The 113,261-nt window shown below is 60.9% G+C and carries 103 protein-coding genes, 1 pseudogene and 1 riboswitch (1 of these 105 running past the window's edge); of the genes and pseudogenes, 54 read left to right on the top strand and 50 right to left on the bottom strand.

Features of this window, described 5'->3' with window-relative positions:
• Positions 1 to 621: the 5' portion of a cystine ABC transporter substrate-binding protein gene (gene tcyJ / locus FX982_RS06605; RefSeq protein ID WP_122624380.1), read on the bottom strand. It extends 177 nt beyond the left edge of the window; only the first 621 of its 798 coding nucleotides appear in the window; it begins with the start codon at positions 619 to 621; its stop codon lies beyond the left edge, outside the window.
• A gap of 230 nt (positions 622 to 851) precedes the next feature.
• A complete protein-coding gene (locus FX982_RS06600) occupies positions 852 to 1,853 on the bottom strand; it encodes a D-cysteine desulfhydrase (RefSeq protein ID WP_172610061.1) in 1,002 nt (333 codons plus the stop codon).
• A gap of 215 nt (positions 1,854 to 2,068) precedes the next feature.
• Between FX982_RS06600 and epsC the strand changes: the two genes are divergently transcribed.
• On the top strand, positions 2,069 to 3,013 hold the full coding sequence (gene epsC / locus FX982_RS06595; RefSeq protein ID WP_197986109.1) for a serine O-acetyltransferase EpsC: 945 nt from the start codon (positions 2,069 to 2,071) through the stop codon (positions 3,011 to 3,013).
• Positions 3,014 to 3,451: 438 nt separating this feature from the next.
• The gene (gene betT / locus FX982_RS06590; protein ID WP_163022128.1) at positions 3,452 to 5,407 is read left to right on the top strand and encodes a choline transporter BetT; all 1,956 of its coding nucleotides are present in this window, start codon (positions 3,452 to 3,454) and stop codon (positions 5,405 to 5,407) included.
• A 109-nt stretch (positions 5,408 to 5,516) separates the two neighbouring features.
• Here betT and FX982_RS06585 read toward each other — a convergent pair whose 3' ends face one another.
• Positions 5,517 to 6,269, bottom strand: a complete 753-nt coding sequence (locus tag FX982_RS06585) for an SDR family oxidoreductase (protein ID WP_172610060.1) — start codon at positions 6,267 to 6,269, stop codon at positions 5,517 to 5,519.
• A gap of 238 nt (positions 6,270 to 6,507) precedes the next feature.
• Between FX982_RS06585 and mgrA the strand changes: the two genes are divergently transcribed.
• Positions 6,508 to 7,545: an L-glyceraldehyde 3-phosphate reductase gene (gene mgrA / locus FX982_RS06580; RefSeq protein ID WP_122536767.1), complete on the top strand. Its 1,038-nt coding sequence runs from the start codon at positions 6,508 to 6,510 to the stop codon at positions 7,543 to 7,545.
• A 162-nt stretch (positions 7,546 to 7,707) separates the two neighbouring features.
• Here the strand turns inward: mgrA and FX982_RS06575 are convergent, their stop codons facing one another.
• From FX982_RS06575 to glnA, 7 genes are all read right to left on the bottom strand, one after another.
• Entirely contained in the window at positions 7,708 to 9,447 is a 1,740-nt protein-coding gene (locus FX982_RS06575; protein ID WP_172610059.1) for an amidase, read from the bottom strand.
• 88 nt (positions 9,448 to 9,535) lie between these two features.
• Entirely contained in the window at positions 9,536 to 10,972 is a 1,437-nt protein-coding gene (ntrC, locus tag FX982_RS06570) for a nitrogen regulation protein NR(I) (protein WP_122536769.1), read from the bottom strand.
• The gene (glnL, locus tag FX982_RS06565) at positions 10,969 to 12,054 is read right to left on the bottom strand and encodes a nitrogen regulation protein NR(II) (protein WP_074890143.1); all 1,086 of its coding nucleotides are present in this window, start codon (positions 12,052 to 12,054) and stop codon (positions 10,969 to 10,971) included. The genes ntrC and glnL overlap by 4 nt, the downstream gene beginning before the upstream one ends.
• Before the next feature lie 302 nt (positions 12,055 to 12,356).
• Positions 12,357 to 13,001, bottom strand: a complete 645-nt coding sequence (locus FX982_RS06560; RefSeq protein ID WP_172610058.1) for a DUF4124 domain-containing protein — start codon at positions 12,999 to 13,001, stop codon at positions 12,357 to 12,359.
• The gene (locus tag FX982_RS06555; RefSeq protein ID WP_172610057.1) at positions 12,985 to 13,515 is read right to left on the bottom strand and encodes a DUF4124 domain-containing protein; all 531 of its coding nucleotides are present in this window, start codon (positions 13,513 to 13,515) and stop codon (positions 12,985 to 12,987) included. Before FX982_RS06555 ends, FX982_RS06560 begins: the two co-directional genes overlap by 17 nt.
• A 127-nt stretch (positions 13,516 to 13,642) precedes the next feature.
• Complete coding sequence (locus FX982_RS06550) at positions 13,643 to 14,209, bottom strand: chorismate mutase (protein ID WP_172610056.1); 567 nt, start codon at positions 14,207 to 14,209, stop codon at positions 13,643 to 13,645.
• 210 nt (positions 14,210 to 14,419) lie between these two features.
• Positions 14,420 to 15,826, bottom strand: coding sequence for a glutamate--ammonia ligase (gene glnA, locus FX982_RS06545; protein ID WP_037018763.1), 1,407 nt, complete (start codon positions 15,824 to 15,826; stop codon positions 14,420 to 14,422).
• A gap of 332 nt (positions 15,827 to 16,158) precedes the next feature.
• On the opposite strand from glnA, the gene thiI reads away from it, so the two are divergent.
• Both thiI and typA read left to right on the top strand, forming a co-directional pair.
• Complete coding sequence (thiI, locus tag FX982_RS06540) at positions 16,159 to 17,613, top strand: tRNA uracil 4-sulfurtransferase ThiI (protein WP_172610055.1); 1,455 nt, start codon at positions 16,159 to 16,161, stop codon at positions 17,611 to 17,613.
• A 140-nt stretch (positions 17,614 to 17,753) separates the two neighbouring features.
• On the top strand, positions 17,754 to 19,574 hold the full coding sequence (typA, locus tag FX982_RS06535) for a translational GTPase TypA (protein ID WP_122536774.1): 1,821 nt from the start codon (positions 17,754 to 17,756) through the stop codon (positions 19,572 to 19,574).
• A 207-nt stretch (positions 19,575 to 19,781) separates the two neighbouring features.
• Here the strand turns inward: typA and FX982_RS06530 are convergent, their stop codons facing one another.
• The 3 genes from FX982_RS06530 to FX982_RS06520 form a co-directional block, all read right to left on the bottom strand.
• The gene (locus tag FX982_RS06530; protein WP_074890161.1) at positions 19,782 to 20,237 is read right to left on the bottom strand and encodes a YkgJ family cysteine cluster protein; all 456 of its coding nucleotides are present in this window, start codon (positions 20,235 to 20,237) and stop codon (positions 19,782 to 19,784) included.
• A gap of 121 nt (positions 20,238 to 20,358) precedes the next feature.
• Entirely contained in the window at positions 20,359 to 21,726 is a 1,368-nt protein-coding gene (locus FX982_RS06525) for a GTPase/DUF3482 domain-containing protein (RefSeq protein WP_172612994.1), read from the bottom strand.
• Positions 21,727 to 21,736: 10 nt separating this feature from the next.
• Positions 21,737 to 23,116 carry a DUF2868 domain-containing protein gene (locus FX982_RS06520; RefSeq protein ID WP_172610054.1) on the bottom strand — a complete coding sequence of 460 codons (1,380 nt, stop codon included), beginning with the start codon at positions 23,114 to 23,116 and terminating at the stop codon, positions 21,737 to 21,739.
• Positions 23,117 to 23,370: 254 nt separating this feature from the next.
• On the opposite strand from FX982_RS06520, the gene FX982_RS06515 reads away from it, so the two are divergent.
• Together FX982_RS06515 and FX982_RS06510 are read left to right on the top strand one after the other, a co-directional pair.
• Complete coding sequence (locus tag FX982_RS06515) at positions 23,371 to 23,883, top strand: dihydrofolate reductase (protein ID WP_172610053.1); 513 nt, start codon at positions 23,371 to 23,373, stop codon at positions 23,881 to 23,883.
• Between the two features lie 304 nt (positions 23,884 to 24,187).
• Complete coding sequence (locus FX982_RS06510) at positions 24,188 to 25,243, top strand: haloacid dehalogenase-like hydrolase (protein WP_172610052.1); 1,056 nt, start codon at positions 24,188 to 24,190, stop codon at positions 25,241 to 25,243.
• Between the two features lie 44 nt (positions 25,244 to 25,287).
• On the opposite strand, the gene FX982_RS06505 is transcribed toward FX982_RS06510, so the two are convergent.
• A complete protein-coding gene (locus FX982_RS06505) occupies positions 25,288 to 26,556 on the bottom strand; it encodes a DASH family cryptochrome (RefSeq protein WP_172610051.1) in 1,269 nt (422 codons plus the stop codon).
• A gap of 143 nt (positions 26,557 to 26,699) precedes the next feature.
• On the opposite strand from FX982_RS06505, the gene FX982_RS06500 reads away from it, so the two are divergent.
• Complete coding sequence (locus FX982_RS06500) at positions 26,700 to 27,164, top strand: DUF3429 domain-containing protein (protein WP_172610050.1); 465 nt, start codon at positions 26,700 to 26,702, stop codon at positions 27,162 to 27,164.
• 133 nt (positions 27,165 to 27,297) lie between these two features.
• On the opposite strand, the gene ilvD is transcribed toward FX982_RS06500, so the two are convergent.
• Positions 27,298 to 29,145 (bottom strand): dihydroxy-acid dehydratase, encoded by a 1,848-nt coding sequence (gene ilvD / locus FX982_RS06495; protein ID WP_172610049.1) that lies wholly within the window; start codon positions 29,143 to 29,145, stop codon positions 27,298 to 27,300.
• A 471-nt stretch (positions 29,146 to 29,616) separates the two neighbouring features.
• Here ilvD and FX982_RS06490 point away from each other — a divergent pair, with 471 nt between their 5' ends.
• A complete protein-coding gene (locus tag FX982_RS06490; RefSeq protein ID WP_172610048.1) occupies positions 29,617 to 30,075 on the top strand; it encodes an REP-associated tyrosine transposase in 459 nt (152 codons plus the stop codon).
• Positions 30,076 to 30,302: 227 nt separating this feature from the next.
• Here the strand turns inward: FX982_RS06490 and FX982_RS06485 are convergent, their stop codons facing one another.
• Entirely contained in the window at positions 30,303 to 31,499 is a 1,197-nt protein-coding gene (locus FX982_RS06485) for a class I SAM-dependent rRNA methyltransferase (protein ID WP_172610047.1), read from the bottom strand.
• Between the two features lie 167 nt (positions 31,500 to 31,666).
• Here FX982_RS06485 and FX982_RS06480 point away from each other — a divergent pair, with 167 nt between their 5' ends.
• The 3 genes from FX982_RS06480 (at position 31,667) to FX982_RS06470 (ending at position 33,891) form a co-directional block, all read left to right on the top strand.
• A complete protein-coding gene (locus FX982_RS06480; protein ID WP_172610046.1) occupies positions 31,667 to 32,533 on the top strand; it encodes an HDOD domain-containing protein in 867 nt (288 codons plus the stop codon).
• Between the two features lie 38 nt (positions 32,534 to 32,571).
• Positions 32,572 to 33,384 carry a bifunctional DNA-formamidopyrimidine glycosylase/DNA-(apurinic or apyrimidinic site) lyase gene (mutM, locus tag FX982_RS06475; RefSeq protein WP_172610045.1) on the top strand — a complete coding sequence of 271 codons (813 nt, stop codon included), beginning with the start codon at positions 32,572 to 32,574 and terminating at the stop codon, positions 33,382 to 33,384.
• A gap of 171 nt (positions 33,385 to 33,555) precedes the next feature.
• Positions 33,556 to 33,891 (top strand): multidrug transporter, encoded by a 336-nt coding sequence (locus FX982_RS06470; RefSeq protein WP_172610044.1) that lies wholly within the window; start codon positions 33,556 to 33,558, stop codon positions 33,889 to 33,891.
• On the opposite strand, the gene ggt is transcribed toward FX982_RS06470, so the two are convergent.
• The 4 genes from ggt to FX982_RS06450 form a co-directional block, all read right to left on the bottom strand.
• Entirely contained in the window at positions 33,873 to 35,600 is a 1,728-nt protein-coding gene (gene ggt / locus FX982_RS06465; RefSeq protein WP_254074912.1) for a gamma-glutamyltransferase, read from the bottom strand. The two genes, FX982_RS06470 and ggt, sit on opposite strands and share 19 nt — an antisense overlap.
• Before the next feature lie 89 nt (positions 35,601 to 35,689).
• Complete coding sequence (locus tag FX982_RS06460; RefSeq protein WP_065991092.1) at positions 35,690 to 35,941, bottom strand: YfhL family 4Fe-4S dicluster ferredoxin; 252 nt, start codon at positions 35,939 to 35,941, stop codon at positions 35,690 to 35,692.
• A 99-nt stretch (positions 35,942 to 36,040) separates the two neighbouring features.
• Entirely contained in the window at positions 36,041 to 36,520 is a 480-nt protein-coding gene (gene coaD, locus FX982_RS06455) for a pantetheine-phosphate adenylyltransferase (protein ID WP_065991094.1), read from the bottom strand.
• A gap of 306 nt (positions 36,521 to 36,826) precedes the next feature.
• Entirely contained in the window at positions 36,827 to 38,266 is a 1,440-nt protein-coding gene (locus tag FX982_RS06450) for a coniferyl aldehyde dehydrogenase (RefSeq protein WP_172610042.1), read from the bottom strand.
• A gap of 147 nt (positions 38,267 to 38,413) precedes the next feature.
• Between FX982_RS06450 and FX982_RS06445 the strand changes: the two genes are divergently transcribed.
• The 3 genes from FX982_RS06445 (at position 38,414) to FX982_RS06435 (ending at position 41,287) form a co-directional block, all read left to right on the top strand.
• Positions 38,414 to 39,610 (top strand): MFS transporter, encoded by a 1,197-nt coding sequence (locus FX982_RS06445; RefSeq protein WP_172610041.1) that lies wholly within the window; start codon positions 38,414 to 38,416, stop codon positions 39,608 to 39,610.
• Between the two features lie 72 nt (positions 39,611 to 39,682).
• Entirely contained in the window at positions 39,683 to 40,369 is a 687-nt protein-coding gene (locus FX982_RS06440; RefSeq protein ID WP_172610040.1) for a TetR/AcrR family transcriptional regulator, read from the top strand.
• Between the two features lie 63 nt (positions 40,370 to 40,432).
• Positions 40,433 to 41,287 carry a sulfurtransferase gene (locus FX982_RS06435; protein WP_172610039.1) on the top strand — a complete coding sequence of 285 codons (855 nt, stop codon included), beginning with the start codon at positions 40,433 to 40,435 and terminating at the stop codon, positions 41,285 to 41,287.
• An 18-nt stretch (positions 41,288 to 41,305) separates the two neighbouring features.
• Here the strand turns inward: FX982_RS06435 and FX982_RS06430 are convergent, their stop codons facing one another.
• The 6 genes from FX982_RS06430 to FX982_RS06405 form a co-directional block, all read right to left on the bottom strand.
• On the bottom strand, positions 41,306 to 41,629 hold the full coding sequence (locus FX982_RS06430) for an AzlD domain-containing protein (protein ID WP_172610038.1): 324 nt from the start codon (positions 41,627 to 41,629) through the stop codon (positions 41,306 to 41,308).
• On the bottom strand, positions 41,626 to 42,354 hold the full coding sequence (locus tag FX982_RS06425) for an AzlC family ABC transporter permease (protein WP_172610037.1): 729 nt from the start codon (positions 42,352 to 42,354) through the stop codon (positions 41,626 to 41,628). Before FX982_RS06425 ends, FX982_RS06430 begins: the two co-directional genes overlap by 4 nt.
• Before the next feature lie 67 nt (positions 42,355 to 42,421).
• Positions 42,422 to 43,438, bottom strand: coding sequence for a hydrolase (locus tag FX982_RS06420; protein ID WP_172610036.1), 1,017 nt, complete (start codon positions 43,436 to 43,438; stop codon positions 42,422 to 42,424).
• On the bottom strand, positions 43,422 to 44,042 hold the full coding sequence (gene rsmD / locus FX982_RS06415) for a 16S rRNA (guanine(966)-N(2))-methyltransferase RsmD (RefSeq protein WP_122624404.1): 621 nt from the start codon (positions 44,040 to 44,042) through the stop codon (positions 43,422 to 43,424). Before rsmD ends, FX982_RS06420 begins: the two co-directional genes overlap by 17 nt.
• Complete coding sequence (locus FX982_RS06410) at positions 44,042 to 45,538, bottom strand: M16 family metallopeptidase (protein WP_172610035.1); 1,497 nt, start codon at positions 45,536 to 45,538, stop codon at positions 44,042 to 44,044. Before FX982_RS06410 ends, rsmD begins: the two co-directional genes overlap by 1 nt.
• Positions 45,535 to 46,887, bottom strand: a complete 1,353-nt coding sequence (locus FX982_RS06405) for a M16 family metallopeptidase (RefSeq protein WP_172610034.1) — start codon at positions 46,885 to 46,887, stop codon at positions 45,535 to 45,537. Before FX982_RS06405 ends, FX982_RS06410 begins: the two co-directional genes overlap by 4 nt.
• 278 nt (positions 46,888 to 47,165) lie before the next feature.
• Between FX982_RS06405 and ftsY the strand changes: the two genes are divergently transcribed.
• The 4 genes from ftsY to rpoH all read left to right on the top strand — a co-directional run bounded on the left by ftsY (position 47,166) and on the right by rpoH (position 51,394).
• Positions 47,166 to 48,719: a signal recognition particle-docking protein FtsY gene (ftsY, locus tag FX982_RS06400; RefSeq protein WP_172610033.1), complete on the top strand. Its 1,554-nt coding sequence runs from the start codon at positions 47,166 to 47,168 to the stop codon at positions 48,717 to 48,719.
• Positions 48,716 to 49,387: a cell division ATP-binding protein FtsE gene (gene ftsE / locus FX982_RS06395; protein WP_037018829.1), complete on the top strand. Its 672-nt coding sequence runs from the start codon at positions 48,716 to 48,718 to the stop codon at positions 49,385 to 49,387. The genes ftsY and ftsE overlap by 4 nt, the downstream gene beginning before the upstream one ends.
• Positions 49,384 to 50,409 (top strand): permease-like cell division protein FtsX, encoded by a 1,026-nt coding sequence (ftsX, locus tag FX982_RS06390; protein ID WP_172610032.1) that lies wholly within the window; start codon positions 49,384 to 49,386, stop codon positions 50,407 to 50,409. Before ftsE ends, ftsX begins: the two co-directional genes overlap by 4 nt.
• 130 nt (positions 50,410 to 50,539) lie before the next feature.
• Positions 50,540 to 51,394, top strand: coding sequence for an RNA polymerase sigma factor RpoH (gene rpoH / locus FX982_RS06385; protein ID WP_065991120.1), 855 nt, complete (start codon positions 50,540 to 50,542; stop codon positions 51,392 to 51,394).
• Positions 51,395 to 51,653: 259 nt separating this feature from the next.
• Here rpoH and mtgA read toward each other — a convergent pair whose 3' ends face one another.
• Entirely contained in the window at positions 51,654 to 52,364 is a 711-nt protein-coding gene (gene mtgA / locus FX982_RS06380) for a monofunctional biosynthetic peptidoglycan transglycosylase (RefSeq protein WP_172610031.1), read from the bottom strand.
• 75 nt (positions 52,365 to 52,439) lie between these two features.
• Here mtgA and FX982_RS06375 point away from each other — a divergent pair, with 75 nt between their 5' ends.
• The 5 genes from FX982_RS06375 to FX982_RS06355 all read left to right on the top strand — a co-directional run bounded on the left by FX982_RS06375 (position 52,440) and on the right by FX982_RS06355 (position 55,442).
• Positions 52,440 to 52,823 carry a DUF423 domain-containing protein gene (locus tag FX982_RS06375; protein ID WP_065991125.1) on the top strand — a complete coding sequence of 128 codons (384 nt, stop codon included), beginning with the start codon at positions 52,440 to 52,442 and terminating at the stop codon, positions 52,821 to 52,823.
• A gap of 139 nt (positions 52,824 to 52,962) precedes the next feature.
• Positions 52,963 to 53,163, top strand: a complete 201-nt coding sequence (gene thiS, locus FX982_RS06370; protein WP_172610030.1) for a sulfur carrier protein ThiS — start codon at positions 52,963 to 52,965, stop codon at positions 53,161 to 53,163.
• A gap of 67 nt (positions 53,164 to 53,230) precedes the next feature.
• Positions 53,231 to 54,025, top strand: coding sequence for a thiazole synthase (locus FX982_RS06365; RefSeq protein ID WP_065991132.1), 795 nt, complete (start codon positions 53,231 to 53,233; stop codon positions 54,023 to 54,025).
• 55 nt (positions 54,026 to 54,080) lie between these two features.
• Positions 54,081 to 54,794 carry a tRNA (guanosine(46)-N7)-methyltransferase TrmB gene (gene trmB, locus FX982_RS06360; protein ID WP_172612993.1) on the top strand — a complete coding sequence of 238 codons (714 nt, stop codon included), beginning with the start codon at positions 54,081 to 54,083 and terminating at the stop codon, positions 54,792 to 54,794.
• Positions 54,795 to 55,001: 207 nt separating this feature from the next.
• Positions 55,002 to 55,442: a hypothetical protein gene (locus FX982_RS06355; protein ID WP_065991133.1), complete on the top strand. Its 441-nt coding sequence runs from the start codon at positions 55,002 to 55,004 to the stop codon at positions 55,440 to 55,442.
• A gap of 93 nt (positions 55,443 to 55,535) precedes the next feature.
• On the opposite strand, the gene FX982_RS06350 is transcribed toward FX982_RS06355, so the two are convergent.
• The 5 genes from FX982_RS06350 to metX form a co-directional block, all read right to left on the bottom strand.
• Entirely contained in the window at positions 55,536 to 55,859 is a 324-nt protein-coding gene (locus tag FX982_RS06350) for a DUF3392 domain-containing protein (protein WP_172610029.1), read from the bottom strand.
• Positions 55,860 to 55,881: 22 nt separating this feature from the next.
• Positions 55,882 to 57,096, bottom strand: a complete 1,215-nt coding sequence (gene hemW / locus FX982_RS06345; protein ID WP_172610028.1) for a radical SAM family heme chaperone HemW — start codon at positions 57,094 to 57,096, stop codon at positions 55,882 to 55,884.
• Complete coding sequence (gene rdgB / locus FX982_RS06340) at positions 57,093 to 57,701, bottom strand: RdgB/HAM1 family non-canonical purine NTP pyrophosphatase (protein ID WP_172612992.1); 609 nt, start codon at positions 57,699 to 57,701, stop codon at positions 57,093 to 57,095. The genes hemW and rdgB overlap by 4 nt, the downstream gene beginning before the upstream one ends.
• Positions 57,702 to 57,841: 140 nt before the next feature.
• Positions 57,842 to 58,462: a methionine biosynthesis protein MetW gene (gene metW, locus FX982_RS06335; RefSeq protein ID WP_122536395.1), complete on the bottom strand. Its 621-nt coding sequence runs from the start codon at positions 58,460 to 58,462 to the stop codon at positions 57,842 to 57,844.
• A 7-nt stretch (positions 58,463 to 58,469) separates the two neighbouring features.
• On the bottom strand, positions 58,470 to 59,609 hold the full coding sequence (gene metX, locus FX982_RS06330) for a homoserine O-succinyltransferase MetX (RefSeq protein ID WP_122624410.1): 1,140 nt from the start codon (positions 59,607 to 59,609) through the stop codon (positions 58,470 to 58,472).
• 744 nt (positions 59,610 to 60,353) lie between these two features.
• On the opposite strand from metX, the gene FX982_RS06325 reads away from it, so the two are divergent.
• A complete protein-coding gene (locus FX982_RS06325; protein ID WP_172610027.1) occupies positions 60,354 to 61,349 on the top strand; it encodes an IS110 family transposase in 996 nt (331 codons plus the stop codon).
• Positions 61,350 to 61,410: 61 nt separating this feature from the next.
• On the opposite strand, the gene FX982_RS06320 is transcribed toward FX982_RS06325, so the two are convergent.
• From FX982_RS06320 to FX982_RS06310, 3 genes are read right to left on the bottom strand one after another with little or no spacing between them, the layout of a single operon-like run.
• Positions 61,411 to 62,001 carry a YggT family protein gene (locus FX982_RS06320; RefSeq protein ID WP_065991147.1) on the bottom strand — a complete coding sequence of 197 codons (591 nt, stop codon included), beginning with the start codon at positions 61,999 to 62,001 and terminating at the stop codon, positions 61,411 to 61,413.
• 10 nt (positions 62,002 to 62,011) lie between these two features.
• Complete coding sequence (gene proC / locus FX982_RS06315; RefSeq protein ID WP_172610026.1) at positions 62,012 to 62,830, bottom strand: pyrroline-5-carboxylate reductase; 819 nt, start codon at positions 62,828 to 62,830, stop codon at positions 62,012 to 62,014.
• A 24-nt stretch (positions 62,831 to 62,854) separates the two neighbouring features.
• Positions 62,855 to 63,541 (bottom strand): YggS family pyridoxal phosphate-dependent enzyme, encoded by a 687-nt coding sequence (locus FX982_RS06310; protein WP_172610025.1) that lies wholly within the window; start codon positions 63,539 to 63,541, stop codon positions 62,855 to 62,857.
• Between the two features lie 54 nt (positions 63,542 to 63,595).
• On the opposite strand from FX982_RS06310, the gene FX982_RS06305 reads away from it, so the two are divergent.
• A complete protein-coding gene (locus FX982_RS06305; RefSeq protein ID WP_065991152.1) occupies positions 63,596 to 64,630 on the top strand; it encodes a type IV pilus twitching motility protein PilT in 1,035 nt (344 codons plus the stop codon).
• Positions 64,631 to 64,700: 70 nt separating this feature from the next.
• On the opposite strand, the gene FX982_RS06300 is transcribed toward FX982_RS06305, so the two are convergent.
• Complete coding sequence (locus FX982_RS06300) at positions 64,701 to 65,432, bottom strand: C40 family peptidase (RefSeq protein WP_172610024.1); 732 nt, start codon at positions 65,430 to 65,432, stop codon at positions 64,701 to 64,703.
• 250 nt (positions 65,433 to 65,682) lie between these two features.
• Here FX982_RS06300 and FX982_RS06295 point away from each other — a divergent pair, with 250 nt between their 5' ends.
• Positions 65,683 to 66,099 (top strand): NINE protein, encoded by a 417-nt coding sequence (locus FX982_RS06295; protein WP_172610023.1) that lies wholly within the window; start codon positions 65,683 to 65,685, stop codon positions 66,097 to 66,099.
• Positions 66,100 to 66,312: 213 nt separating this feature from the next.
• Here FX982_RS06295 and FX982_RS06290 read toward each other — a convergent pair whose 3' ends face one another.
• From FX982_RS06290 to gshB, 7 genes are all read right to left on the bottom strand, one after another.
• The gene (locus FX982_RS06290) at positions 66,313 to 67,584 is read right to left on the bottom strand and encodes a dihydroorotase (protein ID WP_172610022.1); all 1,272 of its coding nucleotides are present in this window, start codon (positions 67,582 to 67,584) and stop codon (positions 66,313 to 66,315) included.
• Positions 67,581 to 68,585 (bottom strand): aspartate carbamoyltransferase catalytic subunit, encoded by a 1,005-nt coding sequence (locus tag FX982_RS06285; RefSeq protein ID WP_172610021.1) that lies wholly within the window; start codon positions 68,583 to 68,585, stop codon positions 67,581 to 67,583. The genes FX982_RS06290 and FX982_RS06285 overlap by 4 nt, the downstream gene beginning before the upstream one ends.
• Before the next feature lie 12 nt (positions 68,586 to 68,597).
• Positions 68,598 to 69,119, bottom strand: a complete 522-nt coding sequence (pyrR, locus tag FX982_RS06280; RefSeq protein WP_172610020.1) for a bifunctional pyr operon transcriptional regulator/uracil phosphoribosyltransferase PyrR — start codon at positions 69,117 to 69,119, stop codon at positions 68,598 to 68,600.
• Positions 69,120 to 69,195: 76 nt separating this feature from the next.
• Positions 69,196 to 69,633 carry a Holliday junction resolvase RuvX gene (ruvX, locus tag FX982_RS06275; protein WP_172610019.1) on the bottom strand — a complete coding sequence of 146 codons (438 nt, stop codon included), beginning with the start codon at positions 69,631 to 69,633 and terminating at the stop codon, positions 69,196 to 69,198.
• Positions 69,633 to 70,202 (bottom strand): YqgE/AlgH family protein, encoded by a 570-nt coding sequence (locus FX982_RS06270; RefSeq protein ID WP_172610018.1) that lies wholly within the window; start codon positions 70,200 to 70,202, stop codon positions 69,633 to 69,635. The genes ruvX and FX982_RS06270 overlap by 1 nt, the downstream gene beginning before the upstream one ends.
• Before the next feature lie 107 nt (positions 70,203 to 70,309).
• Positions 70,310 to 71,212: an energy transducer TonB gene (locus FX982_RS06265; RefSeq protein WP_172610017.1), complete on the bottom strand. Its 903-nt coding sequence runs from the start codon at positions 71,210 to 71,212 to the stop codon at positions 70,310 to 70,312.
• 172 nt (positions 71,213 to 71,384) lie between these two features.
• Positions 71,385 to 72,341: a glutathione synthase gene (gene gshB / locus FX982_RS06260; protein WP_122536406.1), complete on the bottom strand. Its 957-nt coding sequence runs from the start codon at positions 72,339 to 72,341 to the stop codon at positions 71,385 to 71,387.
• Between the two features lie 241 nt (positions 72,342 to 72,582).
• On the opposite strand from gshB, the gene pilG reads away from it, so the two are divergent.
• The 16 genes and pseudogenes from pilG to madM all read left to right on the top strand — a co-directional run bounded on the left by pilG (position 72,583) and on the right by madM (position 92,348).
• Positions 72,583 to 72,993, top strand: a complete 411-nt coding sequence (gene pilG / locus FX982_RS06255; RefSeq protein ID WP_065991170.1) for a twitching motility response regulator PilG — start codon at positions 72,583 to 72,585, stop codon at positions 72,991 to 72,993.
• A 45-nt stretch (positions 72,994 to 73,038) separates the two neighbouring features.
• Positions 73,039 to 73,404 (top strand): twitching motility response regulator PilH, encoded by a 366-nt coding sequence (gene pilH, locus FX982_RS06250; protein ID WP_065991171.1) that lies wholly within the window; start codon positions 73,039 to 73,041, stop codon positions 73,402 to 73,404.
• Positions 73,405 to 73,420: 16 nt separating this feature from the next.
• Positions 73,421 to 73,960 (top strand): chemotaxis protein CheW, encoded by a 540-nt coding sequence (locus FX982_RS06245; RefSeq protein ID WP_172610016.1) that lies wholly within the window; start codon positions 73,421 to 73,423, stop codon positions 73,958 to 73,960.
• Positions 73,961 to 74,034: 74 nt separating this feature from the next.
• The gene (locus FX982_RS06240; RefSeq protein WP_122536408.1) at positions 74,035 to 76,071 is read left to right on the top strand and encodes a methyl-accepting chemotaxis protein; all 2,037 of its coding nucleotides are present in this window, start codon (positions 74,035 to 74,037) and stop codon (positions 76,069 to 76,071) included.
• A 90-nt stretch (positions 76,072 to 76,161) separates the two neighbouring features.
• Positions 76,162 to 82,143 carry an Hpt domain-containing protein gene (locus FX982_RS06235; RefSeq protein WP_172610015.1) on the top strand — a complete coding sequence of 1,994 codons (5,982 nt, stop codon included), beginning with the start codon at positions 76,162 to 76,164 and terminating at the stop codon, positions 82,141 to 82,143.
• On the top strand, positions 82,136 to 82,624 hold the full coding sequence (locus tag FX982_RS06230; RefSeq protein WP_122536410.1) for a chemotaxis protein CheW: 489 nt from the start codon (positions 82,136 to 82,138) through the stop codon (positions 82,622 to 82,624). The genes FX982_RS06235 and FX982_RS06230 overlap by 8 nt, the downstream gene beginning before the upstream one ends.
• A 1,121-nt stretch (positions 82,625 to 83,745) precedes the next feature.
• A pseudogene (locus tag FX982_RS06220) lies at positions 83,746 to 84,893 on the top strand (Fic family protein).
• 98 nt (positions 84,894 to 84,991) lie between these two features.
• Positions 84,992 to 86,668: a malonate decarboxylase subunit alpha gene (gene mdcA, locus FX982_RS06215; RefSeq protein WP_172610014.1), complete on the top strand. Its 1,677-nt coding sequence runs from the start codon at positions 84,992 to 84,994 to the stop codon at positions 86,666 to 86,668.
• On the top strand, positions 86,668 to 87,576 hold the full coding sequence (locus FX982_RS06210; RefSeq protein ID WP_216843209.1) for a triphosphoribosyl-dephospho-CoA synthase: 909 nt from the start codon (positions 86,668 to 86,670) through the stop codon (positions 87,574 to 87,576). Before mdcA ends, FX982_RS06210 begins: the two co-directional genes overlap by 1 nt.
• 2 nt (positions 87,577 to 87,578) lie before the next feature.
• Positions 87,579 to 87,878, top strand: a complete 300-nt coding sequence (locus FX982_RS06205) for a malonate decarboxylase subunit delta (protein WP_172610012.1) — start codon at positions 87,579 to 87,581, stop codon at positions 87,876 to 87,878.
• Positions 87,871 to 88,722, top strand: coding sequence for a biotin-independent malonate decarboxylase subunit beta (locus FX982_RS06200; RefSeq protein ID WP_172610011.1), 852 nt, complete (start codon positions 87,871 to 87,873; stop codon positions 88,720 to 88,722). Before FX982_RS06205 ends, FX982_RS06200 begins: the two co-directional genes overlap by 8 nt.
• Complete coding sequence (gene mdcE / locus FX982_RS06195; RefSeq protein ID WP_172610010.1) at positions 88,719 to 89,522, top strand: biotin-independent malonate decarboxylase subunit gamma; 804 nt, start codon at positions 88,719 to 88,721, stop codon at positions 89,520 to 89,522. Before FX982_RS06200 ends, mdcE begins: the two co-directional genes overlap by 4 nt.
• The gene (locus tag FX982_RS06190; protein WP_172610009.1) at positions 89,516 to 90,148 is read left to right on the top strand and encodes a malonate decarboxylase holo-ACP synthase; all 633 of its coding nucleotides are present in this window, start codon (positions 89,516 to 89,518) and stop codon (positions 90,146 to 90,148) included. Before mdcE ends, FX982_RS06190 begins: the two co-directional genes overlap by 7 nt.
• Positions 90,145 to 91,080: a malonate decarboxylase subunit epsilon gene (gene mdcH / locus FX982_RS06185; RefSeq protein ID WP_172610008.1), complete on the top strand. Its 936-nt coding sequence runs from the start codon at positions 90,145 to 90,147 to the stop codon at positions 91,078 to 91,080. Before FX982_RS06190 ends, mdcH begins: the two co-directional genes overlap by 4 nt.
• A 67-nt stretch (positions 91,081 to 91,147) precedes the next feature.
• Positions 91,148 to 91,582, top strand: coding sequence for a malonate transporter subunit MadL (madL, locus tag FX982_RS06180; RefSeq protein ID WP_065991198.1), 435 nt, complete (start codon positions 91,148 to 91,150; stop codon positions 91,580 to 91,582).
• 1 nt (position 91,583) lies between these two features.
• Entirely contained in the window at positions 91,584 to 92,348 is a 765-nt protein-coding gene (madM, locus tag FX982_RS06175; protein ID WP_172610007.1) for a malonate transporter subunit MadM, read from the top strand.
• Between the two features lie 26 nt (positions 92,349 to 92,374).
• On the opposite strand, the gene FX982_RS06170 is transcribed toward madM, so the two are convergent.
• Positions 92,375 to 93,295 (bottom strand): LysR family transcriptional regulator, encoded by a 921-nt coding sequence (locus tag FX982_RS06170; protein ID WP_172612991.1) that lies wholly within the window; start codon positions 93,293 to 93,295, stop codon positions 92,375 to 92,377.
• Between the two features lie 164 nt (positions 93,296 to 93,459).
• Here FX982_RS06170 and trhA point away from each other — a divergent pair, with 164 nt between their 5' ends.
• The 8 genes from trhA to hydA all read left to right on the top strand — a co-directional run bounded on the left by trhA (position 93,460) and on the right by hydA (position 101,337).
• Entirely contained in the window at positions 93,460 to 94,077 is a 618-nt protein-coding gene (trhA, locus tag FX982_RS06165) for a PAQR family membrane homeostasis protein TrhA (RefSeq protein WP_172610006.1), read from the top strand.
• A 463-nt stretch (positions 94,078 to 94,540) separates the two neighbouring features.
• Entirely contained in the window at positions 94,541 to 95,317 is a 777-nt protein-coding gene (locus FX982_RS06160) for a transporter substrate-binding domain-containing protein (protein WP_065991205.1), read from the top strand.
• Positions 95,318 to 95,369: 52 nt separating this feature from the next.
• Entirely contained in the window at positions 95,370 to 96,047 is a 678-nt protein-coding gene (locus FX982_RS06155; protein ID WP_122536424.1) for an amino acid ABC transporter permease, read from the top strand.
• Positions 96,044 to 96,778, top strand: coding sequence for an amino acid ABC transporter ATP-binding protein (locus tag FX982_RS06150; protein WP_037018914.1), 735 nt, complete (start codon positions 96,044 to 96,046; stop codon positions 96,776 to 96,778). Before FX982_RS06155 ends, FX982_RS06150 begins: the two co-directional genes overlap by 4 nt.
• 21 nt (positions 96,779 to 96,799) lie before the next feature.
• On the top strand, positions 96,800 to 98,047 hold the full coding sequence (locus FX982_RS06145; protein WP_172610005.1) for a cysteine desulfurase-like protein: 1,248 nt from the start codon (positions 96,800 to 96,802) through the stop codon (positions 98,045 to 98,047).
• Between the two features lie 18 nt (positions 98,048 to 98,065).
• Positions 98,066 to 98,938: a MurR/RpiR family transcriptional regulator gene (locus FX982_RS06140; RefSeq protein ID WP_172610004.1), complete on the top strand. Its 873-nt coding sequence runs from the start codon at positions 98,066 to 98,068 to the stop codon at positions 98,936 to 98,938.
• 52 nt (positions 98,939 to 98,990) lie between these two features.
• Positions 98,991 to 99,887 (top strand): allantoinase PuuE, encoded by an 897-nt coding sequence (locus tag FX982_RS06135; RefSeq protein WP_065991211.1) that lies wholly within the window; start codon positions 98,991 to 98,993, stop codon positions 99,885 to 99,887.
• A gap of 13 nt (positions 99,888 to 99,900) precedes the next feature.
• Positions 99,901 to 101,337 carry a dihydropyrimidinase gene (hydA, locus tag FX982_RS06130; RefSeq protein WP_172610003.1) on the top strand — a complete coding sequence of 479 codons (1,437 nt, stop codon included), beginning with the start codon at positions 99,901 to 99,903 and terminating at the stop codon, positions 101,335 to 101,337.
• Positions 101,338 to 101,541: 204 nt separating this feature from the next.
• Here hydA and FX982_RS06125 read toward each other — a convergent pair whose 3' ends face one another.
• The gene (locus tag FX982_RS06125; protein WP_172610002.1) at positions 101,542 to 102,261 is read right to left on the bottom strand and encodes a 16S rRNA (uracil(1498)-N(3))-methyltransferase; all 720 of its coding nucleotides are present in this window, start codon (positions 102,259 to 102,261) and stop codon (positions 101,542 to 101,544) included.
• Positions 102,262 to 102,320: 59 nt separating this feature from the next.
• Positions 102,321 to 103,727 carry an adenosylmethionine--8-amino-7-oxononanoate transaminase gene (locus FX982_RS06120; protein ID WP_172610001.1) on the bottom strand — a complete coding sequence of 469 codons (1,407 nt, stop codon included), beginning with the start codon at positions 103,725 to 103,727 and terminating at the stop codon, positions 102,321 to 102,323.
• A 236-nt stretch (positions 103,728 to 103,963) separates the two neighbouring features.
• On the opposite strand from FX982_RS06120, the gene FX982_RS06115 reads away from it, so the two are divergent.
• The 3 genes from FX982_RS06115 (at position 103,964) to FX982_RS06105 (ending at position 107,151) form a co-directional block, all read left to right on the top strand.
• On the top strand, positions 103,964 to 105,766 hold the full coding sequence (locus FX982_RS06115; protein WP_172610000.1) for a flavin monoamine oxidase family protein: 1,803 nt from the start codon (positions 103,964 to 103,966) through the stop codon (positions 105,764 to 105,766).
• A 205-nt stretch (positions 105,767 to 105,971) separates the two neighbouring features.
• Positions 105,972 to 106,523, top strand: a complete 552-nt coding sequence (locus FX982_RS06110) for a cytochrome b (RefSeq protein WP_172609999.1) — start codon at positions 105,972 to 105,974, stop codon at positions 106,521 to 106,523.
• Positions 106,524 to 106,554: 31 nt separating this feature from the next.
• The gene (locus FX982_RS06105) at positions 106,555 to 107,151 is read left to right on the top strand and encodes a YceI family protein (RefSeq protein WP_122536433.1); all 597 of its coding nucleotides are present in this window, start codon (positions 106,555 to 106,557) and stop codon (positions 107,149 to 107,151) included.
• 294 nt (positions 107,152 to 107,445) lie between these two features.
• Here FX982_RS06105 and FX982_RS06100 read toward each other — a convergent pair whose 3' ends face one another.
• The 4 genes from FX982_RS06100 to ahcY form a co-directional block, all read right to left on the bottom strand.
• Positions 107,446 to 109,365: a DEAD/DEAH box helicase gene (locus tag FX982_RS06100; RefSeq protein WP_172609998.1), complete on the bottom strand. Its 1,920-nt coding sequence runs from the start codon at positions 109,363 to 109,365 to the stop codon at positions 107,446 to 107,448.
• Positions 109,366 to 109,642: 277 nt separating this feature from the next.
• Positions 109,643 to 110,452 carry a substrate-binding periplasmic protein gene (locus tag FX982_RS06095; protein ID WP_172609997.1) on the bottom strand — a complete coding sequence of 270 codons (810 nt, stop codon included), beginning with the start codon at positions 110,450 to 110,452 and terminating at the stop codon, positions 109,643 to 109,645.
• A 152-nt stretch (positions 110,453 to 110,604) separates the two neighbouring features.
• On the bottom strand, positions 110,605 to 111,453 hold the full coding sequence (gene metF, locus FX982_RS06090; protein WP_172609996.1) for a methylenetetrahydrofolate reductase [NAD(P)H]: 849 nt from the start codon (positions 111,451 to 111,453) through the stop codon (positions 110,605 to 110,607).
• A 181-nt stretch (positions 111,454 to 111,634) separates the two neighbouring features.
• Entirely contained in the window at positions 111,635 to 113,044 is a 1,410-nt protein-coding gene (gene ahcY, locus FX982_RS06085; protein ID WP_172609995.1) for an adenosylhomocysteinase, read from the bottom strand.
• A 21-nt stretch (positions 113,045 to 113,065) separates the two neighbouring features.
• A riboswitch (S-adenosyl-L-homocysteine riboswitch) is annotated at positions 113,066 to 113,174 on the bottom strand.
• Positions 113,175 to 113,261: the final 87 nt, after the last annotated feature.

Here is a 113,261-nt window from a genome sequence, read left to right as displayed (position 1 = left end):
GGTCTTGGCAACCAGTTCCAGTGCAGCGAGGCGGTCGACGAGGATGGCGTCGATGCGGCCGACACGCAGGTCCTGGTATTTGGTCGGATCATCGTCGTAGGTTTTGACGATGGCATCAGGCACGTTGGCTTTCAGCCATTCTTCATAGTTGGTGCCAAGGCCGACGCCGACTTTTTTGCCTTTCAGGTCAGCAGCGGTTTTGATCACGCCGACGTCTTTGGTCTGCACCAACGCCTGAATACCCGACACGGTGTAGGGTTCGGAGAAGTCGTACTTCTTCTTGCGCTCGTCGGAGATGGTCACCTGATTGACCACGACATCCAGACGCTTGGATTCCAGCGCAGCCAGAATGCCAGCCCACGGCGTGGCTTGCAGCTTGACCTTGACGCCCAGTTCCTTGGCCAGTGCTTCAGAGAACTCCACTTCAAAGCCGGTCAGTTTGCCATCCTCACCCACGAAGCTGAACGGTGGGTACGTGCCTTCCAGGCCGACGTTGAGGGTTCCGTTCTTTTTGATGGTTGCCAGTTGATCGCCAGCCATAGCCTGGCTGACCAGACCCGTGCCCAGCACCAGGCTGAAGGCCGACAACAGAAAGGTGCGGCGGATTGCAGACATGTTCATGAAAGTCCCCTGTTTTAATTGGAATGTCAGGCAAGTATCAGACCCGACGAAGCTACGTTGGCATCACGCGTTTATCCAGCTTTTTCAGTCGCCTGCGGGGCTCTGCGCGCCGGCTGGCGGCGATCATAAGACTCGAATCCAGCGTTGAAAAATAATAAAAAGCGGGCTGCTTATCAGTTTTTCGAATAACTGGCCCGGACCGCCCTGTGAACAGGATCGCGACCAAGGCCCTATCTCGCCGCGAAGACGTCTTGATACGCAAACAAGGCAGGCGCGCCTCCGGTGTGGAGAAAGACGACAGGCCCGTCTTCGAAACGCTGCCGGCCAACGCCGTCGAGCAGCCCGGCCATGGCTTTGCCGGTGTACACCGGGTCCAGCAGCAGCCCTTCATGACTGGCCACCAGCCGAATCGCCGCAAGCGTGCCGGCATTCGGCTCGCCATACCGTGGGCCAAAGTACTCGTCCCACAGCTGCACCTTGAATGCGGCGGGCAGTGATTCGCCCAGCAGCTCCACGGTTTGCTCGGCCAGGCGCTGAACTTTGGGCGCCTGGGTTTCTTCCGGGCGCGACACGGTCACGCCAATCACCGGTAACTCGGGCAGCTCCTCGGCAAGGGCCAATGCCAGGCCGCTGTGGGTGCCGGCACTGCCAGACGCGAGCACGACGGCTGCAAATGAGAGGCCGCTTTGCTTGATCTGCTCGGCCAGTTCAAAACCTGCGCGCACATAACCCAATGCGCCGAGGGCATTCGAACCGCCGATCGGCACCAGGTAGGGCTTCTTGCCGCTGAGACGCAACCGGCTGGCCAGGGCTTGTAGTTGCTCATCGGCGTTGTCGAGGTTCTCGACCAGCTCGACCTTGGTATCAAACAAATCCAGCAACAGGCGATTGCCGTTGCCCAGGTAATTGCTGTCGTCGGTTGCAATCGGGTTTTCCAGCAGCGCCACACAGCCCAGGCCGAGGCGGGCGGCGAGGGCGGCCGTCTGGCGCACATGATTGGACTGAATGGCGCCCGCGGTGATTAGCGTGTCGCACCCTTGCGCCAGGGCATCGGCCGCGAGGTATTCGAGCTTGCGCAGCTTGTTGCCGCCCATGGCCAGCGGCGTAATGTCGTCGCGTTTCACGTAGACGTCGCGGCCGGCCCAGGTCGAAAGGCGTTCCAGCTTTTCGAAGGGCGTGGGACCGCCGAGCAATTCCAGACGATTAAAACGGGCGAGCTGTTGTTTGATCATGGTGGCGTCGACAGGTCTGCAATTGGGTCGCAGGACTATAGGCAGACGGTTCCTGCAGGGCAACCGCCCAGCGTCCTTCATCCTCTGCGCAGAAGCCCCACGAAAATTGTTATTTTTTTGCCGCGAAGGGATGTCGTAGAGTGATTCCACTTCGGCCGTTACAGCCTGACTCGCCGTTGAATTGAGGAGAAATCTGCGTGAGCACTATTCCCGACCTGTCCCCGGAGTCCTGCGCCGAGGGCGTGACCGGCCACTGGCAATTGCAGCGGATTGTGGGCGAATTGCGCGCCGCGCGTGATGACTGGCGTACCAGCAACGGCCGAATCAGCGGCGAGAAGGGCGGCCGCGAGCTGCCTTCCCGTGAGGCCATGCGCGACATTCTCGATGCGTTGTGCGGCGCGCTGTTTCCGATGCGGCTGGGGCCGGTGGACCTGCGCGAAGAGAGCGAGGATTTCTACGTCGGCTACACCCTCGACGTGGCGTTGAACTCGCTGCTCGACCAGGCGCGGCTCGAATTGCGCTACGCCGCCCGGCAGAAAGGCCAGGATGCCAGCTGCGCGGATGTGCATGCGGAGCGGCTCATTCAGGATTTCGCCAGCGCGCTGCCGACCATTCGCCGCATCCTCGACACCGACGTGCTGGCGGCGTACCACGGTGACCCCGCCGCGCGCAGTGTCGATGAAGTGTTGCTGTGCTACCCGGGCATTCTGGCGGTGATTCACCATCGTCTGGCCCATCACCTGTATCACAATGGTTTGCCCCTGCTGGCGCGCATCAGCGCCGAACTTGCCCATTCCGCCACCGGCATCGATATCCATCCCGGTGCGCAGATCGGCCCGAGCTTCTTTATTGACCACGGGACCGGCGTGGTCATCGGCGAGACCGCCATCATCGGCGAGCGCGTGCGCATCTACCAAGCCGTTACGCTGGGTGCAAAACGTTTCCCGTCTGATGAAGACGGGCAATTGCTCAAAGGGCATGCGCGTCATCCGATCGTCGAAGACGACGTAGTGATCTATGCCGGCGCCACGATTCTGGGGCGCATCACCATCGGCAAGGGCTCGACCATCGGCGGCAATGTGTGGCTGACGCGCGGCGTCCCGGCGGGCAGCAACGTCAATCAGGCGAGCCTGCAGCACGAGGATGGTTGTCCGAAGTAGCGTAGATCGCAGCCAGCACCAACGCCGGCGGATTTCACTGTGTAGGGCATCTTCCGTTGCAGACGATGCGGTCAGGCAGCAAACGCAGACCTTGTGGGAGTGAGCAAGCTCAGTCCCACAATTCCTTGTCTTCAAATACACCACGTACAGCCTCCATAATTTTTCAGCGCGTTAAAAACCCTCCCGAACCCACGGAACGAAAGGCTTTCGGCGTCCGTCCTACCCTCGCCTGAGTGAGCGTCACGCCACTGTGCATTAGTCTCTGGCTGTCTTTTCGTGCTTTAATTGAACGTTCAATCAAGTTAAACCGGTGGTTCGCTGCCCGCTGATCTCAGGAGGCCTACCTTTGCCGCATTCACGTTCCATGATCGATCCCCTCGCCCGCGCGGCGGTATTCATATGAATAATTCAAGCGCTCCAAACGGCTCGGCTGTTCGCATGAACGGCCCCGTTTTCTACTTCGCCGCCAGCTTTATCCTGATCTTCGGACTGGTCGTGATCGGCTTCCCGGAAGCCTCGGGCGCCTGGTTGCTCGCCGCACAGAACTGGGCCGCCAACACCGTTGGCTGGTACTACATGCTGGCCATGACCTTGTACCTGCTGTTCGTTGTGGTCACTGCGCTGTCCGGCTACGGCAAGATCAAGCTTGGCGCTGACCACGATGAACCCGAGTTCAGCTACCTGTCCTGGGCAGGCATGCTGTTCGCCGCCGGGATCAGTATCACGCTGTTCTTCTTCTGCGTGTCCGAGCCGCTGACCCATATGCTGCAGCCGCCCCAGGGTGAGGGCGGGACCACCCAATCGGCACGTCAGGCCATGCAGCTGCTGTTTCTGCATTGGGGCCTGCACGGTTGGGGCGTGTTCGCCTTCGTCGGCATGGCGCTGGCCTACTTCGCCTATCGCCACAACTTGCCGCTGGCATTGCGTTCAGCGCTGTACCCGCTGATCGGCAAGCGCATCAACGGCCCGATCGGCTACGCCGTCGACGGCTTCGGCATCATCGCCACCATCTTCGGCCTCGGCGCCGACATGGGCTTTGGCGTACTGCACCTCAATTCCGGGCTGGACTACCTGTTCAACGTGCCGCACACCCAGTGGATTCAGGTCGGTTTGATCACCCTGATGATGGGCGCAGCCATCCTGGTGGCTATTGCGGGCGTCGACAAGGGCGTGCGGGTCATGTCCGACATCAACATGCTGCTGGCCTGTGCGCTGCTGCTGTTCGTGTTGTTTGCCGGACCCACGCAGCACCTGCTCAATACCCTGGTGCAGAACATCGGCGATTATCTCGGCGCGTTGCCGGTCAAGAGCTTCGACGTGTATGCGTACGATGGCCCAAGTGACTGGCTGGGCGGCTGGACCGTGTTCTATTGGGCGTGGTGGATTGCATGGTCGCCGTTCGTGGGTCTGTTCATCGCGCGCATCTCCCGTGGCCGCACCATTCGTGAATTCGTTTGCGGCGTGCTGCTGATCCCGCTGGGCTTCACCCTGGCGTGGATGTCGATTTTCGGTAACAGCGCAATCGACCTGGTGCTGAACCACGGCATGGCTGCGTTGGGCCAGTCGGCCATCGAAGATCCTTCGATGACGCTGTATCTCATGCTGCAGACGTACCCATGGAGCCGGACGGTCATTGCCGTGACGGTGTTCATCAGCTTCGTGTTCTTCGTGACGTCGGCCGACTCCGGCACCGTGGTGCTGTCGACGCTGTCTGCCAAAGGCGGCAGCCCGGACGAAGACGGCCCGAAATGGCTGCGTGTGTTCTGGGGCGTGATGACTGCTTTGATCACCAGCGGCTTGCTGTTCTCGGGCAGCATCGATGCGCTGAAGTCTGCGGTGGTGCTGACCTCACTGCCGTTCTCGCTGATTCTGCTGCTGATGATGTGGGGGCTGCACAAAGCGTTCTACATGGAGTCCCAGCGCCAGATCGCTCAGCTGTACTCACTGGCACCGGTCTCCGGATCCCGGCGTGGCGGCTGGCGTCAGCGTCTGACCCAGGCCGTGGCGTTCCCGTCCCGTGATGAGGTTTACCGCTTCCTCGACCAGACCGTGCGCCCGGCGATTGAAGAAGTGACGGCAGTGTTTGTCGAGAAAGGACTGACCGTCGTGACTCAGCCGGATCCGGCCAATGACACAGTGGGCCTGGAAATCGGCCACGGTGAAGAGCGTCCGTTCGTGTACCAAGTGACCATGCGTGGCTATTTCACGCCGTCCTTCGCACGCGGCGGCATGGGCTCCAAACAGCTCAACAACCGCCGGTATTACCGCGCTGAAGTTCACTTGAGCGAGGGCAGTCAGGACTACGACCTGGTGGGCTATACCAAGGAACAGGTCATCAACGACATCCTCGACCAGTACGAGCGCCATATGCAGTTCCTGCACCTGGTGCGTTGAGGCTGCTTCTTTGCAGGCAAACACGTGCCCGCGATGGCGTCGTGTCGGTCCCCTAACCGGGACTGACACGAAATCTTCGCGGGCACGCGCGTTTCTGCAGTTTGGTTATTTACGCCAAGCCACCATTGGCCCGCAGCACCTGCCCATTCACCCAGCCTGAATCCGGGCCGGCAAGAAACGACACGACGCTGGCGATATCTTCCGGCTGCCCCAGGCGTTGCAACGGCGGCATGCTGGCGAAGTGCTGAATTTGCTCCTCGCTCTTGCCGTGCAGGAACAGTTCGGTGGCTACCGGACCCGGCGCGACTGCGTTCACGGTGATATTCCGCCCGCGCAGCTCTTTGGCAAACACATGGGTGAAGGCCTCGACGGCTGCTTTGGTCGCGTTATAGATCGCGTAACCCGGCAGGTTCAGCGCCAGTGCAGTGGTGGAGAAGTTAATGATGCGGCCGCCGCCGTTCATCCGCGCGCCGGCTTCGCGCAAGGTGTTGAAGGTGCCTCGGGTGTTGATGTTGAACGCCTGATCGAACTGCTCATCGCTGGTCTCTGCCAGCGGCAACGCCTTCATAACGCCTGCGTTATTAACCAACACATCCACCTTGCCCAAGTGTGTCTCCGTTTGCTCGAACAACGCGCGGACCTCGTCAGCCTTGGCAACGTCGGCTTTGATCGCGATGGCCTGGCCGCCATCGGCATTGAGCTGCCCAACCAGGGCGTTGGCCTCTGCCGCGCTGCTGGCGTAGTTCACGACCACCGCGAAACCGTCGTGGCTCAAGCGCCGGGCGATTTCAGCGCCGATACCACGGGAGGCGCCGGTGACGATGGCGACAGGGCGGGTGATGTGTGGGGTGGACTGCGTCATGGTGAGTCTCCGCTTCATTGAGAGTGAGTGCAGCTTCACATGGCAGACCGCGCTGATAAACGCCGCAGAAGCGCATTCATTGTTCTGCTGCGGCGAACAATGCAATGGCCCTGGCTATCTGTCAGCGCTGAAGCGAAGCGTTCGTCCACTCCCTTGAACCCCCTCGCCGCAGAGAAATCCGAGTAATCTCGCAGGTTCGTTTTGTGACCTGACTTCCATACAAGAAAGAGAGGACTGGATGACTTACATCGCCGCCGAGAACCGTTATGAACGCATTCCCTATCGTCGCGTAGGCCGCAGTGGCCTGGTGCTGCCAGCGCTCTCCATGGGTCTGTGGCACAACTTCGGTGACAGCACCCCGATCGACACCCAGCGTGCGATGCTGCGCACGGCCTTCGATCTGGGTATCAATCACTTCGACCTCGCCAACAACTATGGCCCGCCCTACGGCAGTGCCGAAATCAACTTTGGTCGCCTGCTCAAGGAAGACTTCAAGCAGTACCGCGACGAGCTGATCATTTCCAGCAAAGCAGGCTGGGACATGTGGCCGGGGCCTTACGGTCAGGGCGGCGGGTCACGCAAGTACGTGCTCGCCAGCCTCGACCAAAGCCTGCAGCGCATGGGACTGGACTACGTCGATATTTTCTATTCCCACCGCTTCGACCCGGACACCCCGCTGGAGGAAACCGCGAGCGCACTGGCCACGGCTGTGCAGCAGGGCAAAGCACTGTATATCGGGATTTCGTCGTATTCGGGTGCCAAAACCCGAGAAATCGCAGGCCTGCTGAAAGAGTGGAAAGTGCCGCTGCTGATTCATCAGCCGGCCTATAACCTGCTCAATCGCTGGGTGGAAAAAGACCTGTTGGACACCACTGAAGAACTAGGCTCGGGGGTTATCGCGTTCACCGCACTGGCCCAGGGACTGCTCTCGGACAAATACCTGAACGGCATTCCAAAAGACGCACGGGTCAACCGTCCCGGCGGCGGCTCGTTACAGGCGGGGCACTTATCGGAGCAGAACATCGAGCACGTGCGCGCGCTGAACGAGATCGCCAAGCGTCGTGGTCAGAGCCTAGCGCAGATGGCACTGGCCTGGACGCTGCGCGATCCGCGCGTCACCTCCGCGCTGATCGGTGCGAGCCGCCCGGAGCAGATCGTCGAGAACGTCGGCGCCCTCGACAATCTGGAATTCAGTCAGGAAGAACTGGCCGAGATCGACCGGTTCGCGGTGGAAGGCGGGATCAATCTGTGGGAGAAGCCGTCTTCAGCGGAGTGAACGGCTCACTTCGCTGGGGGCGGGTATAGCTCACCGCCCCCAGCGGTGCACGCCAGTTCACTGTCAGATAAGGCTCGCCTCGATCCGTTACCAATTGTGCTGGAGCGCTGGCTGGGCGCCAGGCGATGACGAAGAAGGGCAGTTGAGCCGTCGGATCGCTCTTCATGGTCGCAGACTGCCTTCTCTGACCAGTGGATCTGTCGAGTTTTCGCGGGTGATTGGCCAGTAAGGCTGTGCAAGCAGTGCAGGCGTTCGCAGCTGAGGATCATCGGGTGCCTGTTGGTGGTACTCGGGATAATGGTGCTGATAGTCCAAGGCCGCCTGAACCAGACATGCATCGCTGAAGCGTGGTCCCCAGAACGCGGCGTTTACCGGCAACGGTCTGGTGATGCCGGTAGTCCCATGGCCGATGGGAAAAGTCACCATCGGCCATCCCAGTGCATTGGGCAGATCGTAAAAGCGTCGTTGATTTTGCAATCCTGAGGGCTCGCCCAGTCCGATTCGATACCCTACATGCGCGCCCAATGGCATGACTACCATGAAATCCACGCCCGCTTCATCCAGAGCGTCTTGCCATAAAGCCATCTGTGCGCGACGTCGCTGCTCCGCTTCTATTCGCACTGAGCACGGCATCTGCTCTATGACAGGGTGGGTGAACGCCGTGCCGTAGTAGCGCAAAAGTGTTTCCCGGTCCTCGTCGGGTCGGCCGGCAGCAAAGTCTTCGACGGCTTGCCAGTAATTTGCTTCGTATTGCTGGCAGTAGGTAGTCGCCATTGCTGGCGTGACACGTATATCGAGGTGTTCAATCGTCCACAGCACGGGCCCTGCGTAATAAAGGCAGTTGGCCTCATCGGCCATGTTCACTCCCTCAAAGTCGAGCACTCTTGCGCCGAGCTGCCGCAACTGCTGTTTAAAGCGCTCAAACGCCAGTCCATAGTCGGGGTCGTAAGTGTGTCCCGGAGGAGCGTCTGAGGCAGACATCCAGTCAGTCTGTGGCACGCCTATCGTAAGTCCCGCCAGTGGGGTTTCTCCCGGACGTGGTGTAGTCGGCATCTGTGGAAACGGCAGCGGCGTATACAGCGTCTGCGGATCGCCAATCGGATCGGGGCCTTGTATCGCGGCCAGGAGATGAGCCGCGTCCTGTACTGAACGTGCCATCGGACCGACCACATCCCAACCTATCCGCAACGGCATCACGCCGCCGGTCGATACGTAGCCCAGCGACGGCTTGATGGCGCTGGCACCGTTGGCAGCGGCCGGAATGATCATGGAGCCGCCGGTCTCCTCCCCCAGCGTTGCGACACACAGCCGAGCGATCGGAGCGATGGCGGATCCGGAGCTGGAGCCACCGGGCACTTTGTCCACATCCCAAGCGTTACACCCGAAATCACCGACGGTGCTGCCTGAGAAGCGTGAGCAAATGGTATGCCCCAGCACGACAGCCCCCGCAGCGCGCAACCGGGCGACGGCGGTGGCATTGCGAAGTGCGAAATTGGTACTGAATTCCGGTGCACCATTCTTGCTCTCAAGGCCGACGATGCCTATGGAGTCCTTGACGCCAACGGGTATTCCGCAAAGCATCGGCGCGATGCCACGCGGATCGTCCGGATTGTTGATCCATGCATCCGCGTCTTGTGATTGGGCGAGCGCCTGCTCGCGATCAATACGCACAAAGGCGTTATAGCCGCCGTTGTCGTTGTAGGTTTCCAACGGACCATTGAGCTGATCAATCCGCTCAAGATAGGCGAGGGTGATTTGTTGGGACGTCAGTTCGCCGGTACGCAGCAATGCGGCCATTTCGACGAGCGAATAGTCGACCAGGCGCGCTGGAGTTTTGATTTGCCGACGTTTAAATCGTTGGCCGATGCCCCATTGAAGGGCGTATTGCCAGAATCGGTTCACGTGATTGAGCTCCCTGTCTCAGTGGTCGAGACGTCAGGAGCTAATCACTGTTGCCGTACCGCGTAAACTGTCACAAATGACAGTGAGATCAGCTTTCATCCCCCTCGTCGTCATCCCCGCCATCGATCTTCATGCCCAGCTCCTTGATCTTGCGGGTCAAGGTGTTCCGGCCCCAGCCCAGCAGCACGGCGGCGTCGCGACGCCGGCCGGCGGTGTGCTTGAGCGCGGTCTCGATCATGATGCGTTCGAACGTCGGTACAGCACTGTCCAGCAGGCTGGATTGGCCACGGGCCAGTGCTTGATCGGCCCATTGGCGCAGCGCTTGTTCCCAGTTGGTCACTGGCGCGGCGTCCTGGGGCAGGCTCAGCAGTTCGGGCGGCAAATCGCTGACATGCACTTCGCGGCCCGACGCCATCACCGTAATCCAGCGGCAGGTGTTTTCCAGCTGACGGACGTTGCCCGGCCACGGCAAATGCTTGAGGTATTCCTCGGTTTCCGCCTTCAGCAGCTTCGGCTCAACTGCCAGTTCCTGCGCAGCGCGGCTGAGGAAGTGGCGCGCCAGTGTCGGGATGTCTTCGCGCCGGTCGGACATGCGCGGGATGTGGATGCGGATCACGTTCAGGCGGTGGAACAAATCCTCGCGGAACTTGCCGGCCTGAACCAGCGTTTCCAGATTCTGGTGCGTCGCCGCGATGATGCGCACATCGACTTTGACCGGCACGTGGCCGCCGACCCGGTAGAACTCTCCGTCGGCCAGTACGCGCAGCAGTCGGGTTTGGGTGTCGGCCGGCATGTCGCCGATTTCATCGAGAAACAGAGTGCCGCCGTCGGCTTGTTCGAAACGGCCGCGCCGCAGGTTCGCCGCGCCAGTGAACGCGCCTTTTTCGTGGCCGAACAGTTCGGACTCCATCAGATCTTTCGGAATCGCGGCCATGTTCAGTGCAATGAATGGCGACACCGAACGCGGGCTGTGGCGGTGCAGGGCGTGGGCAACCAGCTCTTTACCGGTCCCGGACTCGCCGTTGATCAGCACGGTGATGTTGGAGTGGCTCAAGCGACCAATGGCGCGAAACACTTCCTGCATCGCCGGCGCTTCGCCGATGATTTCCGGCGTGCGGGTCAACGCTGGCGGAACGGCCAGGCCTTGCTGCTCCTGAGCGTGCTGATTGGCGCGCTTGACCAGCGAAACGGCTTCGTCAACGTCGAACGGCTTGGGCAGGTATTCGAACGCCCCGCCCTGATAGGACGCCACGGCGCTGTCGAGGTCCGAGTGCGCGGTCATGATAATGACCGGCAGGCGCGGATGCTGTTCGCGAATACGTGCCAGCAAATCCAGGCCGCTGGCGCCGGGCATGCGGATGTCGGAAATGATCACATCCGGTTGCTGGCGGGCCAGGCGGCTCATCACGCCGTCGGCGCTGTCGAAACTTTGCGTGGTCATGCCCTCTTGTTGCAGGGCTTTCTCCAATACCCAGCGGATGGAACGGTCGTCATCGACGATCCAGACAGTTTCACTACGGCTCATGTCGACGCTGCTCCTTGTTCCAGCGGCAGGAAGATCGAGAATGTTGTATGGCCAGGGTGGCTATCACACTCGATCAGCCCCTGGTGCTGACTGATGATGTTCTGGGTAATGGCAAGGCCCAGCCCGGTGCCATCCGGGCGGCCACTGACCATGGGATAAAAAATGGTTTCTTGCAGCTCCGGCGGAATGCCGGGGCCGTTGTCGATGATTTCGATCTTGCTGACCAGACGATGGCGCACGTGGCCGATGGTGAACTGGCGCATGGCGCGCGTGCGCAGGCTGATGCGGCCCAGGCGCAGCTCGTTCTGGCTGCTGATGGCCTGCATGGCGTTGCGAACAATGTTGAGCACCGCCTGAATCATCTGCTCGCGGTCGATCAGCACATCCGGAATGCTTGGATCATAGTCGCGCACGATGGTGATGCATCCCTGGCTCTCGGCTTCTACCAGGCTGCACACGCGTTCGAGCACTTCATGCACGTTGGTCATCGCCAGCATCGGCAGCTTGTTCGAGCCCAGCATGCGGTCGACCAGATTACGCAGACGGTCGGCTTCTTCGATGATGACGTTGGTGTAGTCCTTGAGGCTCTCTTCCGGCAGTTCACGTGCCAGCAACTGCGCGGCCCCGCGAATCCCGCCGAGGGGGTTCTTGATTTCATGGGCCAGGCCACGCACCAGCATCTTGGTGGTTTCCTGCTTGGACAGCTGAGCCTCTTCCTTGGTGATCCGCAGCAAGCGATCACGGGGATGGACTTCCAGCAGCAGCATGGTCTCGGCCTGGGAAAGAATCGGCGTGACGGCGTAATCGACCGTCAGCGTCTGGCCGGTCAGCGCGGTCAGCATCGCTTCACGTTTCGTAAACGGGTGCGCCTGTTCCACTGCCTGACGAAGCGAACTGAGCGCTTCTGCAGATTCGGTGAACAGTTCGCTGATGAATTGTCCGTGGCTGCGCTGACCGCTGATGGCCAGCAGCATCTCAGCGGCAGGGTTCATGTACTCCAGACGCAGGTCCGAGTTGAGCAGAATCGTGGCAGTGGTCAGGTTGTCGAGTAACAACCGATGCAACGCATCGCTGATAGTCATGAATCCCGGTGACCTCTTTTGGCTTTATGCACACGGGCTAGGCCGTGGGTGCAGGCTCTGATTGGTCTTTGCCAGCGCTTGGAAACCGCTGAAACCTGTGATGTGCTCGCGCATTCATTACAAAATGCAAAAACCAAACCAAGGCTCCGAAAAGAAGCGCGGATTGAGAAATTGCGAGCGTTTTTTGGAAGACAGGCCCGGCGACAGTGCATGGATTTCTGAATGCTGAACCAAAATGGGCTTTTTATGCGCAGGCTTGTCCAGCCCGCGCACCACATTGGAGCATACCTGGTCAGGCAGGATTAGCGGAAAAAGGGAAAGAAGCTCGATTTTTCTTCCGGTTTGTTCTTGATGGGGCATTCGGGGCGCACGCCGTAATCATCGGTTTTGCAGGGCTGCGCGAGTCGTTTCTGAGCCAGAGAGATGCGGACCAGATGGAAGGGCTGATTGGGGGTTCGCTCCAGCACTCGCCCGTATTGATCGATGATCTCTACGGAAAGCTGGTGAGTGCCGCGGTCAATGTTCTTCAGCGGAAAAACCGGGCTGCGCGTCGGCTCGCCGTAGGGGTTGCTGTCGAGCAGTAACCTGTACAAGTGATCCGGCTGCAACTCGGGATCATTGCTGACGGTGACGTTCAGATTGCCTTCAATATCGCGGATCGTGCTGTCGGGTTCCGGCGCCAGTATGCGCAGCAACTGATAATGAAAGATCGGACTCGCCGCTGGCTTCGCTTTGGATGCCCGACTGGGCGCCTTCGTAGGCTGATCGACACGGTTGGTCGGCGCTATCTCGACCTTCTTCGCATTGCGGTGAGGTTGATCGGTGAAGACCCGATTCCCGTCCGCATCGATGTAGGTATACACCTGGGCGAGGACGGACTGACTCACGCCGAGCAGCAGGCAGAGGGCAATGGCCAGTCGACAGAAGTGTTTAAGGTCGGCCGACATGGACTCGCTGCACTGTCAGATTGACCGTCTCGCTTTGCTGGATTGAACGCTGGTTTTCCAGCACCTGAACCGAAAGGCTGTGTTCGCCCCGGTCAAGCTCCACGACCTGCAGTCGCGGAATGTTGGTGGGCTGGCCGTAGGGCGCGCCGTCCACCACCAGCTGCAACAAGTGCCCGGGCTGCAAACGAGGCTCTATGGCAACGCCAACAGTAAACGAGCCGTTGTTGGCACGAAGCGCTTCGTCCTCCGGCAGGTCTTTCAGCGCGAGCACCTGATAGGCAGCGGCGCTTTGCTGGTTCTGGTTCTGGTTCTGGGGCGCGGGCAGTGGCGGCGGCGCGGCAGGCACAACGGTCTCGACGCTGTTGAGTGGCGGCAACTCGACAGTTTCGGCTTTGGTACCGTTCGGCGGCTGGTTGCTGTACGCCGTGTTCCCGGAGGCATCGGTGTACTTGTAGATCTGCGCGGCAGCGGGCAGTGCAAACACCAGCAGCAGAAAGGCGAGACATTGACGCATGAACACTCCAGTGCAGCGATCAGGACAACCAACAATGGTGCCGCGCTCAATGCAGGGCGCGGCACAAGATCAGCATAGAGGAATACTGATCGACGGTGTCAGTTGAGAAGCGGATCTGCGTGCCTGCTCACTGGGTTGCCGTGATCGGGCAGAGGTCGCCTGCCGCCCGTTGCAGCGCGGTCACAATGACCGGATCGCTTGCCTGTCGCTGGATTTCCGACTGCACCCAGCCTGAGCACTTGGCATCGCTGCGGTAAGGCTGAAACGCCGAGTAGCTTTGCATCAATAATGGCAGCAGCGCATCCAGCCGACCCCGGATGCCGTCGGTGAGGCCGGATTCGGGCTTCTCCGGGGACTGGCCGGTTTCACGCCACTGCTCGATGCGCGCGTACTGCACCATCTTGTTGGCTTCCATCTGGGCGGTCATGAACTCGCGTATATCGTCGGGGGGCAGCTTGAATTCACCCGCCCGAGATTCGGCGTTCTGGATCACCTGGCGCTCGCGCTCACTGTCCTGCACCGGCTTGCCGCTGTGCCATTTGCTGCGCGCCACGTCATTGGCGATTTCCAGCCTTTGCTCCATGGCCGTAATAAGCGGCGGAAGTTGCGCGGGAGGCTGCTGGGCGGATGCTGCATTGAGGCATGGCGCAAACAGGGCCATTGCCAGAGCGGTTATGTGAAATGACTTGAGCATGGTTGTCTGTTCTCGCATGAGTGATCGTCGCCCGCAACGGGCCAGGCACAGATTCACCGCTTTGCAGCGTTGCAGTGCTGAGCATATTGCCCGAGAAGGTCGGCTCGAATGCGTTACATGTGTATATGTACCACGCAGTAAAAACCAGGCACAAAAAAGGCCTCCCGAAGGAGGCCTCTTGTTCACGCGGCTTTCGCCATCGCGACTGGATCAGCAGCTGTAGTACAGCTCGTATTCCAGTGGGTGCACAAAGGTGCGCACTTTGATTTCTTCTTCGGATTTCAACGCGATGTAAGCGTCGATGAAGTCGTCGCTGAATACGCCGCCTTTGGTCAGGAACGCACGGCCCTTGTCCAGTTCTTCCAGGGCTTCTTTCAGGCTGCCACACACTTGTGGGATCTCTTTCGCCTCTTCAGGCGGCAGGTCGTACAGGTTTTTGTCAGCCGCATCGCCAGGGTGGATCTTGTTCTGGATGCCGTCCAGGCCAGCCATCAACAGTGCAGCGAAGGCCAGGTACGGGTTGGCTGCCGGGTCCGGGAAACGTGCTTCGATACGACGGCCTTTAGGGCTGTTGACGTAAGGAATACGGATCGAAGCCGAACGGTTGCGAGCCGAATAAGCCAGCATGACCGGCGCTTCGAAACCTGGAACCAGACGCTTGTACGAGTTGGTTGCCGGGTTGGTGAAGCCGTTCAGGGCCTTACCGTGCTTGATGATGCCGCCGATGAAGTACAGAGCGGTGTCGGACAGGCCGGCATAACCTTCGCCTGCGAAGGTGTTCTTGCCATCTTTGGAGATGGACATGTGAACGTGCATGCCCGAACCGTTATCGCCGTACAGAGGCTTTGGCATGAAAGTAGCGGTGCGGCCGTAAGCGTCGGCAACGTTGTGCACGACGTACTTCAGGGTCTGAACTTCGTCGGCCTTCTTAACCAGCGTGTTGAATTTCACGCCGATTTCGTTCTGGCCAGCGGTTGCCACTTCGTGGTGGTGAACTTCGACGACCTGGCCCATTTCTTCCAGAGCGTTGCACATTGCGGTGCGGATTTCGTGGTCATGGTCGAACGGTGGAACCGGGAAGTAGCCGCCTTTGATGCCTGGACGGTGGCCCTTGTTACCGCCTTCGATGTCTGCGTCGGACATCCACGAACCTTGTTCGGAGTAAATCTTGAACATGGAGCCGGAGATATCGGACTTGAACTTCACTTCGTCGAAGATGAAGAATTCTGGCTCAGGGCCGGCGAATACGGTGTCACCGATACCGGTCGACTTCAGGTATTCCTCGGCGCGGTGAGCGATGGCGCGTGGGTCGCGATCGTAACCTTGCATGGTCGAAGGTTCGATGATGTCGCACACCAGGATCAGGGTAGGCTCTTCGGTGAACGGATCCAGCACTGCGGTTTCGTCGTCCGGCAGCAGGATCATGTCGGAGGCTTCGATGCCTTTCCAGCCCGAGATGGAGGAACCGTCGAACATTTTGCCGACTTCGAAGAAGTCGTCTTCCAGCGCATCGCGGGCCGGCATGGTCACGTGGTGCTGAGTGCCTTTGGTGTCCGTGAAGCGCAGATCAATCCACTTAACGTCATGATCTTTGATGAGTTGAACCGACTTCGACATGCTGTCCTCCGGGGTGGATTAGGGCCTGAGTAGTAGTGAGCCCTTCAATTTGGGTGATGCCGGGCGCGATACTCGACCAAGGCAACCTGCCTCACAAGGGAGCAATTTGCATGCCAGTGCCCTGTGTTGGGTTTTCTGCGGTAATACCTGCCTTTAAGCGCGTTAAACGTCGCATATTCGAAAACCGGCGCACTCTTATGGTGCTAAGTAATTGTATACAGGGCCGTTTTGGTGCGTGGACGATTGACCGTACGATAACTGGTTAAACCTTGAGCAATTTCCGCTATAATCCGCGCCCCCCTTTTTCGACCGGGACCTAGCGCGCTGTTTTCATGAAATTAATCGTCAAAGTCTTCCCAGAAATCACTATCAAAAGCCGGCCTGTGCGAAAGCGCTTCATCAAACAGCTGGCCAAGAACATCCGTACGGTGCTCCGCGATCTGGACCCGGCGTTGGTGGTGGATGGCGTGTGGGACAACCTTGAGGTCGAAACCAGGGTCGAGGATGCCAAAGTCCTGCGCGAGATGACCGAGCGGCTCAGCTGCATGCCCGGCATCACGCACTTTCTGCAGGTGGACCAGTATCCGCTGGGCGACATGGACGACATCTATGAGAAGTGCAAACTGCACTTCGGCGACGCGCTTCCCGGCAAGATATTCGGGGTTCGCTGCAAGCGGGCAGGCCATCACGACTTCAGCTCCATGGACGTCGAGAAGTACGTCGGTAGTAAATTGCGCCGTGAGTGCAACGCCGCTGGTATCTCGCTGAAGGCGCCGGAAGTCGAAGTCAGAATCGAGATTCGGGACCAGCGTCTGTTCGTGATTCACAGCCAGCACAACGGCATTGGCGGTTATCCGCTGGGTTCGCTTGAACAGACCCTGATCCTGATGTCCGGTGGTTTTGACTCCACCGTGGCGGCCTACCAGATCATGCGTCGTGGCCTGATGAGCCATTTCTGCTTCTTCAATCTGGGCGGACGTGCCCACGAGCTGGGCGTGATGGAAGTCGCGCACTTCATCTGGAAGAAGTACGGCAGTTCCCAGCGGGTGCTGTTCGTCAGCGTACCGTTCGAGGAAGTTCTGGGAGAAATTCTCGGAAAAGTCGATAACAGTCATATGGGCGTAGTATTGAAGCGTATGATGTTGCGCGCTGCGACCAACATTGCCGACCGGCTGGAAATCGACGCGCTGGTCACCGGCGAGGCGATTTCCCAGGTGTCCAGCCAGACGCTGCCCAACCTGGCGGTCATCGATTGCGTGACGGAGAAGCTGGTCCTGCGACCGCTGATCGCCAGTCACAAGCAGGACATCATCGACCTGGCCGATCAGATCGGCACCGGCGATTTTGCCCGGCACATGCCCGAATACTGCGGTGTGATTTCGGTGAACCCGAAGACCGCCGCCAAGCGCAATCGGGTCGAGCACGAAGAAAAATCGTTCGACATGGCCGTGCTCGAGCGTGCGCTCGAAAACGCTCGTCTGGTACCGATCGACCGCGTGATCGAGGAATTGGGTCAGGACGTTCAGATTGAAGAAGTCAGTCAGGCGCTGGCCGGGCAAGTGGTCATCGACATCCGTCACCCGGATGAAGCAGAAGACCGCCCGCTGGCGCTGACTGGCGTTGAAGTACAAACGCTGCCGTTCTTTGCATTGAACAGCCGTTTCAAGGAACTGGATGACACGCGCCAGTACCTGCTCTATTGCGACAAAGGCGTCATGAGTCGCCTGCATGCTCATCATCTGCTCAGTGAGGGGCATGCCAATGTGCGCGTTTATCGACCGAGCTAAGTGCCCGGGGCTGTTTGCCTGTGGCTTGCGTCACCGGCCCCCCGACACCAGTCGTCAGCCGTAACGGCTTTCGCCGGCTCCACCGTTCATAGCTGCCTACAATCAGACAGCTGACCGAATCCTCTGATCGAGATACACAAGTGATCGAAAATCTACGCAACATCGCCATCATTGCTCACGTTGACCACGGTAAAACTACCCTCGTCGACAAGCTTTTGCGCCAGTCCGGCACCCTTGAGCGCAACGAGCTCAACGACGAACGCGTGATGGACTCCAACGACCAGGAAAAAGAGCGCGGTATTACCATTCTCGCGAAGAACACCGCGATCAACTGGAATGGCTACCACATCAACATCGTTGACACCCCGGGCCACGCCGACTTCGGTGGTGAAGTAGAGCGTGTGATGTCGATGGTTGACTCCGTTCTGCTGCTGGTCGACGCCCAAGACGGCCCTATGCCGCAAACCCGTTTCGTGACCAAGAAGGCTTTCGAAGCCGGCCTGCGTCCAATCGTCTGCATCAACAAGGTTGACCGTCCAGGCGCGCGTCCGGACTGGGTTCTGGATCAGATCTTCGACCTGTTCGACAACCTCGGTGCCACCGAAGAACAGCTGGACTTCAAAGTCGTCTACGCCTCGGCCCTGAACGGTATTGCCGGTCTGGATCACACCGACATGGCTGAAGACATGACCCCGCTGTATCAGTCGATCGTCGACAACGTCCCTGCGCCAAAGGTTGACCGTGACGGTCCGTTCCAGATGCAGATCTCGGCTCTGGACTACAACAGCTTCCTGGGCGTCATCGGTGTTGGCCGTATCGCTCGTGGCCGCGTCAAGCCGAACACTCCGGTTGTCGCGATCGGTGCTGACGGCAAGCGCCGCAACGGCCGTATCCTGAAACTGATGGGTCACCACGGTCTGCACCGCATCGACGTAGAAGAAGCTGCCGCTGGCGACATCGTCTGCATCAGCGGTATGGATTCGCTGTTCATCTCCGACACGCTGTGCCACCCGGACGCAGTTGAAGCGATGAAGCCGCTGACCGTTGACGAGCCAACCGTTTCGATGACCTTCCAGGTCAACGATTCGCCGTTCTGCGGTAAAGAAGGCAAGTTCGTGACCTCCCGTAACATCAAGGAGCGTCTGGACAAAGAGCTGCTGTACAACGTTGCTCTGCGCGTTGAAGAAGGCGACTCGGCTGACAAGTTCAAGGTCTCGGGCCGTGGTGAGCTGCACTTGTCGGTACTGATTGAAACCATGCGTCGCGAAGGCTTCGAAATGGGTGTTGGTCGTCCTGAAGTGATCATCCGTCAGGTAGACGGCGTGAAGCAGGAACCGTTTGAAAACGTGACCATCGATACCCCGGAAGAATCCCAGGGCAAGGTCATGGAAGAGATGGGGCTGCGTAAGGGCGACCTGACCAACATGGTGCCGGATGGCAAAGGCCGTGTGCGTCTGGAATACAACATCCCTGCTCGTGGCCTGATTGGTTTCCGTAACCAGTTCCTGACCCTGACCAACGGTGCTGGCATCCTGACCTCGATCTTCGACCGCTACGACACCATGAAGTCCGGCGACATGTCCGGTCGTCAGAACGGCGTTCTGGTATCGGTTGAAACCGGTAAGGCACTGACCTACTCCCTGGAAACCCTGCAGGCGCGCGGCAAGCTGTTCGTCGAGCACGGTCAGGAGATCTACAACGGTCAGATCGTTGGCTTGAACAGCCGCGACAACGACATGGGTGTGAACCCAACCAAAGGCAAGAAGCTCGACAACATGCGTGCTTCGGGCAAAGACGAAACCATCGCTCTGGTTCCACCTGTTCGCTTCACTCTGGAACAGGCTCTGGAATTCATCCAGGACGACGAGCTGTGCGAAGTCACCCCTAAGTCGATCCGTCTTCGCAAGAAGATCCTCGACGAAGGCGAGCGTACCCGTGCTGCCAAGAAAGCCAAGGCGTAACTAGCCCCGGCTGAACGAAAACGCCCCCGGTCGCAAGGCCGGGGGCGTTTTTGTTTGTCTGGGGTTTGGTTTGGCCAGTGTCGATGCTGTGAGGGCGATGTCGCTCAATCCGGCCTCTTCCCGGCTAAAGCCGGTCCCACTATGGTCCGCGCGCCTTTGGTAGGACCGGCTTCAGCCGGGAAGGCGTACGCGAGCCGTATAGAAGGTTTAGAACTTCAACGGCACCCGGCCGGAGTTCGAATTCAGCGTGCCGGTACTTTCGCGCACGACTTCTTTCGGCTTGTACGCGCAATAACCCGGACGCGGCCCGATCTTCGGGTGGTTGCGGCAGGTGTCGGGGCGTTTGTCATAAATGGTGCACAGCCGGCTCTTGCGATCCAGGTACAGGCAATCGTTGTTGCTCATGCGCTGGAGGGTAAAGATCCCGGATTTCTGATTGAAGCGTTCGACGATCCCGTCCTTCTGCAACCGCTTGGCGATGTTCTTCGGGTTATCGCCCTGTTCGAACTCGTCAACGATGCCGATGCGGATCAGGTCCTTGATCTTCACTTCCACAGGCAGCGTGCAGCAACTGGAAACGCAGCCTCCGCACATGTAGCTGGAATATTTCTGCCAGGTCTCGATGCGGTCGAGTTCTGCAGCGGCGATCAAGGTGGGTTTCATGCGCGTGTGCTTCCGGGTGTATCGGGCGCGCGATCATACCGGTCCGCGCGCAATTCCCCTACCGCAAAATGATTGAAGCGACTGTCGGCAGCTCGCCGCCCGACCAGTCGTATGGCTCATTTCAGACGAGCACAGTCTTCGCCAACGCCTCGACCTGCTCCTGCCGCTCCGTCTGGTTCAGCTTTGCCCCCGGATTCAGCGACGACCATTGCGGATGCGCCCGCGCCTTGTGCAGCGCCTCCGGCAGCTTGCCTTCGCGCCAGGTCTTGTCCAGCGGGGCAGTCAGTTTGATGCTGTCCATCGCGGCATGGCCGCGCACTTCCAGCGCTTGCAGCAGTTGCCGTTGGCGCAGTGCCAGCAGTCGCAGCACGGCATCGTCAACAGTCAGTTCGCGCTGACCCTTGAATTTGTCCATCAGCCGCCCACCGTAACTTCGCGCTGTTTGCAGGGCGCCGCCGGCAATCGCGCCGACCAGTGCCGCAGCGCCCAGCGTGATGCCGCCGACCAGCAAATCCACGCCAGCACCTGCCGCCGCGCCCGCAGCGATACCGCCACCCACACGTACGCCCAGCAATTTCAGGGTTTCGGGATTGAACAGGTCATCGCCCCAGCGGCCATCCATCAACGGCAGATCGCTGGCCGAGGCGTCTTCGCGACGAAACGCGTAAAGCTTGAGCAGCGATTCGACGCAGCGTTGTTCGCGCTGGCGCACGGCCTTGCGCAGATCATCGATCGCCGCCTGCACCTGACCGGAATCGGTGGCCACACTTCGACGGCAGGCGGCGCAGTCCAGCAACAGTTCGGAGATCAGCCTGGCTGCGCTCTGCTTGCGAGCCTCACGCTGAGTCTGTTGATCTGCAATGAGACGCTCCAGCCTGCCCCGTGAGGTTTCCAGCAACAGGGCGAGGCTTTCATACAGACGGCGTTCGCCATCTTCGGGCGGGGCGACGCTGTCGAAACGCACCAGCGCATGCAGGCCAAGACGCGCCAGCGCTTCACGCCAGTCCGGTTCGCGCTGCTGCGCACTGCTGACAAAATTGAGCACGGGCAGTAACGGTTTGCCGCAACTGGCGAGCACGGCAAGCTCGTCGCGGTACTTGGCAAGCACCGGCTCCCGTGCGTCGATCACGTACAGGCCGGCGTCGGAGGCGAGTAACTGACGAAGGACTTTGGCCTCTTGTTCGAAACGCTGGCGCGCTTCGCTGCCTTCCAGAAAGCGCCCGAGCCGCGCCGGGCCATCGAGCCGTTCGCCGGGTCGGTCCAGCCGCTCGAGATAATCCAGCAGGGCGATGGCGTCTTCCAGGCCGGGCGTGTCATACAGCTCCAGCAGCGCCTCGCCATCCACCGACAACCGCGCGCCTTCGACGTGCCGGGTGGTGCTCGGGCGGTGGGAGACTTCGCCGAAACCGACATCGCGGGTGAGCGTGCGCAACAGCGAGGTTTTGCCGACGTTGGTGTGGCCAACCACGGCCAGTTTCAGCGGCCGCATTGCGTCCTTGTCAGTCATGTCCGCTCTCCAGCCAGGTCACTGGCGCGCTGTCGGTCCAGTCCAGTTCAAGTTGCCGCAGTGCCATGTGCCAATCCTCCAGTCGGTCGGCGTCCAGCGCCTGTCCGGTGGGGGCGGGCAACAGCCAGATGCGCGTCGCGGTGGCGCAGCGCGCGAGTTCGGCAATCAACGCCAGACTGCCGCGATCCGGCGAGCGACGTGGGTCGCAGGCGATGGCAAGGCGTGCGGGGGGGTAGCGTGTCAGTTGGTCGAGCAGCGTACGCCGTGACTCCCGGGAGTCGAGAATCCCGGCATTGACCACGCTGTCGGGAAGCGCGGGCGGCCATGGCTGCTGATTGTCCAGTTCGATGGCGACCAGCACTGCGCCGTGGCTTTCGTTCGCTGACGGACCGGTGATTACGGTGTAAAGCTCAGGAGGCGCTGCATCGTTGACGCCCAGCCGTTCGCTGCTGGGCATCAAGCGCTCGCGCAGTTCGACGAAGCCGGGGTGATTCAGATCCAGTGCCAACCCTTGTCGACCCACGCGCCAACGCAGGTAACACAGCACCGTCAGCAGCAGACGCGGAAGAATACCGAACACCACCAGCACCCCGACCAGCCATCCGGCCCAGGCCTGACGGGCGTTTTCGATGGCGAGCGCAGTGTCGCCGCTGGCGCGGATCATTGATTCAGTCGGCACGCTGAAGCCCAGCAACGACGGAATCGCCCCCAGGCCTCGGGTCAGGCTGACAAAGGTGTCGCTGCCCAGAATGGTGGTTTCCCAGACGAAGCCGTAGCGCCGCGTCGCCATGAGCAACAGCAGCAGCGTCAGAGCGCTGAGCAGGGCGATCAGCCACAGGCCGTGGACGCAGATGCCCAGCACCCATCGGTTCAGACGCTTGCGTTGCAGCAGCAATATCAACGCCGGCGCGAGCTGCGCCGCCTGGGCATCGCGTGCCAGCTTTTCGCTGAGCCACATCCAGAGGCGACCGATGCCGGCGGTACTTTCCCCGACAAAGAGCAGGCCCATGGCCCAGCTTGTCAGCAGAATCAGGTTAAGCCCGAGCAGGCTGCCCAGCGCCCAGAACACATTGACGGGCGTCTGTCCGTCGCCCAATGCGGCGAATGCCAGGCCGGCGCCGCTGACAACCGCCAATACCGCCAGCACGATCAACGCCAGGCGCGCGCCCTGTTTCCAGTGATGCAGCGCCTTGAGCATGCCGTCGCGCTCGGCAAGCCACAGGGCGCGGTATTTGATCCGGGTTTGCAAGTCGCCCGCAGCGGCGCGTGCGCGGCGATTGGCTTCTTCGTCTTCGAGCGCGCCGGCGTGTTCTTCACGCAGCCGCACGGCTTCGGTCAGCCAGAGTTCATCAAGGGGAGTCAGTGCAGTCACGCGGCGTCTCGTCGGTAAAGTCGTGGGTGAGCATAACCGGTGTGGCTGCGATCGCGCATTGCCAAGGGTTCGCGTTGTTTGGACAACCGCCATCGCGAGCAAGCTCACTCCTACAGGTTCGTCGTTCGCAATTTTCCGCCATCTGCGGCCATTGTAGGAGTGAGCTTGCTCGCGATAGGGGCCTTCCGGGCGATGGTCATTCGGCCCGCACTCCGGGGAAGGAATCAGGAGGCGGCCTCTGATATCCTCGCGCCATGAAAAAACATCTCCCACTGAGCTTGATCGCCGCACTCGCTGAAAACCGGGTCATCGGCATCGACAATTCCATGCCCTGGCACTTGCCGGGCGATTTCAAATATTTCAAGGCGACCACGCTGGGCAAGCCGATCATCATGGGTCGCAAGACCTGGGATTCTCTGGGCCGTCCGCTGCCGGGCCGGTTGAATCTGGTGGTCACGCGTCAGCAGAATTTGCAGCTTGAAGGTGCGGAAGTGTTCACCTCTCTGGAGGCGGCAGTGGAACGCGCCGAAGAGTGGGCGGCCGAGCAGGGCGTCAGTGAAGTGATGCTGATCGGCGGCGCGCAACTTTACGGCCAGGCGCTCGAGCATGCTGACCGCCTATACCTTACCCGCGTGGCGCTGAGCCCCGAAGGAGACGCGTGGTTTCCGGCGTTTGACGAGGGCCAGTGGACGCTGGTCTCGAATACAGAGAACCCGGCGCTGGACGACAAGCCTGCGTACAGTTTTGAGGTTTGGGAGCGAGTCTAATATCGCTATCGCGAGCAAGCTCGCTCCTACAGGGGAATGCGACCAACTGTGGGAGTGAGGTTGATCACGAAGATGGCATTTCAGCCGGTGAAGATTTAGAGGATGTACCGGCCCATTCGCGAGCGAGCTCACTCCCACAGTTTTGAGTAACCTTCGCCCTGTCACAAAAACTTCGTTTTCATGTCATCTGTCGCGAATGGCGATCTGGGTGACGCCAGCAAGACGGACGCTGTCGCTGACGCATCCAAACAGTCATCGCTTTTTGTTACGGTCCTCCTCGAACCAAAAAGGGGAGGAGATCACCATGAAATTCGTACCAACACTTTTGGCGACCGCGCTGTGTCTCGGCCTGGCCGGACAGGTATTCGCCACCGAGCTGACCCACTGGCCCGCGCCCGCCGCCAAGCAGCTCAACGCCATGATTGCGGCAAACGCCAACAAAGGTAACTTCGCCGTTTTCGACATGGACAACACCAGCTACCGCTACGACCTGGAGGAGTCACTGCTGCCGTTCATGGAAAACAAAGGGCTGATCACCCGCGACACGCTCAATCCTTCTCTCAAGCTCATCCCGTTCAAGGACACCGCCGACCACAAGGAAAGCCTGTTCAGCTACTACTATCGACTCTGCGAAATCGACGACATGGTCTGCTATCCGTGGGTCGCGCAAGTGTTTTCCGGCTTCACCCTCAAAGAACTCAAAGGCTACGTCGACGAGCTGATGGCCTCGGGCAAACCGGTGCCGAGCACGTATTACGAAGGCGACGTGGTCAAGACCATCGAAGTGCAGCCGCCCAAGCTCTTCACCGGCCAGGCCGAGCTGTACAACAAGCTGATGGAGAACGGCATCGAGGTCTATGTCATGACGGCGGCATCAGAAGAGCTGGTCCGCATGGTCGCCGCTGATCCTAAATACGGCTACAACGTGAAGCCGCAGAACGTCATTGGCGTGACCACACTGCTGAAGAACCGCGAGACCGGCGAACTGACCACCGCGCGCAAGCAGATCACCGCCGGCAAATACGACGAGAAAGCCAACCTCGGCCTTGAGCTGACGCCTTACCTGTGGACCCCGGCGACGTGGATGGCCGGCAAGCAGGCGGCGATCCTGACCTACATCGATCAGTGGAAAAAACCGGTGCTGGTGGGCGGCGACACCCCTACCAGCGACGGCTACATGCTGTTCCACAGCGTCGATGTCAGCAAAGGCGGCGTTCATCTGTGGGTCAATCGCAAGGACAAGTACATGACTCAGCTCAACGGCATGATGAAGACCAACGCCGAGGCTCAGGCTAAAGAGGGCTTGCCGGTCACGGCGGACAAGAACTGGGTGATCGTCAAGCCGGACGAAATTCAGTAAGCCGTCTCATCGCGCAGCGCGGCGATTTGCCGTGCCGCGCACTGTCAGGCCCATAGCCTGCGGTATGCGCCGTCGGCATCATGTTCGTCGGCCTGCTTCGTGGTGTTGAAGCGCCGACCGCCCCTGGGGTCCGTTCCGTAGCCGGCGATGTACAGCCAATTACCCTGATTGCTGTAGACGTCGTAATCCACCAGCTGCGCTTCGAACCATGCGGCCCCGGCGCGCCAATCGCCCTTCAGGTCAAAAATCAGGTAACTGGCGACGATCTGGCGCATTCGGTTGGATAAATAGCCGGTTGCCGCCAATTCCCGCATGCCAGCGTCAATCAACGCCTCTCCGGTTTCACCCCGACACCAGCGCGCAAACCCCTGTGGGTTGTGGCCCGGCTCGCTGTTCCCTTTCAGGCCGCTGGCGCGATAGAGAAGCCGGCCGTATTTCAGATGCAGCAAGCGAAAGTAATCACGCCACAGCAACTCGAAATAGATCCAGTACGTGCTGTCGTTGGCGCCGTGTTCGGCCTCGAAATCCTTCAGCGCCTGATCAATCTGCGGTGCTGACAGCGAACCGCGTGCAAGCCAGGGCGAAAACTTGGTGGAGGCGTCCACAGCGCTCAGGTTGTTGCGCGTGGCTTTGTAGCTGTTCGCCAGACCCCGACGGAAATACTGCTGCAGATGCTCGATGGCCGCATGCTCGCCGCCGTGGAACGCTTGCTGTTGGTAAGGAAACGCCGAGCGGGAGTCCAGAGGTGCAGGCGATTGCAGCGTGATCGGTTCAATGCTCATGCCCTGTGGCAGCGCAGGCATTGTCGTGGGCGACGGTATGGCGGGGCGTGCAGAAGTGTGGGCTTTTTCCACAAGGCGGCGAAAGCTGCTGAAGATGTCGGGCAGCTCCTCGACCGCCATCGGTAACTCATCCAGCGGAAACAGTGTCGACTGCCAGTGATCTTCCACAGTCAGTCCCGCTGCGCGAAGGGCCTGCACCTGGGCTTCCTCTTCGGGCGCTGCGATGCGTTCGCAGATGACCGTATCGACGCCCCATTCGTGGGCCAGGGCGACAAGCCGCTCCACCGGATCACCCTCAATCCGCATCAACCCACTGCCGTGAGCCCGCAACTGCTCGGCCAGTGCGCTGACCGCTGATTGTTCGAAATATTGACGATGGGCGCCGATGCGTTCAAAGCCCCATGGCGTTGGGCCCGCTGCCGGCGCGCAGTAAACCGGCAGCAGTGTGTCCGCCTGTTCACGCGCGCGAGTAAAGGCAGGGTTGTCAGCAAGCCGAAGGTCCTGGCGGAACCAATAGATCAACGTATTCATGTGGGGGACTCAGCGACTAGGGTTCAAGGCCTTGATCAGTGGGTTTCAGGACGCGGTCCTTTTTCCGGTCGAGCGAAGAGAAGCTAAACAGGTTTGCTCTTTTGAGCCATAGTCTTTCAGGTATAGGACTGAAAGGGGCTCAAATGAAACCGTTGTCGCTGTCTTCGTCGCCGAGGTATGTCGCCCTCTTGGGTTATGGGGGGTTGCTGCCGTTCGTTGGGCTGCTGTTGCTGATTCTGTTTTCAGTCGAATACCGCCCGTTCTTGACGCAAGCGCTGGTCGCTTATGGGGCAGTGATCCTGAGTTTTGTGGGCGCGCTGCATTGGGGATTCGCCATGACCCTGCAAGGCTTGAATGCCGATCAGTGTCGCGAGCGGTTCATCTGGAGTGTCATCCCGGCACTGATCGCCTGGCCCGCGCTGTTATTGCCGGCACCATTGGGGCTGTTGCTGCTGATTTTCGGTTTCGTCGCGCACTACTGGCAGGACCGCCGTCTGGTGAAAGCCACAACACTGCCCGCCTGGTATCTGCCGATGCGTCTGCGTTTAACGTTGGTCGCCAGTCTTTGCCTGCTGTTGGGCGCGATCACTGTAGCGATTGGCGCCTGAAACCTCCGGTGTCCGGATCTGTTGGAGGCTAAATTGATGGTTCGGCTGGATGTCCGAGCCTTAGCTCCTCTAATCGGCTGGCAGACAAAAAAACACCCCGACATGCGGGGTGTTTTTATATGCGGAGTGATGCTTACGGCATGAGCTTGTCGAGCATCGCCTTGTCACGCACAGCACCTTTGTCGGCGCTGGTGGCCAGCAAGGCGTAGGCCTTGAGGGCGGTGGTCACTTTGCGAGGGCGTGACTCCACCGGTTTCCAGCCTTTCTTTTCCTGCTCGGCGCGACGTTCGGCCATTTCAGCGTCGTCGATCAACAGATTGATCGAGCGATTCGGAATGTCGATCAGCACCTTGTCGCCGTCACGGACCAGACCGATTGCGCCGCCCGCTGCGGCTTCAGGGGAGGCGTGGCCGATGGACAGACCAGAGGTGCCGCCCGAGAAACGCCCGTCGGTCAGCAGCGCGCAGTCTTTGCCCAGGCCTTTGGATTTCAGGTACGACGTCGGGTACAGCATTTCCTGCATGCCCGGGCCGCCCTTCGGACCTTCGTAACGGATGATCACGATGTCGCCGGCCTTCACCTCGTCCGCCAGAATGCCGCGTACCGCGCTGTCCTGACTTTCGAATATCTTGGCGTTGCCTTCGAACACGTGGATCGACTCGTCCACGCCGGCGGTTTTCACCACGCAGCCGTCGAGCGCGATGTTGCCGTACAGCACGGCCAGGCCGCCTTCTTGCGAGTAAGCGTGCTCGACGCTACGAATGCAGCCGTTCTCGCGGTCGTCGTCCAGTGTTTCCCAACGGGTCGACTGGCTGAAGGCCGTCTGGGTCGGAATACCGGCAGGGCCGGCTTTGAAAAAGTGATGCACCGCTTCATCGTCAGTCTGGGTGATGTCCCACTTGGCGATGGCTTCTTCCATGGACTTGCTGTGCACGGTCGGCAAATCAGTGTGCAGCAGGCCGCCACGGGCCAGCGAGCCGAGGATGCTGAAGATGCCGCCGGCGCGGTGGACGTCTTCCATGTGGTACTTCTGGATGTTCGGCGCAACCTTGCACAGCTGCGGCACGCGGCGCGACAGGCGATCGATGTCGCGCAGGTCGAACGGAATCTCGGCTTCCTGGGCAGCGGCCAGCAAATGCAGGATGGTATTGGTCGAACCACCCATGGCGATGTCGAGGGTCATCGCGTTCTCGAACGCCTTGAAGTTGGCGATGTTGCGCGGCAGCACCGAGTCGTCGTTGTCTTTGTAATAGGTTTTGCACAGGTCGACGATAGTGCGGCCGGCCTGCAGGAACAGCTGTTCGCGGTCGGAGTGGGTCGCCAGCGTCGAGCCGTTGCCCGGCAGCGCAAGGCCCAGTGCTTCGGTCAGGCAGTTCATCGAGTTGGCGGTGAACATCCCGGAGCACGAACCGCACGTGGGGCACGCACTGCGCTCGTATTCAGCGACTTTCTCGTCGGACGCGGTGGAGTCGGCGGCGATGACCATGGCGTCAACCAGGTCCAGGCCGTGGCTGGCGAGCTTGGTCTTGCCGGCTTCCATCGGGCCGCCGGAAACGAAGATCACCGGGATGTTGAGGCGCAACGCAGCCATCAGCATGCCGGGGGTGATCTTGTCGCAGTTGGAGATGCAGACGATGGCATCGGCGCAGTGGGCGTTGACCATGTACTCGACCGAGTCGGCAATGATCTCGCGGCTTGGCAGCGAATACAGCATACCGTCATGGCCCATGGCGATGCCGTCATCCACCGCGATGGTATTGAATTCCTTGGCGACGCCGCCTGCTCTTTCGATCTCGCGCGCCACCAGCTGACCCATGTCCTTCAAGTGGACATGGCCCGGTACGAACTGGGTGAACGAGTTGGCGATGGCGATAATCGGCTTCTTGAAATCGTCGTCCTTCATGCCCGTGGCACGCCACAAGGCGCGGGCGCCGGCCATATTGCGGCCGTGGGTAGACGTTTTCGAACGGTAATCAGGCATTGGAACACTCCGGCTAATCGGCTGAATGAGGAAGGGAGTGAGCTTCTAGTGACGTCGTGTGCAAAAGGCAGTGACCGGATGCAGCGAAGAAACCGAACGATACGGGATCACCGTACGCCCAGCCTGAGCTCATAAACCCGCCGGGGGATGACTGGCGATGAATAGCGCTGATTCTACACCTGTGAGGGCGGGAGGGAATGGCGGGAAGTGGTGGCCGTCAGGTCTCAGGTCTGATTGCCAAACGGGTGGGTGGGATCCGGCCGCAATCGCGAGCAAGCTCACTCCTACACAGATGCCCGCTGATTCGAGCGTTCAATGGTACTGGCGAAATTGCGAGGCCCGGTGCCGAACCCCTGTAGGAGTGAGCTTGCTCGCGATAAGGATCTTGCAGACACATCCGGAATCTCTGTTTGGCGTCTACCCCTCAGGCACTGTTCTAGCCTTCCTGGTAATCACCAACAGGAGCGACTGATGCCGGAAATGCCGCGTGGAAAATGTCTAAGAAACGGAAGATTTTCAGAGTCGGGACGGATTTACCTCGTCACTTCGGTTACCCATAACCGGGAGCAGGTTTTCAGCGACTGGAAGCTTGGACGATTGGTTGTGAACGAGTTCCGCGCCGCTCAGTCCTCGGGGGCGGCGGATTCGTTAGCGTGGGTCATCATGCCCGACCACATCCACTGGCTGCTTGAACTGACGGGAGGTGAACTCACTCGGATTTTACAGGGAGTGAAATCGCGAAGCGCCCGCGCAATCAATCAGTCGCGAGGAACGCACCGGCAAGTCTGGCAGAGGGGTTTTCACGACAGAGCATTACGACGGGAGGACGATCTTTTGATGATGGCCAGATACATTGTCGCCAATCCGTTGAGGGCTGGATTGGTCAAACGGGTCGGAGATTATCCGCTGTGGGACGCGAGTTGGTTTTGAAGCAGAATCGCGAGCAAGCTCACTCCTACAGGTACTGTGCATCGCCTGTAGGAGTGAGCTTGCTCGCGATCTGTTGCGAAGCGACAGTAATCCTGCAATCGCATTCACTCAGACATGTCCCTGTCGTCTGATTTGCTGCCGGTTCCCGGCGGATCGCGGGACAAGACACGCGCCTACAGGTTTTGCAGAGGACCTGTAGGAGTGGGCGGCTCGACACGCCACAGCCATCAACTGTTCGGCAGCAACCGGCAGGTGATGCTTTTGATGTAGCGCGTTTCGGGGATTGCAGGGTGAACCGGGTGGTCCGGGCCTTGGCCGCCGCGCTCGAGCAGCTGGATGTTGCGGTCCAGATGGCGGGCGCTGGTGAGGAGGATGTTTTGCAGGTCGTCCTCCGGTAGGTGCATCGAGCAGGAAGCGCTGACCAGAATGCCGTCCTTGCTGAGCAGGCGCATGGCTTGCTCGTTCAAGCGGCGGTAGGCGCCTTCACCGTTTTTTATGTCTTTCTTGCGTTTGATGAACGCCGGCGGGTCAGCGATGATCACGTCGAAACGTTCTTCAGCCGCTTTCAGCTCCTTCAGCGCCTCAAACACGTCGCCTTCTATGCAGGTGACCTTCTCCGCGAAGCCATTCAGTGTCGCGTTACGCTCCACGCCGTCCAGTGCAAAGGCCGAAGCGTCAACGCAGAACACTTCGCTGGCGCCGAACGCACCGGCCTGGATGCCCCAGCCGCCGATGTAACTGAACAGGTCCAGCACACGCTTGCCCTTGGCGTACGGCGCCAGGCGCGCGCGGTTCATGCGGTGGTCATAGAACCAGCCGGTCTTCTGGCCTTCCATCACCGGCGCTTCGAACTTCACGCCGTTTTCTTCCAGCGCGACCCACTCCGGCACCAGGCCGAACGCAGTTTCAACGTAGCGGTTCAGCCCTTCGGCGTCGCGTGCGGCGGAATCATTCTTGAGCAGAATGCCGCTTGGCTTGATCACTTGAATCAGCGCAGCGAGCACGTCGTCCTTCAGTTGCTCCATGGCCGCTGACGCCAGCTGCACCACCAGAATGTCGCCGAAGCGATCCACCACCAGGCCCGGCAACAGATCGGAGTCGCCATAGACCAGGCGATAGAACGGCTTGTCGAACAGACGCTCGCGTAGCGACAGGCAGACATTCAGGCGATGAACGAGCAGCGATTTGTCCAGTGGCAGCTTGATGTCGCGGGACAGCAGCCGTGCGCAGATCAGGTTCTGCGGGCTCATCGCGACGATACCCAGCGGCTTGCCGCCGGCTGCTTCAAGAACGGCTTGAGCGCCCGGAGCAAAGCCGTTGAGCGGGGTGGCAGCGACGTCGATTTCGTTGCTGTAGACCCACAAATGACCGTTGCGCAAACGGCGATCGGCGTTGGGCTTGAGGCGCAAGCTAGGCAGGGACATGACGTCGCTCCGGAAAAAAGAGCGGGAGTATAGCGCGTCAGCCTGCTGGAGGTCGCGTCGTGCTCAATTACCGTCTGGCTGTCCGTCGGACCCGTTGAATCGTCATACAGTTGTAGACCCATGGCCGCGAGGGGTTAGAATCGTGGCCTGAACCCGAGTGTGAAGTTATGTCCCAAGAGCTTACGTCCGAGCAGATCCAGCAGGCGTTACAAGGCATCAGCGTTCCGCCTCAGCCGCAAATCATGGTGGATTTGCAGATGGAGCAGTACATGCCCGACCCTGACCTGGGTGCCATCGCCCGGCTGATCGCTCAGGATCCGGGGCTCTCCGGGGCGCTGCTGAAAATCGTCAACTCCAGCCATTACGGCCTGAGCAACAAAATCGCTTCGATTCAGCGGGCGGTCAATCTGCTTGGTAGCCGCTCGGTCATCAACCTGATCAACGCGCAATCGATCAAGGGCGAGATGAGCGATGAAACCATCGTCGTGCTCAACCGTTTCTGGGATACCGCTCAGGACGTGGCGATGACCAGTCTGACGCTGGCCAAGCGCATCGGCTCGCAAACCGTGGACGAGTCCTACGCGCTGGGTCTGTTTCATGACTGCGGGGTGCCGCTGATGATCAAGCGTTTTCCCGATTACATGAGCGTCCTCGAAGAAGCGTATGCCAACGGCACCGCCGAGTGCCGTGTGGTCGACACCGAGAACAGGCTGCTGAACACCAACCACGCCGTTGTCGGTTATTTCACCGCCAAGTCCTGGCGTTTGCCGGAACATGTCAGCAATGCGATCGCCAATCACCACAATGCGCTGGCGATTTTTCAGGACGACTCGGGTCGCAATGCGCCGCTGAAAAACATGCTGGCTGTGCTGAAAATGGCCGAGCATGTCTGTGAATCCCACCGCGTTCTGGGCAACGAGCCGGTTGACCATGAGTGGAACAGCATTGGTCCGCTGGTGCTCGATTACGTTGGCTTGTCCGACTATGACTTCGAAAACCTCAAAGAAAGCATTCGTGAGCTGAGTGCGCACTGACCCTGCGCGCCTGACCTCATCCTTCATCGAGCGGCCCCATGCCTGAATTACCAGAAGTCGAAACCACCCGCCGGGGCATTGCGCCGCACCTGGTGGGCCAGCGCGTCAGCCGGGTAATCGTGCGAGATCGTCGCCTGCGCTGGCCGATCCCTGAAGACCTCGACGTGCGCCTGTCGGGGCAGAAAATCGTGGCCGTAGAGCGTCGAGCCAAGTACCTCCTGATTCAGGCGGAGGTTGGCACCTTGATCAGCCACCTCGGCATGTCGGGCAATCTGCGTCTGGTGGATGCCGGTCTGCCGCCGCTCAAGCACGAGCACGTCGACATCGAACTCGAATCCGGCCTGGCTTTGCGCTACACCGACCCGCGTCGTTTCGGCGCCATGCTCTGGAGCCTCGACCCGCTCAACCACGAGCTGCTCGCGCGCCTGGGGCCGGAGCCGCTGACGGACGTGTTCGACGGTCTGCGTCTGTTCGAGCTGTCGCGGGGCCGTGCAATGGCGGTCAAGCCGTTCATCATGGACAACGCGATCGTCGTGGGCGTCGGCAACATCTATGCGACCGAAGCCCTGTTTGCCGCCGGCATTGATCCGCGCCGTGCCGCCGGGAGCGTTTCCAAGGCTCGCTATATAAAGCTGGCGATTGAAATCAAACGCATCCTGGCCGCCGCCATCGAACGGGGCGGTACCACGCTGCGCGATTTCATCGGCGGGGACGGCCAGCCTGGCTACTTCCAGCAGGAACTGTTCGCCTACGGCCGCGGCGAGCAACCGTGCAAGGTCTGCGGGACCACGCTGCGAGAAGTGAAGCTGGGTCAGCGGGCCAGCGTTTACTGCCCGAAGTGCCAGAAGTAGTTCCCGACAGCGACGGCGGCCGGGAACACTCACCGCCACCCTATCGCCAGGGTTTATCCGATCCCTCCTACAGGGCGTGTATCGTCAATGAGACACGCCGCCCCTTGCGTAAGCCCGCGCCCTGTTTATAGTGAACAGCTCCATCTCTGCCTTAGCCTGAAGGACCATGCCATGAGCCCGTTTCGCATGCTTGCTGCCACGTTGGCCGTGTTCTTCGGCTTGCAATTCACGCCTGCGCTGGCTCAGGACGCGACAGGCAGTGGTGATCCCGTCTACGAAATCGAAAGCCCTCCTGCCTACGCGATGATCGGCGACCTGCTGATTGCGCGGCCGATTCTCATCGCCGCCACCATCATTGGCGCCGGGTTGTTTGTGGTTGCACTGCCGTTTACCGCCACCGGCGGCGGCATTGGCCGTACCGGCAAGGCGCTTGTCGTGGATCCGGGCAAGGCGGCATTTGTCCGCTGCCTCGGTTGCACCGGCGATGGTTACGGCAAGCAGGACTGATCGGCGCAGGCGCGCATCAGCTTCAGCGCGGCATCGGGTTTGAATATCGTCGAAACGCCAATGCCGCGTGGGTCACTGGCCGCTTCAACCCTGGCACTGTTCTTGTGCCACAGCAGCACCTGCTGATTGCCAAAATCCTTCGCCGTCTCCTTTGACGTGTAACCGCGCTCGCGCAGGTCAGCCAAGTCCTGCTCCGTGAATGTGCCCGGTTCGTACTCGACCACATCCGGCGTGAACTGGTGGTGATAACGCGGCGTCGATGCCCAGTTGGCAATCGGCTGATCGTCGAGGTACTGCAGCATCGACAGCAGCACCATGCTGGGGATGCGGCTGCCGCCCGGGGTGCCAAAGGCGGCGAGGGACTGCGGGCCTTCGATGAAACTCGGACTCATGCTTGAGATCGGTCGCTTGCCCGGCTCGATGGCATTGGCATGACCGGCTGCTGCTGCCGAGCTGCCCTGGGTGTCGATGGCAAAGTCGTCCATTTCATCATTGAGGATAATCCCGGTGCCGGGCACGGTGAACGCCGAGCCAAAGGGCAGATTCAGTGAGAGTGTCGCCGTCACGGCGTTGCCCTCGTTATCCAGTACGGCGAAATGGCTAGTGTTGTCGCCTTCACGCCAGCGCGGAGCGGGCGGCAAGGTGTTGTTGGGTGTGGCGCGGTGTGCGTCGATGCTGGTGGTCAGTTGCATCAAGTAGTCGATGGAGAGGAGTTGGGCTACCGGGTTGGGCACGAAGTCAGGGTCCCCGAGCAACACGCGATCACGGTAAGCGCGGCGCAGCGCCTCGATCACAAAGTGCGCCCGCTGGATTTTGCCCGACTCTCGCCACGGCAGCTGTTGCAGCATGAACAGACTTTGCGCCAGAGCGATGCCACCTGCCGAGGGCGGCGGTGCGCTGATCAGCTCGCGTTGATCGGCCAGCTGAACGCGCAGAGGCGTGCGCGTGACGACTTCATACTCTTCAAAGTCGTGATAATTCCAGATGCCGCCGGCGCGACGAACGCCACTGACCATCGCCTGCGCCACCAGGCCGCTGTAGAACCCTGCGCGACCATTGTCGGCAAGGTGCTCCAGCGTCTGCGCGAGCTCCGGCTGGGTGATGACGTCACCCAGATTCGGCACGTCGTTGTTGCGCAGGAACAGGCGCGCGCTCTCCTTGTTATTACGCAGCGCGAACAGCCGCCAACTGGCGCGCTCGCGATAAACACTGTCTACCTTAAAACCGCGATACGCGACCCGAATGGCCGGCGCCAGGGAGATCGAAAGCGGCAGTCGGCCGTAGCGTTCAGCCAGTTCGACCAGCGCAGCGGGCAGTCCCGGAATCGCGGCCGCCAGAGGTCCGTTCAGGGACAGGTCCGGCTGGAGGATCCCGTTGCGGTGGAACATCTTGGGTTTGGATTTGAGCGGCGCTTTTTCGCGCGCGTCGAGAAACTGATACTGGATGGGGACACCCGATTGGCGCAGCAGGAAAAACCCGCCGCCGCCGAGGCCCGACGCGTAAGGTTCAACCACGGCAAGCGTGGCGCTGATGGCAATGGCGGCATCGAATGCGTTACCGCCGTCGACCAGGATTTCCTGACCGGCTGCCGTCGCGATGGGATGCGGGCTGGCGATGGCGGCCTGATCAGGATGATCGGGGCTGGCCTGAGCCGAACAAACGCACAGCAGAAACACTGCGCCCGACAAAACAGGTATCCGTTCCAGCATAGAGATCATGCGTATCTCGCTCAATTCAACAGGCGTTATAAGCCAGTGTCTTCGGCGAAAGCACGTATGCCGACAGGATATGCGTTCGGTTATGCCTTGCTGGTGATCAGGTTGTACTTGGCCATGAGCTCGTCCTTGCTCTCCACATGGTTTTCATCCAGCGGGATGCAATCCACGGGGCAGACCTGCTGGCACTGCGGTTCGTCATAGTGGCCGACGCATTCGGTGCACAGGTTGGGATTGATCACGTAGATCTCTTCACCCTGGGAAATGGCTTCGTTCGGGCACTCGGGTTCGCAGACGTCGCAGTTGATGCAATCGTCGGTGATGATCAGGGACATGGATACTCCTGCCACGGTCGACACCGAGGCATATCAAAACGAATGCGGCGAATTGTGCCGCATTAGCGCTCGGTATGCACCTTACCTCGACGCAAGGCCTCAGGCTTTGAAGCGTTCGCTCAGCGCCTGGGCCACGGCGGGGTGTACGAACTTGGTGATATCACCGCCTAATGCGGCGATTTCCCGGACTAGCGTAGATGAAATGAACGAATAGCGTTCGGACGGCGTAAGAAAAAGACTTTCGATGTCAGGGGCCAGTTGCTTGTTCATGTTGGCGAGCTGAAATTCGTACTCGAAATCCGACACCGCGCGCAGGCCGCGCAGCAGGATATTTGCGTTCTGTTCCTGAGCAAAGTGCGCCAGCAGCGTCGAAAATCCTACGACTTCCACGTTGTGCAGGTGTTTGGTCGCTTCGCGGGCGAGCGCGACACGTTGCTCCAGCGGGAACAGGGGGTTTTTCTTGGGGCTGGCGGCAACGGCGATGACCACTTGATCGAACAGGCGCGAGGCGCGCTCGACCAGATCGCCATGACCCTTGGTGATAGGGTCGAAGGTGCCGGGGTACAACACTCGGTTCATCGCGTCGTCCTGGTCGGAGTTCGTTGGGGACTGGATGGTAACGCAGCGCAATGGACCGGCCAAGCTGCTGAAGAATGTAGTGGGGCGTTGCGGTGTGGCGCGCGACGATTTCCTGGCTAAAGCCAGTTCTACAGGATAATCGCGTTCAAATAGTGGGACCGGCTTCAGCCGGGAAGAGGCCCGTGTGGGCGCCATAAGATTAGCGGTGTGACGCGAGACGCCTTCCCGGCTAAAGCCGGTCCCACAATGTTCCACAGCCAGCCCCGCTGGCCAAGTGCGTTGGGTCAGTCAGAATTCGCAAGCCCATCAGCGCACGAACAGTCGCTGAATCAGCTTCTGAATTGCCTTTCCATAGGGCGGGTAGAGCAGCCGTGCGGCGTTGAATCGTTGCTTGATCAACACACCTTTGGCATGGCTGAACGTCAGAAACCCTTCGTGCCCGTGGTATTGGCCCATGCCCGACGCGCCGATGCCGCCGAAAGGCAAGTCGTCCTGGGCGACATGCAGCAGGGTGTCATTCAGGCAGACGCCGCCCGAATGCGTCTGCTCCAGCACGCGGTTCTGTTCATGTCGGTCGTAGCCGAAGTAGTACAGCGCCAGTGGCCTTGGACGCTGATTGATGTAGGCGAACGCGTGCTCGATCTGGTCGTAGGGTACGATCGGCAGCAGCGGGCCGAAGATCTCGTCCTGCATGATCAGCATGTCGTCGCTCACATCCAGAATCAGGCTGAACGGCATTCTGCGGTCCTGCCCCTCGGCGAACAGCTGAACCACCCGGGCACCCTTGGTTTGCGCGTCGGCGAGATACGAATTCAGCCGTGCGACATGCCGCTGATTGATGATGGCGGTGTAGTCCGGGTTATCCGTCAATGTCGGATAAAGCCGCGCGACGGCTTCCCTGTAGGATTCGACGAATTCGTCAACGCGATCCCTGGACACCAGAACGTAGTCGGGCGCTACGCAGGTTTGCCCGGCATTAAGGGTTTTGCCAAAAGCGATGCGTTCGGCGGCGTCCTTGAGCGGGACGTCGCGGGACACGATGGCGGGGGATTTGCCGCCCAGCTCCAGCGTCACGGGCGTGAGGTTTTCCGCCGCCGCGCGCATGACATGCCGCCCGACGCTGGTGGCACCCGTGAACAATAAATGATCAAACGGCAGTCTGGAGAAGGCCGCACCAACCTCTGCCTCGCCCAACACAACGCCGACGTGGTCCTCCGCAAACACCCGCCCCAGCAGGGTTTTCAGCAAGGCACCGGTGGCGGGCGTGGATTCGCTGAGCTTAAGCATCGCGCGGTTACCCGCCGCCAACGCGCCCGCCAGCGGCCCGATGGCCAGATACAGTGGGTAATTCCACGGCACCACCACGCCAATCACCCCCAATGGTTGGTAAACGACTTTGGCGCTGGCGGGCTGGAACGCCAGGCCGACGCTTCGGCGCGAAGGCCGCATCCATTTCTTCAAATGACGTTGGGCGTGGCGGATGTTGTGCAGGCAGGGCATCAGCTCGGCGAGGAGCGTTTCATCGGCGCTGCGGTGGCTGAAATCAGCGCTGATCGCGTCAATGATCGCCTGACGCTCGGTGCTGAGCAGCGTGTGCAGGCGGTCGAGCCATTGCCTGCGTTCTTGCAGCGTCGGCATCGGATTGGCGGCGAATGCGCGACGTTGTTCGTCGAATACCTGCTCCAGGCTGCTGCGAAGGGGAGGGGCATCGTCTGCACATGGCAGAAGACTGGATTCGACGGGCATCGCAGCGGTCCTGATTGACGTTATGCAGTGCTTTTAGAGTCATTGCTCTACGAAGTCAACGGTGCTTGCATTCGCTCGCAGGCGCACGCCAGACTGTCCGGGCAAAAAACTGAACTGGCGCCCTGCATCACCTGACACGGAGTCTCAATGCGCACGGATTATCTGGCGTTTTTTCTTTCCCTGTTCCTCTCGCGCCTCGCCGATCAGGTTCTCCTGTTTCTGGTGCCGTTGATTGTGTTCCAGAGCACCAACAGCGCGTCACTGGCAGGGCTTGCGTTCTTCGTCGAGACATTGCCGCGCTTCCTTGCATTCCCCATTTGCGGCGCGCTTTGCGACAAACACTCTCCCATCCGGCTGCTGCACATCAGCCAGATATATCGCGCCTTGATCTGCCTGGTCGCCATGGGGCTGTACGGCCTGTTTGGCGGCATCGGCTGGCTGATCGGTCTGTCGGCAATATGCGGCGTCCTGACCACCCAGGGAATCATGGCCCGTGAGGTGGTGATGCCGCACATTTTCCCGGATTACCGCTACGGCAAGACGCTGTCCTACTCTCAGATTGCCGACCAGACCGGCTTGGTGCTCGGCCCTTTGCTGGCGGCGCTGGCGCTGGAAATCTGCCCGTGGTGGGGGGTCGTCATCGGTGTGGCGCTGGTCTTCGTCGCGGCGGATCTGGCCATGCGCGTCTGGCAACGCAACAGCGATGTCATGCTGGAGCGCTTTGATCAACACGCCGACATCTGGACTCAGCCACTGAAAATCGCTTTCGGGCATATTCGCCGGCTGCCCGAGTTGCAGAAGATCATTTTGCTTGCCGTCGGCGTCAACCTGATCGTCGGTGTCACGCTGGCCAGCTCCGCCGCCATGATGATCGGCTCATTCAGCGAGAGCAAAGATTTTTACGCTGGCCTCCAGGCGGCGGGCGCCTTGCTGACCATCGCGATTCTGTTTGTCCTGGCGCGGATAAGCCTGCCGCTGAAACTGCTCGGTGCGATGTCATATATCGCCTTGCTGCTGGGTGCATTCATTACCGCTACCAGTGCGTCATCCGAGGTCTACCTCGTCGGCTTTCTGCTGATCGTCGGCTTCGACAAGATGTTCAACGTGTACATGCGCAGCATCCGTCAGCGGGTCATCCCGGAGCGCGACTTCGGCAAGACCGTGGGCGTCATCACGCTGCTGAACAACTTGTCGCAACCGCTGGCCGGTCTGCTGGTCGGCGTGCTGACGGCGCCAATCGGGCTGCGCGGCGTCATTTTGATCAACGCGCTGGCGGCAGGCGTGCTCGGGGTGGGTGTGGCAGCGGTGGTTCGGCTCAGGCTGGCGACTGCCGTGGAGCGATGAAGTCTGCAACGGGCCCGACGCTTGCGTTAAGATCCGGCACATTCCTGTTACATTTCGACGTTCGAGTTGAACATGGCGCCGCGCATCAAAACCGTACGCATCAACACACGTGAACGCATCGTGCATTGCAGCCTGGACCTGTTCAATCAGCAGGGCGAGCGCAGCGTCAGCACCAATCACATCGCTGCGCACATGGAAATGTCGCCCGGCAATCTGTACTACCACTTCCCCAACAAGCAGGCGATCATCGCTGAGTTGTTCACCGAATACGAAACCCTGGTCGACAGCTTTCTGCACCCGTCCAAGGGCCGTCTGCCGGGTGTCGAAGACAAGCGCCATTACTTGATGGCGATTCTCGACGGCATGTGGCGCTACCGTTTTCTGCACCGCGACCTCGAGCACCTGCTTGAAACCGATTCTGAGCTGGCGGTGCGTTATCGACGCTTCTCTCAACACTGCCTGATCAAGGCGATGTCCATTTACAGCGGCTTTGTCGACGCGCAGATTCTGAGCATGGACAAGGTCCAGATCGAATCGCTGACGCTCAATGCGTGGATCATCCTCACGTCTTGGGTGCGTTTTCTGTGCACCACCCGGGAAAACGCCGCTCACCTGAATGAGGACGCGATACGTCGCGGCGTTTATCAGGTGCTGATGCTGGAACTGGCCTACGTCACGCCCCAGGCGCGGGAAGCAGTGAATACGCTGTGCGCGGAGTTTTACGTGCCGTTGGCCAAGGCACTGGAAGACGCTGGCTGAATCGGCCCGGTTGTCTCACTCGATTGTCATATCGCCCTTTTTTACTGCCTGCAGGAGCCTGTCATGTCCATCGCGCAATTGATCAGCCCGCAACAATTGTCAGAACGCCTGACCCAGCCCGGGCTTGTGATACTGGATTGTCGTTCGTCGCTGGACGATCTGGACTACGGCCAGCGCAGCTACGCAGAGGGCCATATCGAAGGCGCTTCCTACGCTGACTTGCTCAATGATCTCAGTGGTGCCATCACCAAGGGTGTGACAGGTCGCCACCCGCTGCCGGATCCGCAGACACTGATCGAGCGCTTGCGGTTCTGGGGTGTGAACAACCACAGCGATATCGTGCTGTACGACGATGGCCCGGGTGCGTATGCCGCCCGAGCCTGGTGGTTGCTGGCGTGGCTGGGCAAGCGCGACGGCGTGTATGTGCTCGATGGCGGGCTCAAGGCCTGGCATGGGGCGGGTCTGCCGCTGAGTCTTGATCCGCCGCACCAACCCGAGGGTTCATTCGACGGCGTGCCAGATGAATCGATGGTGCTGACGGCCGAGCAACTGCAGGCCCGCATCGGCGATCCCGCCATGACGCTGATTGACGCACGTGCCCCCGCGCGGTTCCGGGGTGAGGTCGAGCCCATCGACCCTATTGCGGGGCACATTCCGAGCGCACAGTGCGCGGCATTCACCGACAACCTCGGGCCGGATGGCCGCTTTCTCCCGGCAGAGCGACTGAAGCAGCGCTTCGCCGAGGCACTACAAGGCCGTCCTGCCCATGCGCTCGTCGCTTATTGCGGTTCCGGCGTAACGGCCTGTCACAACCTGTTTGCCTTGGCCCTCGCCGGGTATCCGCTGGGGGCGCTGTACGCGGGATCGTGGAGCGAGTGGATCAATGATCCGCAGCGAGGCGTCGCGACCGGGGACTAAGGTCGCGGCGTATGTGCCTCACATCTGGCCCATCGCCCAGCGCAGCAAGAAGAACACCAGCAATCCGCCGCCGATGGTCGCCAGAAGATTGCGGCTGAATGCCGCAATGCCAATCGACACGATCCCGGCCAGCAAGTAGGCGTTGCCCAGGGACAACTGCCAGTGCGTGCCGTCGGGCAGCAACATGCCAGGGACAACGATGGCGGTCAGCACGGCGGTGGGTACGTAATGCAGGCCTTGGCGCACCAGCGGCGGGAAACGCAGGTTCGGCCAGGCGAACAGGCTGTAGCGCATCAGAAAAGTGATCGCGGCCATGCCCAGAATCAGCCACCAGTACGTCATGGGCGTACCTGGTTCGGGTTCACGTCGTTCTGCCTTTCAGGCTGCCGTCTTTCCAGACACACCCCCGCCGCGATGCCACAGAAGGCAGCGGCCATGAGCCCTAATTTGTAGGGCCACGACCATGTCAGCAGGGCAACCGCGCCAGCGACCAACGCGGCGGCGATCTGCGGTTGGTTGCGCAGCAGCGGCACGACGATACCGATGAAGGTCGCCAGCATCGCGAACTCCAGGCCCCAACTGGCCATGTCGGGAAAAGCCTGACCAAACAGCATACCCACCAGCGAGCTGCTCACCCAACAGGCGTACAGCGAGCTCGCCACGCCCATCCAGTACCAATGCGCGAGCGGCGTCCGGCCGTGGACCAGGTAGTGGCGTTGAACGATGGCGAAGGTTTCGTCCGTCAGCCAGAACGCCAGCAACAAACGCCAGCGCTGAGGCAGCTCCTGAACCTGTGGCTGCAGGGTGGCGCTGTACAGCACGTGGCGCAGATTGACGATGAACGTCGTCAACAGAATCACCACCGCGCCGGCCCCGGCGCCCATCAGGCTGATGACGATGAACTGCGCCGATCCTGCGTAAACGAACATCGACATGCCGACCGCCTGCCAAAGCGTCAGGCCGCCCACGCCGGCGAGGGTGCCGAAGATAATGCCGAACGGGGCAATGCCGACCAGCATCGGCAGGCTGTCGCGAAGGCCGCGGACGAAGAATTGATGTCGGGACATGGTTTTTCTCCTTATGTCCCGATGTTATGCGGGCGGCGCATACGTGTCTTGAACGATCGTGCAGGCGTTAGCGGTGTGTCTGCGCGCCATGGATGTCCGTCAGCCACGCCGGAATCCGCTGCTCCAGGTAATACGTCGGCTTTCTAATCGTGCCGCCGACAAAACCCACGTGCCCGCCTTTTCTCTGCAGGTCGAATTCCGTACTGGACGACAGCTCAGAGGCTTCAGGCAGGCTGTGTTTGAACACGAACGGGTCATCAAGGGACTGAATCAGCAGGGTTGGCGTGCGGATGGCGCCGAGGAAGTACCGACTGGAGGCGCGCCGGTAGTAATCATGGGCGTCCACGAATCCATTGAGCGGCGCTGTCACGCGCCCGTCGAAGTCCCAAAAGGTGCGCATGTCTTTCAACGATCCCAAGGCCGCCAGTTCTGCCAGGCCGTCGTTGAGTCCTTCATGCTGAAAGCGCCTCTGCTTGTCCTTGATGTAGCCGACCATCTCGCGCATGAAGTGGCGTTGATAGACCTTGGAGAAGCCCAGCCCGATCCGGTCGGCGCATTCGTCCAGACGAAACGGTACGGATACCGCCGCAGCGCCTTGCAGGTGGCTGTCGAGGCCGGTTTCGCCGAGGTGCTTGAGCAAGATGTTGCCGCCGAGGGAATACCCGACAGCGTAAAGCGGCGCCAATGGCCGGGCCTTGCGCAGATGATCGATCACGGCGGCAAGGTCTTCGCTGGCGCCCGAGTGATAGCTGCGAGGCAACAGATTTGGCTCTCCTGAACAGCCTCGCCAGTTAAGGGCGACACTTGCCCAGCCGCGTTTTTCCATGGCGTGCTGCAGCCCGGCGACATAGGGGGAGTTGGACGAGCCGGTCAGACCGTGCAGCACGAGCACGACCGGCACAGTGGCGTCGTGTGGGCCGTGCCAGTCCATGTCGAGGAAATCCCCGTCCTCAAGCCAGACGCGCTCGCGCCGGCGCTCAAGGTGAGTGGTCGGACGCCAGAGCGGTCCCCACAGCGTCTGCAAGTGCGGGTTGCCCAGGCCGAACGCCGGGGTAAACCCGGGAAGGTCAGCTCGCGACGACACTGCGTTCCCACACCGCGTAGTGAACCTGACCGGCCTTCTTCTCACGGTGCAGGCGCCAGTTGGCCGGCATGCCCAGCGTGGAGGGCGCGGTTTCGCTTTCGGTGTAGATCCACGCGTTGTCCGCCAGCCAGTTACGCTCTTCCAGCAGCGTGCACGCAGGCATCAGCAAGTCCTGGTGGAACGGCGGGTCGAGGAACACCACGTCGAAGTGTTCGGCCGGCTGGGTTTCCAGATGGCGAAGGGCGTCGCCTGTCGCAGTTTTGCCAACCGTGCAACGCAGCGTACCGAGGTGCTCGCGCAGGCTGGAAATCGCCATCGAGTTGGTGTCCAGCGCCAGACCCATGCTGGCGCCGCGGGAAAGGGCTTCAAGGTACAGCGCGCCACTGCCGGCGAACGGATCGAGGACGCGCGCGCCCTCGATGTACGGCGCCAGCCAGTTGAACAGGGTTTCACGCACACGATCCGGCGTCGGGCGCAGACCGGGGGCGTCAGGGAAACTCAGACGCCGACTGCGCCATTCGCCGCCGATGATCCGCAGTTGGCCGAGGCCCGTGTGGATTTTGTGCCCTTTGTGGATACGTGGCGGCTTGGAAGTCGAGGTCATCAGTGCTCCGGAACGCCGAGCGGTTGCTCGGCGGGTTTGTCAGTAGGGGGCGGCAGTGGCTTCTGCGGGACGGTCGGACCTGCAGTCACGATCACCAGCTTGTCAGCGTCCAGATGTTTGTTCATCACGGTCTTGATCTGCTCGACCGTGACGCTCTGGGACTGCGTCATGAAATCTTCGAGGTAGGTCAGCGGCAGATTATAGAAGCCGACCGCGCCCAGTTGCCCAACGATGGCCGCATTGCTGGCAGTCGCCAGCGGAAAGCTGCCGGCCAGTTCGCGCTTGGCATCGTCGAGTTCTTTCTGGGTCGGGCCGTTGGCAAGGAAGTCACGGGTGATGTCCTTGACCAGCTTGAGCGTGTTTTCACTCAGTTCGGCGCGGGTCTGCAGGCTGATCATGAACGGACCCTGTGCCTGCATCGGCGTGAAGCCTGAAGACACGCCGTATGTCAGGCCGCGTTTTTCCCGCACCTCGGTCATCAGACGGCTGCCGAAACCGCCGCCGCCGAGAATCGAGTTGCCCAGTGACAGGGCCGCGTACTCAGGATCGCCTCGGGTGATGCCCAGCTCAGCCAGCATGAGGTGCGTCTGCTTGGACGGAAACTCGATGTGGGTTTCACTCGGCTTGGGTTCGGTCGGTGCAACGGTTTGTGCCAGTGCCGGACCTTTCGGCAGCGCGGCGGAAACCTGGGTCGCTACCGCTTCGGCCTCTGCGCGTGTCAGGTCGCCAGCCAGCGCGATGACTGCGTTGCCAGCGGCATAGGCCTTGGCATGAAAGGCTTTCAGCTGAGCCAAAGTCAAAGGTGCGATGCTTTTCGCCGTGCCCATACTTGGGTGCGCGTAAGGATGGTCGCCGTACAACCGCTTGAACAGCTCATCGCCTGCCAGCTTGCCCGGGTTCTGCATTTGATATTCGAAACTTGCCAGTAACTGGTTTTTGATCCGCGCCAGCGAGTCCGCCGGGAACGTCGGTTTGCCCACCACCTCGGCAAACAGTTTCAACGCAGGCTCGCGCTTGTCGGCGGCGCTCAGGCTGCGCAGCGAAGCGATCGCCATGTCGCGATAGGAGCCGTTGCCGAAATCAGCGCCCAGCCCTTCGAAGCCTTCGGCGATGGCGCTGACGTTCTTGCCTTTGACGCCCTCGTTGAGCATCGCGTTGGTGACCAGCGCGATGCCGGGGTTGGCGCCGTCCTGGCTGCTGCCCGCCGCGAACAGCAGGCGCATGTCGAACATCGGCAGCTCATGGGCTTCGACAAACAGCACGCGAGCGCCTTCGGCGGTACTCCACGACTGAATGTTCAGCGAACGGCGAGCGGGCGCTTTACCGTCCAGCTCCTTCAGGGACTCCAGCGTGCTGGCGGCCTTGTCGATGGCCTTAGGGGCATCCGCGGCGGTCTCTGCCATCGCCGACGCCGCGCCCAGCAGGCCAAACGTCACGGCGAGTGCGAATGAGCAGGCCCGCGTTCGCGCAGAGCGGGATTCGTTGCGCTGGCTCATTGGGCTTTCTCCTCAGGCAAAACATGCGCAACGGCAAGGCGCTCGCGGGTGAAGTAAGTACGGGCGGCTTTCTGGATGTCTTCCGGTGTCACGCTTTGCAACCCGGCCAGTTCCTCATCAATGAGCTTCCAGGACAGGCCCACCGTTTCCAGTTCGCCAATGGTGCTGGCCTGACTGGTAATAGAATCGCGCTCATAGACCAATCCGGCGATCACCTGGGCCCGGACCCGTTCCAGCTCTTCCTTGGCGGGCGGCTTGGTTTTAAGTTCGTCGAGCAGGCGCCAGATGCCGGCTTCAGCGTCGGCGAGGGTTTTCTTCTTCTGCTGATTGGGCGTGGCGCTGACGGTGAACAGGCTGTCCCCACGGGTGTAAGCGTCGTAGTCGGACGCCGCGCCGGTGACCAGTTCTTCGCCGCGCTCCAGGCGGGTCGGAATGCGCGCGCTGTAGCCGCCATCGAGCAAGGCCGAAATCAGGCGCAGTGCGTTGACTGACTGTGGATCGGTGGCGGTGGCCAGGCTCGGCACGTTGAAGCCATACATCAGGCTCGGCATCTGCGTGGCGACATGCACGGTGATCTGGCGCAGGCCAGGCTCGGCCAGCTCCAGCGGTTTTTTCGACGGCGGTACATCCCGGCGCGGCACCGGACCGAAGAAGCGCTCAGCCAAGGCTTTCACCTCATCGGGCTTCACGTCGCCGACCACCACCAGCGTGGCGTTGTTGGGCACGTACCAGGATTCATACCAGTGGCGCAGCTCCTCGACCTTCATGCGCTCAAGGTCTGCCATCCAGCCAATGGTCGGCGTGTGGTAGCCGCTGGCGGGGTAGGCGATGGCCTTGAAGCGCTCGTAGGCCTTGGCGTTCGGCTTGTCATCGGTGCGCAGGCGGCGCTCTTCCTTGATGACTTCGATTTCCCGCGCGAACTCTTCAGGGGGCAGGCGAAGGGTGGCCATGCGGTCGGCTTCCAGTTCGAAGGCAACCGCCAGTCGATCACGGGCCAGCACTTGGTAATAAGCGGTGTAGTCGTCGCTGGTGAAAGCGTTCTCTTCGGCGCCCAGGTCACGCAGGATCAGCGATGCTTCGCCGGGTCCCGCCTTCGAGCTGCCCTTGAACATCATGTGTTCCAGCGCATGGGACAGGCCCGTCTGGCCAGGCGTCTCGTAGCTGGAGCCGACCTTGTACCAGACCTGCGAAACCACGACCGGTGCGCGGTGGTCTTCACGCACGACGACCTTCAGGCCGTTATTCAGCGTGAATTCGGTGGTGGGTTGAGGGTCGGCAGCCGATGCGGCGAAGGGCAAACAGATTGTGCTGAGCAGCAGGCCTGCGGCACAGCGGGCTAGAGCATTCATTCGTGATTTGAACCTTGGAGACGGCCTGCTTAGCGTCAGCGGGCGCGGGGGTGTTAGGATAGCGGCCAGTTTGCCTGACGACTATGGCTAAGATGTCCGAGCCGTAAACAGACCTTGTAAGACTTGGCCTGAATTAGCGTGTAGGACGGCCTGGCGAGGTCCGATCATTTGACGCGGGCAACCTATGAACAAGCGGACATAAAAGCAGTCTGTTTCGCATACAGAATTTTTCAGAGGCGCCGCTCTGGCGCGTCGTTACCGTGAGATAGCCGTCCTCCATGTTTGGTTCCAACGACGACAAGAAGACCCCAGCCCCGGCTGGCGAGAAGAAAGGCCTGTTCGGATGGCTGCGCAAAAAGCCGCAGGAAGTCACTCCCGAGCCGCCTCAGAATGCCCCCGCTCCAGCGCCAGAGTCCGTGCCCGATCAGGCCCCGGCGGTTGCTGAGCAGCATAACGCCCCGGCCATCCCGGCCGAGCGCGCGCCGCAAAACGCGCCGCAACCCTTGCCACAAACCGCTACGATTGAAGCGCTTTCGGCCCCTATCGAAGATCCCTGGCTTCACCTGCCCGTTGCCGAAGAGCCCGTCGCCTTCACCGATGAGCGCGAGCCTCACGTCACGCCGCCCATTCCGGCACACACCGAGTCCAACGTGGAATCCGCCGCCGCTTTTGTGGCTGAAGTGCCTGCTCACCCGACGGTCATCGACACAACGTCGTTCGAGGTGGCTCCGTCCATCGAGCCGACCCCGGTCGCACTCCCTGATCCGGTTTCCGGCAATGATCTTCCTTCGCTGACGCCGCCGTTGACGACAGCACCGATGGTTCCAGCCGCGGCCGCTGTGCCCGTTCTTGAAACCAGCGTGCCACCTGTTCCGTTCGAAGGAACCACCGCACCCAAGCAGCCTGGTTTTTTCGCGCGCCTGAAGCAGGGCCTGTCGAAAACCAGCGCCAGCCTGGGCGAAGGCATGGCCAGCCTGTTCCTCGGCAAGAAAGCCATCGACGACGACATGCTCGACGAGCTGGAAACCCGGCTGCTGACCGCGGACGTTGGGGTGGAAGCAACGTCGGCAATCGTGCGCAACCTGACGCAGAAAGTGGCGCGCAAGCAGCTCACTGACAGCGACGCGCTGTACAAATCGCTGCAAAATGAACTGACCGAAATGCTCAAGCCAGTGGAAGCTCCGCTGGTCATCACTGCACAGCACAAGCCGTTCGTGATTCTGGTCGTGGGCGTCAACGGCGCGGGTAAAACCACCACCATCGGCAAACTCGCCAAGAAGCTCCAGCTTGAAGGCAAAAAAGTCATGCTGGCGGCGGGTGACACCTTCCGTGCTGCAGCGGTTGAGCAACTGCAGGTCTGGGGCGAGCGTAACAAGATTCCGGTCATCGCCCAGCACACTGGCGCTGACTCGGCTTCAGTGATTTTCGATGCCGTTCAGGCTGCAAAAGCCCGCGGCATCGACGTGTTGATCGCTGACACCGCGGGCCGCTTGCACACCAAAGACAACCTGATGGAAGAGCTGAAGAAGGTTCGCCGCGTGATCGGCAAGCTGGACGCCGACGCGCCGCACGAGGTCCTGCTGGTCCTGGATGCCGGTACGGGTCAGAACGCGATCAACCAGGCCAAACAGTTCAACCAGACCGTCCAGCTGACCGGCCTCGCGCTGACCAAGCTCGACGGCACCGCCAAAGGCGGCGTGATCTTCGCCCTGGCGAAGCAATTTGGCCTGCCGATTCGCTATATCGGCGTGGGTGAAGGCATCGACGATCTGCGCACCTTCGAAGCCGAGCCGTTCGTCCAAGCCCTATTTGCCGAGCGGGAGCGCCCATGATTCGTTTCGAACAGGTCGGTAAACGCTATCCGAACGGACACGTCGGCCTGCATGAGCTGAGCTTTCGAGTACGTCGTGGCGAATTTCTATTTGTGACAGGTCACTCCGGCGCGGGCAAGAGCACTTTGCTGCGCCTGCTGCTGGCGATGGAGCGTCCTACCACTGGCAAGCTTCTGCTGGCGGGTCAGGACCTGGGCCAGATCAGCACTGCGCAGATTCCTTTTTTGCGTCGGCAGATTGGCGTGGTGTTTCAGAATCACCAGTTGCTGTTTGATCGCACGGTGTTCAATAACGTTGCGCTGCCGCTGCAGATCCTCGGCCTGTCCAAGACCGAAGTGGTCAAGCGCGTCGATTCGGCCCTTGAGCGGGTTGCGTTATCCGACAAAGCCGAGCTGTATCCGGGTGACTTGTCTACCGGTCAGCAACAGCGCGTCGGCATCGCCCGCGCCATCGTTCACCGTCCGGCCCTGCTGCTGGCAGACGAACCCACCGGTAACCTCGACCCGCGGCTGGCAGCTGAAATCATGGGCGTGTTCGAAGACATCAACCGCTTGGGCACCAGCGTGCTGATTGCGAGCCACGACCTGGCACTGATCGCACGGATGCGCCACCGCATGCTGACGTTACAGCGCGGCCGACTGATCGGCGACGGGGAGGCAGGCGTATGAGTGCCACTCGCAGCCCCAAGGTTTCCGAACGCGTAGCGCCCAAAGCTTCAGACCCGGCGCCGCAAAAGAAAAAGAAACGCGATGACGATGACGGCCCGAGTTTCGGTGAGTTGTTCAACGCTTGGCTCGAGGCCCACCGCTCAAGCCTGCTGGACAGCCTGCGCCGTCTCGGCAAGCAGCCCATCGGCAGTTTCTTTACCTGTCTGGTGATGGCCATCGCGCTGAGCTTGCCGATGGGCTTGTCATTGTTGCTAAGCAATGTCGAGCGTCTTGGCGGTTCGTGGCAGCGTGCGGCGCAGATATCCCTGTATCTGCAGCTGGATGCGTCGCCGAGCGAGGGAGAAGGCCTTGTTCGTCAGATCAAGGAAATGGGCGGCGTCGCTGACGCTGAGTACATCAGCCGCGATGAGGCGCTGAACGAATTCCAGAAACAGTCCGGGCTGGGCGAGGCGCTCAAGGAACTGCCTGAAAACCCGCTGCCCGGTGTCGTGCTGGTTACACCACTGGAAGTTGACAAAGCCGCGCTGGAAGCATTACGTACACAGCTGGCCGAGTTGCCCAAAGTCCAGCAGGCACAACTAGACCTGGTCTGGGTCGAGCGTTTAGCCGCTATCTTGAAGCTGGGTGATCGGTTCGTGTTTGGCCTGACGGTTTTGCTGGTCGCAGCACTGCTGTTGGTCATCGGTAACACCATTCGTCTGCACATCGAGAACCGTCGTACGGAAATCGAGGTCATCAAGTTGGTAGGCGGTACGGACAGCTACGTGCGCCGGCCCTTCCTTTATATGGGCGCTTTGTACGGGCTGGGCGCCGGGGTGCTCTCCTGGGGTGTTCTGGCTTTTGGGCTAGACTGGCTGAACGATGCGGTGGTCAAACTGGCCGGGCTGTACGGCAGCGATTTTGCCCTTGCCGGCGTGCCAGTGTCCGACGGCGCGTCGCTCTTGCTTGGAGCGGTGCTGTTGGGGTATATCGGTGCGTGGATTGCGGTAGCACGCCATTTGAGAGAGTTGGCGCCTCGTTAGTGTTGAGTAGCTTCATCGTTAGTAAATTTTGTTTCACCTATTGACTTTTCAGCTCAGGGAACTTGTCTAGCGGTTCCCGGTCAATTTCGCAGTGCTGAACTGCACGAGTTATGTGTCGGAGGTTTTTCGTATGACCAATTCTTTGCAACCTGCGTATGCCTTAGTCCCGGGTGCAAACCTGGAAGCCTATGTGCACACGGTTAACAGCATTCCACTGCTGACGCCCGAGCAGGAGCGTGAACTGGCCGAGAGTCTCTACTATGAGCAGGATTTGGGGGCGGCTCGGCAGATGGTGCTCGCCCACCTGCGATTTGTCGTGCATATCGCACGCAGTTATTCCGGTTATGGACTGGCTCAGGCTGACCTGATTCAGGAAGGTAACGTTGGCCTGATGAAGGCCGTGAAGCGCTTCAACCCCGAGATGGGTGTGCGCCTGGTGTCCTTTGCCGTGCACTGGATCAAGGCCGAGATTCACGAGTTCATCCTGCGCAACTGGCGCATCGTGAAGGTCGCGACCACCAAGGCTCAGCGCAAGCTGTTCTTCAACCTGCGCAGCCAGAAGAAGCGTCTGGCCTGGCTGAACAACGAAGAAGTGCATCGCGTCGCCGAGAGTCTGGGCGTTGAGCCCCGTGAAGTGCGCGAGATGGAAAGCCGTCTGACTGGCCACGACATGGCCTTCGACCCGGCGGCAGAAGCCGACGATGACAGCGCCTTCCAGTCGCCAGCCAACTACCTGGAAGACCATCGTTACGATCCGGCGCGTCAGCTGGAAGATTCCGACTGGACTGACAGCTCGACGGCCAACCTGCACGAAGCGCTGAACGTGCTCGACGATCGCAGCCGCGACATTCTGTATCAGCGCTGGCTGGCGGAAGAGAAGGCCACGCTGCACGACCTGGCCGAGAAGTACAACGTCTCCGCCGAGCGTATTCGTCAGCTCGAAAAGAGCGCGATGAACAAGCTGAAACTGTCGATCGCTGCCTGATCGCTGCGCTGAAACCCAAAACGCCCCGAGTTGATCGGGGCGTTTTTGTTTGTGGGGTGTATTGCGCCTGATGCGGAAACTACTAACAGCGTGAACGCGAATCTGACCCTGCCCATCCCGCAGGCTGGACGCGGTTTCTGAGTAGGACCGGCTTCAGCCGGGAAGAGGCCGGGTTGAGCACCATCAGGCTTGCGGCGTGACGCATAACGCTTTCCCGGCTAAAGCCAGTCCTACGAAAGCTATAAAGCCAGACTGGGGCTCACCACCTGCGACTGTGATTCAACCCCATCAAATACTCATCCCCACCCAACTGACGCATCTGCTGGCGGATCCAGCTCGCGCGACTTGCGACGTAGCTGCTGGGGTGGCTGGCGCTCCACTCCCGGGGGTTGGGCAGGACGGCGGCGAGATAGCTCGCTTGTTGTGTGGACAGCTGGCTCGCATTCACATGAAAGTGATGCTGCGCAGCGGCCTGAGCGCCGAAAACACCGTCGTCCCATTCCACGCTGTTCAGGTACACCTCAAGAATGCGCTGCTTGGACCAGAACACCTCGATCAGCCCGGTAAACCAAGCCTCCAGGCCCTTGCGAAAGTAACTGCGCCCCGACCACAGGAACAGGTTTTTCGACACCTGCTGGCTCAGCGTGCTGGCCCCGCGCAGGGAGCCGCCGCGTTCGTTATGAACCAGCGCTGCCTGAATGGCGTCGATATCGAAACCCCAGTGCTCGGCGAACTTCTGGTCCTCGCCCGCAATGACGGCGATTTTCAGGTCATTTGAGATGTGGTCCCATGACTCCCAGTCGCGCTGCAGGTCAATGGGCTGACCGTCAAACCAGGATTCAATCTTGCGTTCGACCATCAAAGCGGTAAACGGAGGAGGGACCCAGCGGAAAATCAGCACCAGCACGACACTTGCCGCTGCGAACCAGAGCAGGCCTTTGGCGACACGACGGAGTAGTAATTGCAGCATAGAGATGGCTTGGCCGAACCGGTTGAGCGGGCCATTATACAGACCACGCGTCATTGAACTTGCCTGGAGTTGTACATGTTACGAACCTTTCTGATGTTGGCCTCCTTCTTCGGATTTACCGGCGTTGCCCTTGGTGCGTTTGCTGCCCACGGCCTGAAAAACCGTCTGACCCCCGAGTACCTGGCTGTCTTTCATACCGGCGTGCTCTACCAACTGATTCATGCGCTGGCGATCTTTGGCGTGGCACTGCTGGCGATGCAGATCCAGGGCCGGCTCGTCACCTATGCAGGGATCTCCTTCACCCTGGGCATCATCCTGTTTTCCGGCAGCCTCTACTTGATGACGCTGACGGGCGCCACCAAGCTGGGCATCATCACCCCGTTCGGTGGCCTGTTTTTCCTGATCGGCTGGGCGATTCTCGGCTGGACGGCATGGCGCCTGGGACTCGACACGCTTTAATCCCGTCTGGAGCGCGCGTCTGCCGCGGACGCGTCGCAAGCACTCGGCCACGCCTGAGACGAATGGCGTGGCTTTGCCTTGGTCATACCGACCGATCGGGCTAGAATGCTCGCCCCTAAAATGATGGCTGCCCTCTCGCATGCGCATTCAGTTGAACGGTGAATCCTTTGAGCTGCCCGATGGCGAGACCGTTGCGGGATTGTTGTCACGTCTGGATCTGACCGGGCGCCGAGTCGCCGTCGAGCTCAATCTGGACATTGTTCCGCGCAGCCAGCATGCCGCCACGGCGCTGACCGAAGGCGATCAGGTCGAAGTGGTGCACGCCATCGGTGGCGGCTAGCCCCTCGACGCGCTGCGGGCCTGGTCCGCAAGCACTGCAAGAACCTCAACCGTAAAGAGGATTTCAGATGAGCAACGTTCGCAGCGACAAGCCGTTCACCGTGGCCGGTCGGACTTTTCAGTCGCGCCTGTTGGTCGGCACTGGCAAGTACACGGACATGGAACAGACCCGTCTGGCCATCGAAGCCTCGGGCGCCGAGATCGTCACCGTTGCAGTGCGCCGGACCAACCTGGGGCAGAACCCGGGCGAACCGAACCTGCTCGACGTGCTGCCGCCGGACCGCTACACCATCCTGCCTAACACTGCGGGTTGCTACGACGCCATCGAGGCCGTGCGCACCTGCCGCCTGGCCCGCGAGCTGCTCGATGGCCACAATCTGGTCAAGCTGGAAGTCCTCGCTGACCAGAAAACCCTTTTCCCCAATGTCATCGAAACCCTGAAGGCGGCCGAAACGCTGGTCAAGGACGGCTTCGACGTCATGGTCTACACCAGCGATGACCCGATCATCGCCCGCCAGCTCGCCGAAATCGGCTGCTGCGCAGTGATGCCCCTCGCGGGCCTGATTGGTACTGGCCTGGGGATCTGCAACCCGTACAACCTGCAGATCATCCTCGAAGAATCGAAAGTTCCGGTGTTGGTGGATGCCGGTGTCGGCACTGCGTCCGATGCCACCATCGCCATGGAGCTGGGGTGTGAGGCGGTGCTGATGAACTCGGCCATCGCCCACGCGCAACACCCGGTGCTGATGGCCGAAGCCATGAAACACGCCATTCTGGCAGGCCGCATGGCCTACCTAGCCGGCCGTATGCCCAAGAAACTCTATGCCAGCGCGTCTTCGCCGCTGGATGGTCTGATCAAGTAAGAGCCTGTTGATGATTGATTCGCAAACGCCCGACCCACTTCCGGACGATGAAGTGATGAATGACGAAAACGCCAAAGCGCCAGGCGATGACAGCCATCACCGGCGCATCAAGAGCTTCGTGATGCGCGCCGGTCGGATGACCGAAGGCCAGCAACGTGGTCTGGATCAGGGCAAGGAGCGTTTCGTGCTTCCGCTGGCCGACGCCCCGGTGGATTTCGATCAGGTGTTTGGTCGCTCGGCCCCGCGCACCCTCGAAATCGGCTTCGGCATGGGCCACTCGTTGCTGGAAATGGCCGCCGCGGCGCCAGAGCAGGATTTCATCGGCGTGGAAGTGCACCGTCCGGGCGTCGGCGCCTTGCTCAACGGCGTACTGACCCAGGGGCTCACCAACCTGCGCGTTTATGATTGCGATGCGATCGAAGTGCTCAACCGTTGTGTGGCCGACAACAGCCTGGATCGGCTGATGCTGTTCTTCCCGGACCCTTGGCACAAGTCCCGCCATCACAAGCGCCGCATCGTTCAGGCCGAATTTGCCGAGCTGGTGCGCACCAAGCTGAAGCCGGGTGGCGTGCTGCACATGGCGACCGACTGGGAACCCTATGCCGAATACATGCTGGAAGTGATGAACGTGGCGCCGGGTTACCGCAACCTGGCAGAAGACGGCAAATGCGTTCCGCGCCCTGCGGAGCGTCCGGTCACCAAATTCGAGCGCCGTGGGGAACGCCTCGGTCACGGGGTTTGGGACCTGAAGTTCGAGAAGCTGGCCTGATCACTTCTTGACCAGAAGCGGCCCGGTAGCGGCCGCTTTTGAGTTTTTACAGCGCATTTCAGCCAACAGTTCGCCTTGTATGACGCACCCTTCGATTTCTTCCTAATAAAGCTACAGGGTCTTCGGAATCGTCCGACATCCCTTTTCAGTTCTGATCTTCATAGTCCCCGCCGTTGCATATATCAATATTGATGACGAGGAATGAAGATGAACAAGTTTTGGCAAATGGCTGCAATCGCCACGCTGATTGCGACCACCAGCGGGTGTGTCAGCTACAACGTCAGCCAGCCAAGCGCTTCGCTGTCCGGCGACGTGAAGACTGATCTGAAGGCTGACGTCAAAGTCGGTGAAGCCATCAGCGGCGAGTCGTCCACCAATGTTCTGTTCGGCTGGTTGAACATCGGCGGCGATACGCAGTTTGCGGACGGCGTGACCTACGGCGGCGCGAGCGGCGGTGGCATGGGTCTTCCTCTGCCGGACCCGATCTCCTCCACCAAGGCAGCCGCGGCCTTCAAGGCCGTCAAATCGTCCGGTTCCGACCTGATCGTGGCGCCGCGTTACGAAGTCACCGTCAACGATTACTTCATCTTCAAGCAAGTGAACGTGAAAGTGACCGGCAACAAAGGCAGCATCCAGAGCATTCGCTGATGGGCTGATCGCACCCAGCAACAGCGGAGTGTGATTTCTAGAGAGCGCCCCTCCCGCGCCCGCGGGCAGGGGCGCTTTTACGTTTCCGGCCGGTTATTTCCGATCAGCCACCACCCCGATCAGTACCAGTACCACCAGCAACACCGGCGCCAGGCTGTAGTTGTTGAACTGGCTCAGGCCGCGCACGACCCACGGCGTTGCATAAATCAGCGCAGCGCCACTGCCGACGGTGCAGAGCAGCGCCATGATCGGAATGCGCAGGGCGCCGGCAAAGCCGCCGATGCGGCCTTCGATCCAGCCCTTGATGTCAGTTCCGAACAGAATGAGCAGACAGCCCACCAGTGCCAGGGCGATTTCCGACAAATTGCTGCGACTCCAGCGCGAGACAGTGGCCAGCAAGTCGAGTACGAATTCCATTCAGTGTCCTTAGTGTTGAGCCTTACAGAAGAAAGTGCTGCAGCAGGTCGTTGAGGAATAACTGGCCGCGCGCGGTTGCCACCAACCGCGCCGGATCGGTCTCCAGCAAGCCGCGTTGCTCCGCCTCAAGACGGGCGCTGGCGAGCGAATCGACGATTAGACCGGTGCGGCGCTGAAATAATGCAGCGTCCACGCCTTTTGTCAGGCGCAGAGCGTTCATCAAAAATTCAAACGGCATCTCATCAAGTGGCAGCAGCTTTTCGCCAGCCTGATAGGCCTTGGCCGGATTGAGGTAATCCTTGGGCAGCCGGGTTTTCCAGGTGCGGATGATGCGCCCGTCCGGGTGGCTGAGCTTGCCATGGGCCCCCGCGCCGATCCCGATAAAGTCCCCGAAGCCCCAGTAATTCAGGTTATGCCGGGCTTCGCGCTGCGGCTGTGCGTAGGCAGACACTTCGTATTGGGCGTAGCCGTTTTCCCGAAGCAGCGTCTGACCGGCCTCTTGAATGTCCCAGAGAATGTCGTCTTCCGGCAGCGTGGGCGGCTGATTCCAGAACACCGTATTCGGCTCAAGGGTCAGCTGATACCAGGACAGGTGCGTCGGGGCGAGGGCGATCGCCTGACGCAGGTCGCCGAGGGCGTCTTCCTGGGACTGATCCGGCAAACCGTGCATGAGGTCCAGGTTGAAGTTATCGAAACCCGCCTGACGCGCCATGTCCGCCGCGCGCACGGCTTCATCGCCGTTATGGATACGCCCGAGGGCCTTGAGCTTGGCCTCCTGAAAACTCTGGATACCGATCGAGAGGCGATTGATGCCCAGGCCGCGATAGGCGCTGAATTTCACCTGCTCGAAGGTGCCGGGGTTGGCTTCCAGCGTGATCTCAATGTCTGGGGCGAAGCGGATGCGTTGTTCCACGCCGCGCAACAAACGGCCCAGCGCATCGGCGCTGAACAGACTGGGCGTGCCGCCGCCGAAGAAAATCGTGCTCAGCTCGCGGCCGTAGACGTGGGGCAGGTCCTGGTCGAGATCGGCCAGCAGCGCGTCGACGTATTCCTGCTCCGGCAACACCGGGCTCGCCGTGTGGGAGTTGAAATCGCAATAGGGGCATTTGCGCACGCACCACGGAATATGGATGTACAGCGACAGCGGCGGCAGCTCGGCAAGGGGCGTGCGTGGCTGCTCAGAGGAGAAGCCGGCCGCGCCCAGAATCAACGGCCGGGTGGTGGAATCCTGAGTCATTGTTGATCAGGGCTCAGCCCCAGACGCTGACGCAGGAGGGCCATGGCGCGGGCGCGGTGGCTGATCTGATTCTTGTCGGCCGGGGTGAGTTCGGCGCTTGAACAGTTGCGCTCCGGCACCCAGAACAGCGGGTCATAACCAAAGCCGTGTTCGCCGCTGGCGGCGGTGAGGATGCGGCCGTGCCACAGACCTTCGCAGAGGATCGGCAGCGGGTCGTCGGCGTGGCGCACCAGTGCCAGAACGCAGACGAACTGGGCGCCGCGTTGTTCGGCGGGTACGTCCTTGAGGGCGTCCAGCAATTTGGCGTTGTTCGCCGCATCACCCTGACCGTCGGCGTAACGCGCGGAGTAAATGCCCGGCGCACCGCCCAGGTAATCCACGGCCAGTCCTGAATCATCGGCCAGCGCCGGCAGACCGGAAATACGCGCAGCGTTGCGCGCCTTGAGGATCGCGTTCTCGACGAACGACAGCCCTGTTTCTTCGGGCTCCACGGTGCTGAACTCGCCAATCGAGCGCAGATGAACGCTCGCGCCGAGCATGGCCTGGAGTTCTTTGAGTTTGCCGGCGTTGTGGCTGGCCAGTACAAGCTGGGAGAGGGTCATGATGAGTCCGTGAAAATCGGCTGCGTGAAAATCTGCTGCATGAAATCTGCTGATTGAAGCTGAGCCGGTTTGCGTCGCTGTCTTTGGCTCTTTACTTCGGTGCAGACGCTGGCTGGCAGGGCTTCACCTGCCTGAGTCGCTGGTCACACGGCAATCTGGTGGTCCTGCAAGCCCGGGCTGCTGACGCGATAGATGCCGATTTCCCCCAACAGATTAGGCCAAAGCTTGCTGGCCCAGCCGTGCCGATGCTGTTGATCGACTGCCAGCCGATCAATGACCTTGGCCGACCGACCCCGGCACAGCTCTTCGAAATCTTCGAAGGTGCAGAAGTGGATGTTCGGCGTGTTGTACCACGTGTACGGCAGGAACTCGGAAACCGGCATTCGCCCCTTGCTCGCCAGGTACCAGCGGCAACGCCAGTGCCCGAAGTTGGGGAAGGTGATGATGCACTGGCGGCCGACGCGCAGCATTTCGTCGAGGATGCGATCGGGGTAGTGCACGGCCTGAAGCGCCTGAGTCATGACCACCACATCGAAACTGTTGCTGGCAAAGTTGCCCAGCCCCTTGTCGAGATCCTGTTCGATGACATTGACGCCGCGCGCCACGCAGCGGGCGATGTTGTCGGCGTCGTTCTCCAGGCCGTAGCCCGTCACTTGCTTGTGCTCCTGCAGCCAGGCCAGCAATTCGCCGTCGCCGCAACCGAGGTCGAGCACACGGCTGCCTGCCGGTATCCAGTCTTGGATGATTTCCAGGTCGGCTCTCATGGTGTCCTCAGAGTGCAATTCGGTTCATGTAGCTGGAGAAAGCCTGCAAGTAGCGCGGGATCGGGATCAGGAACGCGTCGTGGCCCTGGGGCGCATCGATTTCCAGATAACAGACGTCCTTTTTCGCCGCCATCAGCGCATCGACCAGTTCCCGCGAGCGGGCCGGGGAGAAGCGCCAGTCGGTGGTAAACGACATCACACAGAACCTGGCGCTGGCGTTGGCGAAGGTGGCGGCGAGGTTGTCGTTGAAGTTGGCGGCCGGATCAAAGTAGTCCAGCGCTTTGGTCATCAGCAGGTAGGTGTTGGCGTCGAAGCGCCCGGAAAACTCCTCGCCCTGATACCGCAGGTAGCTTTCGACCTGGAACTCCACGCTGTGGAAGTCGTAGTTGAGGTTCTCGTTCTTCAGGCCCCGGCCGAATTTCTCACCCATCGAGTCATCGGACAGGTACGTGATGTGCCCGACCATGCGCGCCAGCATCAAGCCGCGCTTGGGGATCACGCCGTGCTCCTGAAATGAGCCGCCGTGGAATTCCGGGTCCGTCAGAATTGCCTGCCGCGCGACTTCGTTGAAGGCGATGTTCTGCGCCGACAGCTTGGGTGCAGAAGCAATCGCCAGACAGTGCCGCACGCGCTCGGGGTAGGTGATCGTCCATTGCAGCGCCTGCATGCCGCCCAAACTGCCGCCGACGATGGCGGCCCATTGATCCACGCCCAGCCGGTCGGCAAGCCGCGCCTGGCTGTGCACCCAGTCTTCGACCGTCAACACCGGAAAGTCGGCGCCGAAGGGCCTGCCGGTTTCCGGGTTGAGGCTGCTGGGACCGGTGGAGCCATTGCATCCGCCGAGGTTGTTCAGGCTGACGACGAAGAACTTATCGGTGTCGATAGGCTTGCCGGGGCCGATGCAACTGTCCCACCAGCCCGGCTTACGGTCTTCTGCGCTGTGGTAGCCCGCCGCGTGGTGATGACCCGAAAGCGCGTGGCAAATCAGTACCGCGTTGCTTTTGGCGGCGTTGAGCTGACCGTAGGTTTCGTAGATGAGATCGTAGGCAGGCAACGAGCGTCCGCAGGCCAAGGCCAGCGGTTCATTGAAATGCGCCGTTTGCGGCGTGACTAGACCGACAGAATCTTTGGGAAAGACCGTGGACATCGACCTGCTCTCGCTGAAATGAGGCGTAAGTCTAAAGATCGCGCGGGGGTGCGGCAACAAACTAAATGGCTGAATTCGCGGAGGGTAACGCTTTGGATTTTTGCCGGCGCGACATTCATTAGGCGGGAAAAGGGCGACGGCTGCTGGTGCCGTCGCCCCAAGATCAAAAGCTTCCCGGCTGAAGCCGGTCCTTGTATGTTTCTCACACACCCGCTCAGACTCGCTAGTCTTCTGGATGCATAACCAAAAAGATGTGTTCTGGGGGAGACCGATCGGTCCCTAAGGCAGACGTTAATCCTGACCTTGTCCGTAGAGAGGTCCCCCCGCCTCATTGCCCACCACGTAGAGTATCGAGAAGCCGACAAGTCGGACTTCGCATTACAAGGTTGCAGCGGCATGAAGTTCGAGGTCAGGGGAACCAGAGCCATCATTACCCAGTTTTTCTGGAGATGAAAGCCATGGCTATTCACGTCGGTCTTGTATGTTTCTCACACACCCGCTCAGACTCGCTAGTCTTCTGGATGCATAACCAAAAAGATGTGTTCTGGGGGAGACCGATCGGTCCCTAAGGCAGACGTTAATCCTGACCTTGTCCGTAGAGAGGTCCCCCCGCCTCATTGCCCACCACGTAGAGTATCGAGAAGCCGACAAGTCGGACTTCGCATTACAAGGTTGCAGCGGCATGAAGTTCGAGGTCAGGGGAACCAGAGCCATCATTACCCAGTTTTTCTGGAGATGAAAGCCATGGCTATTCACGTCGGTCTTGATGTTGGTTCACGCACGACGGCTATGGGATGGCGCGATAAGGGTCGATCAGCCGGCGCGTGGGTAATTGCTCAAACACCTAAAGGCCGCAAGGCTGCCGTCAAGAAACTCCTGGCCCTCAAACCGCTCAGCGTTGTCATGGAAGCCACCGGTATCTATTACCTGGATCTGGCGATAGAGCTGAGTGCAGCGGGTTTGCCGGTGTCGGTGATTAACCCGAAAAGCTCCCGTAATTTTGCCAGGCTGAAGCTTCAGCACAGCAAGACGGATGCAATCGATGCCCAGTTGCTTGCCGAATATGGCGAGCGTATGACGCCTAGCTTGTGGACTCCGCCAACTTCCGCCCAGCTTGAGCTGCGGGCTATCGGCCGGCACATCAATCGTCTGGTCGACCACCGTACCCAGGCGAAAAATGAGTTGCACGCGCTTAAGGCGACTGACACGTCCTCGGCACTGCTGATCGAAGACGAAGAAGAGGCCATCGCAGCCTTTGACAAGCGTATTGAACGCTTCAGAAAGGCTGGACTGGATCTGGTTGCCAGCTGTCCGGTGCTCCAAGGTCAGTTCGATAATATGCTGGCGGCCCCCGGCATGGGCGAGGTCTCCACGCTGGCCGCGCTTGCCGAAATGGCGACCCTGCCAACGACCTTGAAGTCAGGCCAGGTAAGCCGCCATGCAGGGCTGGATGTACGGCTGACTCAGTCTGGAACGAGCATCGACAAGCCTGGCAGGCTCAGCAAATGCGGCAACGCTTACTTACGCTGTTCAATGTACATGCCAGCGCTGACTGCGATCCGCTGCGATCCCTATGTGAAGGGTTTTTACGAGGCTCTGGTGGGCCGAGGCAAACGTAAGATGCAAGCGATCTGCGCGGTGATGCGTAAATACCTGACAGGTTTGTGGGCTTGCATGCGCAGCGGCGAAGACTTCAATACGGCCAAGCTTTTCAGCGAAAAACATCTGCAAAAAGCTTGATCGGGAACAGAGTATCTACGGTCAGAGTTACCGCATTCTCATTTGCTGCATGCAGCGGCTGTCAGATCAACCGCCACAGCTCTTGCGGCATGCCGGCATAGGCCGCCAGCGCTGGCATGACGTAGGACTGCAGCACCTGAATCGCGATAAAGGCGAAGATCGGCGAGATGTCCATGCCGCCCAGGTTGGGGATGATACGACGGAACGGCGCCAGGATCGGTTCGCTGATCTGGTAGGCAAGTTCAGCGGCCGGGTTGTGGCTGCCCGGAGCAATCCACGAAACGATGACCATGATGATCATCGCGACCCAGAAGATCTTCAGCAGCAGCGACGTGATACCGATGATCGACCACATCAACAGGTGCGGGATATCGCCGATGGTGCCGTAGGTCATCATCAGTACGAAGGCCATTAACAGCGCCTGAATGACGATTGCCAGCAGCAGCGAGGACGTGTCGAGTCCGAAGACGCTCGGCACGATGCGCCGGATAGGCTTGAGCAACGGCTGGGTCGCACGGACGGCGAACTGGCAGAGCGGGTTGTAGAAGTTGGCTTTGACCAGCTGCAGCACAAAGCGCAGCAGAACGATGGTCAGGTACAGGCTGATGAGCGTCTGGATGACGAAAATCGTGGCGCCGGTGAGTGCATTCATGAATTGCTCCTTATTTGCCCAGCTGTTCGGCGAGTTCGGCGGAGCGATGTGCAGCGGCGCCCAGCGCCTTCTCCACAATGGCTTCGAAGCCATCGGCCTGGAAAGATTTGATGGCGGCTTCAGTGGTGCCCGCAGGGGATGTCACTCGGCGACGCAGTTCGGCCGCATCGACGTCGCTGCCGGTGGCCATCAATGCCGCGCCCAGCGCGGTTTGCAGGGTGAGTTTGCTGGCCACGTCAGCCGGCAGGCCGAGTTTGACGCCTGCGGCCGTCATGGCTTCGATCAGCAGAAAGAAATACGCCGGGCCGCTGCCCGACACCGCCGTCACCGCGTCGATGTGGGCTTCTTCGTCGACCCACAGTGCAATCCCGACCGCCGACAGCAACGTCTCGGCCTGCTCGCGTTGGTCCGGGGTGACATCCGCCGTGGCGTACAGGCCGCTGACACCTTGGCGCAACAGCGCAGGGGTATTCGGCATGCAGCGTACGAGGGGCTGCTCGCCCAGCCATGCCCGCATGCTGGCACAGGTAATCCCGGCGGCGATGGACACGATCAGTTGATGAGGCTTGAGTGCCGGCTTCAGCGCTTCGCACACGGATTTCATCATCTGCGGCTTGACTGCCAGCAGCACCACATCGGCGCCTTCGACGGCCTCGGCGTTGTCGGCGACCACTTTGATGCCGTGTTCTTTTGCCACGCGCTCGCGGGTTTCTGCGCCAGGATCGCTGGCACGAATCAGCTCAGCGTCGACGCCCTGGGCGCGCATGCCACCAATCAGGCTGGCAGCCATGTTGCCGGCGCCGATGAACGCGATACGGGTTTTGCTCATGAACGGTTTCCTGTGAGGCAAAGGTTAAGGCTGCCCATAATTGCGGGCGCCAAAGAGGGCAGTGCCAATCCGCACCCAGGTCGCGCCTTGTGCGATGGCGGCTTCGAGGTCGTGGCTCATGCCCATCGAAAGCGTGTCCAGCGGCAGGCCCAGTTGTGCCTGCAGGGTGCTGACGGCGGCGAACGAAGCGTTCTGTTCGTCGCGATCATCGGTGGGTTCGGGAATGGCCATCAGGCCGCGCAGTTTCAAGTTGGGCAGCACGCTGATCGCCTGGGCCAGTGCGGGCAGGTCTTCAGGGTCGCAGCCTGACTTGCTGGCCTCGCCGCTGACGTTGACCTGAATGCAGATGTTCAGTGGCGGCAGTTCTGGCGGACGCTGTTCGGACAGCCGCTGCGCGATTTTCAGACGGTCCACGGAATGCACCCAGGCAAAGTGCTCGGCGATGGCGCGAGTCTTATTGGACTGGATGGGGCCGATGAAATGCCAGATCAAGGGCAGGTCGCTCAATTCAGCCTGTTTGCCGAGGGCTTCCTGAAGGTAGTTCTCGCCGAAATTGCGGAGTCCGGCGTCGTAGGCTTCCCGCAGGTCGCTCGCCGGTTTGGTCTTGCTCACCGCCAACAGGCCGACAGACGCCGGGTCACGCTCGACCGCTTGGGCCGCGCTATGAATTCGCTCGGCGAGCGTTGAAATGTTCTCTGCTATCGTGGACATTGATTTGCGCCAGCAGGGCTAAAGTCTGCGGCATTCTATGTGATGAGGAGCTGTATGGATATTACCGAGCTGCTGGCCTTCAGTGCCAAGCAAGGCGCGTCGGACTTGCATCTCTCTGCCGGCCTGCCACCGATGATTCGCGTCGATGGTGATGTGCGGCGGATAAACCTGCCCGCACTGGACCAGAAAGAGGTTCAGGCGCTGATCTACGACATCATGAACGACAGGCAGCGTAAGGACTTCGAGGAGGACCTGGAGACAGACTTTTCCTTCGAAGTCCCAGGCGTGGCGCGCTTTCGGGTCAACGCGTTCAACCAGAATCGCGGCGCCGGCGCGGTGTTTCGGACCATTCCGTCGAAGGTCCTGAGCATGGAAGAGCTGGGCATGGGCGAAGTGTTTCGCAAGATTACCGACGTGCCCCGCGGCCTGGTGTTGGTCACCGGTCCGACCGGTTCAGGCAAGTCGACCACCCTCGCGGCCATGGTCGATTACCTGAACAGCAACAAGCATCACCACATCCTCACCATTGAAGACCCGATCGAATTCGTACACGAGTCCAAAAAAAGCCTGATCAACCAGCGCGAAGTCCATCGCGACACCCACGGCTTTGCCGAAGCGCTGCGGTCGGCGCTGCGAGAAGACCCTGACGTGATTCTGGTGGGTGAGCTGCGCGACCTTGAGACCATCCGCCTGGCCCTGACGGCGGCAGAAACCGGCCACTTGGTGTTCGGCACGCTGCACACCACGTCCGCTGCCAAGAGCATCGACCGTATCGTCGATGTGTTCCCGGCGCAGGAAAAGTCGATGATCCGCTCAATGCTTTCCGAGTCGCTTCACGCCATCGTGTCTCAGGCGCTGCTGAAGAAGGTCGGCGGAGGCAGGGTCGCTGCTCACGAGATCATGATCGGCACGTCGGCGATCCGTAACCTGATCCGCGAGGACAAGGTGGCGCAGATGTATTCGTCGATTCAGACCGGGGGGTCGCTGGGGATGCAGACGCTGGACATGTGCCTGAAGGATCTGATCAGCAAGGGGCTGATCACGCGTGAGAGTGCGCGGGAGAAGGCGAAAACGCCGGATAATTTCTGATAAGGAAGGCAAACGACTGTGGGGAGCGAATCAATTCGCTCCCCACAGTGTTTTCAGGCGGTGTGTGCGATCAACGCTGGGCGATGCGCACGGTGCCCTTCTGGCTCGGCGGCTGCTTTGGCAGCACACGTTTGGCGACGACGTAATGGCTGTCCCAGTACGGCTTCTTCAGCGTATCGATCGTCACGGATTTGCCACGGCGTGGCGCGTGAACGAAACGGTCGTTGCCGAGGTAGATGGCAACATGGTTCACCTTGCGGCTCTTGATGTTGAAAAACAGCAAGTCGCCCGGCTTCAAATCCTTGCGGTCTACCTTTTGACCGTGACCTTCGGCCATGGCGTTGGACGTGCGCGGCAGATCGACTTCGCTCACGTCGTTGAAGGCATATTTCACCAGCCCGCTGCAGTCGAACCCTTTTGTTGGGCTGGTGCCGCCCCAACGATAAGGTGTACCGATGGCATTTACGGCCCGGTTGACCACGGTGCTGCTCTGTTTGGTACCCATCTGCGCCGTGTTGGCCAGGGCGACAGTGTTTTGCGAAATTTTGCGAGTGCTGCGGGACGATTTACCCTTAACAGCTTTGGCTCGCTTGCCAGAGGACTCGAGTGGAGTAGCCGTCTGTTCCAGTGCAGCCATTGCAGACCGTTGAGCGGCAATGTTGCGTGAAACGGATTCCGGCGACTCGGACCTGGCGGTGAAACCGGTGAAGCTCGGTGGAAGCGTTTGCTCACGATTGGTGGCGTGGGCGGCCAGTGGCATAAATAGACAAATAGTCAGCCATGTCTTGAAAAATGGACGCATTAGGCAGGGCTCATGTTGGTCAGCGCGCAACTTTATAACAGCTTTTTGCGAAATTCTGAGCCCCCTTGTCGAACAATTTACTGCCCCTGAAGTCAGTTTTGGCGGCAAAATCGTCATCTTGCTGTGCTGATCACCTTGCAGAACAAGGGTTTGCACGATTGAAAAGAGGTTCAAGCCATACGTCGGACGGCGTCACTAAAGTCACAAAACTTACGCATATTTTTTTCTATTGCAGCAGACGAGGTCAACAATGAACACCTATCAACCCGACGTTCAACGTCCGGACACCCACAGCAAGGTCATGGGCTATCTGCTGTGGATTGTGGGATTTACCGGCGCTCACCGTTTTTATTACGGCAAGCCGGTGACCGGCACTATCTGGTTTTTCACGCTGGGTTTGTTTGGCATTGGCTGGCTGATCGACCTGTTCCTGATTCCGGCGATGGATCGGGAAGCGGACCTGCGATTCAACGCAGGTGCGACCGATTACAGCCTCGCCTGGATTCTGCTGACCTTTCTGGGCGTGTTCGGTGTGCACCGGATGTATCAGGGCAAATGGATCACCGGGATCATTTACCTGTTCACCGGAGGTTTGGCGCTGCTGGGCGTGCTGTACGACTTCTGGACGCTGAATGACCAGATCTCGGTGAAGAACGCCCGCCGGTAATAGCGGTTTCTTTGGGCTCGTCCGTGGAAGTGAGAGAGATCCTCCCACCATGAGGCGAGTCATCGGAGAAGGCAGCGCGCGACACAAAACCTGTGGGAGTGAGCGTGCTCACAAAGGGGCCGGTGCATTCAGCCACTTTCTCTGAGGCTGAAAGTGAGCCTTCGCGAGCACGCTCGCTCCCACATCATCAACGTCTGCCTGAGGTTGGGCATCTCACCCGTTATAGCTAACCCGCCCATCCACAAACGTGTACTTCACGGCGCTCGGCAGACAATGGCCGAGGAACGGGCAGTTTTCGCCTCTCGACAGCCACTTCTCGCCTACAACCGTAGAAGCGGCGGGATCGAACAGCACCACGTCCGCAGGCGAGCCGGCGGTCAGTGTTCCGGCCGGCAGGCGCAGCGCAGCGGCGGGTCCGGAGCTGAGGCGTGCCAGCAGCGTCGGCAGGTCCAGCAGGCCGTCTTCGACCAGCGTCATCGCCAGGGGCAGCAACAACTCCACGCTGCTGATGCCCGGCTCGGTCGCGCCGAACGGGGCCAGTTTTGCGTCACGCTCATGGGGTTGGTGATGGCTGGAGATCGCCTGCACCACGCCCGACTTCACTGCTTCGCGCAATGCGTCGCGGTCTGCACGTGTGCGCAGCGGCGGCTGCACGTGGTACAGGCTCGAAAAGCCGGTCAGCGCCTCGTCGGTCAGGATCAACTGATATAGCGCAACGTCCGCCGTCACCGGCAGACCTCGGGCCTGGGCCTGAGCAATCAACGCCACACCGCGCGCACTGGTCAGTTGCGTGAAATGCGCGCGCACACCGCTTTGCTCGACCAGCAACAGGTCCCGCGCCAGTGCCACCGTTTCAGCCGTCTCCGGAATACCCGGCAGGCCCAGAAACGCAGCCGTCGGCCCGTCGTGGGCCAGGCCGCCTTCAGCGAGATCGTGGTCCTGGGAGTTGAAAATCACGGTCAGATCGAACGTCGCCGCGTATTCGAGGGCACGGCACAGCGTGCGATTGCTGCGGAAATTCACCATGCCATTGGTGAATGCCACGCAGCCCGCGTCGCGCAGGGCAATCAGCTCGGCCAATTGCTCGCCTTCCAGGCCCTTGCTCAACGCACCAATGGGGAAGACCTTGCTGTGGCCGGCTTCGCGGGCGCGATCAAGGATCAGCTCGGCAACGGCGGAGGTGTCGAGCACCGGTTTGGTCCGCGGCGGGCAGCACAGGCTGGTGACGCCGCCTGCCGCCGCTGCACGGGTTTCGCTGGCGATGTTGCCCTTGCGGCTGTAACCCGGCTCGCGCAACGACACGTTCAGGTCAACCAGCCCGGGGGCGGCGATCAAGCCGGCGGCGTCGATGGTTTCCGTAGGGCTGAAGCCGGCGGGTGCCGCGCCAAGGGCGAGCACCTTGCCCGCTTCGAGGTGGATGTCGGTGACTTGATCCAGACCGCTGACAGGGTCGATGACGCGAGCGCCGAGGATGCTGAACTTCACTGGGCGATCTCCTGCTCGAACTGACGTTGTGCGGTTTGGCCACTCATGGCCATGGACAGAACGGCCATGCGCACGGCGATGCCGTAGGTCACCTGATTGAGAATGACCGAATGAGGGCCGTCTGCTACTGCCGATTCGATCTCCACGCCCCGGTTGATCGGGCCTGGGTGCATCACGATGGCATCGGGCTTGGCGCCGGCCAGGCGCGCAGTGGTCAGACCGAACAGCCGGTAGAACTCACCCTCGCTCGGCAGCAGGCCGCCCGACATGCGCTCGCGTTGCAGGCGCAGCATGATCACCACGTCGACGTCCTTCAGGCCTGCGGTCAGGTCGGTGTAGACCTTCACGCCGTACTGCTCGACGCCCACCGGCAGCAGCGTTTTTGGCGCGACCACGCGGATGTCCGGGCAGCCCAGCGCTTTGAGCGCGATCATGTTCGAGCGCGCGACGCGGGAATGCAGGATATCGCCGACGATCGCCACCGAGAGGTTCTCGAAATTGCCCTTGTGGCGGCGGATGGTCAGCATGTCCAGCATGCCTTGGGTCGGGTGTGCATGACGGCCGTCGCCGCCGTTGATGATCGCCACCTGCGGGCTGACATGTTCGGCGATGAAGTGCGCCGCACCGGAGTCACCGTGGCGCACGACGAACATGTCGGCGGCCATGGCCTCAAGGTTGCGCAGCGTATCGAACAGCGTCTCGCCCTTGCTGGTGGAGGAGGTCGACACGTTTAACGTGATGACATCCGCCGACAACCTCTGCGCCGCGAGCTCGAACGTGGTGCGGGTGCGGGTCGAGTTTTCGAAGAACACGTTGCACACGGTTTTGCCGCGCAGCAGCGGGACCTTCTTCACCGCCCGGGCGCCGACTTCGAGGAACGAGTCGGCGGTGTCGAGGATTTCGGTGAGCAGTTCGCGGGGCAAACCGTCGAGGGAGAGAAAGTGCTGCAGCTGGCCCTGATGGTTCAGTTGCAGCGGGCGCTTGGCGTCGAGAGGCGTCATCGCAAAGGACTCTTAGAGGGCGGCGGAATCGGTGGAAAGGTCTTGCAGTTCAAGCGTCAGCGGCGTTGGCCCGGACAGCTTGACCCGTTCGTTAGGCCCCAATGACAGGGTCGCGCCCGTCACGTTCGGGCGGATTGGCAGGTCGGCGGCGTCCAGGTCCAGCAGCGACACCAGGGTCACGCTGGCCGGGCGGCCGTAATCGAACAGTTCGTTGAGCGCTGCACGAATGGTGCGCCCGCTCATCAGCACGTCATCGATCAGCACCAGGTGCTGGCCTTCGATCTCGAACGGCAGCTCTGACGGTCGCACTTGCGGGTGCAGGCCGTTCTGGCTGAAGTCGTCGCGATAAAAGGAGACGTCCAGCGTACCCAGCGGCGACTGGATGTTGAGCGCTTCAAGGAGCGCCTGCGCGACCCACACGCCACCGGTGCGAATGCCGATGAAACGAGGCTCCTGGATGCCGCGTTTGTTCAGGTGCGCGTTGAGATCAATCGCCATCTGGCTGATCAGTTCGGCGGGATTTGGCAGGCTCATGGTTGCTCCTTCAGGTGCCCCGGCGTGCGCTGCACGAACGTCCGGGGTAAATCGAATTCGATGCAGCGTAGATGGATCAGGTTTCAAACAGCGCGGTGTTGGCTTCCAGCCAGCTTTGCAGCAGAAGCGCTGCGGCGATGGCGTCCACGGGATTGTCCCGGTAGCTGCCGTGCTGGCCGCGAGAGGCGCGTTCGCCTTTGGCTTCAAACGTGGTCAGGCGTTCGTCGTGGGTGTAGACCGGCAGGTTGAAGCGGCCATTGAGCTTGCGCGAAAACTTCTCGGCACGGGCGCTCATCTCGCTCGGCGTGCCGTCCATGTTCAGCGGCAGGCCGACGACGATGGCGTCCGGTTTCCACTCGCTGATCAGCGCCTGAACCTTGTCCCAGTCCGGCACGCCGTTCTGCGCTTTCAATGTGCAGAGTTCGCGCGCCTGCCCGGTGATCACCTGGCCGACCGCCACGCCGATCTGTTTGGTGCCGTAGTCGAACCCCAGCAGCAGGCGCAGTCCGGCCATCAGGCGTGACCCGCCTGGCTGGTCAGCAGGTTCAGGTTGACGCCCAGTTTAGCGGCAGCGGCGTCGAGGCGGTCTTCGCTTTCGACGTCGAAAAGGATTGCCGGGTCGAACGCGCAGTTGAGCCAGGCGTTGGCTGCAAACTCGGCGTCCAGCTGGCCGGCGTCCCAGCCGGCATAGCCGAGGGTGATCAGATTTTGATCAGGGCCGTAGCCGTCTGCGATAGAGAAAAGCACGTCCTGGGAGGTCGAGAGCGAAATGCCACCCAGGTCGACCGTCGCCTGGAAGACCTGACCGGAAGGGTGCAGGACAAAGCCGCGATCTGTTTGCACCGGCCCGCCGAGGTGAATGGGGATATCCCTGCACCGCGCAGGAGGCGGCAATTCGGGGCGCAGCTGTTCAAGGACATCTGCCAGCGACAGGCTTTGCGGTCGGTTGACGATCAGGCCCATGGCGCCATTGGCGTTGTGCTCGACGATGTAGGTCAAGGTCTGGGCGAAGTTCTCATCGTGCATGTGGGGCATGGCGATCAGAAACTGGTGTTTGAGGTACGACGGAGAGACGTTTTTCATGAGCCCTAGTGTGGCGTCGCGGGGCTGTTGTGACAACTGGCAGAACCGACTCACGGGCGGATAAATCGCGACGCAGGTCAGGTTTCATAGTGCGCGGCATTGGCTGATCAATTACTCGACAGCTTGTCCCCGCGCGCGAATTTCCAGGTACGGATGATTTCAAGCCGGTCGATATCGGCCAGATCGCCACTGAACGGCGCAAACGGTGCGGCCAGCCGGACAATCTTCTGCGCGGCCTGATCCAGCAGCGGCTGACCCGACGACTCGAGAACCAAGACTTCATACAGTGAGCCGTCGCGATTGATCGACACCATCATCCGCAGGCTGCCGTAGATCTGCTTGCGGCGCGCTTCGTCCGGATAATTCAGGTTGCCGATGCGCTCGATCTTCTTGCGCCAGTCTTCTTTGTACCAGGCACCTTTGTCGCGCATGGTCGAGGCGGCGCTCAGGCGGTGGATCTTCGGACGCTTGGCGTAGGCCTGCTGCTCATCCGCCAGCTCGGCTTCGAGGCTGGCGATTTCGCTGTTCAGCTGCGTGCTGTCGATGGTCGGTGCGACTTTCTTCTGTTCTTCCGGCTTGACCTCATTGCGCTTGGCGACGGTCTTTTGCGGAGACTGGGCTTTCGTGGCGACAGCGGTCTTCGGCGCGTCCTGCTTGACCACCGGTTTGGCCGCAGGCGGTGGCGTGACCTTGTTGATCTGGTTGTCTTGATAGGGGGCGATTTCGGTGGTCTTCGGCACCGCTTTCTTGTCGAGGGTGCCGCTGCCCTGCTGGTTTTCCTGGGCGAGGAAGTCAGCGTCCTTCGGCTTGGTATCACTTCTGAAAGGGGCGAGAGTGATCTCCAGGGTCTGGCTGATCTTTTCCGGTTTGACGTAGGTGAAACCAACGCCAAGGATGACGGCCAGATGCACCAGTGCGGCGATCATCAGGGTAAACCCGAGGCGATCGGCAGGGCGCACGCCAGTGCGGGTCAGGGACAGGGGGAGATCATCGTCGACCGCAGCGTTCATCCACGCTCCGGCAGCACATGTGCCAGCATTACTACTCACCTAGCGCAAAAATTCAGGCCGCGCATGATAACGCAATGTCAGGACTGGCTTGGCGTTTGATGTCACCGGGCCGATTAGTGGAAGGTGCCTTTCATTGTGGGAGTAATCAGCGTCACTCCCACAAGGAGCCGGGTTAAGCGCGCGCCTGCAGCTTCTTCTCGATCACATCCATCAACATGCCGCCAATGTCCGTCCCGAACGCGTTGTCGATCTCGCGGATGCAGGTCGGGCTGGTGACGTTGATTTCGGTCAGGTGCTCGCCAATTACGTCCAGGCCTACAAACAGCAAGCCTTTTTCCCGCAGCGTCGGGCCGATTTCGGCGGCGATCCAGCGATCGCGGTCCGTCAGAGGGCGGGCTTCGCCACGACCACCTGCTGCCAGATTGCCTCGTGTTTCGCCAGCGGCCGGGATCCTTGCCAGGCAATACGGAACCGGTTCGCCGTCAACCATCAGAATGCGCTTGTCGCCGTCCTTGATCGCCGGCAGATACGCCTGCGCCATGATCTGCTCATGGCCATGCTTGGTCAGGGTTTCGAGGATCACCGACAGGTTCGGGTCACCGACGCGGTGGCGGAAGATCGATGCGCCGCCCATGCCGTCCAGCGGCTTGAGAATGACATCGCCGTGCTTCGCAGCGAACTCACGGATGATGTCCGCACGACGGCTGACCAGCGTGGGCGGCGTGCATTGCGGGAACAGCGTGGCGAACAGCTTCTCGTTGCAGTCACGCAGGCTTTGCGGCTTGTTGACCACCAGCACGCCGGCGCGCTCGGCTTGTTCGAGCAGATAGGTGGAGTAGACGAACTCCATGTCGAACGGCGGATCCTTGCGCATCAGGATCACGTCCAGATCATCCAGACCGCTGTCGACTTCGGCTTCCAGCTCGAACCAGTGAGCCGGGTCGGCGAAGACTTTCAGCGGTTTCATGCGGGCGCGGGCCTGGCCGGCGTCCTGGTACAGGTCGTGCTGCTCCATATAGAACAACGACCAGCCGCGGGCCTGCGCTGCCAGGAGCATGGCCAGCGAGCTGTCCTTTTTATAGGAGATGCGCTCGATGGGGTCCATGACGATTCCCAGGCGAATGCTCATGGGTAATATCCTCTGATCGGTAATGGCCACGACAGGCCGAAAATAGGCGTCAGGGTGGCGCCGCGCCGGCTTTGGGTCAAGGGGCAAGGCTTTATGGATTGACCGTGGAGAGTGTGCTAAAAAGGCTCGGCATCCGGTGTCGCGCCAGCTGTCTCTGGCGCCTCCCGATCATCCCGACCCAAAACCAGATGCCCGGCGGAAGGCAACCCATCTGATTCGCCGCGGCGATGGTAGAGCAGATATGGAACAGCATTCAGCCCCATTGAAAGTGATGGTCATCGACGACTCCCGAACGATTCGTCGCACCGCCGAGACGCTGCTGAAAAACGTCGGCTGTGAAGTGATCACCGCCATCGACGGCTTCGACGCACTGGCCAAGATTGCCGACAATCATCCCAGAATCATTTTCGTCGACATCATGATGCCCAGGCTCGACGGGTATCAGACGTGCGCGTTGATCAAGAACAATCGGGCGTTCAAATCCACGCCGGTGATCATGTTGTCCTCAAGGGACGGGCTCTTCGACAAGGCCAAGGGGCGCATCGTCGGTTCCGATCAGTTTTTGACCAAACCGTTCAGCAAGGAAGAACTGCTCAGTGCGATCAAGGCCCATGTGCCCGGGTTCGTTGCAGTCGAACAACAACTATCTTGATGCCGACCCCCTTGTGCGGGACGGCTTTTTCTATGGGGAAGCACCATGGCTCGAATTCTGATCGTCGATGACTCGCCGACCGAAATGTACAAGCTGACCGGCATGCTGGAGAAGCACGGCCACCAGGTACTCAAGGCCGAAAACGGTGCCGACGGCGTGGCCCTGGCCCGGCAGGAAAAGCCCGATGCCGTGTTGATGGACATCGTCATGCCGGGCCTCAACGGTTTTCAGGCGACTCGTCAGCTGACCAAAGACGCTGACACCAGCATGATCCCCGTCATCATGATTACCACTAAAGATCAGGAAACCGACAAGGTCTGGGGCAAACGCCAGGGCGCGCGGGATTACCTGACCAAGCCAGTGGACGAAGAAACCCTCATGAAAACCCTGAACGCGGTGCTCGCGGGCTGACCCCCGGCTGACGCTCATGGCTCGGTCACAAACCGCCTTCCAGCTGCTGCTCGATATCGACCAGCGCTGCCGCTCCCTCGCTGCCGGCCTGCCGTTGCAGGAAACCCGACAACAAGGTTGGGGCGGCATTGGCTTCCGCATGGGCGAGCGCCATTACGTGGCGCCCATGGGCGAGGTCGACGAAATCCTTCACGAACCGCGCTGCGCGGTATTGCCGGGCGCCAAGGCGTGGGTTTGCGGAATCGCCAATCTGCGCGGCCGCTTGTTGCCGATCATGGATCTGTGCGCCTTTTTTGGTCACGAACTTTCACCCCAGCGCAAACACCGGCGCGTGCTGGTCATCGACTTCGAGGGTGTGTTCGTCGGTCTGCTCATCGACGAGGTGTTGGGCATGCAGCATTTCAGCGAGCGGAGCCTGATGCCTGAAGCGGGTCACGACAGCGAACCCCGCGTCGCGCCGTACACACGGGGGCGTTTTGTGCGCGAGCAGGCCTGGCAGGTGTTCAGCCCTCGCGCGCTGGTACAGTCGCCTGAGTTTATGGATGTTGCGCTCTGATGTGCGGCGTTGAACAGTGCCTGTCCAGACGGCTAATGCCCCCCTCAATCGAACATCAGGCGGAGCCCTGAGCAATGAGTAATACCGGCAAGTCACTGGAAGGCGCGCGCAGTCGATCGCAGATCGTCGTGCTGTTCATCTGCCTCATCGTTTTCATCATGCTGCTGTTCGTCAACTTCGCGTACCTCAGCACGCAATCCAACTACGACAAACAATACATCGGCCACGCCGGCGAGCTTCGCGTGCTGTCCCAGCGCATCGCCAAGAACGCCACGGAAGCGGCGGCGGGCAAGGCGGCGGCATTCAAGCTGTTGGCCGACGCGCGCAACGACTTCGACACGCGCTGGCAGTATTTGAAGAAAGGCGACAAGAACACCGGCCTGCCTGCTGCGCCCGCTGCGGTGAGCGATGAGCTGAAAGCGGTACAGAACGACTGGGAGAATCTGCGCAAAAGCACCGACGTGATTCTGGCCCGTGAGCAGACCGTGCTCTCGCTGCATCAGGTCGCGGCGACGCTCGCCGAGACTATCCCGCAATTGCAGATCGAATCCGAAAAGGTCGTCGACATTCTCCTGCAAACCCGTGCGCCCGCGGCTCAAGTCGCCCTCGCGCAGCGGCAGTCGCTGCTGGCCGAGCGGATACTGGGTGCGGTGAACACGGTGTTGTCCGGTGACGAAACCGCGGTTCAGGCAGCGGATGCTTTCGGTCGTGATGCCAGCCAGTTCGGGCGTGTGCTCAACGGCATGCTCGAAGGGAATGCCACCCTGAAAATCGCCCAGGTCGAAGACCGCGATGCGCGGGCGCGGCTGGCCGAGATTGCCGAGCTGTTCCAGTTCGTCTCGGGGTCGGTCGACGAAATCCTTGAAACCTCGCCGGAGCTGCTGGAAGTCCGTGAAGCGGCGGGCAGCATCTTCAACCTCTCGCAGACGCTCCTCGACGAAGCCTCGGTGCTGGCCAACAGTTTCGAGCACATGGCCGGTGGGCGCGCGGCGTACAGCTATGGCGGCTACATACTCGGCCTGCTGGCCTTGGCGTCGATCATCCTGATTGGCCTGGTGATGGTGCGCGAAACCAACCGGCAACTGCGCGAAACCGCAGAGAAGAACGAGCGCAACCAGAACGCGATCATGCGCCTGCTCGACGAGATCGAAAACCTGGCGGACGGGGACCTGACCGTGGCCGCCTCGGTGACCGAGGATTTCACCGGCGCGATTGCCGATTCGATCAACTACTCCATCGATCAACTGCGCGAGTTGGTGTCGACCATCAACCTCACCGCCGAGCAAGTGTTCGGCGCCGTGAAAGACACGCAGACCACTGCGACCCAATTGGCCGCGGCGTCCGAGCATCAGGCGTTGCAGATCGCAGCGGCCTCTAACGCCATCCATGACATGGCAACCTCCATCGATCAGGTCTCGGCCAACGCGTCCGAGTCCGTTGCGGTGGCCGAGCGGTCTGTGACCATCGCCAACAAGGGCAACGAGGTGGTGCACAACACCATCACCGGCATGGACAACATCCGCGAGCAGATTCAAGACACGTCCAAGCGCATCAAGCGGTTGGGCGAGTCTTCCCAGGAGATTGGCGACATCGTCAGCCTGATTGATGACATTGCCGACCAGACCAACATTCTTGCGCTCAACGCCGCGATCCAGGCCTCGATGGCCGGCGATGCCGGGCGCGGTTTCGCGGTGGTGGCCGATGAGGTACAGCGGCTGGCCGAGCGCTCGTCGTCAGCGACCAAGCAGATCGAAACGCTGGTGCGCGCGATTCAGAACGACACCAACGAAGCGGTGATCTCCATGGAGCAGACCACCGCCGAAGTGGTGCGCGGTGCGCGGCTGGCGCAGGACGCCGGCGTTGCGCTGGAAGAAATCGAAGGGGTGTCGAAGATCCTCGCCGCGCTGGTCGAGAGCATCACCAACGCGGCGCAGCAGCAGGCTGAGTTGGGCCAGCAGATTTCGTCGACCATGCTGGTGATCCAACAGACCACCACGCAGACCACCTCAGGCACGGCGGCGACTGCCCGGAGCATGGGCAATCTGGCGAAGATGGCCAGCGAGATGCGCCGCTCGGTTTCCGGCTTTACGCTGCCGACATCGCGGCATTGATGGCCGTCGTGAGCGCCCGTTTGATAGCCCCGTTAATGCACCCGTTATCGCAAATGAAGCAGCGTCAGAGCACAGGCAACCGGAGTCACCATGGCTGACCGTCACGATTACGTGGCCCTGGAGTGGGTCAAAGGCGAAATAGCCGAAACCCTCACCCACGCCCGACAGGCACTGGACACCTTCGTCGCCCGACCCCACGACGCATCGGCGATGGACGTTTGCCTTGACCTCATCCACCAGGTTCATGGCAGCCTGCAGATGATCGAGTTCTACGGCGCCGCGTTGTTCGCCGAGGAGATTGAACAGCTGGCGCTGGCCCTCAAGCAGGGCCACGTCAGCCAGGAAAGCGAAGCGATTCAGCTGCTGAATCTGGCGATGACCCAACTGCCGCTCTACCTGGAGCGTGTGCATTCCGCTCGCCGTGATCTGCCGCTGGTGGTGCTGCCGCTGCTCAATGATCTGCGCAGCGCCCGGGGCGAAAGCCTGTTGTCGGAAACCAGCCTGTTCTCGCCACAATTGCTGTCTATCCCTGCCCTTGATGCCGACGCATTGGCCGAGCGCGACAGCCCGGAGCTGCCCGCGAAGCTGCGCAAACTGCGGCAGACGCTGCAAACCGCGCTGGTCGGGCTGCTTCGCGATCAGGACGTGCAGACTCAACTCGGTTACATGGGCAAGGTGTTCGCGCGGCTTGAAGTGTTGTGCGAGGACGCGCCGCTCGAACCGCTTTGGCGCATCGCTTCCGCGCTGGTCGAAACCATGGTCAGCGGTAACTTCACCAACAGCCCGGCGCTGCGCAGCCTGTTCAAGGACGCTGACAAAGAGCTGAAGCGTCTGCTGGATCAAGGCATCGAGGGGATTAATCAGCCTGCGCCCGACGAACTCCTGAAAAGCCTGTTGTTTTACATCGCCAAGTCCGACAGCGAGGCGCAGAAGATGACGGACCTTAAGGACCAATACGCCCTCGCCGATGCCCTGCCGCACAGTGCGTTGGTCGCTGAAGAACGCGCGCGCATGGCCGGGCCGGACCGCGACGCCATGCGCTCTGTGATCATTGCGCTGTGTGATGAGCTGGTGCGGACCAAGGAGCGGCTTGATGTGTTCGTGCGCGGAGATCGTCAGCACGTCAGCGAGCTGAGTGCGTTGCTGCCACCGCTGCGGCAGATCGCCGACACCCTGGCGGTGCTGGGCTTTGGGCAGCCGCGCAAAGTCATCATTGATCAGATGACCGTGGTGCAGGGCATGGCCCAAGGGCAGCGCGAGCCCGACGATGCCTCGTTGATGGACGTCGCCGGCGCGCTGCTGTACGTCGAATCGACTCTCGCGGGCATGGCCGGAACCGTCAACCAGAGCAGCCCCGAAGAGAGCCGTCTGCCGACCACGGACCTCAGCCAGATTCATCAGCTGGTCATCAAGGAAGCGCGCATCGTCCTTCAGCAGGCCAAGGATGTGATCGACGCCTACGTCGACGGCGAAATGGACCGGGCACGTCTGCTGCCGCTGTCGGAGCAATTGGTTCAGGTGCGCGGCGCGCTGGCGATGATTCCGCTGGCGCGGGCATCCGGCCTGCTGGCGGCCTGTAACGACTACATCACCGAGCGCTTGCTGGTCGACGCTGAGAGCCCGGCGGCCTCGCAGCTCGATCACTTGGCGGACGTGATCATCGGCGTCGAGTACTACCTCGAACGCATGGCCGAAGACCCGGAAGCGCCGGGTGAACATGTGCTGGACCTGGCCCAGGAAAGTCTCGCCCGGCTCGGTTACTCGCCGGTGCCCGATGCGGTGGATGTGCCGGTGCTCGAAGAAGTCATCAGCGAAGAAGAACTGCAGGATCTGCACGAGCGGCAGGCCCTGGTCAGCCCGAGCCGCACCCTCGCCGAAGTGCTGGCCAGCCCGCTGTCGGCGGTCAACCCGCCGGCGCGAAACATGCCGGCCAGCTTGTTGCCGCCGCCGAAGGGTGAGCAGGCGATTGATGACGAGTTGCGCGAAGTCTTCCTCGAAGAAACCGACGAGATGCTCGAAGCCCTGCGCGAGTACGTGCCCCGCTGGCTTGCCGATCCCGGCAATCTCTCGGCGCTGGGCGAGATTCGTCGGGCGTTTCACACCCTCAAGGGCAGCGGCCGGATGGTGCGCGCGCTGATTCTGGGCGAGCTGGCGTGGTCGGTAGAGAACCTGCTGAACCGCGTGCTGGAACACAGCGTCGAGCCGGATGCACGGGTGCAGAAGTTGCTCACGGACGTACAGACTTTGCTGCCGGACGTGATTCGCGATTTCGCCGAGGACGTTCAGCGTCAGCGTGACGATGTCGACCAACTGGCCGCCCAGGCTCACGCGCTGGCCCAGGGCGAGGCAGGTGACGTCGAGTCTGCGCAACGGCCGGAGGACGAAGAGGGTTTTGACCCGCAGTTGCTGGAGATCTTCCGTCAGGAAGCCCATACCCACCTGAACACGGTGAGCCGTTATCTCGACGCCTCGCAGGACGCCGATGCGCCCGTATTCAGCAACGATTTGCTGCGCGCGCTGCACACCCTCAAAGGCAGCGCGTACATGGCAGGCGTCCTGCCGATTGCCGAGCTGGCGAGCCCGCTGGATCAACTCGTTCGCGAGTTCAAGACCAACCTGATCGCGGTCGGCCAGGACGAAATCGACCTGCTGCGTGCGGCCGAGCCTTTGTTCCATCAAGGTCTGGCTCAGCTGAATGTCGACCCGCTGCTGCCCATCGAAGGCGCTGCCGCACTGATTCAACGGGCCCAGGAGCTGCTTGACGCACGGCTGGCCGATGCCTTGAGCGACGACAGCAATGGCCTGCGCACGCGGCGTAATCCGCAGTTGATCGCGAGCTTTCTGGCCGAGGGAATGGACATCCTGCTGGACGCCGACAACCTGCTCAAAGACTGGCGCCTGCACCCCGGCCACCGCCAGGAACTGAATGCGCTGCTGGACGAATTGACCATGCTCGGCCACGGCGCACATATGGCCGACCTGCCTCAGGTCGACGAACTCTGCGAAGCACTGCTCGACCTGTATGGCGCCGTGGAGGAGAGCAGCCTTGCCGTCAGCGAGCGTTTTTTCGACGAAGCCGAAAAGGCCCATGAAGCGCTGATCAACATGCTCGATCAGGTCGCCGCCGGACAGGAAGTTCAGCCTTGTCCCGAGCGGGTGAGCGCCTTGCGCGGGCTGCTCGCCGAAGCGCTGGACCCCGGCGCGATGGGCGTGATCAAAAGTGATGGCGCTGGCGCGACCCATATTACAGAGATGGAGGAGGTCAGCGAACGCCTCGCTCGGCCTGCGCAGCCTGCGAGTGATGATTTCGATCAGGAAATCGTCGAGATCTTTCTTGAAGAGGCGATGGACATTCTCGACATCGCCGGCCCTGCGTTGCAACGCTGGCTCGACGACCCGGACAACCCGCTGCCGCTGTCATCGTTGCAACGTGACCTGCACACCCTCAAGGGAGGCGCGCGCATGGCCGAAATCGGGCCGGTGGGCGACCTCGGTCACGAGCTGGAATCGCTCTACGAAGGCCTGCTTGACCGACGTTGCGGTTACTCGCCGCAACTGGCCGAACTGCTGGTGCACAGCCACGATCACCTGTCGTTGATGCTTGAGCAGTTGCAGCACCGCTCGGCGCTGACCAGTCCCGCGCACCTGATCGAGAAGATTCGCGAGTTTCGTCAGCGCAACTGTTACTTGCTGCCCCATGACGGCGAGACGCGCAATGTCAGCTCAATGATTCACTCGCTGGACGAGCGTGATCCGGAACTGCTGGAAATCTTCCTCGAAGAAGCCGACGACATCATCGAAAGCAGCAGCGCGGCGTTGGTGCGCTGGCAGGCCGACCCGCACAACGCGCTGGAAGTGGAAAACCTGCTGCGTGATCTGCACACGCTCAAGGGCGGCGCGCGCATGGTGGAGATCGCGCCGATTGGCGATCTGGCCCACGAGCTGGAGTCGCTGTACGAAGGATTGTCGGCGGGTGCGCTGAAAAACAGCGCGCTGCTCAACGGCTTGCTGCAAAGCGGCCACGACATGCTCGCCGACATGGTGGATGCCGTTCGGGGTTACGAGCCGCTGCCCAACCCGGCGCTGCTGATCGAGAGCATCGCTCACTACACCTCGTCCGGAACCGCCCGAGACGCTGTCGACACACCTCAGGATGCGCCGGCTCAGGTGCCAGCGGCCGCCGTTGATCCAGCGTCCGCACAGGCGGAGGCCGACGGCGAGCGTACCGGCCCGGAGATGATCAAGGTTCCGGCCGAGCAACTGGAGGACCTGGCCAATCTTGCGGGGGAAACCTCGATATTCCGGGGCCGTGTCGAGCAGCAGGTCAGCGACGCGCAGATCACGCTGGTCGAAATGGAAACCACCATCGAGCGGATGCGCGATCAGCTGCGCCGACTCGACATCGAGACCCAGGGCCGTATCCTCAGCCGTGACCACCACGTCGATCGGCGCGGTTATGAAGCATTCGACCCGCTGGAAATGGACCGTCATTCGCAGCTGCAGCAGTTATCCCGCGCGCTGTTCGAGTCCGCGTCCGACCTGATGGACCTCAAGGAAACCCTCGACACCCGCGCCCATGAGGCCGAAACCCTGCTGCAGCAGCAGGCGCGGGTGAACACCCAGCTTCAGGAAAGCCTGATGCGCACGCGCATGGTCCCGTTCGAGCGTATGGTGCCGCGCCTGCGTCGGATCGTTCGTCAGGTGTCGGGCGAGCTGAACAAGAAGGTCAAGTTCGACGTGATCAACGCCGAGGGCGAGATGGACCGCAACGTGCTCGAACGCATGGTTGCGCCGCTGGAGCACATGCTGCGCAACGCTGTCGATCATGGTCTGGAGAGCGTCGAGGAACGTCTGGCCGCCGGCAAACCCGAGTGGGGGCATATCACGCTGAGTCTGGCCCACGAAGGCGGCGACATCGTTATCGAGATGCGCGACGACGGCGCCGGTGTCGACTTCGAGGCCGTGCGGCGCAAGGCGATCAAGCGCGGCATGATCGGCCCGGACGCCGAACTGAGCGAACACGACATTCTGCAGTTCATCCTGCGCCCAGGCTTTTCCACCGCCGAGACCATCACTCAGATTTCCGGGCGCGGCGTCGGCATGGACGTGGTGCACGCCGAGGTCAAGGACCTGGGCGGCTCGATGGTCATTGATTCCAAAGCGGGCGAGGGGGCGCGTTTCCGTGTCCGTTTGCCGTTCTCGGTGTCGGTCAATCGGGCGCTGATGGTTCAGTGCGGCGAAGAACAGTATGCCGTGCCGCTGAACAGCATCGAGGGCATCGTGCGCGTGATGCCGAGCGAGCTGGAGTCCTGCTATCACACGGTGCCGCCGCGGTACGAGTACAGCGGACGGAGTTACGAGTTGCGTTATTTGGGCGAACTGCTCAATAACGGTCATCCGCCGAAACTGAGCGGCCAGCCACAGACCCAGCCGCTGCCGGTGCTTCTCGTTCACGTACACGATCAATGGGTTGCGGTGCAGGTGGACGCGCTGGCCGGCTCGCGGGAAATCGTGGTGAAAAACCTGGGCCCGCAGTTTTCTTCGATACCCGGCATTGCCGGTGCGACCATTCTGGGGGACGGCCGCGTGGTGCTGATTCTCGACCTGTTTGCGCACATCCGGCGCTTCCACGCCAAGTTGCTCGCGTTGCAGGTCGCCGGTCATGCGCCGGTGCGTTATGTAGAACCCGAACAGGCGCGGCCGTTGCTGGTGATGGTAGTGGATGACTCGGTGACCGTGCGCAAGGTCACCGGCCGCTTGCTGGAGCGCAACGGCATGAACGTGCTGACGGCCAAGGACGGCGTCGATGCCATGGCGCTGCTGCAGGAGCACACCCCGGACATCATGCTGCTGGACATCGAAATGCCACGCATGGACGGTTTTGAAGTCGTCAGCAAGATTCGCGGAGACGACGCCTTGAAGCACCTGCCGATCATCATGATCACGTCGCGATCAGGGCAGAAGCACCGCGACCACGCCATGGCGCTGGGGGTAAACGAGTACATGAGCAAGCCGTATCAGGAAGCCGCACTGCTGGAAAGCATCGCCCACTGGAGCCACGCCCATGTCTGACACGACGACGCAAACGGCGCGGCTGACCAGCCTGACCGGATTGCTGATTCCCCTGAGTGACCGGCACCTGTTGTTGCCCAACGTGGCAGTCGCCGAGCTGATCGACTATCAAGACAGCGTCGCCGACCCCGCCGCGCCGCAGTGGTACCTGGGCCCGATCAACTGGCGCAACCGCAGTCTGCCGCTGCTCAGCTTCGAAGCCGCCTGCGGCAGCCGCGCCCGCGTTGGAGGTCGCGCTCGCATCGTCGTGCTCAACGCCCTCGGCGGGCGGCCCGACCTCAAATTCATCGCCCTGCTGACACAGGGCATTCCGCGTTCCTGCAAGCTGGACAGCCAGCTGAGTTATGTCGACGTGCCGCTGGCCGAGCTGGAACTGGCCGCGGTGCAAGTGGGCGAGACCGTGGCGAAGATCCCGGACCTTGTGGCGCTGGAAGAGTGGTTGGTGGAGGCGGGGTTGGTTCAGATGACGCCAAACTTGTAAGAGACTTCCCGGCTCTCAAACGCCGCAGATTGCATGCCGGACACAGCCCCCTGTAGGAGTGAGCTTGCTCGCGAAAGCTGCATTTCAAACGCTGAAGATTTGGTGGATGTACCGACCCCTTCGCGACCAAGCTCGCTCCCACGAATGCATGTCAGCCGCCGCAGATTGCATGCCGGACACAGCCCCCTGTAGGAGTGAGCTTGCTCACGAAGGCTGCATTTCAAACGCTGAAGATTTGGTGGATGTACCGACCCCTTCGCGACCAAGCTCGCTCCCACGAATGCATGTCAGCCGCCGCAGATTGCATGCCCAACACAGCCCTTGTGGGAGTGAGCTTGCTCACGAAGGCTGCATTTCAAACGCTGAAGATTTGGTGGATGCACCGACCCCTTCGCGAGCAAGCTCGCTCCCACGCCTGCATGTCAGCCGCCGCAGGTAGCATGCCCAACACAGCCCCCTGTAGGAGTGAGCTTGCTCGCGAAGGCAGTATTTCAAACGCTGAAGTTATAGCAGCTGCCGTGGCCTCTTCGCGAGCAAGCTCGCTCCCGCAATTTGATCTCCAGCATGCTCAACTTGTGTCTGTCTGGAGTATTCAAGAACTGCCAGCGGAAGCCGGCTCATATCAGGCTGAAGTATTTCGCTTTTACAGATTCGATATCGGTAAGGTTTGCTGCGTTGACATCCGCTATGCCGTCCGAGACAGCCTGGATCTGGCGCATCTCGGCTTCCAGGTAGCGGCTCAGTGCTTGCTGAAGGTGATATCGCCGATCACGCCAGTGGTGCCGGCCAACTGGTCGAGTGTTTGTACTGTTTCTTCATCGGCTTGGAATGACAGGACAGTCGATGACATGAGATCTCCAGGCGCTTGAAAGGCATATATATCGTCTTCAACGGTAGGAGTCTGGGTCGGAGAAGGCAATTCAGGCAACTGCGACATGGCGCTCGGATATCAGATTTGTGAAGTGGGCAGTTTAAAAATTCGAAAAGGGTCGATTGCGGTACATATATATCGTTTTCCTCCCCAATCCCTCCTAGACGATGAGCCGAATAAACCGCATATTCGGCTCATCCTGTGAGCCGAATAGAGTTTCTAATCGGCTCGCACCCTTCCGAGGCGTCCCGTGAAACAGTCAGCGAAATGGATTTGGCAACACCCCAAATGGCCGTCCTTTTCCTGGGACGTAGAGCCGTTGGCGCCGCTGTTGCGGGCCTGCACCCAGGCGCAGGGTCAGCTATTGGGGATGATTGGCGCTTCAGGCGCCGCCGCGAATGTCGAGCGTGAACTGGACGCTTTGCTGCAGAACCTCATCACCTCATCGGCCATTGAGGGTGAGCAACTCAACGTGGAGTCGGTGCGCTCCTCGCTGGCAAAACGGCTCGGGCTCGCCAGCGATGAACGCGTGACGGCGCGCAGTGAAGGTCTGGCGGAGCTGATGCTGGATGCCACCCAACAATACGACATGCCGTTGACGTCTAAACGGCTGATGCGCTGGCATCAGTTGTTGTTCCCCGAGCCGAGCGCGTTGACGGCATACCCCATCCAAGTCGGGACGCTCAGAGGGCCTGAGCCATGCAGGTCGTGTCCGGTCGCATCGACCGGCCCGTGGTGCACTTCGAGGCGCCTGCGCGCGAAGGCCTGGAGCAAAAGCTTGATGACTTCTTTTACTGGTTCAACAGCAGCCGCGTCGATCCAACCCTGGACCCGCTGATCCGAGCGGGCATCGCGCATTTCTGGTTCGTGACGCTGCACCCGTTCGACGATGGCAATGGACGTTTGACCCGCGCAATCACTGATCTGGCCATGGCCCAGGGCGAACACCAGGCCATACGCTTTTACGCCATGTCCGCCAGCATCCTTGCCTGCCGTCAGGACTATTACCGGATTCTGGAGGCGACCCAACGTGGTGGCCTGAACATCACCGAGTGGCTCGTCTGGTTTTTACAGACCTTGTTCCACACGCTTGAGCAGGCCATGCAGCATCTCGAGCGAGTGTTGGCGAAGGCGAGATTCTGGCAATCCCATCGGGATGACGGCCTCTCTGTGGAGCAGACCAAGGTGCTCAATCGGTTATTGAATGGCGACCTTTTGTCGGAGAAGCCCGACGCGGGTTTTACCGGTGGCATCAGCGCCGCTCAATATCAGGCGGTCGCCAAAGTCAGTAAAGCCACCGCCACCCGGCATCTTCAAGACCTTCTGGAAAAAGGCTGCCTACGTAAACTCCCCGGCGGCGGGCGCAGCACCCGTTATCAGATCAACTGGGCGGACTGATCATTACTCTGAACGTAACGATCCCGCCAGTTACTTGATTGATGCCGCACCTCAACCCCTCCTAATCTGCCCCACGACAGCGAACACGTGGAGTCAGCATGACCACAACAACGAAACTTGACCCGCGCTGGTCGCGTCGTCGCACTGAAAAGCTGCGACGGCTCGACCTGGTGCGTTCCTTCGCCGATGGCGTTGTACTGCCGACCGACAAGATTGTCGCCGCGCTTGAGGCGCTGATTGCGCCGGGCGATCGCGTGGTGCTGGAAGGCAACAACCAGAAGCAGGCAGATTTCCTGTCCCGCTCACTGGTCAAGACCGATCCCGCCAAGCTCCACGACCTGCACATGATCATGCCCAGCGTCGGCCGTGCCGAGCATCTGGACCTGTTCGAACGCGGCATCGCCCGCAAGCTGGATTTCTCTTTCGCCGGTACGCAAAGCTTGCGCATCAGCCAGTTGCTGGAAGACGGCCTGCTGGAAATCGGCGCGATTCATACCTACATCGAGCTGTATTCCCGTCTGCTGGTTGACCTGATTCCCAACGTCGTGCTCTCGGCCGGTTTTATGGCTGACCGCGCCGGCAACATCTACACCGGCGCCAGCACCGAAGACACCCCCGCCCTGATCGAACCGGCGGCCTTCAGCGACGGCATCGTCATCGTGCAGGTCAACCAGTTGGTGGATGACGTCAGCGACCTGCCGCGCGTGGACATCCCGGCGTCATGGGTCGACTTCGTGGTCGTCGCCGACAAGCCGTTCTACATCGAGCCGCTGTTCACCCGTGACCCGCGCCACATCAAGCCAGTGCACGTGCTGATGGCGATGATGGCGATTCGCGGGATCTACGAGAAACACAACGTCCAGTCCCTCAACCACGGCATCGGCTTCAACACCGCCGCCATCGAACTGATCCTGCCGACCTACGGTGAATCCTTGGGCCTGAAGGGCAAGATCTGCCGCAATTGGACGCTGAACCCGCACCCGACGCTGATCCCTGCCATTGAAAGCGGCTGGGTCGAAAGCGTGCATTGTTTCGGCACCGAGCTGGGCATGGAAAATTACATCGCTGCACGGCCCGACGTGTTCTTCACCGGCCACGATGGCTCCATGCGTTCCAACCGGATGATGTGCCAGCTGGCCGGGCAATACGCCGTTGACCTGTTCATTGGCGCCACGCTGCAAGTCGACGGCGATGGCCATTCTTCTACCGTTACCCGCGGGCGCCTTGCCGGCTTTGGCGGCGCGCCGAACATGGGCCACGACCCGCGCGGTCGACGTCACGCCACGCCTGCCTGGCTGGACATGCGTCAGCAAAGCGGTGACGGGCCGGACGCCTATCTTGAGCGCGGCAAGAAGCTCGTGGTGCAAATGGTCGAGACCTTCCAGGAAGGCGGCAAACCGACCTTCGTCGAGACGCTGGACGCCGTCGAAGTCGCGAAAAAGAGCGGGATGCCGCTGGCGCCGATCATGATCTACGGCGACGACGTGACCCATCTGTTGACCGAAGAAGGCATTGCCTATCTGTACAAGGCGCGATCCCTGGAAGAGCGTCAGGCCATGATCGCCGCCGTCGCGGGCGTGACGCCCATCGGCCTGCGTCACAACCCGAAAGACACCGCCCGCATGCGCCGTGAAGGGCTGATCGCGCTGCCTGAGGATTTGGGCATTCGCCGCACCGACGCCAGCCGCGAACTGCTCGCCGCCAAGAGCATCGCCGAGTTGGTGGAATGGTCCGGCGGTTTGTACAACCCGCCTGCGAAATTCAGGAGCTGGTGATGCGCGCATTCAATGTAGCTTTCGATGCCTTCGACGCAACGCCAAACCCTGCATCACTGGCAGAGCGCCTGGCCGATCTGGCGGTTGATGCACTGATCGACGAGGCCGACCTGTCGCCGAAACCGGCGCTGGTTGATCGTCGCAGCAGTGGCGCCCATACGGATTTGCACTTGGGTCTGATGCACGCGTCTGCGCTGTCGCTGTGGCCTGCATTCAAGCAGATGGCCGACGCCGCCATTGCCACTAGTGACATCAACCCGGCGCTGCGAGAAACCATTGGCCGCCTCGGTCGCGAAGGTGAAGCCGCGATGATGCGCACCACCAACGGAGTGAACACGCACCGTGGCGCGATCTGGGCTCTGGGGTTGCTGGTCACTGCTGCTGCGCTGAATCCCGATGATCTTTCTCCAGAGGGGCTGAGCCGACGCGCAGGCCAGCTGGCGCTGATCGAGGATCGTCACCAGGCCGCCGACCAGAGCCACAGCCAGAGCCATGGCCAGACCGTTGCGCAGAAGTACGGCGCAATGGGTGCCCGAGAACAAGCGCAAGCAGGCTTCCCTGCCGTCACTCAAACCGGCTTGCCGCAACTCGTCCGCAGCCGCGCCGCCGGGCATGGCGAGCAAAACGCGCGACTTGATGCGCTGCTGGCGATCATGACCACGCTGTCCGATACCTGCGTGCTGTACCGCGCGGGTGAAGAAGGCCTGCATGCCATGCAACACGGCGCGCAGCGGGTGCTGGACGCCGGTGGCAGCGCGACCCTCAGCGGTCGTCGCGCGCTCAATCAGCTGGATCAACAACTGTTGAGCCTGAACGCCTCCCCCGGCGGCGCTGCCGATCTGCTCGCCGCTTGCCTGTTTATTGATCGCCTGGAGCCTGCGCTCGGCGATGCAACGAGGAACGTCTGATCATGGAAACCCTGTCTTTTGAATTCCCTGCCGGGCAGCCGCCACGGGGTCGCGCTCTGGTGGGCTGTGTCGGTTCAGGTGATCTGGAAGTGCTGCTTGAACCGGGCCAGCCGGGCAAGCTGACGATCCAGGTGCTGACGTCGGTCAACGGCAGTTCGGCGCGTTGGGAAAACCTTTTTCAGCGGATGTTCGACGGCCAGACGCCACCGGCCATGAGCATCGACATCCACGATTTTGGCGCGACACCGGGCGTGGTTCGGCTGCGCCTGGAGCAAGGTTTCGAGGAGGTCGGTCATGAGTGACAGCACGCGGCTTCTGCAGCAGCACAGTTTCGTCGAACTCGGTGCCCGGCAACGCGCCCGCGCACTGCTGGATGACGGCAGTTTTCGCGAGCTGATCGATCCCTTCGAGCGCCTCGTCTCCCCTTGGCTGGCCAAGCAAGGCGTCGTGCCACAGGCCGACGATGGCGTGGTGATCGCCAAGGGCACGATCGATGGCAAACCGGTGGTGATCTGCGCCATCGAAGGCGGTTTCCAGGGCGGCAGCATGGGCGAAGTCGGCGGCGCGAAGATGGCCGGCGCGCTGGAACTGGCGGCCGAAGACAATCGCAAGGGCATTCCGACCGCAGCGGTTTTGCTGCTGGAAACCGGGGGCGTGCGCTTGCAGGAAGCCAATCTCGGGCTGGCGGCCATCGCCGACATTCACGCCGCCATTGTTGATCTGCGTCGCTATCAGCCGGTGATTGGCGTGGTGGCGGGCAGCGTCGGCTGCTTCGGCGGCATGTCCATTGCGGCGGGTTTGTGCAGTTACCTCGTTGTCACTCAGGAAGCGCGTCTCGGCCTGAACGGTCCGCAGGTGATCGAGCAGGAGGCTGGCATCGAAGAATACGACTCCCGCGACCGGCCGTTCATCTGGAGCCTGACCGGGGGCGAGCAACGTTTTGCCAGCGGTCTGGTGGACGCGTTTGTCGCCGACGACATCAGCGACATTCAGCAACAGGTGCACGTGTTGCTGCACAAGGGCAAGCCCGAGCAGGAACGCAGCAGCCGGTACGCCTGGTTCCTCGAGCGTCTGGCTCAAGTAGACACGGCACGGCAGATAGAGCCCGCTGCCGTACGCAGCGCCTATCAAGGAGACCGGTCATGAGTGCTTACTCGCTTCGTGGATTGAACTGGTTCAACGCGCTGGCCGCCAACGCCCCTGAAGTGTCGGGTCTGCCGGCGTCGGTGAAAGCGGCTGATGGCACGCTGGGTGATCGTCCGGCGAGATTCCTGGCCGTGGTCGCCGATCCAGATAACCGCTTTCCCCGCGCACAGAATGGCGAGGTCGGTTTGCTCGAAGGATGGGGACTGGCCCAGGCGGTGGACGGCGCCATCGAGCTGGATCAAGACAGTGACAACAAGCGCACGCTGATTGCGATCATCGACGTGCCGAGTCAGGCCTATGGCCGCCGCGAGGAAGCGCTGGGCATTCATCAAGCGCTGGCCGGGGCGGTCGACGCTTATGCTCGGGCGCGTTTGGCCGGGCACCCGGTGATCGGGCTGCTGGTGGGCAAGGCGATGTCCGGCGCGTTTCTCGCCCACGGTTATCAGGCCAATCGCCTGATTGCCCTGCGCGATCCGGGCGTGATGGTTCACGCGATGGGCAAGGCCTCTGCGGCGCGGGTGACACTGCGCAGCGTCGAAGAACTGGAAAAGCTCGCCGCCAGCGTTCCGCCGATGGCCTACGACATCGACAGCTACGCCAGCCTCGGTTTGCTGTGGGAAACTCTGTCGGTCAGTCAGGTCGAGCAGCCCACTGCGTCGGATCTCACGCTGGTTCAGGACTGTTTGATTGCAGCGATCAAAGACACCCTCGCCGGCGTCAATGACCTGAGTTCACGCCTCGGCGCGCCGAATCGTGAGGCATCGTCGAAAGTCCGCGAGCTGTTGCGGGCGCAATGGTAATGAGCACTTTTCAGCCGCTGCTGCCCCACGACCTGTTGTGGGGTTTGTCGGCGGCTGCGTTGCCGATCGACGCACCGGCGTGGGCATTTGAAGCCGTTGGCCTCGGTCATCCGGTGGTGGTGCGCCGCGCCCGTGTCGCGGCAGGCCTGGTGGCGGTGGGCGTAAGGGGTCAATCGCGAGATCAGCGCTACGCCACCCACATGAAGCTCGAGGATGTGCAACGGCGAGTGCGGCCTGAAGCGTTGATCGCCATGACGCCTCACGCTGATTGGCCGGCGTTGCGCGCCTTGCAGCAGATCCGTCCCGTGATGAATGCGCTCGGCCTGCCGTGGGGCGTGGCGGGTGGCGCCGGTTTCGAACTGGCCAGTGGCGTGCCGGTGCTGCACGCGGACAGCGACCTGGATCTCATCCTGCGCACCCCGGATCTCCTTGATCGCCAGCACGCCGCGCGTTTGATCGATCAGCTCGCCGGTGCGGTCTGCCGCATCGACCTTCAGCTGCAAACCCCGTTTGGCGCCGTGGCGCTGCGCGAGTGGGCAGGATCGTCTCGCCAGGTGCTGCTCAAAGCCGAAGACGGCGCGCGGCTTGTGGATAACCCATGGCTGGCGCAGGCGGCCGCGGCATGAGCAGCTTCTGGGCATTCCCCGGCCAGGGTGCGCAACAGCCGGGCATGCTCCACGCGTTGCCGGAGCACCCGTTGGTTACGCAGTGCCTGGAAGAAGCGAGCGCGGCGTTGAACGAGGACCTCCTGACGCTCGACACCTCCGCGGCGCTGCAATCGACTCGCGCTGTTCAGCTGTGCCTGCTAATCGCGGGCGTCGCCTGTGCACGGGTGTTGATGGCCGATGGAAACTCCCCCGACATGGTTGCGGGTCTTTCCATCGGCGCTTATCCCGCCGCGGTGATCGCGGGGGCTCTGGAGTTTTCAGATGCCGTGCGCCTGGTCGCGCTGCGGGGCGAGCTGATGCAAAGCGCTTATCCACAAGGCTACGGCATGACCGCGCTGATCGGGCTGGACCAACCCACGGTCGAAAGCCTGATCGCACGCATTCACAGCGTTGAGACGCCGGTCTATCTGGCCAACATCAACGCTGATACCCAGTTCGTTATTGCTGGCCGAGACGAAGCCATGACGGCCGTCGCTGCGCTCGCAAAAGAGCAGGGCGCTGCGGCGGCCAAGCGGCTGGCGGTCAGCGTACCGTCCCATTGCGAACTGCTGGCCGAACCGGCACGCGCCCTTGCCGATGCATTCGCCCGAGTTTCCGTGAAAGCGCCGACGCTGAAATACCTCAGCGGCAGCACCGCGCGGCCGGTGCTCAGCGCCGACAAGGTCCGCGACGATCTGGCGTTCAACATGTGCCGGGTGATCGACTGGCGCAGCACGGTGCAAACCGCCTACGAGCGAGGTGCGCGGCTGCACATCGAACTGCCGCCGGGCACCGTGCTGACAGGCCTGGCGCGTCGCGTTTTCGAACAAGGATCGGTCGTCGCCTTTCAGGGCGCCCGGCTGGACACGCTCAGCGCGCTGTCGCGAGAGGAGGAACGCCGCCACTCATAAACCGACTGCTGCTTTCGAAGGAACACAAAAACAACAACTTCGACGATGCAATTTGAGGATAAGAACAATGGTGATTTATGGCGTGGCGTTACTCGCAATCTGCACCCTCGCAGGGGTGATTCTCGGTGATCTGCTCGGCGTGCTGCTGGGCGTGAAATCCAACGTAGGCGGCGTCGGGATCGCAATGATCCTGCTGATCTGCGCGCGGCTGTTCATGCAAAAGCGCGGCGGCATGAGCGAAGGCTGCGAAATGGGCGTCGGCTTCTGGGGCGCCATGTACATCCCGGTCGTCGTGGCCATGGCCGCTCAGCAAAACGTCGTCACGGCGCTCAAGGGCGGGCCGATCGCGGTCATCGCGGCGGTGGTGTCGGTGGTGGTCTGCGGCTGCACGATTGCGGTCATCAGTCGCATCAACAAGGGCGAGCCACTGCCCAAAGAGGATGAACTGGCGAACCCGCTTCCGGTGATCGCGCCGACTGTTTCGCCAGCAGGAGGCCGCTGATATGTGGGAGCTCATTCAGAAAGACCTGATCAGTCAGGGCCTGGTCACCGCGTTTGCGGTCGTAGGCGTGGTGATGTGGATTTCGGTGGTGCTGTCCAAGCGCCTGACGTTCGGACGCATTCATGGTTCGGCCATTGCGATCGTCATCGGCCTGGTGCTGGCGTGGGTCGGCGGCACGATGACCGGCGGGCAGAAAGGGCTGGCGGATCTGGCGTTGTTTTCCGGGATCGGCTTGATGGGCGGGTCGATGTTGCGTGATTTCGCGATCGTGGCCACGGCTTTCGAAGTGCAGGCCACCGAAGCGAAAAAGGCCGGATGGGTCGGCGCGTTTTCGCTGCTGCTCGGCACGATGCTGCCGTTCATCGTCGGTTGCTGCGTAGCATATGCCTTCGGCTATCGCGACGCCGTGAGCATCACCACCATCGGCGCGGGTGCAGTGACTTACATCGTCGGGCCGGTCACCGGTGCGGCGTTGGGCGCGACCTCGGACGTTATGGCGCTGTCGATCGCGACCGGTCTGATCAAAGCCATTCTGGTGATGGTCGGCACCCCGATGGCCGCGCGCTGGATGGGGCTGGATAACCCGCGTTCCGCGATGGTCTTCGGCGGCCTGGCCGGCACCGTGAGCGGCGTGACGGCAGGACTGGCGGCAACGGATCGGCGGCTGGTGCCTTACGGCGCGCTGACCGCGACATTCCACACCGGGCTGGGTTGTCTGCTGGGGCCGTCGCTGCTGTACTTCATCGTGCGCGGGATTCTGGGCTGAGGCTTTTTTTGCGCGGGCGCGTCGGCTCAGGCCTGGGCCAGCCGGTTCGAGTACATCCGGCACTCCGCCAGCAACGCCAAGAGGTTCGGGTCGCGTTCCCGGGCTTTGAGGAAGACCAGTCCGATGTGCTGCTGCATGCGGTATCGCGCTTGCAGGGGCACCAGGCGGACGCGGTTTTCGTAGACGGCGGCGATTCGCCCCGGCAGCAATGCGTAACCCACACCCGAGCTGACCATGCTCAACAGCGTGAAGATGTCGTTGACCTGCATGGCGACCTTCGGTTCGAACCCGGCCTGCTCAAATACTCGCGCGCCATCCCGATGGGTGGCGAAACCCTGGGTCAGGGTAATGAAGGTCGCCTCCCGAAGGTCGCTCAGGTCCACCTCGCTCTGTAGCGCGAAGGGTGAGTCAGCCGGCGTGGCGAGAAAAATATCGTCGGAGAACAGCGGCAGTTGCTCACAATCCGGATCGCTCACGCTCTCGTTGAGCGACACCAGAATCGCGTCCACTTCCATGTTCTTCAGCTTGTAGAAGAGGTCGATGTTCGAGCCCAGAATCAGGTCGATGTTGAGTTCGCTGCGACGGATTTTCAGGCCCATGATCAGCTGCGGCACGGTCTTGACCGTCAGTGAATACAGCGCGCCCAGTTTGAAACGCGCCGCCGAAAACCCCGCTGCCTGACGCGTTTGTTCAATGGTGACGAGCACGTCCTGCACCAGCTTCTGCGCGCGCTCTTCCAGCACATAAGCGCCTTCGAGGGGCGTGAGGTTGCGACCTTCGTGCTTGAACAGCGGGCACCGCAACGCGCTTTCCAGCGAGTGAATCGCCCGATGCACACTGACCGTGCTCGTCTGCAGCTCCGCTGCCGCGCGCGCCAGATTGCCGGTGCGCATGAACGCCAGAAAGATTTCCAGCTTCTTGAGGGTGAGCTCTTCGTCGATCTGCATCGTGTGGGCCCGCGCCGGGTTCTTGTTTTGAGAGCGCCCGATTGTGCCGAAGAGATCGGTTGCTGACTGCATTAAATTCTCGATAACACGACACAATGCGTTGTCATTGGGGTTCAGAAGCAGGACGCTTGGCGTGTGTCATGCAATTGAGAGGTAGTTTGCGGATGTACTACGGAGAAAAATTCAACGCCTGGACCCACTTGGTGGGGGCGATTCTGGCGACGATCGGCGCGGTGTGGATGCTGGTTGTTGCGACGATGTCCGGGGATATCTGGAAGATCATCAGCGTCGCGGTCTACGGCGTGGCGCTGGTAATGCTGTACAGCGCGTCGACGGTCTATCACAGCGTTCGCGGCCGGGCCAAAGTGATCATGCAAAAGGTTGATCACTTTTCGATCTATCTGCTCATCGCCGGCAGCTACACGCCGTTTTGTCTGGTGACGCTGCACGGGACGTGGGGCTGGATGTTGTTCGGTATCGTCTGGACGCTGGCGATCATCGGCATACTCCAGGAAATCAAACCCCGCTCCGAAGCGCGGGTGATGTCCATCGTCATTTACGCGGTCATGGGCTGGATTGTGCTGGTCGCGGTCAATCCGCTGATCGCCGCGCTGGGCATGACCGGATTCATCTGGCTGGCGCTGGGTGGCGTGTTCTACACCGTGGGGATCATTTTCTTCGCGTTCGACACCAAGGTCCGACACTTTCATGGGGTCTGGCACCTGTTTGTGATTGCCGGGAGCCTGCTGCACTTTGTCGCGATTTCGCGTTATGTTTTGTGAGTTGAGAGCGATACATCGCGGCAACGTCAGCTCTTGCCAAGCGTGACGACACCACAAATGCAAATGCCAACAAATGAAATGTGGGAGTGAGCTTGCTCGCGAAGAGGCCGGTACATCCGCTGAATTTTTTAGCGGTTGGAATGATGTCTTCGCGAGCAAGCTCACTCCTACACGGACCATCCTTGCTGCGCGACCGGCAATTCCCGACGCGCACCCAGCCATCCATGCGCCGCTTCGGTGCATGGCATCCTTCAAATCACTGATCATTTTCTGTACACCCCACAGCCTTGCCCGCTTTCCCACCTGCACCAATGCGGATAACTTTCGCACCCGATTGAAGCATTTAATTCATTTATTTTATTTGTTGAATTATTTGATTCGTCATCCTAGTCTGATCCTCGAAACGCCCCCTCTTGTGGTAAGGCGGCCTTCTTGAACTGACTGATCAATCGGGGAGCAAGACATGAATGTGAAAGTACTCTTGAGCATGGCCGTGGCAACCGCCTTTTCCGCATCCACCTGGGCCGCAGACTGGACCGTCGGCGCCAACGTGGGCAACGTGCCGTGGGAGTTTCAGGACGCGAAAGGCGAGATTGTCGGTTTCGAAGTCGATGTGGTGAAGGAAGTCGCCAAACGCGCCGGCAAGACCGTGGAATTCGTCAACATCCCGTTCAACGGCCTGTTCAGCGCCGTGCAGTCCAAGCGCGCTGACATCGCCATCTCCTCGATCACCATCACCCCCAAGCGCCTTGAGTCCGTCGGCTTCGCCCAGCCGTATTACGACAGCGACCAATCCCTGTCCGTGCTCGCCAAATCCGGCATCAACGGCCTGAAAGACATGGACGGCAAGGTGGTCGGCGTCGACACCGGCTCCACCGGCGACATGTGGGTCAACGCCCATCAGGCCGAATACAAGTTCAAGGAAGTCTCACGCTATGAAGGGCTGTCGCCTGCAATGCTCGACCTCGCGTCCGGCCGTATGGACGGCTACATCAGCGATATCCCGGCGGTCCTGTACTACATCAAGGACAAGCCGCAGTACAAAGTCGTCGCGAAAATTCCTACCGGTGAGAAGTACTCGTTGATGCACGCCAAGGGCTGGGCCTCAGCCGGTCAGGTCAACGACATCATCTCCACGATGAAGAAAGAAGGCGTGATCGCCGACTTGCACAAGAAGTGGTTCGGTGCCGACGCTGATCCGGAGTCCAGCACCGTCAAAGTGGTCGACGTACTCAAGTAACCCCTGACCGCTCACGCCCGCGTCCGTCACTGCTCGCCACCAAGGAATCGCAATGGAGTTGTTAGAAACGTTCTTCAACTGGAGCGTGTTCGTCGATGCGCTGCCACTGATGCTCCGCGGCCTGGGCGTGACGGTGATGCTCGGTGTGGTCAGCATCATTCTCGGCCTGGTGGGCGGGCTGGTGCTGGCGATGCTGCGGTTGTACGGGTACGCGCCGGTGCGGTTTCTGGCGCGGGTGTACATCGACGTGCTGCGCTCGATTCCATTGCTGGTGCTGCTGGTGCTGATCTATTACGCGCTGCCGTTCGTGGGCATTCGCCTGTCGTCCTTTGCGGCAGCGACTGCGGCGCTGTCGCTGGTGTCCTGCGCGTATTCGGCGGAGATCTTCCGCTCCGGCATCGAAGCCATTCCGCGCGGGCAGTTCGAAGCCTCGGCGTCCCAAGGCATGAGTTTTTTCAACACCATGCGCGACATCATCCTGCCCCAGGCCATGCGCATCGTCATGCCGCCAATGACCAGCAACTGCATCAACGTCATGAAGGACACCGCGCTGGCGTCCGTCGTGGCGATGCCCGATCTTCTGAAACAAGCCACTCAAGCCCAGGCGCTGGCGGCCAACCCGACACCGCTGGTGGGCGCGGCGGTGATGTACCTGTTGCTGCTTCTGCCGCTGGTGCAATTGGTGAGCTGGATCGAGCGGCGTAATGGCGCCGGGAGGAAGAGTTCATGAGCACCGTCATCGAAATGGAAGGCGTGGCCAAATTCTACGGGCCATTCCAGGCCCTGACCGACATCAACCTGACGGTCGATCAAGGCGAAGTGGTGGTCATCCTCGGGCCATCGGGCTCCGGGAAATCGACACTGATCCGCTGCATCAACTTGCTGGAGGAGTATCAGCAGGGCGACATACGCGTCGGCAGCCAGCGCGTTGAAACAGGCCCAAAATTGGCGGGCATCCGCTGCGAAGTCGGCATGGTCTTCCAGAATTTCAATCTGTACCCGCACCTCACCGTGCTCGCCAATGTGGCGCTGGCGCCGGTGCGGGTGCGTGGCATGTCTCGCCGTGACGCCAACGAACGCGCGCGCCTGTTGCTGGAGAAAGTCGGCATGGGCGCCCACGCGGCGAAATACCCGAGCCAGTTGTCCGGCGGCCAGCAGCAGCGCGTGGCCATTGCCCGGACCATGGCAATGGAACCCCGGGTGATCCTGTTCGACGAGCCCACATCGGCACTTGACCCGGAGATGGTCGGCGAAGTGCTGGACGTCATGCAGAACCTCGCCCGCTCGGGCGTGACCATGGTCGTCGTGACCCACGAAATGGGCTTTGCGCGCAAGGTCGCCGACCGGGTGATCTTCATGGAGAACGGCCGAATCATCGAACAGAACAACCCGCACGATTTCTTCACGGCCCCGCAAGAGCCGAGAACTCGCGCGTTTTTGCAGGCCATCCTGCATCACTGATCAGACTCTGGAGCTCATCCCTTGAATGCCTTGGACATCGATTACGTACGCAGCCAGTTTCCTGCGCTCGGCAGCGGTTACGCCTACCTGGACAATGCCGGCGGATCGGCCGTGCTCAAGCCGGTCGCCGAGCGCATCACCGATTACTTGCTCAACAGCGCCGTGCAACTGGGCGCCTCCTATAGCGAGTCGGTGGACGCTGGCGCGCGGGTCATGCAGGCGCGGGAATCGGTCGCGCAACTGATCAACGCGCGCTACCCGGAAGAGTGCGTGATGGGCGGCTCGACCACCCATTTGCTGCAAATCCTTTGCCGCGCCATCGCGCCGTCGATCAATCCCGGCGACGAAATCATCGTCACCAACTGCGACCACGAAGCCAATATCGGGCCGTGGGTGCGGCTGTGCGAAGAGCGCGGGGCGACGTTGCGCGTCTGGGCGGTCAATGCGCAGAGCATGGACCTGGAATTGGCTGATCTGGACGCGCTGCTCAGCGACAAAACCCGCTACCTGGCCATGACCCATGCGTCGAACATCCTCGGCAGCGTCAACCCGGTCGCCGAGGTTGCGCGCCGGGTGCACGCGGTGGGCGGCAAGGTGTGCGTCGATGCCGTGGCCTACGCGCCCCATCGGCTGGTCGACGTGCAAGCCAGCGGTGCCGATTATTACGTCTTCAGCTTCTACAAGACCTTCGGCCCACACTTTGCTGTGCTGTGGGGCAAGCGGGAAGCATTGCTGGAACTGCCGAGCCTGAACCACTTTTTCATCGGCCAGGAGGTCATTCCCTACAAGCTGCAGCCCGGCAACTTGAACTACGAGCTGTCCTACGGCTGCATCGGCATCAGCGATTACCTGATCGACGTCGGCCAACGGCTCGGCGCCAGTGGCAGCGAACGCCAGTTGATGCAGGCCGCATTCGATGCCTTTGAAGTGCAGGAAGACCTGCTGGCCGAAACACTGCTGGCGTTTCTGCGGGAGACACCGGGTGTACGAATCATCGGAAAATCCCGTGTGACCGACGGTGATCGCGTGCCGACCATCAGCTTCGTGGTGGAGGGTATTCAGTCGGAAGCCATCGTGCGCCGCGTGGACAACCACCGCATGGGCATCCGCTTTGGTGACTTCTATGCTCGCCGCCTGATCGAACAGTTGGGGCTGACCCCATACGGCGGCGTGGTTCGTGTGTCGATTGCGCACTACAACAGCATCGATGAGCTGAATCGTCTGGTGGAGCACCTTGCCCAGGCGATCACAGAGCTGCGTCCATCCTGACTTTTATCGAGCCTTTTTATGCCTGTACCCCAAACCCTGGCCGAGCTGCGTGCCGCCATCGTCGAACATCAGGAACGCCTGACCGCGCGGCAGCGTGATGCGGCGCATTACCTGAACGAGCACCCCCACGACGTGGCACTGAACACGGTCGCGGCGCTGGCGAAGATCTCCGGCATTCCGTCGTCAGCGTTCATTCGGCTGGCCCAGGCGCTGGGCTTCGGCGGGTTCAGCGACCTGCAGCGCTTGTTCAAGCAGCCGTTGCAACAGGCGGGGCAGGGCAGTTTCAAAGAGCGCATACGGCACTATCGCGGCGAGCAATTGCTCGACGATCCCACCGATGTGGGCGCCATGCTCTCGGCGTTCAGTCGCGCGAATATCGTTTCGCTGGAGCACCTGGCCGAAGGCGAGCAAGTCGAGGCCATCGAGCGCGCCATCGAGCTGTTGGAACAGGCGCGAACCACCTTCGTGGTCGGCATGCGTCGCTCGTTTCCCATGGCGTCCTACCTGAGTTACGCCCTCAGCCGTGTGGGTCGTCGTGCCGTACACATCAGCGGTCTGGGCGGCAGCCTGCGCGAACAGGTCGGCGCACTGCACGGCGATGACGTGCTGGTGGCGGTGAGTTTTCCGCCGTACGCGCAGGAAACCATCGACGCCTGCCAGCAAGCGGTCGCTGCGGGGACGCCCATCGTGGCGATTACTGACAGCCTTCTCAGCCCCATCGGACAAACCGCGTCGGTGATGATCGAGGTCAACGACGCCGAGCTGCTGGGCTTTCGCTCGCTCACCGCCGCGTTCTGCATTGCGCAGACCCTGGCCATGGGTCTGGCCTTTCGCACCGGTCAGACCCTTGATGGTCCGGACCACGATGCACTGAAAACCATCGACTGCTGAGCCTTGGCTTGGCGGTCGGCCGACTGTTCGAACGTTGCAGGAGTAGGCTTTTATGGCGTCACCCATTCGAGATCTGGTCGGCTACGGCCGGCAGCGCCCCCAAGGCACTTGGCCCAATGGCGCGCGGCTGGCCGTCAACTTTGTCATCAATTACGAAGAAGGCTCGGAGCGCTCCCTGGCCATGGGCGATCCAGACCAGGAGAGCATGACCGAGTGGGGCAGCTATCAGTTTCCCGACGGCGTGCGCAATCTGGCGATGGAGTCGATGTACGAGTACGGCGCCCGCGTTGGCATCTGGCGGATCCTCGACATCCTGCAACAGGCCAACGTCCCGGCGACCTTTCATGCCTGCGCGGTGGCTTTCGAGCAGAACCCGGATGTGGCCAAGGCCGCCGTCGAATTGGGTCATGAAATCTGCAGCCACGGTTACCGCTGGGAAGAAGTGTTCCGCCTGACCGAGGCCGAGGAGCGCGAGCACATTCGTCTGGCGATCGAGTCGTTCGAGCGCACCTGCGGCAAGCGCCCGGTGGGCTGGTATTGCCGCTACGGCGCCAGCGTTCATACGCGTCGGCTGGTGGCGGAAGAGGGCGGGTTCCTTTACGACTCCGACGCCTACAACGATGACGTTCCGTATTTCGTCGACGTCGAGGGCAAGCAACATCTGGTGGTGCCGTACACCAGCGACGTCAACGACTTCCGGTACTGGAACTCCCCGGGCCTGTCCCAGGCGTCCGATTTCCTCGAGTACATGAAGGAAAGCTTCGACGTGCTGTACGAAGAGTCCGCCGACGGCTTGCGAATGATGTCCATCGGGCTGCACCCGCGCATGGTCGGACGTCCGGGGCGGGTTCGTGCGATCAAGCATTTCATCGAGTACGCCCAGGCCCGCGAAGGCGTCTGGTTCACCACCCGCGAAGAGATCGCCAAGGCCTGGCTGACCCGCGCCTGACGGAGTGAACGACATGCAGGCTTTTGATTTGATCATCCGCAACGCCAATGTGGTGACGGCGGCGGACGGTTTCCTGTGCGACATCGGTGTGCGCGACGGCAGAATAGCCGCGCTGGGCCTTGGCCTGCAAGGTGCCGCAGAGGAAGTCGATGCGCGAGGGCGAACCGTGACGCCGGGCGGGATCGACAGCCATGTGCATCTGGATCAGCCGACCGGCGATGGCTCGGTCATGGCCGATGACTTCGAAAGCGGCAGCCGTTCAGCCGCGTGTGGCGGGACGACAACAGTGATTCCCTTTGCCTGCCAGCAGAAGGGCCAGACCCTGAGGGCGGCAGTGGAGGATTACCATCGGCGCGCTGATGGTCGGGCGCTGATCGATTACGCGTTTCACCTCATCGTCACCGATCCTACCGAGGACGTGCTGCGCCGCGAGCTGCCCGAGCTGATTGCCGAGGGCTACACCTCATTCAAGATCTACATGACCTATGACGCGCTGAAGCTCAACGACCGGCAGATTCTGGAAACCCTGTCGGTGGCGCGGGCCGAAGGCGCGATGGTGATGCTCCACGCTGAAAACAGCGACTGCATCGCCTGGCTGACCGAGCTCCTGCTTGCCGCCGGTCTCAGCGCGCCGCGTTACCACGCCAGCTCTCGTCCCATGTTGGTGGAGCGTGAGGCCACGCACCGGGCCATTGCGCTGGCCGAGCTGGTGGATGTGCCGATTCTCATCGTGCATGTGTCCGGACGCGAGGCCATTGAGCAGATCCGCTGGGCGCAGAGCCACGGGCTGAAGGTCTACGGCGAAACCTGCCCGCAATATCTGTTTTTGACCGCGGATGCGCTGGGTTGCGATGACAGCTTCGAAGGCGCGAAATGCATCTGCAGTCCGCCGCCGAGAGACGCCGGCAATCAGCAAGTGGTTTGGGACGGCCTGCAGAATGGCTCGTTTGAAGTGTTCTCGTCGGATCACGCGCCGTTTCGCTACGGCGGCCCGGACGGCAAACGTGCCCACGGCGAGGCGGCGCCGTTTTCCGAAGTGGCCAATGGCATTCCGGGCGTCGAGACGCGCATGGCGCTGCTCTGGTCGGAAGGCGTGCGCAAGGGGCGAATCAGCCCGCAGGCATTTGTCGCGCTGACGGCCACCAATGCGGCGCGGCTGTACGGCTTGTATCCGCGCAAAGGCAGCATCGCTATCGGGTCGGACGCGGATCTGGTGATCTGGGATGAGGACCTGGACATAGAGCTGACCAACGAGATGCTGCACCACAATGTCGATTACACCCCGTACGAGGGGATGCGCTTGAGTGCATGGCCGGCGATGACCTTCGCCAGAGGGGAACGGGTATGGGACGGCAGTCCGTTGGGTGAGCCGGGGCGCGGAGAATTTCTGCCCTGCGCCCGGCCGGAACCTGCGAAAGCGCGGCGACGGGCGTCGGAATTGCCTGAGTGAACACCATGGCAAAGGCGCCGCAATGACGGCTGACTCACACCATTCCTGTTGGAGCCGAGCTTGCTCGCGAAGAGGCACGAACATCCGCTAAATCTCTGGCGGATGTACCCGACCCCTGTAGGACTGGCTTCAGCCGGGAAGGCCGGTGTACGCACCGTCAATCTCGTGGCTTAACGCCTGACGCTTTCCCGGCTGAAGCCGGTCCTACAAATCCCCCCACAACTGTTGCGCGATGCTCAGCGCCACCACTGGCGCGGTTTCGGTGCGCAGCACGCGGGGGCCGAGGCGGGCGGCGTGGAAACCGGCGTCCTGCGCCTGAGCCACTTCGGCGTCGTTCAGCCCGCCTTCCGGACCAATCAGAAACGCCAGACTGCCGGGCTTTTCATGGCTGGTCAGGGGTGCGGCCACTGGGTGCAGCACCAGCTTCAAATCCGCTTCTGTCTGCTTGAGCCAGTCGGCCAGGGTCACGGGCGCATGGATCACCGGCACCACTGAGCGCCCGCACTGTTCACAGGCACTGATTGCGATCTGCTGCCAGTGTGCCTGACGCTTTTCCGCACGCTCGTCTTTCAAACGCACTTCGCACCGCTCGCTGATGATCGGGGTAATTTGCGTCACGCCCAGCTCGGTGGCTTTCTGAATCGCCCAATCCATCCGCTCACCCCGAGAGAGACCCTGCCCGAGATGGATCTGCAAGGGAGACTCCGGCTGACCGGCAAAGCTTTCGTTTACCTGCACCCGGACCTGCTTTTTGCCGACTTCCGCCAGCGTGGCGCGAAACTCATGGCCCGAACCATCGAACAGCTGCACCGCGTCGCCTTCGGACATGCGCAACACGCGGCTGATGTAATGGGCCTGGGCCTCTGGCAGTTCGTGCTCCCCGACGCTGAGGGTGGCATCGACGAAAAAGCGGGACAGTCTCATGGTTGTGTCTCTAAAGATTGTGTTGAATGCAGCGCCTGGAGAATGTGTGTAACGGCCTGCTAGCCCGGATCACGAAAATCCGGATGGAAGTTCTCTCTCACCGCCACCGTGACGCTGCTGCGCGTCGCGATGTCGATCCCTTCGGTCGCCACGTCGGCCAGGAAGTCGATCTGCTCCGGCGTGATCACGTAGGGCGGCAGGAAGTACACCACGCTGCCCAGCGGACGCAGCAGCGCGCCTCGGGTCAGCGCGTGCTCGAACACCTTCAGCCCACGCCGTTCCTGCCATGGATACGGCGTTTTGCTGGCCTTTTCCTGCACCATCTCGATGGCAATCGCCATCCCGGTCTGCCGCACTTCAGCGACGTTAGGGTGATCGACCAGATGCGCCGTCGCGGTCTTCATGCGCTGGGCCAGCGCCTTGTTGTTTTCGATGACGTTGTCCTGCTCGAAAATATCCAGCGTCGCCAACGCCGCCGCGCACGCCAAGGGGTTGCCGGTGTAACTGTGGGAGTGCAGAAACGCGCGAAGGGTGGGGTAGTCGTCGTAAAAGGCGTCGTACACGTCATCGGTGGTGATGCAGGCCGCCAGCGGCAGATAACCGCCGGTCAGCGCCTTGGACAGGCACAGGAAATCCGGGCGGATGCCGGCTTGTTCGCAGGCAAACATGGTCCCGGTACGACCGAAGCCCACGGCGATCTCGTCATGAATCAGGTGCACGCCATACCGGTCGCAGGCCTCGCGCAGCAGTTTGAGGTAGATCGGGTCGTACATGCGCATGCCGCCTGCGCCTTGAATCAGCGGCTCGATGATCACCGCCGCGACGCTGTCGTGATGCTCGGCGAGTGTCTGCTCCATCACCGCGAACATCGTGCGGGTGTGCTCTTCCCAGCTCACGCCTTCAGGCCGGTGATAGCAGTCGGGGCTCGGCACCTTGATGGTGTCCATCAGCAGCGCTTTGTAGGTTTCGGTGAACAGTGGCACGTCACCGACTGCCATCGCTGCCATGGTCTCGCCGTGGTAGCTGTTGGTCAGAGTGACGAAGCGTTTTTTGTCCGGCTTGCCGCGATTGAGCCAGTAATGAAAGCTCATCTTCAGCGCGACTTCGATGCAGGACGAACCGTTGTCGGCGTAGAAGCAGCGCGTCAGCCCTTCGGGCGTCATCGCCACCAGGCGCTCGGACAGCTCGATGACCGGCTGATGGCTGAAGCCCGCCAGAATCACATGCTCCAGCTGATCGACCTGATCCTTGATGCGCTGATTGATACGCGGGTTGGCGTGGCCGAATACGTTGACCCACCAGGAGCTGACCGCGTCTAAGTATCGCTTGCCTTCGAAGTCCTCCAGCCAGACCCCTTCGCCGCGCTTGATCGGAATCAGCGGCAGTTTTTCGTGGTCTTTCATCTGGGTGCAGGGGTGCCAAAGGACCTTCAGGTCGCGCTGCATCCACTGGTCGTTAAGGCCCATTACTCTTCTCCACATAGCGGCTCGCATGGCGCGAGGGCAAACAATCGCGCAAGCCTATGCAATGCATGCCAGCGGGACAACCTTTAGCGCGTTGTTTAAATCGCTCCGGTTACCACTTTCAAGCCTGACGGACATTGCTGGCGGGCGTTTCGCGGCTCGCGTATCCTTCGCGCTCTTCGAAAAATCGGACAACAAAATCCGACAATTCCCCCCCGTTTTTCTCCGGAGTTCGCTGAATGCTTTCTGGTTGGCTGCGCGCCTGTGCGTTGGTGATGGTTGGGATGGTCAGCGCTTCAGCGCTTGCCGTGGATAAGCCGCATACGGTGATCGTCGTCGGCGGCGGTCTGGCGGGACTCACGACGGCTTACGAGCTGCAGAGCAAAGGCTGGCAAGTCACCTTGCTGGAAGCCAAACCCAACGTTGGCGGCCGCTCCGGTCTGGCCGGCAGCGAATGGATTGGCAACGCCAAGGCCCAGCCGGTGCTCAATCAGTACATTGATCGCTTCAAGATCAAGGCGGTGCCCGCGCCGGAGTTCGTGCGGACCCCGAGCTACCTGATCGAAGGCGAATACTTCACCGGCGCCGACCTGGCGACCAAACAGCCAGCGACCGCTGAAGCCATCAAGCGCTACGAAGCGGCGGTGGATGACCTGGCCCGCTCGATCACTGACCCGGACAACCCGGCAGCCAACAGCACGTTGTTTGCACTGGACCAGATCACCGTTGCCAACTGGCTGGACCGTCTGAGCCTGCCACCGACCGCGCGCCAGCTGATCAACCAGCAGATTCGTACGCGCTACGACGAACCTTCGCGTCTGTCGCTGCTGTATCTCGCACAACAAACGCGGGTCAATCGCAACGTCGACGACCGCGACCGTCGCGCCGCTCGCCTGCCGGGTGGCAGCGCGGTGCTGGCCGAGGAATTCGTCAAACAGCTGAAAGTCATCAAGACCAATTCGCCGGTATCGGCCATCAACCAGGATAAGGACGGCGTGACCGTCAAGGTCGGCTCGCTGGGTTACGAAGCCGAATATGTGGTGTTGGCCGTGCCGTTGCGCGCACTGAGCAAGATCCAGATGACCCCGGCCCTGGACGCCCAGCGTCTGGGCGCGATCAAGAGCACCAACTACGGCTGGCATGACCAGATCATGCTCAAGTTCAAGACCCCGGTCTGGGACAGCAAGGCGCGCATGTCCGGCGAGATCTATAGCAACACCGGCCTCGGCATGCTGTGGGTCGAGCCTGCGCTGAAGGGCGGCGCCAATGTCGTGATCAACCTGTCCGGCGACAACGCCCGCATCATGCAGGCGTTCGGCGACAAGCAACTGGTGGATCAAGTGCTGATCCGCATGCAGGCGTTCTACCCACAGGCCCGCGGCGCGTTCACCGGTTATGAGCTGCGTCGCTCCAGCATCGACCCGTCCAGCGGCGGCGCGTACCTGGCGTTCGGCCCTGGCCAGATCAGCAAATACTGGCGCTTGTGGGAACGACCACTGCAGCGCGTAGCCTTCGCCGGCGAACATACTGACACTTTGTACCCGGGCACCCTGGAAGGCGCATTGCGTTCGGGTCAGCGCGCGGCCGCTCAGGTGCAGGGTCTATCTGAAGGCAAGTCGTACGAACCGGTCAAAGCGCCGCCTCCGAAGGCCCCTGAACCGGCCAAGGAAAGCAGCGGCGGTATTGGCGGCTTCTTCTCGAACCTGTTCGGCGGTTCCAAGCCTGAGCCAAAACCGGCCGAGAAAGCGCCAGCACCTGCTCCGGCCCCGGCTCCAGCGCCTGCCCCGGTAACGCCGCCGCCAGCTCCAGTGGTTGAACCGGCCAAGCCTGCGGTCGTGGAGCCTGCTAAAAAGGCACCGGCCAAGAAAGAACCGGCGAAGAAGGACCCCGTCAAAAAGGCCCCCGCCAAACCGGCAGCCACTCACAAAGCCCCTGCCAAAACCGACGCTGCGAAAAAAGCGCCGGCCAAGGCCACGGGTGACAAGGCGGCACCGGCCACTCCGGCGGCTCCGGCAGCACCCGCGACCGACAGCAAAAACTGATCGGTAACGGCTGAAAACAAAGGCGCGGCTTGATACCGCGCCTTTTTTACGCCTGGATGAACCGTAACGCTGGCTTAATCTCCTTCGTACGAAAATATGTCAGAAGATTTCAATCGGATTTTCTGATTCTTCAAAGCAACATTTTGCGCTTTCTTTCGATAGGTAAAGCGCTAGTCTCTCCCTCGGCCCTTACAGGATATTCAGCATGCAGCTACGCAACTCTTCTTCTCGCTATGGCTGGGTCAGCATTGTTTTGCATTGGGGTGTCGCGCTGACGGTGTTAGGCATGTTTGCGCTAGGGTTGTGGATGGTGGGGCTGGGCTATTACGACACGTGGCGCAAGGCTGGCCCTGACCTGCACAAGAGCATCGGCATCACGCTGTTCCTGTTCATGCTGATCCGGGTGATCTGGCGTTTCCTCAGCCCGCCGCCAGCAGCGCCTGCTACCCACAGCCGGTTTGTGAAGACGGCTGCGAAACTGGGGCACGCGTTTCTGTACCTGGACCTGTTTCTGGTGATGTTCGCCGGTTACCTGATTTCCACCGCAGACGGTGTCGGGATTTCGGTGTTTGGATTGTTCGAAGTGCCTGCATTGATCAGCGGACTGCCCGACCAGGCAGACGTGGCGGGCACCGTTCACTTGTACCTGGCCTGGACCCTGGTGATTTTCGCTGGACTCCACGGGCTGGCCGCTTTGAAGCATCACTTCGTTGATCGTGATGCCACGCTTGTACGTATGCTTGGCCGTAAGGCCTGATACTCAATTCAACTGGAAAGGAAGAAGACGTATGTTGAAAAAGACACTTGCTGCACTGGCCCTTGGTACCGCGCTGCTGACAGCGGGTCAGGCAATGGCCGCTGATTACACGATCGACAAGGAAGGCCAGCACGCCTTCATCAACTTCAAGATCAGCCACTTGGGCTACAGCTTCATCTACGGCACGTTCAAGGACTGGACCGGCACATTCAGCTTCGACGCCGCCAAGCCTGAAGACAGCAAGATCAGCATCGACGTCAAGACCGCCAGCGTCTTCACCAACCACGCTGAACGTGACAAGCACATCAGCAGCAAGGACTTCCTCGACGTCGCAACTTATCCTGACGCCAAATTCGTCTCCACCAAGGTCAGCAACGTCGGCAAGAACGCCGATGGCAAAACCACGGCTGACGTGACTGGCGACCTGACCCTGCACGGCGTGACCAAGTCGGTTGTGGTCAAGACTACCTTCCTGGGTGAAGGCAAGGATCCATGGGGCGGCTACCGTGCCGGCTTCGAGGGCACCACCTCGATCAAGCGTTCTGATTTCGGCAAGATGATGGACCTGGGTCCACAGTCCGACACCATGGACCTGGACATCTCGTTCGAAGGCGTCAAAGCCAAGTAAGACCCGTTGTTGTAGTGATAAAGCGCCGACCTTTGGGTCGGCGTTTTTGTGCCTGGCGCTTTTTTTCAGCCAGGCTTCCCCTGCGATGGCAATGCGGCACTCCTGAGAATGTACTGCTCACCGCATCTGTGGGAGTGAGCTTGCTCGCGATTGCTATCTAGCAGGCAGCGCTTTGTATCTGCCCTACCGCTAATCGCGAGCAAGCTCACTCCTACAGGACTCATAAGCCGGCAGAAACAAAAACGCCCCGAATCAGTCGGGGCGTTTTATTTGCTACTGAACAACCGGCGCTGCTTAACCTTCGCGGTTGCGGGTCAGCAGGGCTGGTTTTTCACCGCGTGGGCGGCTTGGCAGCTGATCAAGTTGTTCAGCCGAAGGGAAACGATCGCCCTTGGACTCTTTGTGCATGATCTTCGGTGCAGGCTGACCGTCGCGAGGGCCGCGAACTGCTGGCTCCTGACGCGCTGGCTGGTCTTCGCGTGCCGGACGACGGGCACGTGGCGAGTCTTCACGGCGAGCCTGACCATCACGGCCGGAGCCGTTGCGAGGACCGCTGCGTTTGGCCGGAGCGCCGGCGGTATCGGTGCTGGCGGGAGCGCCAGTGGCCGAACCGCTGCCTGAACCACCGCGCGGACCGCTACGGCCTGGCGCCTGACCACGTGGTGCCGGTGCGGCCCCAGTGGCAGGAGCGCCCGGACGACGACCGCGGCTCTGGTTCTTGTTCTGGTACGGGCTGACGTAGTCGGCGCGGTTACCGAAGTTGTCCACTTCGTCATCGAGGAATTCGTCGGGTGCGCGATTCGCACCTGACGCCGCTGGCTGCGACTGACGTGATTCGCTCGACGCCGTGCCCTGACGCGGCTTTTGCGGGCGTGCCGGACGTGCCGGGCGCTCGCCCGAAGCTGCTGCAGCGGCCGGCTTTTCCTTGCCTTTGTCTTTGCCTTTGTCCTTGCGACCGCCACCACCGCCGCCGCCGTTCGGACCGTCGCCACGCGGGCCACGGGCATTGCGCGGGTTACGCACGTCCGGACGCTCGCGGACTTCCGGCTTCTCGGCTTCAACGGCCGTGATGTCGAAGCCCATCAGATCGCCGTCGGCAATCTTTTGCTTGGTCATGCGCTCGATGCTTTTCAGCAGCTTCTCTTCGTCCGGCGCAACCAGCGAGATCGCCTCGCCGCTACGGCCTGCGCGACCGGTACGACCGATGCGGTGCACGTAGTCTTCATCGACGTTAGGCAGCTCGAAGTTGACCACGTGTGGCAACTGGTCGATGTCCAGACCGCGGGCAGCGATGTCGGTCGCGACCATGATGCGGACGGTGCCAGCCTTGAAATCCGCCAACGCTTTGGTGCGCGCGTTCTGGCTCTTGTTGCCGTGGATAGCCACAGCGCTGAGACCATGCTTATCCAGGTACTCGGCCAGGCGGTTGGCGCCGTGCTTGGTACGGGTAAACACCAGCACTTGCTCCCACGCGCCTTGGGTGATCAAGTGCGCCAGCAGCGAGCGTTTGTGGTTGGCTGGCAGGCGGAAGACGCGCTGTTCGATGCGCTCGACCGTGGTGTTCGGCGGCGTGACTTCGATACGTTCCGGGTTGTGCAGCAGTTTGCCGGCCAGCGCGGTGATGTCCTGGGAGAACGTTGCCGAGAACAGCAGGTTCTGACGCTTGGACGGCAGGCGCGCGAGGACTTTCTTCACGTCGTGAACGAAGCCCATGTCGAGCATGCGGTCAGCTTCGTCGAGTACGAGGATCTCAACGTGGGACAGATCGACGCTGCCCTGACCGGCCAGATCGAGCAAACGACCCGGGCAGGCGACCAGTACGTCAACGCCGCGCGCCATGGCCTGGACCTGTGGGTTCATGCCGACACCGCCGAAGATGCAGGTACTGACGAACTTGAGGTTCTTGGCGTAGATCTTGAAGCTGTCGTGGACTTGAGCGGCCAGTTCACGGGTCGGGGTCAGGACCAGAACGCGGGGTTGGCGCGGGCCGTGACGCTGGGATTTGTCCGGATGACCGTTGGGAAACAACCGCTCCAGGATTGGGAGGGCGAAACCACCGGTTTTACCAGTACCTGTCTGGGCGGCGACCATCAGATCGCGGCCTTGCAACACGGCGGGAATGGCCCGCTGTTGCACTGGGGTAGGCTGGGTGTAGCCAGCAGCCTCGATGGCGCTGACTAAAGCCTCGGAGAGACCGAGGGAAGCAAAGGACATGAGTAATCCTGTCTTGAGTTGGGGCCATAGAGGCCCAAATAGGGATGATCTTCCAGGCGCAGACTAAAGGTTCTGCACGTAACGTGAATGCGCTCGACCCTGCTGCGGTCATCGCACACTCCTTGGAAGGTGCAATGGCGTCCGGTCCTGTGGAGGTCTGTAAGTTCAACTCGGGCAGGGGCGCAAAAAGTGCGCTGCTGACGTGTTCGAGAAGTCTTCTGTGAGACCGTGCACCCGGGCGCAAGCCTGGCGGGGACGCCGGAGTATAACAGAGCAATCACAACGCGCTGCTTTCCTGCTGCTCAACGGTTTTATCGACACTTTCCCCCGGTTCTGCAGGCAATGTCGTCAGTGTTTCGCCGGTGTACCGCTCCACCAGTTTCGCGTACGCGGGTTCGCGCTTGAAACGCTTGAGTTCTGCGCTGAAGCGCTGGGCCAGCAAGTCCATGCCGGCATTGCGGCGCAGCGCCAGGTACTGCCCCCGGTGATTGAGCACGGTCGGCAACTGACTGACCTGGCCTTCCAGCTTGAGTCGCTCGATCATCTGTCGGCCCAGCAGGCGATCGGTCACCATCAAATCGATGCGGCCGCGAATCAGTTTGCCGAAGTTCGCTTCATGGCTTGGCGCAGGCTCGCGGATGAACGCCGTCGAGCTGTCAAACGCCGGGCTGTATCGATAACCCGGAGAGACGCCGACGGTCAGCCCGTGCAGGTCTTCTACGCCATTGAAGGCATGCGGCCGGGCATTGGCCTGAAACAGCACCCAGTCGATGCTCGATAACGGTTCGTTTGGATACAAAAGATCAGGGCGTGCTTCGTCCTTGAAGATGTCGAGAACTCCGTCGGCCTCGCCGTCACTGAGCATCATCAGGCAGCGTTTCCACGGGAGAAACTGCCACTCGACGTCGATGCCCAGACGCTCGAAGACAACCGCCGTCGTGTCGTAATCCAGCCCGGAGGCATGGTTGTCGTCCACGATGACGTAAGGGGACCAGGGTTCGGTGACGATCCGCAGCTTTTCGCCCAGCGCGCTGAAGCTCAGGCAGGCGAGAAGAGCGGCAATGAATAGCGGGAGGATGGACGGCATGCGCGCGAGATTACGACGCGAGCTAACTAAATAGAAGCAATGATTCTCAACAAAAACAGAAGGCTCGGCTCAATGACGGGGCTGGCAGGCCTCGGGGTGACGAGGCCTGCCGGTGAAGCCAGCGCGGTTTCAATCCGTTTGGATAGAAACCGTTATCGTGCAGAGAGGTTGAGGTTGTTCCAGACCGCCAAACTGGGTTCGGCCTGATTCAGCGTGTAGAAATGCAAGCCGGGCGCACCACCGTGCAGCAGTCGTTCGCACATCTCGGTGATGACCTGCTCGCCAAACGCCTGAATGCTCGCCGTGTCGTCGCCGTACGCTTCCAGCTGCTTGCGAACCCAGCGCGGGATCTCCGCACCGCATGCGTCCGAAAAGCGCGCCAGTTTGCTGTAGTTGGTGATCGGCATGATGCCCGGCACAATCGGAATATCCACGCCCATCTTTCGTACGCGCTCGACGAAGTGGAAGTAGCTGTCAGCGTTGAAGAAGTACTGGGTGATCGCACTGTTGGCGCCGGCGTTGGCCTTGCGCACAAAGTTTTTCAGATCGTCTTCGAAGTTGCGCGCCTGTGGGTGCATCTCGGGGTAAGCCGCGACTTCGATGTGAAAGTGATCGCCGGTTTCTTCTCGGATGAAGCTCACCAGGTCATTGGCATAACGCAACTCACCGCTGGCCATGCCCATGCCTGAGGGCAGGTCACCGCGCAGGGCAACGATACGTTTGATGCCGGCTTGCTGGTACTGCGTCAGCAAGCTGCGCAGGTCAGCCTTGCTGTCACCGACACACGACAAGTGCGGAGCGGCCGGGACGTGCACTTCTTTTTCCAGCTGCAGCACGGTGTTGATCGTGCGATCGCGCGTGGAACCCCCGGCACCGTAAGTGCAGGAGAAAAATTCGGGGTTGTAGCTGGCCAGCGTACGCGCCGTGGCAAGCAGTTTTTCATGACCAGCGTCGGTCTTCGTCGGGAAGAACTCGAAACTGTAGCTACGGTCTTGGCTCATGGAGCGAGTCTCCAGCGGCAAGCTACAAGCCATAAGCTGCAAGAGTGGCGGTGCGCCGTATCCTGCAGCTCAAGGCTTGCCACCTGGTGCTGCTAAATGCTTGGACGATTTAAAGCCTGACGCGGCAAGTGCTCACAATGGTGATGCCTTTACTTGCCGCTTGAAGCTTGCCGCTTACTGCTTAGTAGCGATAAGCGTGCGGCTTGAACGGACCTTCGACGGTCACGCCGATATAGTCGGCCTGGGTCTTGGTCAGCTTGGTCACGACGCCGCCGAAGCCGCGTACCATTTCCAGGGCCACTTCTTCGTCCAGCTTCTTCGGCAACACTTCAACGGTCAGACGCTCGGCTTTCTGAGCAGGGCTCAGGTCAGCGTACTTTTGGTTGAACAGGAAGATCTGCGCCAGCACCTGGTTGGCGAACGAGCCGTCCATGATGCGGCTCGGGTGACCGGTTGCGTTGCCCAGGTTCACCAGACGGCCTTCGGCCAGCAGGATCAGGTAGTCGTCGTTCTGCGGGTCAAACTGGCCAGCGCCGGTGCGGTGGATCTTGTGCACTTGCGGCTTCACTTCTTCCCATGCCCAGTTCTTGCGCATGAAAGCCGTGTCGATTTCGTTGTCGAAGTGACCGATGTTGCAGACCACTGCGCGTTTTTTCAGCGCCTTGAGCATGTTGGCGTCGCAGACGTTGACGTTGCCGGTGGTGGTAACGATCAGGTCGATCTTGCCCAGCAGTGCTTTGTCGATGCTCGCTTCGGTGCCGTCGTTCTCGCCGTTGATGAAGGGCGAAACCAGTTCGAAACCGTCCATGCACGCTTGCATGGCGCAGATCGGGTCGACTTCGGTGACCTTGACGATCATGCCTTCCTGACGCAGCGACTGAGCCGAACCCTTGCCCACGTCACCGTAGCCGATGACCAGCGCTTGCTTGCCGGACAACAGGTGGTCGGTACCGCGCTTGATGGCGTCGTTCAGGCTGTGACGGCAGCCGTACTTGTTGTCGTTCTTGCTCTTGGTGACCGAGTCGTTGACGTTGATCGCAGGGATCTTCAGTTCGCCCTTGGCCAGCATGTCCAGCAGACGGTGAACGCCCGTGGTGGTCTCTTCGGTCACGCCGTGGACGCGGTCCAGGATGGCCGGGTATTTCTTGTGCAGCAGCTCGGTCAGGTCGCCGCCGTCGTCGAGGATCATGTTGGCGTCCCATGGCTGACCGTCCTTGAGGATGGTCTGCTCCAGGCACCACTCGTACTCGGCTTCGGTCTCGCCTTTCCAGGCGAAAACCGGAATGCCGGCAGCAGCGATGGCGGCAGCGGCCTGATCCTGAGTCGAGAAGATGTTGCAGGACGACCAGCGTACTTCGGCACCCAGGGCAACCAGGGTTTCGATCAGCACGGCAGTCTGAATGGTCATGTGGATGCAGCCGAGAATCTTCGCGCCCTTGAGCGGTTGTTCGCCAGCGTACTTGCGACGCAGGCCCATCAGGGCTGGCATTTCGGATTCGGCGATGATGGTTTCGCGACGGCCCCAGGCAGCCAGGGACATGTCGGCGACTTTGTAGTCGTTGAAATCGTTGGGCGTCAGTACAGCACTCATAAAGAGTCTCCATTCGTAGGGTGCGAATGGGCGCCGTTGTGCGTTTAAAGCTTGAGCGGCGAGAAGCCTGATCAAACAACGCCCTCTCCGAGCCTGACAGGTCTGACCTGCTGCAGCGCCCCTCGGACAGGTGGCGGGAAAACGGTCACAAGGTGTGATGACCGTTTTTTGAAGCGGTGGCGATTATCTTTCTTTGAGCTGCAAGTGGCAAGCTGCA

The sequence above is a fragment of the Pseudomonas graminis genome, from assembly GCF_013201545.1.
Lineage (GTDB): Bacteria > Pseudomonadota > Gammaproteobacteria > Pseudomonadales > Pseudomonadaceae > Aquipseudomonas.
Note: the sequence above shows the minus strand (reverse complement) of the source record. Positions and strands in the feature narration are given on the sequence as shown.

Excerpts from the sequence above, each read along its gene's own strand:
- FX982_RS06600 (WP_172610061.1), bottom strand. The coding sequence starts at position 1,853 with ATGATCAAACAACAGCTCGCCCGTTTTAATCGTCTGGAATTGCTCGGC.
- betT (WP_163022128.1), top strand. The coding sequence starts at position 3,452 with ATGAACGGCCCCGTTTTCTACTTCGCCGCCAGCTTTATCCTGATCTTC.
- FX982_RS06585 (WP_172610060.1), bottom strand. The coding sequence starts at position 6,269 with ATGACGCAGTCCACCCCACACATCACCCGCCCTGTCGCCATCGTCACC.
- mgrA (WP_122536767.1), top strand. The coding sequence starts at position 6,508 with ATGACTTACATCGCCGCCGAGAACCGTTATGAACGCATTCCCTATCGT.
- ntrC (WP_122536769.1), bottom strand. The coding sequence starts at position 10,972 with ATGAGCCGTAGTGAAACTGTCTGGATCGTCGATGACGACCGTTCCATC.
- glnL (WP_074890143.1), bottom strand. The coding sequence starts at position 12,054 with ATGACTATCAGCGATGCGTTGCATCGGTTGTTACTCGACAACCTGACC.
- FX982_RS06560 (WP_172610058.1), bottom strand. The coding sequence starts at position 13,001 with ATGTCGGCCGACCTTAAACACTTCTGTCGACTGGCCATTGCCCTCTGC.
- FX982_RS06555 (WP_172610057.1), bottom strand. The coding sequence starts at position 13,515 with ATGCGTCAATGTCTCGCCTTTCTGCTGCTGGTGTTTGCACTGCCCGCT.
- FX982_RS06550 (WP_172610056.1), bottom strand. The coding sequence starts at position 14,209 with ATGCTCAAGTCATTTCACATAACCGCTCTGGCAATGGCCCTGTTTGCG.
- glnA (WP_037018763.1), bottom strand. The coding sequence starts at position 15,826 with ATGTCGAAGTCGGTTCAACTCATCAAAGATCATGACGTTAAGTGGATT.
- thiI (WP_172610055.1), top strand. The coding sequence starts at position 16,159 with ATGAAATTAATCGTCAAAGTCTTCCCAGAAATCACTATCAAAAGCCGG.
- FX982_RS06530 (WP_074890161.1), bottom strand. The coding sequence starts at position 20,237 with ATGAAACCCACCTTGATCGCCGCTGCAGAACTCGACCGCATCGAGACC.
- FX982_RS06525 (WP_172612994.1), bottom strand. The coding sequence starts at position 21,726 with ATGCGGCCGCTGAAACTGGCCGTGGTTGGCCACACCAACGTCGGCAAA.
- FX982_RS06515 (WP_172610053.1), top strand. The coding sequence starts at position 23,371 with ATGAAAAAACATCTCCCACTGAGCTTGATCGCCGCACTCGCTGAAAAC.
- FX982_RS06510 (WP_172610052.1), top strand. The coding sequence starts at position 24,188 with ATGAAATTCGTACCAACACTTTTGGCGACCGCGCTGTGTCTCGGCCTG.
- FX982_RS06505 (WP_172610051.1), bottom strand. The coding sequence starts at position 26,556 with ATGAATACGTTGATCTATTGGTTCCGCCAGGACCTTCGGCTTGCTGAC.
- FX982_RS06500 (WP_172610050.1), top strand. The coding sequence starts at position 26,700 with ATGAAACCGTTGTCGCTGTCTTCGTCGCCGAGGTATGTCGCCCTCTTG.
- ilvD (WP_172610049.1), bottom strand. The coding sequence starts at position 29,145 with ATGCCTGATTACCGTTCGAAAACGTCTACCCACGGCCGCAATATGGCC.
- FX982_RS06490 (WP_172610048.1), top strand. The coding sequence starts at position 29,617 with ATGCCGGAAATGCCGCGTGGAAAATGTCTAAGAAACGGAAGATTTTCA.
- FX982_RS06485 (WP_172610047.1), bottom strand. The coding sequence starts at position 31,499 with ATGTCCCTGCCTAGCTTGCGCCTCAAGCCCAACGCCGATCGCCGTTTG.
- FX982_RS06480 (WP_172610046.1), top strand. The coding sequence starts at position 31,667 with ATGTCCCAAGAGCTTACGTCCGAGCAGATCCAGCAGGCGTTACAAGGC.
- mutM (WP_172610045.1), top strand. The coding sequence starts at position 32,572 with ATGCCTGAATTACCAGAAGTCGAAACCACCCGCCGGGGCATTGCGCCG.
- FX982_RS06470 (WP_172610044.1), top strand. The coding sequence starts at position 33,556 with ATGAGCCCGTTTCGCATGCTTGCTGCCACGTTGGCCGTGTTCTTCGGC.
- ggt (WP_254074912.1), bottom strand. The coding sequence starts at position 35,600 with ATGCTGGAACGGATACCTGTTTTGTCGGGCGCAGTGTTTCTGCTGTGC.
- FX982_RS06460 (WP_065991092.1), bottom strand. The coding sequence starts at position 35,941 with ATGTCCCTGATCATCACCGACGATTGCATCAACTGCGACGTCTGCGAA.
- coaD (WP_065991094.1), bottom strand. The coding sequence starts at position 36,520 with ATGAACCGAGTGTTGTACCCCGGCACCTTCGACCCTATCACCAAGGGT.
- FX982_RS06450 (WP_172610042.1), bottom strand. The coding sequence starts at position 38,266 with ATGCCCGTCGAATCCAGTCTTCTGCCATGTGCAGACGATGCCCCTCCC.
- FX982_RS06445 (WP_172610041.1), top strand. The coding sequence starts at position 38,414 with ATGCGCACGGATTATCTGGCGTTTTTTCTTTCCCTGTTCCTCTCGCGC.
- FX982_RS06440 (WP_172610040.1), top strand. The coding sequence starts at position 39,683 with ATGGCGCCGCGCATCAAAACCGTACGCATCAACACACGTGAACGCATC.
- FX982_RS06435 (WP_172610039.1), top strand. The coding sequence starts at position 40,433 with ATGTCCATCGCGCAATTGATCAGCCCGCAACAATTGTCAGAACGCCTG.
- FX982_RS06430 (WP_172610038.1), bottom strand. The coding sequence starts at position 41,629 with ATGACGTACTGGTGGCTGATTCTGGGCATGGCCGCGATCACTTTTCTG.
- FX982_RS06425 (WP_172610037.1), bottom strand. The coding sequence starts at position 42,354 with ATGTCCCGACATCAATTCTTCGTCCGCGGCCTTCGCGACAGCCTGCCG.
- rsmD (WP_122624404.1), bottom strand. The coding sequence starts at position 44,042 with ATGACCTCGACTTCCAAGCCGCCACGTATCCACAAAGGGCACAAAATC.
- FX982_RS06410 (WP_172610035.1), bottom strand. The coding sequence starts at position 45,538 with ATGAGCCAGCGCAACGAATCCCGCTCTGCGCGAACGCGGGCCTGCTCA.
- FX982_RS06405 (WP_172610034.1), bottom strand. The coding sequence starts at position 46,887 with ATGAATGCTCTAGCCCGCTGTGCCGCAGGCCTGCTGCTCAGCACAATC.
- ftsY (WP_172610033.1), top strand. The coding sequence starts at position 47,166 with ATGTTTGGTTCCAACGACGACAAGAAGACCCCAGCCCCGGCTGGCGAG.
- ftsE (WP_037018829.1), top strand. The coding sequence starts at position 48,716 with ATGATTCGTTTCGAACAGGTCGGTAAACGCTATCCGAACGGACACGTC.
- ftsX (WP_172610032.1), top strand. The coding sequence starts at position 49,384 with ATGAGTGCCACTCGCAGCCCCAAGGTTTCCGAACGCGTAGCGCCCAAA.
- rpoH (WP_065991120.1), top strand. The coding sequence starts at position 50,540 with ATGACCAATTCTTTGCAACCTGCGTATGCCTTAGTCCCGGGTGCAAAC.
- mtgA (WP_172610031.1), bottom strand. The coding sequence starts at position 52,364 with ATGCTGCAATTACTACTCCGTCGTGTCGCCAAAGGCCTGCTCTGGTTC.
- FX982_RS06375 (WP_065991125.1), top strand. The coding sequence starts at position 52,440 with ATGTTACGAACCTTTCTGATGTTGGCCTCCTTCTTCGGATTTACCGGC.
- thiS (WP_172610030.1), top strand. The coding sequence starts at position 52,963 with ATGCGCATTCAGTTGAACGGTGAATCCTTTGAGCTGCCCGATGGCGAG.
- FX982_RS06365 (WP_065991132.1), top strand. The coding sequence starts at position 53,231 with ATGAGCAACGTTCGCAGCGACAAGCCGTTCACCGTGGCCGGTCGGACT.
- trmB (WP_172612993.1), top strand. The coding sequence starts at position 54,081 with ATGAATGACGAAAACGCCAAAGCGCCAGGCGATGACAGCCATCACCGG.
- FX982_RS06355 (WP_065991133.1), top strand. The coding sequence starts at position 55,002 with ATGAACAAGTTTTGGCAAATGGCTGCAATCGCCACGCTGATTGCGACC.
- FX982_RS06350 (WP_172610029.1), bottom strand. The coding sequence starts at position 55,859 with ATGGAATTCGTACTCGACTTGCTGGCCACTGTCTCGCGCTGGAGTCGC.
- hemW (WP_172610028.1), bottom strand. The coding sequence starts at position 57,096 with ATGACTCAGGATTCCACCACCCGGCCGTTGATTCTGGGCGCGGCCGGC.
- metW (WP_122536395.1), bottom strand. The coding sequence starts at position 58,462 with ATGAGAGCCGACCTGGAAATCATCCAAGACTGGATACCGGCAGGCAGC.
- metX (WP_122624410.1), bottom strand. The coding sequence starts at position 59,609 with ATGTCCACGGTCTTTCCCAAAGATTCTGTCGGTCTAGTCACGCCGCAA.
- FX982_RS06325 (WP_172610027.1), top strand. The coding sequence starts at position 60,354 with ATGGCTATTCACGTCGGTCTTGATGTTGGTTCACGCACGACGGCTATG.
- FX982_RS06320 (WP_065991147.1), bottom strand. The coding sequence starts at position 62,001 with ATGAATGCACTCACCGGCGCCACGATTTTCGTCATCCAGACGCTCATC.
- proC (WP_172610026.1), bottom strand. The coding sequence starts at position 62,830 with ATGAGCAAAACCCGTATCGCGTTCATCGGCGCCGGCAACATGGCTGCC.
- FX982_RS06310 (WP_172610025.1), bottom strand. The coding sequence starts at position 63,541 with ATGTCCACGATAGCAGAGAACATTTCAACGCTCGCCGAGCGAATTCAT.
- FX982_RS06305 (WP_065991152.1), top strand. The coding sequence starts at position 63,596 with ATGGATATTACCGAGCTGCTGGCCTTCAGTGCCAAGCAAGGCGCGTCG.
- FX982_RS06300 (WP_172610024.1), bottom strand. The coding sequence starts at position 65,432 with ATGCGTCCATTTTTCAAGACATGGCTGACTATTTGTCTATTTATGCCA.
- FX982_RS06295 (WP_172610023.1), top strand. The coding sequence starts at position 65,683 with ATGAACACCTATCAACCCGACGTTCAACGTCCGGACACCCACAGCAAG.
- FX982_RS06285 (WP_172610021.1), bottom strand. The coding sequence starts at position 68,585 with ATGACGCCTCTCGACGCCAAGCGCCCGCTGCAACTGAACCATCAGGGC.
- pyrR (WP_172610020.1), bottom strand. The coding sequence starts at position 69,119 with ATGAGCCTGCCAAATCCCGCCGAACTGATCAGCCAGATGGCGATTGAT.
- ruvX (WP_172610019.1), bottom strand. The coding sequence starts at position 69,633 with ATGGCCGGACTGCGCCTGCTGCTGGGGTTCGACTACGGCACCAAACAG.
- FX982_RS06270 (WP_172610018.1), bottom strand. The coding sequence starts at position 70,202 with ATGAAAAACGTCTCTCCGTCGTACCTCAAACACCAGTTTCTGATCGCC.
- FX982_RS06265 (WP_172610017.1), bottom strand. The coding sequence starts at position 71,212 with ATGAACGCTGCGGTCGACGATGATCTCCCCCTGTCCCTGACCCGCACT.
- gshB (WP_122536406.1), bottom strand. The coding sequence starts at position 72,341 with ATGAGCATTCGCCTGGGAATCGTCATGGACCCCATCGAGCGCATCTCC.
- pilG (WP_065991170.1), top strand. The coding sequence starts at position 72,583 with ATGGAACAGCATTCAGCCCCATTGAAAGTGATGGTCATCGACGACTCC.
- pilH (WP_065991171.1), top strand. The coding sequence starts at position 73,039 with ATGGCTCGAATTCTGATCGTCGATGACTCGCCGACCGAAATGTACAAG.
- FX982_RS06245 (WP_172610016.1), top strand. The coding sequence starts at position 73,421 with ATGGCTCGGTCACAAACCGCCTTCCAGCTGCTGCTCGATATCGACCAG.
- FX982_RS06240 (WP_122536408.1), top strand. The coding sequence starts at position 74,035 with ATGAGTAATACCGGCAAGTCACTGGAAGGCGCGCGCAGTCGATCGCAG.
- FX982_RS06235 (WP_172610015.1), top strand. The coding sequence starts at position 76,162 with ATGGCTGACCGTCACGATTACGTGGCCCTGGAGTGGGTCAAAGGCGAA.
- FX982_RS06230 (WP_122536410.1), top strand. The coding sequence starts at position 82,136 with ATGTCTGACACGACGACGCAAACGGCGCGGCTGACCAGCCTGACCGGA.
- mdcA (WP_172610014.1), top strand. The coding sequence starts at position 84,992 with ATGACCACAACAACGAAACTTGACCCGCGCTGGTCGCGTCGTCGCACT.
- FX982_RS06210 (WP_216843209.1), top strand. The coding sequence starts at position 86,668 with ATGCGCGCATTCAATGTAGCTTTCGATGCCTTCGACGCAACGCCAAAC.
- FX982_RS06205 (WP_172610012.1), top strand. The coding sequence starts at position 87,579 with ATGGAAACCCTGTCTTTTGAATTCCCTGCCGGGCAGCCGCCACGGGGT.
- FX982_RS06200 (WP_172610011.1), top strand. The coding sequence starts at position 87,871 with ATGAGTGACAGCACGCGGCTTCTGCAGCAGCACAGTTTCGTCGAACTC.
- mdcE (WP_172610010.1), top strand. The coding sequence starts at position 88,719 with ATGAGTGCTTACTCGCTTCGTGGATTGAACTGGTTCAACGCGCTGGCC.
- FX982_RS06190 (WP_172610009.1), top strand. The coding sequence starts at position 89,516 with ATGGTAATGAGCACTTTTCAGCCGCTGCTGCCCCACGACCTGTTGTGG.
- mdcH (WP_172610008.1), top strand. The coding sequence starts at position 90,145 with ATGAGCAGCTTCTGGGCATTCCCCGGCCAGGGTGCGCAACAGCCGGGC.
- madL (WP_065991198.1), top strand. The coding sequence starts at position 91,148 with ATGGTGATTTATGGCGTGGCGTTACTCGCAATCTGCACCCTCGCAGGG.
- madM (WP_172610007.1), top strand. The coding sequence starts at position 91,584 with ATGTGGGAGCTCATTCAGAAAGACCTGATCAGTCAGGGCCTGGTCACC.
- FX982_RS06170 (WP_172612991.1), bottom strand. The coding sequence starts at position 93,295 with ATGCAGATCGACGAAGAGCTCACCCTCAAGAAGCTGGAAATCTTTCTG.
- trhA (WP_172610006.1), top strand. The coding sequence starts at position 93,460 with ATGTACTACGGAGAAAAATTCAACGCCTGGACCCACTTGGTGGGGGCG.
- FX982_RS06160 (WP_065991205.1), top strand. The coding sequence starts at position 94,541 with ATGAATGTGAAAGTACTCTTGAGCATGGCCGTGGCAACCGCCTTTTCC.
- FX982_RS06155 (WP_122536424.1), top strand. The coding sequence starts at position 95,370 with ATGGAGTTGTTAGAAACGTTCTTCAACTGGAGCGTGTTCGTCGATGCG.
- FX982_RS06150 (WP_037018914.1), top strand. The coding sequence starts at position 96,044 with ATGAGCACCGTCATCGAAATGGAAGGCGTGGCCAAATTCTACGGGCCA.
- FX982_RS06140 (WP_172610004.1), top strand. The coding sequence starts at position 98,066 with ATGCCTGTACCCCAAACCCTGGCCGAGCTGCGTGCCGCCATCGTCGAA.
- FX982_RS06135 (WP_065991211.1), top strand. The coding sequence starts at position 98,991 with ATGGCGTCACCCATTCGAGATCTGGTCGGCTACGGCCGGCAGCGCCCC.
- hydA (WP_172610003.1), top strand. The coding sequence starts at position 99,901 with ATGCAGGCTTTTGATTTGATCATCCGCAACGCCAATGTGGTGACGGCG.
- FX982_RS06125 (WP_172610002.1), bottom strand. The coding sequence starts at position 102,261 with ATGAGACTGTCCCGCTTTTTCGTCGATGCCACCCTCAGCGTCGGGGAG.
- FX982_RS06120 (WP_172610001.1), bottom strand. The coding sequence starts at position 103,727 with ATGGGCCTTAACGACCAGTGGATGCAGCGCGACCTGAAGGTCCTTTGG.
- FX982_RS06115 (WP_172610000.1), top strand. The coding sequence starts at position 103,964 with ATGCTTTCTGGTTGGCTGCGCGCCTGTGCGTTGGTGATGGTTGGGATG.
- FX982_RS06110 (WP_172609999.1), top strand. The coding sequence starts at position 105,972 with ATGCAGCTACGCAACTCTTCTTCTCGCTATGGCTGGGTCAGCATTGTT.
- FX982_RS06105 (WP_122536433.1), top strand. The coding sequence starts at position 106,555 with ATGTTGAAAAAGACACTTGCTGCACTGGCCCTTGGTACCGCGCTGCTG.
- FX982_RS06100 (WP_172609998.1), bottom strand. The coding sequence starts at position 109,365 with ATGTCCTTTGCTTCCCTCGGTCTCTCCGAGGCTTTAGTCAGCGCCATC.
- FX982_RS06095 (WP_172609997.1), bottom strand. The coding sequence starts at position 110,452 with ATGCCGTCCATCCTCCCGCTATTCATTGCCGCTCTTCTCGCCTGCCTG.
- metF (WP_172609996.1), bottom strand. The coding sequence starts at position 111,453 with ATGAGCCAAGACCGTAGCTACAGTTTCGAGTTCTTCCCGACGAAGACC.
- ahcY (WP_172609995.1), bottom strand. The coding sequence starts at position 113,044 with ATGAGTGCTGTACTGACGCCCAACGATTTCAACGACTACAAAGTCGCC.